Annotated in this window: 108 protein-coding genes and 1 pseudogene (1 of these 109 only partly in view); 18 read left to right on the plus strand and 91 right to left on the minus strand. The window is 71.9% G+C overall.

From position 1 onward, the window contains the following. The 5 genes from trpS to CFP65_RS14530 form a co-directional block, all read right to left on the minus strand. A protein-coding gene (gene trpS / locus CFP65_RS14510; RefSeq protein ID WP_104816493.1) for a tryptophan--tRNA ligase crosses the window boundary here: on the minus strand, positions 1–663 show its 5' portion. It extends 375 nt beyond the left edge of the window; only the first 663 of its 1,038 coding nucleotides appear in the window; it begins with the start codon at positions 661–663; its stop codon lies beyond the left edge, outside the window. A 30-nt stretch (positions 664–693) separates the two neighbouring features. Then, positions 694–2,007 (minus strand): hemolysin family protein, encoded by a 1,314-nt coding sequence (locus CFP65_RS14515; protein WP_104816494.1) that lies wholly within the window; start codon positions 2,005–2,007, stop codon positions 694–696. A gap of 75 nt (positions 2,008–2,082) precedes the next feature. Continuing rightward, entirely contained in the window at positions 2,083–3,072 is a 990-nt protein-coding gene (locus tag CFP65_RS14520) for a malate dehydrogenase (protein WP_104816495.1), read from the minus strand. A 180-nt stretch (positions 3,073–3,252) separates the two neighbouring features. Further along, positions 3,253–3,681, minus strand: a complete 429-nt coding sequence (locus tag CFP65_RS14525) for a DUF3017 domain-containing protein (RefSeq protein WP_104816496.1) — start codon at positions 3,679–3,681, stop codon at positions 3,253–3,255. Positions 3,682–3,722: 41 nt separating this feature from the next. Next, positions 3,723–4,580: a bifunctional methylenetetrahydrofolate dehydrogenase/methenyltetrahydrofolate cyclohydrolase gene (locus CFP65_RS14530; protein ID WP_104816497.1), complete on the minus strand. Its 858-nt coding sequence runs from the start codon at positions 4,578–4,580 to the stop codon at positions 3,723–3,725. A 279-nt stretch (positions 4,581–4,859) separates the two neighbouring features. Here CFP65_RS14530 and CFP65_RS14535 point away from each other — a divergent pair, with 279 nt between their 5' ends. Beyond that, positions 4,860–5,243, plus strand: a complete 384-nt coding sequence (locus tag CFP65_RS14535; protein ID WP_158702170.1) for a DUF2752 domain-containing protein — start codon at positions 4,860–4,862, stop codon at positions 5,241–5,243. Positions 5,244–5,381: 138 nt separating this feature from the next. Beyond that, positions 5,382–6,149 (plus strand): RDD family protein, encoded by a 768-nt coding sequence (locus tag CFP65_RS14540; RefSeq protein ID WP_104816499.1) that lies wholly within the window; start codon positions 5,382–5,384, stop codon positions 6,147–6,149. A gap of 67 nt (positions 6,150–6,216) precedes the next feature. On the opposite strand, the gene purH is transcribed toward CFP65_RS14540, so the two are convergent. Both purH and purN read right to left on the minus strand, forming a co-directional pair. After that, positions 6,217–7,800 (minus strand): bifunctional phosphoribosylaminoimidazolecarboxamide formyltransferase/IMP cyclohydrolase, encoded by a 1,584-nt coding sequence (gene purH / locus CFP65_RS14545; RefSeq protein ID WP_104816500.1) that lies wholly within the window; start codon positions 7,798–7,800, stop codon positions 6,217–6,219. Beyond that, complete coding sequence (gene purN, locus CFP65_RS14550) at positions 7,797–8,465, minus strand: phosphoribosylglycinamide formyltransferase (protein WP_104816501.1); 669 nt, start codon at positions 8,463–8,465, stop codon at positions 7,797–7,799. Before purN ends, purH begins: the two co-directional genes overlap by 4 nt. 257 nt (positions 8,466–8,722) lie before the next feature. Between purN and CFP65_RS14555 the strand changes: the two genes are divergently transcribed. Next, positions 8,723–9,274 (plus strand): hypothetical protein, encoded by a 552-nt coding sequence (locus CFP65_RS14555; protein ID WP_104816502.1) that lies wholly within the window; start codon positions 8,723–8,725, stop codon positions 9,272–9,274. Between the two features lie 67 nt (positions 9,275–9,341). On the opposite strand, the gene CFP65_RS14560 is transcribed toward CFP65_RS14555, so the two are convergent. Together CFP65_RS14560 and CFP65_RS14565 are read right to left on the minus strand one after the other, a co-directional pair. Then, positions 9,342–12,302 (minus strand): protease pro-enzyme activation domain-containing protein, encoded by a 2,961-nt coding sequence (locus CFP65_RS14560; protein ID WP_158702171.1) that lies wholly within the window; start codon positions 12,300–12,302, stop codon positions 9,342–9,344. A 242-nt stretch (positions 12,303–12,544) separates the two neighbouring features. Further along, a complete protein-coding gene (locus CFP65_RS14565; RefSeq protein WP_104816504.1) occupies positions 12,545–14,053 on the minus strand; it encodes a DUF6350 family protein in 1,509 nt (502 codons plus the stop codon). Between the two features lie 116 nt (positions 14,054–14,169). On the opposite strand from CFP65_RS14565, the gene CFP65_RS14570 reads away from it, so the two are divergent. After that, the gene (locus CFP65_RS14570) at positions 14,170–15,564 is read left to right on the plus strand and encodes a response regulator transcription factor (protein WP_104816505.1); all 1,395 of its coding nucleotides are present in this window, start codon (positions 14,170–14,172) and stop codon (positions 15,562–15,564) included. A gap of 80 nt (positions 15,565–15,644) precedes the next feature. Here CFP65_RS14570 and sucD read toward each other — a convergent pair whose 3' ends face one another. The 5 genes from sucD to CFP65_RS14595 form a co-directional block, all read right to left on the minus strand. After that, a complete protein-coding gene (gene sucD, locus CFP65_RS14575) occupies positions 15,645–16,532 on the minus strand; it encodes a succinate--CoA ligase subunit alpha (RefSeq protein ID WP_104816506.1) in 888 nt (295 codons plus the stop codon). Positions 16,533–16,549: 17 nt separating this feature from the next. Next, on the minus strand, positions 16,550–17,728 hold the full coding sequence (sucC, locus tag CFP65_RS14580) for an ADP-forming succinate--CoA ligase subunit beta (protein ID WP_104816507.1): 1,179 nt from the start codon (positions 17,726–17,728) through the stop codon (positions 16,550–16,552). A 353-nt stretch (positions 17,729–18,081) separates the two neighbouring features. Continuing rightward, positions 18,082–19,227, minus strand: a complete 1,146-nt coding sequence (locus CFP65_RS14585; RefSeq protein WP_104816508.1) for a VWA domain-containing protein — start codon at positions 19,225–19,227, stop codon at positions 18,082–18,084. 87 nt (positions 19,228–19,314) lie between these two features. Next, positions 19,315–21,540 carry a DUF5682 family protein gene (locus CFP65_RS14590; RefSeq protein WP_104816509.1) on the minus strand — a complete coding sequence of 742 codons (2,226 nt, stop codon included), beginning with the start codon at positions 21,538–21,540 and terminating at the stop codon, positions 19,315–19,317. A gap of 23 nt (positions 21,541–21,563) precedes the next feature. After that, entirely contained in the window at positions 21,564–22,655 is a 1,092-nt protein-coding gene (locus CFP65_RS14595; RefSeq protein WP_104816510.1) for an AAA family ATPase, read from the minus strand. 249 nt (positions 22,656–22,904) lie between these two features. Between CFP65_RS14595 and CFP65_RS14600 the strand changes: the two genes are divergently transcribed. Both CFP65_RS14600 and CFP65_RS14605 read left to right on the plus strand, forming a co-directional pair. Further along, positions 22,905–24,212, plus strand: coding sequence for an SWIM zinc finger family protein (locus CFP65_RS14600; protein ID WP_104816511.1), 1,308 nt, complete (start codon positions 22,905–22,907; stop codon positions 24,210–24,212). Positions 24,213–24,331: 119 nt separating this feature from the next. Next, positions 24,332–25,864, plus strand: coding sequence for a DUF5691 domain-containing protein (locus CFP65_RS14605; RefSeq protein ID WP_254552394.1), 1,533 nt, complete (start codon positions 24,332–24,334; stop codon positions 25,862–25,864). 19 nt (positions 25,865–25,883) lie between these two features. On the opposite strand, the gene CFP65_RS14610 is transcribed toward CFP65_RS14605, so the two are convergent. Next, entirely contained in the window at positions 25,884–26,291 is a 408-nt protein-coding gene (locus CFP65_RS14610; protein WP_104820880.1) for a cobalamin B12-binding domain-containing protein, read from the minus strand. Positions 26,292–26,571: 280 nt separating this feature from the next. On the opposite strand from CFP65_RS14610, the gene CFP65_RS40910 reads away from it, so the two are divergent. Beyond that, positions 26,572–27,264: a M23 family metallopeptidase gene (locus tag CFP65_RS40910; RefSeq protein ID WP_254552395.1), complete on the plus strand. Its 693-nt coding sequence runs from the start codon at positions 26,572–26,574 to the stop codon at positions 27,262–27,264. A 1-nt stretch (position 27,265) separates the two neighbouring features. On the opposite strand, the gene pcrA is transcribed toward CFP65_RS40910, so the two are convergent. Continuing rightward, on the minus strand, positions 27,266–29,827 hold the full coding sequence (pcrA, locus tag CFP65_RS14620) for a DNA helicase PcrA (protein WP_254552396.1): 2,562 nt from the start codon (positions 29,825–29,827) through the stop codon (positions 27,266–27,268). 252 nt (positions 29,828–30,079) lie between these two features. On the opposite strand from pcrA, the gene CFP65_RS14625 reads away from it, so the two are divergent. Further along, a complete protein-coding gene (locus CFP65_RS14625; protein ID WP_104816513.1) occupies positions 30,080–31,099 on the plus strand; it encodes a C40 family peptidase in 1,020 nt (339 codons plus the stop codon). Positions 31,100–31,113: 14 nt separating this feature from the next. On the opposite strand, the gene CFP65_RS38925 is transcribed toward CFP65_RS14625, so the two are convergent. Both CFP65_RS38925 and CFP65_RS14630 read right to left on the minus strand, forming a co-directional pair. Continuing rightward, positions 31,114–31,275: a hypothetical protein gene (locus CFP65_RS38925; protein WP_158702172.1), complete on the minus strand. Its 162-nt coding sequence runs from the start codon at positions 31,273–31,275 to the stop codon at positions 31,114–31,116. A 123-nt stretch (positions 31,276–31,398) separates the two neighbouring features. Then, the gene (locus CFP65_RS14630) at positions 31,399–31,701 is read right to left on the minus strand and encodes a hypothetical protein (RefSeq protein WP_158702173.1); all 303 of its coding nucleotides are present in this window, start codon (positions 31,699–31,701) and stop codon (positions 31,399–31,401) included. A gap of 157 nt (positions 31,702–31,858) precedes the next feature. On the opposite strand from CFP65_RS14630, the gene CFP65_RS14635 reads away from it, so the two are divergent. Continuing rightward, on the plus strand, positions 31,859–32,854 hold the full coding sequence (locus tag CFP65_RS14635; RefSeq protein WP_104816515.1) for a helix-turn-helix transcriptional regulator: 996 nt from the start codon (positions 31,859–31,861) through the stop codon (positions 32,852–32,854). A gap of 8 nt (positions 32,855–32,862) precedes the next feature. Here CFP65_RS14635 and CFP65_RS14640 read toward each other — a convergent pair whose 3' ends face one another. From CFP65_RS14640 to CFP65_RS14675, 8 genes are all read right to left on the minus strand, one after another. Next, a complete protein-coding gene (locus CFP65_RS14640) occupies positions 32,863–34,026 on the minus strand; it encodes a glycosyltransferase family 39 protein (RefSeq protein WP_104816516.1) in 1,164 nt (387 codons plus the stop codon). A 68-nt stretch (positions 34,027–34,094) separates the two neighbouring features. Then, on the minus strand, positions 34,095–35,615 hold the full coding sequence (locus tag CFP65_RS14645) for a glycosyltransferase family 39 protein (protein WP_104816517.1): 1,521 nt from the start codon (positions 35,613–35,615) through the stop codon (positions 34,095–34,097). 133 nt (positions 35,616–35,748) lie between these two features. Further along, positions 35,749–36,945, minus strand: coding sequence for an acyltransferase (locus CFP65_RS14650; RefSeq protein ID WP_104816518.1), 1,197 nt, complete (start codon positions 36,943–36,945; stop codon positions 35,749–35,751). 100 nt (positions 36,946–37,045) lie between these two features. Further along, positions 37,046–38,584, minus strand: a complete 1,539-nt coding sequence (locus tag CFP65_RS14655; protein WP_104816519.1) for an FG-GAP-like repeat-containing protein — start codon at positions 38,582–38,584, stop codon at positions 37,046–37,048. 72 nt (positions 38,585–38,656) lie between these two features. Continuing rightward, the gene (locus CFP65_RS40915; RefSeq protein WP_305778254.1) at positions 38,657–39,805 is read right to left on the minus strand and encodes an FG-GAP-like repeat-containing protein; all 1,149 of its coding nucleotides are present in this window, start codon (positions 39,803–39,805) and stop codon (positions 38,657–38,659) included. An 83-nt stretch (positions 39,806–39,888) separates the two neighbouring features. After that, positions 39,889–41,238 (minus strand): VCBS repeat-containing protein, encoded by a 1,350-nt coding sequence (locus CFP65_RS14665; protein WP_104816521.1) that lies wholly within the window; start codon positions 41,236–41,238, stop codon positions 39,889–39,891. 264 nt (positions 41,239–41,502) lie between these two features. Continuing rightward, positions 41,503–42,195 carry a response regulator transcription factor gene (locus CFP65_RS14670; protein WP_104816522.1) on the minus strand — a complete coding sequence of 231 codons (693 nt, stop codon included), beginning with the start codon at positions 42,193–42,195 and terminating at the stop codon, positions 41,503–41,505. Further along, the gene (locus CFP65_RS14675; protein WP_371682416.1) at positions 42,188–43,639 is read right to left on the minus strand and encodes a PspC domain-containing protein; all 1,452 of its coding nucleotides are present in this window, start codon (positions 43,637–43,639) and stop codon (positions 42,188–42,190) included. Before CFP65_RS14675 ends, CFP65_RS14670 begins: the two co-directional genes overlap by 8 nt. A gap of 134 nt (positions 43,640–43,773) precedes the next feature. On the opposite strand from CFP65_RS14675, the gene CFP65_RS38930 reads away from it, so the two are divergent. Further along, complete coding sequence (locus CFP65_RS38930) at positions 43,774–45,180, plus strand: PspC domain-containing protein (protein WP_158702175.1); 1,407 nt, start codon at positions 43,774–43,776, stop codon at positions 45,178–45,180. Beyond that, positions 45,177–45,374: a hypothetical protein gene (locus tag CFP65_RS14690; protein WP_104816525.1), complete on the plus strand. Its 198-nt coding sequence runs from the start codon at positions 45,177–45,179 to the stop codon at positions 45,372–45,374. The genes CFP65_RS38930 and CFP65_RS14690 overlap by 4 nt, the downstream gene beginning before the upstream one ends. A 7-nt stretch (positions 45,375–45,381) precedes the next feature. Here CFP65_RS14690 and CFP65_RS40925 read toward each other — a convergent pair whose 3' ends face one another. The 12 genes and pseudogenes from CFP65_RS40925 to CFP65_RS14745 form a co-directional block, all read right to left on the minus strand. Further along, a complete protein-coding gene (locus tag CFP65_RS40925; protein ID WP_168219679.1) occupies positions 45,382–45,843 on the minus strand; it encodes a ubiquinol-cytochrome c reductase iron-sulfur subunit in 462 nt (153 codons plus the stop codon). Positions 45,844–45,891: 48 nt separating this feature from the next. Then, positions 45,892–46,320, minus strand: a pseudogene (locus CFP65_RS40930) (DoxX family membrane protein); the annotation flags it as partial. Positions 46,321–46,583: 263 nt separating this feature from the next. Then, positions 46,584–48,164: a glutamine-hydrolyzing GMP synthase gene (guaA, locus tag CFP65_RS14700; protein ID WP_104816527.1), complete on the minus strand. Its 1,581-nt coding sequence runs from the start codon at positions 48,162–48,164 to the stop codon at positions 46,584–46,586. Positions 48,165–48,978: 814 nt separating this feature from the next. Continuing rightward, positions 48,979–50,832 (minus strand): GMC family oxidoreductase N-terminal domain-containing protein, encoded by a 1,854-nt coding sequence (locus CFP65_RS14705; RefSeq protein ID WP_104816528.1) that lies wholly within the window; start codon positions 50,830–50,832, stop codon positions 48,979–48,981. A 37-nt stretch (positions 50,833–50,869) separates the two neighbouring features. Then, complete coding sequence (locus tag CFP65_RS14710; RefSeq protein WP_104816529.1) at positions 50,870–52,489, minus strand: succinic semialdehyde dehydrogenase; 1,620 nt, start codon at positions 52,487–52,489, stop codon at positions 50,870–50,872. A 51-nt stretch (positions 52,490–52,540) separates the two neighbouring features. Continuing rightward, positions 52,541–54,361, minus strand: coding sequence for a serine/threonine-protein kinase (locus CFP65_RS40935; RefSeq protein ID WP_254552397.1), 1,821 nt, complete (start codon positions 54,359–54,361; stop codon positions 52,541–52,543). Positions 54,362–54,507: 146 nt separating this feature from the next. Next, entirely contained in the window at positions 54,508–55,545 is a 1,038-nt protein-coding gene (locus CFP65_RS14720; protein ID WP_104816530.1) for a hypothetical protein, read from the minus strand. A 71-nt stretch (positions 55,546–55,616) separates the two neighbouring features. After that, positions 55,617–57,674: a serine/threonine-protein kinase gene (locus tag CFP65_RS14725; RefSeq protein WP_104816531.1), complete on the minus strand. Its 2,058-nt coding sequence runs from the start codon at positions 57,672–57,674 to the stop codon at positions 55,617–55,619. A 224-nt stretch (positions 57,675–57,898) separates the two neighbouring features. Further along, positions 57,899–59,011, minus strand: a complete 1,113-nt coding sequence (locus tag CFP65_RS14730; RefSeq protein WP_104816532.1) for a GuaB3 family IMP dehydrogenase-related protein — start codon at positions 59,009–59,011, stop codon at positions 57,899–57,901. 123 nt (positions 59,012–59,134) lie between these two features. Beyond that, positions 59,135–60,637, minus strand: a complete 1,503-nt coding sequence (guaB, locus tag CFP65_RS14735; protein ID WP_104816533.1) for an IMP dehydrogenase — start codon at positions 60,635–60,637, stop codon at positions 59,135–59,137. Positions 60,638–60,878: 241 nt separating this feature from the next. Beyond that, on the minus strand, positions 60,879–61,595 hold the full coding sequence (shbA, locus tag CFP65_RS14740) for an RNA polymerase sigma factor ShbA (protein WP_104816534.1): 717 nt from the start codon (positions 61,593–61,595) through the stop codon (positions 60,879–60,881). 280 nt (positions 61,596–61,875) lie between these two features. Beyond that, a complete protein-coding gene (locus CFP65_RS14745; protein ID WP_014136228.1) occupies positions 61,876–62,487 on the minus strand; it encodes a response regulator transcription factor in 612 nt (203 codons plus the stop codon). Positions 62,488–62,972: 485 nt separating this feature from the next. Between CFP65_RS14745 and CFP65_RS14750 the strand changes: the two genes are divergently transcribed. Then, on the plus strand, positions 62,973–63,299 hold the full coding sequence (locus CFP65_RS14750) for a WhiB family transcriptional regulator (RefSeq protein WP_104816535.1): 327 nt from the start codon (positions 62,973–62,975) through the stop codon (positions 63,297–63,299). Between the two features lie 140 nt (positions 63,300–63,439). On the opposite strand, the gene CFP65_RS14755 is transcribed toward CFP65_RS14750, so the two are convergent. The 3 genes from CFP65_RS14755 to groES all read right to left on the minus strand — a co-directional run bounded on the left by CFP65_RS14755 (position 63,440) and on the right by groES (position 66,653). Beyond that, positions 63,440–64,456 carry a LysR family transcriptional regulator gene (locus CFP65_RS14755; protein ID WP_104816536.1) on the minus strand — a complete coding sequence of 339 codons (1,017 nt, stop codon included), beginning with the start codon at positions 64,454–64,456 and terminating at the stop codon, positions 63,440–63,442. Between the two features lie 150 nt (positions 64,457–64,606). Next, on the minus strand, positions 64,607–66,238 hold the full coding sequence (groL, locus tag CFP65_RS14760; protein ID WP_104816537.1) for a chaperonin GroEL: 1,632 nt from the start codon (positions 66,236–66,238) through the stop codon (positions 64,607–64,609). 106 nt (positions 66,239–66,344) lie between these two features. Next, positions 66,345–66,653, minus strand: a complete 309-nt coding sequence (gene groES / locus CFP65_RS14765) for a co-chaperone GroES (protein ID WP_104816538.1) — start codon at positions 66,651–66,653, stop codon at positions 66,345–66,347. A 200-nt stretch (positions 66,654–66,853) separates the two neighbouring features. Here groES and CFP65_RS14770 point away from each other — a divergent pair, with 200 nt between their 5' ends. Further along, the gene (locus CFP65_RS14770; protein WP_104816539.1) at positions 66,854–68,032 is read left to right on the plus strand and encodes a class I SAM-dependent methyltransferase; all 1,179 of its coding nucleotides are present in this window, start codon (positions 66,854–66,856) and stop codon (positions 68,030–68,032) included. Here the strand turns inward: CFP65_RS14770 and CFP65_RS14775 are convergent. The 5 genes from CFP65_RS14775 to tsaB form a co-directional block, all read right to left on the minus strand. Then, complete coding sequence (locus CFP65_RS14775) at positions 68,029–68,916, minus strand: polysaccharide deacetylase family protein (RefSeq protein WP_254552399.1); 888 nt, start codon at positions 68,914–68,916, stop codon at positions 68,029–68,031. The two genes, CFP65_RS14770 and CFP65_RS14775, sit on opposite strands and share 4 nt — an antisense overlap. 152 nt (positions 68,917–69,068) lie before the next feature. Further along, positions 69,069–69,332 carry a hypothetical protein gene (locus CFP65_RS14780; protein ID WP_371682417.1) on the minus strand — a complete coding sequence of 88 codons (264 nt, stop codon included), beginning with the start codon at positions 69,330–69,332 and terminating at the stop codon, positions 69,069–69,071. Next, on the minus strand, positions 69,329–70,411 hold the full coding sequence (gene tsaD / locus CFP65_RS14785) for a tRNA (adenosine(37)-N6)-threonylcarbamoyltransferase complex transferase subunit TsaD (protein WP_104816541.1): 1,083 nt from the start codon (positions 70,409–70,411) through the stop codon (positions 69,329–69,331). Before tsaD ends, CFP65_RS14780 begins: the two co-directional genes overlap by 4 nt. Beyond that, a complete protein-coding gene (rimI, locus tag CFP65_RS14790; RefSeq protein WP_104816542.1) occupies positions 70,404–70,874 on the minus strand; it encodes a ribosomal protein S18-alanine N-acetyltransferase in 471 nt (156 codons plus the stop codon). Before rimI ends, tsaD begins: the two co-directional genes overlap by 8 nt. Positions 70,875–70,894: 20 nt before the next feature. Then, positions 70,895–71,548, minus strand: coding sequence for a tRNA (adenosine(37)-N6)-threonylcarbamoyltransferase complex dimerization subunit type 1 TsaB (gene tsaB / locus CFP65_RS14795; protein ID WP_104816543.1), 654 nt, complete (start codon positions 71,546–71,548; stop codon positions 70,895–70,897). 134 nt (positions 71,549–71,682) lie between these two features. Between tsaB and CFP65_RS14800 the strand changes: the two genes are divergently transcribed. Next, positions 71,683–72,246, plus strand: coding sequence for a hypothetical protein (locus tag CFP65_RS14800; protein ID WP_104816544.1), 564 nt, complete (start codon positions 71,683–71,685; stop codon positions 72,244–72,246). A gap of 319 nt (positions 72,247–72,565) precedes the next feature. Here CFP65_RS14800 and tsaE read toward each other — a convergent pair whose 3' ends face one another. Beyond that, positions 72,566–73,075 (minus strand): tRNA (adenosine(37)-N6)-threonylcarbamoyltransferase complex ATPase subunit type 1 TsaE, encoded by a 510-nt coding sequence (tsaE, locus tag CFP65_RS14805; RefSeq protein ID WP_104816545.1) that lies wholly within the window; start codon positions 73,073–73,075, stop codon positions 72,566–72,568. A 95-nt stretch (positions 73,076–73,170) separates the two neighbouring features. On the opposite strand from tsaE, the gene CFP65_RS14810 reads away from it, so the two are divergent. Beyond that, a complete protein-coding gene (locus tag CFP65_RS14810) occupies positions 73,171–75,342 on the plus strand; it encodes a PIG-L family deacetylase (RefSeq protein WP_104816546.1) in 2,172 nt (723 codons plus the stop codon). 93 nt (positions 75,343–75,435) lie between these two features. Here CFP65_RS14810 and CFP65_RS14815 read toward each other — a convergent pair whose 3' ends face one another. The 4 genes from CFP65_RS14815 to CFP65_RS14830 form a co-directional block, all read right to left on the minus strand. Further along, positions 75,436–76,761 (minus strand): alpha/beta fold hydrolase, encoded by a 1,326-nt coding sequence (locus CFP65_RS14815; RefSeq protein WP_104816547.1) that lies wholly within the window; start codon positions 76,759–76,761, stop codon positions 75,436–75,438. A gap of 46 nt (positions 76,762–76,807) precedes the next feature. After that, positions 76,808–77,992 (minus strand): alanine racemase, encoded by a 1,185-nt coding sequence (alr, locus tag CFP65_RS14820; RefSeq protein WP_104816548.1) that lies wholly within the window; start codon positions 77,990–77,992, stop codon positions 76,808–76,810. A 77-nt stretch (positions 77,993–78,069) separates the two neighbouring features. After that, complete coding sequence (locus CFP65_RS14825; RefSeq protein ID WP_104816549.1) at positions 78,070–79,569, minus strand: NAD(P)H-hydrate dehydratase; 1,500 nt, start codon at positions 79,567–79,569, stop codon at positions 78,070–78,072. Between the two features lie 10 nt (positions 79,570–79,579). After that, the gene (locus CFP65_RS14830) at positions 79,580–79,960 is read right to left on the minus strand and encodes a holo-ACP synthase (protein WP_104816550.1); all 381 of its coding nucleotides are present in this window, start codon (positions 79,958–79,960) and stop codon (positions 79,580–79,582) included. Positions 79,961–80,047: 87 nt separating this feature from the next. Between CFP65_RS14830 and CFP65_RS14835 the strand changes: the two genes are divergently transcribed. Beyond that, a complete protein-coding gene (locus CFP65_RS14835) occupies positions 80,048–80,599 on the plus strand; it encodes a Uma2 family endonuclease (protein ID WP_104816551.1) in 552 nt (183 codons plus the stop codon). 38 nt (positions 80,600–80,637) lie between these two features. Here CFP65_RS14835 and glmS read toward each other — a convergent pair whose 3' ends face one another. Continuing rightward, a complete protein-coding gene (glmS, locus tag CFP65_RS14840) occupies positions 80,638–82,494 on the minus strand; it encodes a glutamine--fructose-6-phosphate transaminase (isomerizing) (protein WP_104816552.1) in 1,857 nt (618 codons plus the stop codon). Between the two features lie 99 nt (positions 82,495–82,593). Here glmS and coaA point away from each other — a divergent pair, with 99 nt between their 5' ends. Then, positions 82,594–83,583, plus strand: a complete 990-nt coding sequence (coaA, locus tag CFP65_RS14845; RefSeq protein ID WP_104816553.1) for a type I pantothenate kinase — start codon at positions 82,594–82,596, stop codon at positions 83,581–83,583. 47 nt (positions 83,584–83,630) lie between these two features. Here coaA and glmM read toward each other — a convergent pair whose 3' ends face one another. The 4 genes from glmM to CFP65_RS14865 all read right to left on the minus strand — a co-directional run bounded on the left by glmM (position 83,631) and on the right by CFP65_RS14865 (position 88,048). Next, the gene (gene glmM / locus CFP65_RS14850; protein WP_104816554.1) at positions 83,631–84,998 is read right to left on the minus strand and encodes a phosphoglucosamine mutase; all 1,368 of its coding nucleotides are present in this window, start codon (positions 84,996–84,998) and stop codon (positions 83,631–83,633) included. 173 nt (positions 84,999–85,171) lie between these two features. Further along, a complete protein-coding gene (gene rpsI, locus CFP65_RS14855; protein ID WP_254552958.1) occupies positions 85,172–85,651 on the minus strand; it encodes a 30S ribosomal protein S9 in 480 nt (159 codons plus the stop codon). Positions 85,652–85,728: 77 nt separating this feature from the next. Beyond that, positions 85,729–86,172 carry a 50S ribosomal protein L13 gene (gene rplM / locus CFP65_RS14860; RefSeq protein WP_104816556.1) on the minus strand — a complete coding sequence of 148 codons (444 nt, stop codon included), beginning with the start codon at positions 86,170–86,172 and terminating at the stop codon, positions 85,729–85,731. A 211-nt stretch (positions 86,173–86,383) separates the two neighbouring features. After that, complete coding sequence (locus CFP65_RS14865) at positions 86,384–88,048, minus strand: ABC-F family ATP-binding cassette domain-containing protein (protein WP_104816557.1); 1,665 nt, start codon at positions 88,046–88,048, stop codon at positions 86,384–86,386. A gap of 106 nt (positions 88,049–88,154) precedes the next feature. Here CFP65_RS14865 and CFP65_RS14870 point away from each other — a divergent pair, with 106 nt between their 5' ends. Further along, complete coding sequence (locus CFP65_RS14870; protein WP_158702176.1) at positions 88,155–89,357, plus strand: hypothetical protein; 1,203 nt, start codon at positions 88,155–88,157, stop codon at positions 89,355–89,357. A 40-nt stretch (positions 89,358–89,397) separates the two neighbouring features. Here the strand turns inward: CFP65_RS14870 and truA are convergent, their stop codons facing one another. The 35 genes from truA to CFP65_RS15045 form a co-directional block, all read right to left on the minus strand. Beyond that, entirely contained in the window at positions 89,398–90,324 is a 927-nt protein-coding gene (gene truA, locus CFP65_RS14875) for a tRNA pseudouridine(38-40) synthase TruA (protein WP_254552400.1), read from the minus strand. An 86-nt stretch (positions 90,325–90,410) separates the two neighbouring features. Beyond that, positions 90,411–90,875 carry a 50S ribosomal protein L17 gene (gene rplQ, locus CFP65_RS14880; protein ID WP_104816559.1) on the minus strand — a complete coding sequence of 155 codons (465 nt, stop codon included), beginning with the start codon at positions 90,873–90,875 and terminating at the stop codon, positions 90,411–90,413. A 143-nt stretch (positions 90,876–91,018) separates the two neighbouring features. Beyond that, entirely contained in the window at positions 91,019–92,041 is a 1,023-nt protein-coding gene (locus CFP65_RS14885; RefSeq protein WP_030055844.1) for a DNA-directed RNA polymerase subunit alpha, read from the minus strand. A 131-nt stretch (positions 92,042–92,172) separates the two neighbouring features. Continuing rightward, positions 92,173–92,541, minus strand: a complete 369-nt coding sequence (gene rpsK / locus CFP65_RS14890; RefSeq protein ID WP_104816560.1) for a 30S ribosomal protein S11 — start codon at positions 92,539–92,541, stop codon at positions 92,173–92,175. 110 nt (positions 92,542–92,651) lie between these two features. Then, positions 92,652–93,032: a 30S ribosomal protein S13 gene (gene rpsM, locus CFP65_RS14895; protein WP_104816561.1), complete on the minus strand. Its 381-nt coding sequence runs from the start codon at positions 93,030–93,032 to the stop codon at positions 92,652–92,654. Positions 93,033–93,207: 175 nt separating this feature from the next. Then, on the minus strand, positions 93,208–93,321 hold the full coding sequence (rpmJ, locus tag CFP65_RS14900) for a 50S ribosomal protein L36 (protein WP_003956441.1): 114 nt from the start codon (positions 93,319–93,321) through the stop codon (positions 93,208–93,210). 34 nt (positions 93,322–93,355) lie between these two features. Beyond that, positions 93,356–93,577: a translation initiation factor IF-1 gene (gene infA / locus CFP65_RS14905; protein ID WP_003956442.1), complete on the minus strand. Its 222-nt coding sequence runs from the start codon at positions 93,575–93,577 to the stop codon at positions 93,356–93,358. 127 nt (positions 93,578–93,704) lie between these two features. After that, positions 93,705–94,127 carry a large conductance mechanosensitive channel protein MscL gene (gene mscL / locus CFP65_RS14910; protein ID WP_104816562.1) on the minus strand — a complete coding sequence of 141 codons (423 nt, stop codon included), beginning with the start codon at positions 94,125–94,127 and terminating at the stop codon, positions 93,705–93,707. A 55-nt stretch (positions 94,128–94,182) separates the two neighbouring features. Next, positions 94,183–95,022: a type I methionyl aminopeptidase gene (gene map, locus CFP65_RS14915; protein ID WP_104816563.1), complete on the minus strand. Its 840-nt coding sequence runs from the start codon at positions 95,020–95,022 to the stop codon at positions 94,183–94,185. A gap of 137 nt (positions 95,023–95,159) precedes the next feature. Beyond that, complete coding sequence (locus CFP65_RS14920; RefSeq protein WP_104816564.1) at positions 95,160–95,813, minus strand: adenylate kinase; 654 nt, start codon at positions 95,811–95,813, stop codon at positions 95,160–95,162. Further along, positions 95,813–97,123 (minus strand): preprotein translocase subunit SecY, encoded by a 1,311-nt coding sequence (gene secY / locus CFP65_RS14925; RefSeq protein ID WP_104816565.1) that lies wholly within the window; start codon positions 97,121–97,123, stop codon positions 95,813–95,815. The genes CFP65_RS14920 and secY overlap by 1 nt, the downstream gene beginning before the upstream one ends. 317 nt (positions 97,124–97,440) lie before the next feature. After that, entirely contained in the window at positions 97,441–97,896 is a 456-nt protein-coding gene (gene rplO / locus CFP65_RS14930; protein WP_104816566.1) for a 50S ribosomal protein L15, read from the minus strand. Between the two features lies 1 nt (position 97,897). Further along, positions 97,898–98,080 (minus strand): 50S ribosomal protein L30, encoded by a 183-nt coding sequence (gene rpmD, locus CFP65_RS14935; protein WP_014136270.1) that lies wholly within the window; start codon positions 98,078–98,080, stop codon positions 97,898–97,900. After that, on the minus strand, positions 98,080–98,703 hold the full coding sequence (rpsE, locus tag CFP65_RS14940; protein WP_104816567.1) for a 30S ribosomal protein S5: 624 nt from the start codon (positions 98,701–98,703) through the stop codon (positions 98,080–98,082). Before rpsE ends, rpmD begins: the two co-directional genes overlap by 1 nt. A gap of 48 nt (positions 98,704–98,751) precedes the next feature. Then, on the minus strand, positions 98,752–99,135 hold the full coding sequence (gene rplR, locus CFP65_RS14945) for a 50S ribosomal protein L18 (RefSeq protein WP_104816568.1): 384 nt from the start codon (positions 99,133–99,135) through the stop codon (positions 98,752–98,754). 3 nt (positions 99,136–99,138) lie between these two features. Then, entirely contained in the window at positions 99,139–99,678 is a 540-nt protein-coding gene (gene rplF, locus CFP65_RS14950; RefSeq protein WP_104816569.1) for a 50S ribosomal protein L6, read from the minus strand. A 22-nt stretch (positions 99,679–99,700) separates the two neighbouring features. After that, complete coding sequence (rpsH, locus tag CFP65_RS14955) at positions 99,701–100,108, minus strand: 30S ribosomal protein S8 (RefSeq protein ID WP_104816570.1); 408 nt, start codon at positions 100,106–100,108, stop codon at positions 99,701–99,703. A gap of 267 nt (positions 100,109–100,375) precedes the next feature. Next, positions 100,376–100,561, minus strand: coding sequence for a type Z 30S ribosomal protein S14 (locus CFP65_RS14960; protein ID WP_104816571.1), 186 nt, complete (start codon positions 100,559–100,561; stop codon positions 100,376–100,378). A 4-nt stretch (positions 100,562–100,565) separates the two neighbouring features. Beyond that, a complete protein-coding gene (rplE, locus tag CFP65_RS14965; RefSeq protein ID WP_104816572.1) occupies positions 100,566–101,144 on the minus strand; it encodes a 50S ribosomal protein L5 in 579 nt (192 codons plus the stop codon). After that, a complete protein-coding gene (gene rplX, locus CFP65_RS14970; RefSeq protein WP_104820885.1) occupies positions 101,144–101,455 on the minus strand; it encodes a 50S ribosomal protein L24 in 312 nt (103 codons plus the stop codon). The genes rplE and rplX overlap by 1 nt, the downstream gene beginning before the upstream one ends. 15 nt (positions 101,456–101,470) lie before the next feature. Continuing rightward, positions 101,471–101,842 (minus strand): 50S ribosomal protein L14, encoded by a 372-nt coding sequence (rplN, locus tag CFP65_RS14975; protein WP_030393301.1) that lies wholly within the window; start codon positions 101,840–101,842, stop codon positions 101,471–101,473. Between the two features lie 102 nt (positions 101,843–101,944). Then, positions 101,945–102,223 (minus strand): 30S ribosomal protein S17, encoded by a 279-nt coding sequence (rpsQ, locus tag CFP65_RS14980; protein WP_104816573.1) that lies wholly within the window; start codon positions 102,221–102,223, stop codon positions 101,945–101,947. Beyond that, positions 102,223–102,447: a 50S ribosomal protein L29 gene (gene rpmC, locus CFP65_RS14985; protein ID WP_030055825.1), complete on the minus strand. Its 225-nt coding sequence runs from the start codon at positions 102,445–102,447 to the stop codon at positions 102,223–102,225. The genes rpsQ and rpmC overlap by 1 nt, the downstream gene beginning before the upstream one ends. Beyond that, positions 102,447–102,866, minus strand: coding sequence for a 50S ribosomal protein L16 (gene rplP / locus CFP65_RS14990; RefSeq protein ID WP_030300385.1), 420 nt, complete (start codon positions 102,864–102,866; stop codon positions 102,447–102,449). Before rplP ends, rpmC begins: the two co-directional genes overlap by 1 nt. Before the next feature lie 5 nt (positions 102,867–102,871). Then, positions 102,872–103,699: a 30S ribosomal protein S3 gene (gene rpsC, locus CFP65_RS14995; protein WP_104816574.1), complete on the minus strand. Its 828-nt coding sequence runs from the start codon at positions 103,697–103,699 to the stop codon at positions 102,872–102,874. Then, a complete protein-coding gene (gene rplV, locus CFP65_RS15000) occupies positions 103,699–104,046 on the minus strand; it encodes a 50S ribosomal protein L22 (RefSeq protein WP_057231334.1) in 348 nt (115 codons plus the stop codon). Before rplV ends, rpsC begins: the two co-directional genes overlap by 1 nt. Positions 104,047–104,103: 57 nt before the next feature. After that, positions 104,104–104,385, minus strand: coding sequence for a 30S ribosomal protein S19 (gene rpsS, locus CFP65_RS15005; RefSeq protein ID WP_030055821.1), 282 nt, complete (start codon positions 104,383–104,385; stop codon positions 104,104–104,106). Between the two features lie 11 nt (positions 104,386–104,396). Next, positions 104,397–105,233: a 50S ribosomal protein L2 gene (rplB, locus tag CFP65_RS15010; RefSeq protein WP_104816575.1), complete on the minus strand. Its 837-nt coding sequence runs from the start codon at positions 105,231–105,233 to the stop codon at positions 104,397–104,399. A 46-nt stretch (positions 105,234–105,279) separates the two neighbouring features. Beyond that, entirely contained in the window at positions 105,280–105,600 is a 321-nt protein-coding gene (gene rplW, locus CFP65_RS15015) for a 50S ribosomal protein L23 (RefSeq protein WP_063348967.1), read from the minus strand. After that, positions 105,600–106,277: a 50S ribosomal protein L4 gene (gene rplD / locus CFP65_RS15020; RefSeq protein ID WP_104816577.1), complete on the minus strand. Its 678-nt coding sequence runs from the start codon at positions 106,275–106,277 to the stop codon at positions 105,600–105,602. The genes rplW and rplD overlap by 1 nt, the downstream gene beginning before the upstream one ends. Before the next feature lie 4 nt (positions 106,278–106,281). Beyond that, positions 106,282–106,929, minus strand: a complete 648-nt coding sequence (gene rplC / locus CFP65_RS15025; protein ID WP_104816578.1) for a 50S ribosomal protein L3 — start codon at positions 106,927–106,929, stop codon at positions 106,282–106,284. A gap of 14 nt (positions 106,930–106,943) precedes the next feature. Next, positions 106,944–107,252 carry a 30S ribosomal protein S10 gene (gene rpsJ, locus CFP65_RS15030; protein WP_012785157.1) on the minus strand — a complete coding sequence of 103 codons (309 nt, stop codon included), beginning with the start codon at positions 107,250–107,252 and terminating at the stop codon, positions 106,944–106,946. 466 nt (positions 107,253–107,718) lie between these two features. Beyond that, a complete protein-coding gene (locus tag CFP65_RS15035) occupies positions 107,719–108,540 on the minus strand; it encodes a hypothetical protein (RefSeq protein WP_104816579.1) in 822 nt (273 codons plus the stop codon). Beyond that, a complete protein-coding gene (locus tag CFP65_RS15040) occupies positions 108,537–109,043 on the minus strand; it encodes a SigE family RNA polymerase sigma factor (protein WP_104816580.1) in 507 nt (168 codons plus the stop codon). The genes CFP65_RS15035 and CFP65_RS15040 overlap by 4 nt, the downstream gene beginning before the upstream one ends. An 83-nt stretch (positions 109,044–109,126) precedes the next feature. Then, positions 109,127–110,434 (minus strand): lipopolysaccharide biosynthesis protein, encoded by a 1,308-nt coding sequence (locus CFP65_RS15045; RefSeq protein ID WP_104816581.1) that lies wholly within the window; start codon positions 110,432–110,434, stop codon positions 109,127–109,129. Between the last annotated feature and the right edge of the window lie 21 nt (positions 110,435–110,455).

Below are 110,455 nucleotides of genomic sequence, written 5' to 3' on the forward strand. Positions count from 1 at the left end.
CAGGGAGACCAGGCCCTTGGGCGAGGAGGCCGACTTGCTCATCTTGATCGTCGGGTCCTGCAGGTCCATGATCTTGGCCGTCTCCTTGAGGATGTACGGCTTCGGCACGGTGAAGGTGGGCTCGAAGCGGGTGTTGAACCGCTCGGCGAGGTCCCGGGTGAGCTCGATGTGCTGGCGCTGGTCCTCGCCCACCGGCACGGCGTCGGCCTGGTAGAGCAGGATGTCGGCGATCTGCAGGATCGGGTAGGTGAAGAGGCCGACGGTGGTGCTGTCGGCGCCGTGCCGGGAGGACTTGTCCTTGAACTGCGTCATCCGGGAGGCCTCGCCGAAGCCGGTGAGGCAGTTCATCACCCAGCCGAGCTGCGCGTGCTCGGGCACGTGGGACTGGATGAAGAGGGTGCAGCGCTCGGGGTCGAGCCCGGCGCCGAGCAGCTGGGCGACGGAGACGCGGGTGTTCTCCCGCAGGGTCGCCGGGTCCTGGGCGACGGTGATGGCGTGCAGGTCGACGACCATGTAGAAGGCGTCGTTCGACTCCTGCAGGTCGACCCACTGGCGCACCGCGCCGAGGTAGTTGCCCAGGTGGAACGAGCCCGAGGTGGGCTGGATGCCGGAGAGCACCCTGGGACGGCTCTTCGCCGCGCCGCTGACCGCTTCGTTGACCATGGGCGCCATTGTTCCAGCTTCACCGAAGCTTCAGGAAACCTCTTCGCCCGGAGCCTGCGCCAGTGTGACCGCACTCACCCGGATCCTTTCGATCCGGCGCCCGTCCAACCGGGCCACGGTGAGCCGCACCCCGTCCTCGGTGAGCACGCTGTCGCCCGTCCGCGGCAGCCGGCCCAGCGCCCCGACCACGTAGCCCGCGACGGTCTCGTACGGTCCCTCCGGAAGGGTGACGCCGGTCTCCTCGGTGAAGTCCCCGAGGTTGAGCAGGCCGTCCAGCTCCATCCCGCCACCGGCCAGCCGGCGGGTGGCGGTGGTGTCCTGGGCGTCGTACTCGTCCCGGATCTCGCCGATCACCTCCTCGACCAGGTCCTCCAGGGTGACGATCCCGGCGGTGCCGCCGTACTCGTCCACGATCATCGCCAGGTGGTGGCCCTCCCGGCGCATCTCCCCCATCGCCTCCAGCACCCGTTTGGTGGCGGGCAGCAGCTTGACCGGCCGGGCCAGCTCGCGGACCCGCACCGCCGAGCCGCCGCGGGCGCCGTAGAGGTCGCGGACGTGCACGAAGCCGACCACGGCGTCGTAGGAGCCCTCGACCACGGGGTAGCGGGAGTGCGGGGAGGTGCTGGTCTCCTCGCGGACCTCGGTGAGCAGCTGGTCGGCGTCCAGGAAGGTGACCTCGGTGCGGGGCACCATCACCTCGCGCAGCTGGCGCTCGCCGGCCGCGAAGACGTCGTTGATCATCGCCCGCTCGTCGCTGCCGAGCTCGGTGTTGGCGGCCACCAGGCCGCGCAGCTCCTCGGAGCTCATGGTGCCGCGCCCGGCGGCCGGGTCACCGCCGAACAGGCGCACGCAGAGGTTGGTGGAGTGGCCGAGCAGCCAGATGGCCGGGCGCAGCACCACCGACATCACGTCCACCACGGGGGCGGCGAGCACCGCGATCGAGTCGGCCCGCTGGAGGCCGATCCGCTTGGGGGTGAGCTCGCCGAGCACCAGTGAGACGTAGGAGATCACCAGGGTCAGCCCGACCAGCGCCACGGCGTCCGAGACCCCCTCGGAGAGCCCCATCCGGACGAAGACCGGCGCCAGCTTGCCCGCCAGCGTGTCGGCCCCGAAGGCGGCCGACAGGAAGCCCATGCACGTCACCCCGACCTGCACGGCGGCCAGGAACCGGTTCGGATCGGCCGCCAGGTGCGCGGCCCGGGTGGCCCCCCGCGTGCCGCGCGCCTCCAGCGCCCGGATCTGCCCCTCCCGGAGCGAGATGAGCGAGATCTCGGCGACGTTGAAGAGCCCGCCGAGCAGGATGAAGACCAGGACCAGCGCGGCGTCCCCGAGGGTTTCGTTCACGGGCGGAGAGTCTAGTTGGGCCCGGGTACGGCGAAGGGCGGCCACCCCGTGGGGTGGCCGCCCTTGACGTCAGGCTCAGATGAGGCCGAGCTCCTTGACCGCGTCGCGCTCCTCGACCAGCTCGGCGACGGAGGCGTCGATCCGCTTGCGGGAGAACTCGGAGATGTCCAGGCCCTGGACGATCTCCCACTTGCCGTCCTTGGTGGTGACGGGGAAGGAGGAGATGATGCCCGGCTCGACACCGTAGGAGCCGTCGGAGACGACGCCCATGGAGGTCCAGCTGCCCTCGGGGGTGCCGTTGACCCAGGTGAAGACGTGGTCGATGGCGGCGTTGGCGGCCGAGGCGGCGGAGGAGGCGCCACGGGCGTCGATGATGGCCGCGCCGCGCTTGGCGACGGTCGGGATGAAGTCCTCGGCCAGCCACTTCTCGTCGTTGACGGCCTCGGCGGCGTTCTTGCCGTTGACCTCGGCGTGGAAGATGTCCGGGTACTGGGTGGCGGAGTGGTTGCCCCAGATGGTGAGGTTCTTGACCTCGTTGACGGTGACGCCGAGCTTCTTCGCCAGCTGGGCGACCGCGCGGTTGTGGTCCAGGCGGGTCATCGCGGTGAAGCGGTCGGCCGGGACGTCCGGGGCGTTGCGCTGGGCGATCAGGGCGTTGGTGTTGGCCGGGTTGCCGACGACCAGGACCTTGATGTCGTCCGCGGCGTTGTCGTTGATGGCCTTGCCCTGCGGGCCGAAGATGCCGCCGTTGGCGGAGAGCAGGTCACCGCGCTCCATGCCCGCGGTGCGCGGACGGGCGCCGACCAGGAGGGCGACGTTGGCGCCGTCGAAGGCCTTGTCGCGGTCGTCGGTGATGGTGATGTCGCGCAGCAGCGGGAAGGCGCAGTCGTCGAGCTCCATCGCGGTGCCCTCGGCGGCCTTGAGGCCCTGGGGGATCTCGAGCAGACGGAGGTTCACCGGCACGTCGGCACCGAGCAGGTGGCCCGAGGCGATGCGGAAGAGCAGCGCGTAGCCGATCTGACCGGCCGCGCCGGTTACGGTGACGTTGACGGGGGTGCGAGTCATTTTTACCTACTCCTGCGATCGCCAGGTGCCACGCTCCAGGCACGCTCGACGAGCCGGAGCCGAGACCGGTCTCTCGACATCGAGAGACCCGGCTCAGGCTATCGCAAGGAAGCACCGGAGGGCGCCCGTGCCGGTAGCTGATATGTCACACCGGCGGGACGCCCTCCGAGGCCGTACGGGTCAGTGGTGCCGACGGCCCATCAGCTGCCCGATGTTGTCGAGCACCGGCAGGCTGAGCCACGGATCGGGCTGGGCCACCAGCGTCAGCACCACGATCACCCCGCCGAGCACGGTCAGCAGGGTGACGTCGGTGAACCGGCTGCGCACCGCGAGCAGGCCCACCTCGGGCAGCACCAGCCGCAGCACCGCGCCGAGCAGCAGCGAGCCGCCCACGGTCAGCAGGCCGTACCGGAACCCGTTGTCCAGGTCCGAGCCGAACCAGGTGATCGCCAGGCCGACCGCCGCCACGCCGAGCACCAGCGTTATCGGCCACTGCCGCACCGGCAGGGTGTGGCTCCGGCCGAGCGCCGCCGCCGAGCCCTCGGGGGGCAGGGTGCCGGTGGTCTTCTCCGGCCGCCGGCGCGAGCGGCCGACCCGTGCGGGGCTCATGCCGCCGCCGGGGCCGACAGGTGGGCGCGCGTCACCGCGGCCTACAGACCGGCGCGGCGCTCGGCCGCCTCGACGATGTTGTTGAGCAGCATCGCGCGGGTCATCGGGCCGACCCCGCCGGGGTTCGGGGAGATCCAGGCGGCGACCTCGGCCGCGGCCGGCTCCACGTCGCCGACGATCTTGCCCTCGGCGTTGCGGCTCACGCCCACGTCGAGGATGGCCGCGCCGGGCTTCACGTCGGCGGCCTTCACCAGGTGCGGCACGCCGGCGGCGGCCACGATGATGTCGGCCTTGCGCAGGTGGTAGGAGAGGTCCTTGGTGCCGGTGTGGCAGAGGGTGACGGTGGCGTTCTCGCTCCGACGGGTCAGCAGCAGGCCGATCGAGCGGCCGACGGTGACGCCGCGGCCGAGCACGACCACCTCGGCGCCGTCGATCTCCACCTCGTGACGGCGCAGCAGCTCGACGATGCCGAGCGGGGTGCAGGGCAGCGGGCCCTGGATGCCGAGCGCGAGCCGGCCGAGGGAGGTCGGGTGCAGGCCGTCGGCGTCCTTGTCCGGGTCCATCAGCTCCAGGACGGGGTTCGCGTCCAGGCCCTTGGGCAGCGGCAGCTGGACGATGTAGCCGGTGCAGGCGGGGTCGGCGTTCAGCTCGCGGACGAGGTTCTCCACGTCCTCCTGGCTGGCGGTGGCGGGCAGCTCGCGCTGGATCGAGGCGATGCCGACCTCGGCGCAGTCCTTGTGCTTGCCGTTCACGTACCACCGGCTGCCCGGGTCGTCGCCGACCAGGACGGTACCGAGACCGGGGGTGATGCCCCGCTCCTTGAGGGCCGCCACGCGGACGGCGAGTTCGGACTTGATCGCGGCCGCGGTGGCCTTGCCATCGAGAATCTGGGCAGTCATGGGCCCATTCTCCCGGATGCCCGGGCGTGCCCGTGCGCAGCCTCCCCGCGCCGCGCGTGATTGCGGTTCCGCCACAACTTGCGCTCGCGCTACGCACACCGCTGGACACCGGGGGTGTGTCCGGCGACGATGTGTGCCGTCGCCCGCGCCCGAGAGGCGCTCGGCGGCGGTACGGGGAGAACCACGGGGGAAGACGCACATGACAGCACCGCAGCACGCCACGCGCCGACATCCGGCGGGCCGCACGCCCGGCCCTCGCACACCCGGCCCCCGCTAGCCATGGCCCTCGCCGCCGCCCGGCTGCCCGTCCGCAGCGCGCTCGCGCGCGTGCTGGCGCGGCTCGGCGTGGGTGCGGCCGCCGCGTTCGCGGTGGCCCGGCTGCACGACGCGCACGACCCGGGGGTGCTCTGCCCGTTGCGGCTGCTCACCGGGGTGCCCTGTCCGTTCTGCGGCAGCACCACCGTCTTCATCGAGGCCGGCCACGGCCGCGCGCCGGCCGCACTGGCCGCCAACCCGGTGACGGTGCTGGCCCTGCTGGTGCTGGCGCTCTTCCCCGTGCTGCCCGCCCGGCTGCGCCGGGTGCCGCCGCTGCCACTGGTCGGCGCGGCCTTAGCGCTCTCCTGGGTCTGGCAGCTGCACCGCTTGGGCGTCGTGCTCTCCTGACCCACCCTCACCACCGGTCACGGCAGACCCTGCCGTCGTTCCGGTCCGCTAGTCTCCACCCCGGTCGGCGCTCGCGTGCCCGTCCGTCCAGGTTTTCCACACCCGTCCCCACCTCACCACCCGTGCACGGAGGCACAGATGAGCTACCCGCCCGACCCGAACAACCCGTACGGCCAGCAGCCCCCGCAGGCGCCGCAGCAGCCCGGTTACGGCTACCCGCAGCAGCCTCCGGCCCAGCCCGGCTACGGCTACCCCCAGCAGGGCGCGCCGCAGCCCGGTTACGGCGCCCCGCAGCCCGGCTACGGCTACCCGCAGCAGCCGCAGGCCCCCGGCACCATCCAGGCCAACAACGGCTTCATCAACATCGCCAACCTCGGCCCGGTGAAGATAGCCACCATGGGCCAGCGCTTCCTGGCCCGCCTGGTCGACGGCGTGATCGTCGGCCTGGTGGTCACCCTGGCGATGGTGCTCGGCCTCGGCGGTGCCGTCGGTCTGGCCAAGAGCAGCACCGACAGCTGCACCGGCATCGACCCGAGCACCATCGAGTACTCGAACTGCATCAACCACAACCTGTCGAACGCGAGCGGCGGCTTCATGGCCGCGATGTTCGGCACCCTGGCCGTGGTGGCCGGCTTCAGCCTGCTCTACGAGTGGCTGATGGTCGGTCTGGTCGGCGCGACCCTGGGCAAGATGGCCCTGGGCCTGCGCGTGGTCAAGGAGAGCACCGGCGAGAACCCGGGCGTGGGCGGCGGCTTCATCCGCTACATCATCCCGATCGTCGGCGCCTTCCTCTGCTACATCGGCGCCATCCTGGTCTACCTCTCCCCCTTCTTCGACAACTCCGGCAAGCTGCAGGGCTGGCACGACCGTGCCGCCGGCACCGTCGTGGTGAAGAAGCAGGGCTGAGCACGGCCCTGAACGCGGGAAGGCCCGCCGCCCCAGAGGGGGGCGGCGGGCCTTCGTCTCTTCCAGGTCAGTGGAAGAAGTGGCGGGTGCCGGTCAGGTACATCGTGACCCCGGCGGCAGCGGCGGCGGCGATGACCTCCTCGTCCCGGATCGAACCACCGGGCTGGACCACGGCCTTCACGCCGGCGTCCAGCAGGATCTGCAGGCCGTCCGCGAACGGGAAGAAGGCGTCCGAGGCCGCGTACGAGCCCTTGGCCCGCTCGCCCGCGCGCTCCACGGCGAGCTTGGCGGAGTCGACCCGGTTGACCTGGCCCATGCCGACGCCGACCGAGGCGCCGTCCTTGGCCAGCAGGATCGCGTTGGACTTGACGGCCCGGCAGGCCTTCCAGGCGAAGGCGAGGTCGGCCAGCTCGGCCTCGGAGAGCGCCTCGCCGGTGGCAAGCCGCCAGGTCGACGGGTCGTCACCCTCGGCGTCCACCTTGTCGACCTGCTGCAGCAGGACGCCGCCGCTGATCCGACGGGCCTCCAGCCGCTCGCAGGGCGCCTCGGGGGCGCGCAGCACGCGCAGGTTCTTCTTCCTGCCCAGCACCTCGAGGGCGCCGTCCTCGTAGCCGGGGGCGACCAGCACCTCGGTGAAGATCGGGGCGATCTGCTCGGCCAGCTCCACGGAGACCGGGCGGTTGACGGCGATCACGCCGCCGTACGCCGAGACCGGGTCGCAGGCGTGCGCCTTGCGGTGCGCCTCGGCCACGTCGGCGCCGGTGCCGATGCCGCACGGGTTGGCGTGCTTGATGATCGCGACGGCCGGGCCCTCGTGGTCGTAGGCGGCGCGGCGGGCGGCGTCGGTGTCCATGTAGTTGTTGTAGGACATCTCCTTGCCCTGCAGCTGCTCGGCGCCGGCCAGGCCGCCGGTGCCGTCGACGTACAGCGCCGCCTGCTGGTGCGGGTTCTCGCCGTAGCGGAGCACGTTCTGGCGCTCCCAGGTGGCGCCGAGGAAGCTCGGGAACGCCTCCTCCGACTCGGTGTAGCCGGAGGTCTCGAACCACTGGGCCACGGCCACGTCGTAGGCGGCGGTGTGCGCGAAGGCGCTCGCGGCCAGGCGCTTGCGGGTCAGCAGGTCGAAGCCGCCCTCCTGGGCTGCCTTCAGCACGTCGGCGTAGCGGGCCGGGTCGACCACCACGGCCACCGAGGGGTGGTTCTTGGCGGCGGCGCGGACCATCGACGGGCCGCCGATGTCGATCTGCTCCACGCACTCGTCCGGGGTGGCGCCGGAGGCGACGGTGGCGGTGAACGGGTAGAGGTTCACCACGACCAGGTCGAAGGGCTCGACGCCGAGCTCGGCCAGCTGGGCGCGGTGCGACTCCAGGCGCAGGTCGGCGAGGACACCGGCGTGCACGCGCGGGTGCAGGGTCTTGACCCGGCCGTCCAGGCACTCGGGGAAGCCGGTCAGCTCGGAGACCTCGGTCACCGGCACGCCGGCGGCGGCGATCCGGCCGGCGGTGGAGCCGGTGGAGACGATCGAGACCCCGGCGGCGTGCAGGCCCTGGGCCAGCTCCTCCAGCCCGGTCTTGTCGTACACGCTGATCAGCGCGCGGCGGATCGGGCGGACGTTCTCGGAGACGGGAGGGGTGGTGGTGGGGGCGGCGCTCATGCCGGGATCCATACCTTTCGGTCTTCGATGCGGTGACCTTCGCGGGCCAGCCGGCCCACGACCTCGACGAGCAACTGGCGCTCGACAGTCTTGATGCGCTCGTGCAGCGCCTCGCCGCCATCGGCGTGGTCGCCGTCGAGCACCTCGACGACGCCCTGCGCGATGATCGGCCCGGTGTCCACCCCGGCGTCGACCAGGTGGACGGTGCAGCCGGTGACCTTCACGCCGTAGGCGAGCGCGTCGGGCACGCCGTGCGCACCGGGGAAGGCGGGCAGCAGGGCGGGGTGGGTGTTGACGATCCGTCCGGCGAAGGCCGCGACGAACCGGGGGCCGAGGATCTTCATGAACCCGGCGGTGACCACCAGATCGGGCTCCTGCTCGGCGACGGCGGCGGTCAGCGCCGCGTCCCAGGCGTCCCGGTCGGCGTGGTCCTTGATCCGCTGGACGAAGGAGGGGATGCCCGCGCGCTCGGCCCGCTCCAGGCCGGCGATGCCGTCCCGGTCGGCGCCGACGAGGGTGATCACCGCGCCGTAGGCGGGGTCGGCCGCGGCCTCGATCAGCGCCTGCAGGTTGGTGCCGGAGCCCGAGACCAGCACGACCAGCCGGGCCGGTCCGGGCGTGCGCGGGGGGAAGCTCTGGGCGGGGGCGGGCTCGGCGGAAGCCACTGCGCGGTTCTCCGTACGTCTGCGCCCGCTGGTACGTCCACCGTCGGTGGGGCCACTACGGGCGGCGGCAGGTGGCACCACGATAACGGCTGGTCGGCGGCCTCCCGTACCGCCCACCGGCCGCTACGCGCGTAGTTGAGACCGGGATCTCGCGACCCCCGACCAGGGGGATTGGGCGGCTCCGACCCGGTGCGGGATCATTGAGCCGCGGACGGGCCACGCCCGCGCCCGGCACCACGGAAGAGGACAGAGGACGGATGAGCGGCGAGAACCCCGACGAGCGCAACCCCTTCGCGCCGCCGCCCGAGGACGCCCCGGAGCAGCCCTGGCGCCCCCGCACCCCCGTCCCGCCGCAGCAGCAGGGCGGCCCGCAGCAGCGCTGGCAGCCCCAGCAGCAGCCGCCGCAGCCGCGCTTCGACCCCAACGACCCGGTGCAGCGGCGCGCCCGCTACGCGCTCAGCGCGGGCATGGCCGGGCTGTTCTGCCTGGTCACCGGCATCGTCTACGTCTCGCTGCTGTTCGGCGCACTGGCCCTCTACTGGGGCGTCAGTGCGCTGCGCGCCCCGCGGCCCAAGGACGCGCCCACCGGCCCGCCGGCCCCCGTCCGCCCGCAGACCCCGGCCGCGATCGGCGGCCTGGTCACCGGCGGCGCGGCGGTGCTCTGCGTGCTCCTGGTGCTCGGCACCAACCTCTACTACCGCGACTACGTGACCTGCGTCAGCGATTCGCTGACCGCCGAGGCCCAGCAGGGCTGCAGCGACCTGGGCCCGAAGTTCCTGGTCGACCTCTACGGCAGCGACCAGGGCTGACCCGGCCCCGCACACGGCACGGCGCCCTCCCCCGGAAGCTCCGGGAGAGGGCGCCGCTCTTTCGCCGTCAGTTGCTGTAGTAGCCGAACAGGTCGACCACCACGTCGGTGGAGCCGTAGCCGTGGGCCGCGAGGTCCACGGCGCCGTTGTGTACCGGCACGGTCACCTGGTTGGCGACCGTGGTGCCCCGGGTCCAGTTCAGGTTGGAGGCCAGCGGGGCGGTGGCCCCGTGCGCCCAGACCGTCAGGTACCCGGCGGCGGTGGTGTTGGTGACGGTCACGTTGAGCACCGCCGAGGTGGCCTCGCCGGGGATCCGCAGGTTGGCCGCGGTGAGGCCCAGGCCGAGCACCTTGCCGTTGGTCAGCGGGCCGTGGCCCTGGCGGGTGTCGATCTGCCGGGTCGGGTCGACGGCGTGGAACTTGCCGCCGGTGGCCGCCGGGGAGAAGTAGCCCGCGATGTCCACGATGACGTCGGTGGAGCCGGTGCTGCCGTTGAAGATGTCGATCTTGCCGTCGGCGCCGATCGGCACGATCACCGCGTTCGGCACCACCTGGCCGGCCACCCAGTTGAGGTTGGAGGCCAGCGGCTTGGTCACCCCGCTCGGGTAGACCGTCAGGTAGCCGCTGGCGGCGGTGTCCGCGACGGTCACGTTCAGCACGGCGGCGGTGGCACCGGACGGCACGCCGGCCCGGCCGGCCACCTGGAGCGCGGTGCCGCCCTTGCCGGCCAGGGTGGCCTTCGGCGAGCGGGTGTCGAGCAGGCGGGTCGGGGCCAGCGGGGCCAGCTGCGCACCGCCGCTGCCGGTCGTGTAGTACCCGGCCACGTCGGCCACGAAGTCGCTGGCGCCCCAGCTGCCGTTGAACAGCGTGATCCGGCCGTCGGCGCTGACCGGCACGGTCACCAGGTTCGGCACCACGGCGCCCTGGGTCCAGTTCAGGTTGGAGGCGAGCGGACGCTGCGCCCCGGCCGGATAGGCCGTCAGGTAACCGGCGGCGGCGGTGTCCACCACGGTGGTGTTGACCACCACGGCCGTGACGCCGGAGGCCGGCACGCCCGCACGGCCGGTGATCTGGAGGTTCACCGAGCCCATCCCGGCGACCTGGCCGCGGCCGGTGCCGTTGCGGGTGTCCAGGATGCGGGCCGGGGTCACCGGCTTGTAGGTCGCGGCGGCCGGGCAGAGCGCGTCCACCAGCTGCGCGCCCTTGGGGGTGCCCAGGCCGGTGGCCATGTCGTAGCCGCGCGCGGCGGCGTACTTGCCGCCCAGCAGGCCGATGTCGTTGTTGCCCGAGGTCACGTCGGTGAGCGGGCTGCGGCCGGTCCGGGCCGCCTGGTAGAGCGGCTGGTTCACGTTGCCGACCCGGCCCGAGCACTTCCGGGCGCCGTTCACGTGCGCGGTCACCGCGGCCCAGAGCGGCGCGGCACCGCTGGTGCCGCCGATGATCGTCCAGGAGTCGGTGCCGGTGGCCATCAGGTACCCGGTCGCCGGGTCGGCCACGGCCGACACGTCCGGCACCTGCCGGCAGGCCTGACCGCCCTGCGCGCCGCAGGCGTTGGTGTAGCCCGGGCCGAAGAAGCCGGACTGGTAGCTGACCGCGTTGTTCACCCGGTTCTTGGAGACGCCGCCGCCGGTGGCGTTGCCGTCGTGCTGCCAGACCACCTCGGTCGGGCTGCTCAGGTCGCCCGACAGCGTGGTGCCGCCGACGCCGGTGACGAACGGCTGGCCGGAGGGGTCGTCCACGCTCTGCGAGGCCCGCACGCCGGCCGGCTGCGAGGACTGCCGGTAGCAGTCGGTCGAGCCGTAGTCACCGGCCGCCGCGTACACCGACTGCCCCTGCAGCGCGGACTGGAGGAAGATGTCGCTCTCCGCCGCCCGGACGGCCGCGGGCATGGTGCCCTCGCACTCGCCCCAGCTGGAGGAGACCACGTCGGCCTTGTCGTCGTCCGCGATCTGCTGGTACGTGTTCAGCAGGTCGCCGTAGGTGAAGGTGGAGCTGTGCGCGTCCCGGCCCTGGTAGAAGAGCACCTTCGCCTTGGGCGCCACGCCCACCACGGTGTCGATGTCGAGCGCGGCCTCCAGGCCGACGGAGTCGTCGTCGGCCGGGGTCCGGGGGCCGCTGCCCACCAGCACGGTGGTGATCGGCGAGTTGGTGCCGTAGCAGTCCTGGAAGGCCTGATAGCCGGTGGGCGAGTACGACTCCAGCGACATGATCGCCACCGTCGAGCCGGCCCCGCCGTCGGTCAGCCCGTCCAGCCCGTAGGCCTGGGCCAGCGAGGTCGGGCTGAAGTAGTCCACGCCGTCGGTGGCACCGAGGCTGTCCGTGAGGTTCTGCTGCACGCTGTCGCAGAGCGCCGGGTACGCGGCGGCCGCGTGCGCGCCGAGCTTCGGCTGCTTGGTGTTCGAGCCGGCGGCGAGCTTGACCCGCTTCGCGCCCTGGTGGTGCGCCTTGGGCGCGGCCAGCGTGTCCAGGCCGAGCACGGCCTTGACCGAGCCCGCGAGGTCGGCGCGCAGCGCCGGCGCGGTGGTGTTGCCGAAGGCCGACGAGCCGTCAGCCAGGCGGTAGCCCGCGAAGCCGATGTCGAAGGCCTTCTGCGCCGTCGCCACCGTGGCGTTCACCTGGATGGTCAGCCCGCTCGGCCCGACCGGCCCCGGCCGCAGCCCCGCCGCCGTGAGCGCCTGGCTCACCTTGGCCACGGTGGCCTGGTCGGCCCCGAAGCGCTGGGCGAACTCCCCCGCCCCCAGGAACCGGTGGTACTGCGCCGAGCTCGGGTCCGCCATCGCCTTGGCGAGCGCGGTGGCCCCCGCCTCGTCCCGCGGCGCCAGTCGCACCGTCAGCTCCAGCGGCGTGTCCCCCGCCGGCGCCCCCACCTGCACGGCCCCGGCCGGCACCTGCGGCACCGACTCGGCCAGCCGCTGCGGCGCAGCCGTGGCGGCCATGGCCGGCAGCCCGGCCCCGGCCACCAGTGCGGCGGCGGCAACGGCAAGGGTGGCCGCCCGGGCGGCCACCCCTCGTATGTGTGTAGCGGTCATCCGCGTTCTCCTTCGGTCAGCCCTGACAAGGACATGCGGAATTCCGGGCAGGCCGTAAGAACTCCCCCAGAATCCCCCGATAAGCTTTTTATCAGCTCCGACCGACAGTGCATTCAGGTTTCTTGCTTCTCCCCGCATATCCGCAGCTCAGAGCGGCCCTTCCGGGAAGTGGAACATGATCTTCCGATATTGGTTCGAATACCCGGATTTCCCGTCGGGCGCCCCCGCCGGAATTACCGGCCTCACCAACTGACGACGCGGTGGACCACCCGCCGGGTGGCCCACCAGGCCGGCCGCAGCCGCGGCAGGAGCACCCCGGGCACCACCACCACGGCCGTCCACCCGGCCGCCACCGCCCCCACCCGCCAGGCCGACGGCCCCAACCGCGCCATCCGCCCCCCGGCCAACGCCCCACCGGCCAGCCACCCGGCCGAGGCGACCCCCGCCCCGACCAGCACCGCCACCGCCAGCGCGGCCACCACGGCGGCACACGGGTGCCAGGCCGTCACCTCGGCGGGCCCGTCGGCGGGGTACGCGTCCGGCTCGTCCACGGCCGCCTGGTCCGTGGTCGCAGACCGCCGCAGCAGCCGGGCCCAGCGGCCGCCTTCCGACGGCCCGCCCGCGGCACCCCGCCGCCACCACCGGCCGGACGGCTCCTCCGCCGACCCGTCCAGCTCGGCCGCCGGCCCCTCCGTGGCCACCGACCGCCCCGACCTCCGGGCCCACCAACCGCCCCCCTGCCCCCGTTGGCCGGCGAGGTCGCCGCTCACTCGGGCGGCCTCGCTCGCGCGGGCGAGCAGCACGGCCGGGACGGCCGCCGCGAGGAGCGGCAGCGCGAGGGCGGCCAGGCGCCAGGTGCCGGCCGGGGCGGTGGGGTCGGGGAGGAGGGCGAAGAGCGGGAAGTCCGGGACGGCGCCGAGGGTGGTGCCGGCCGGGGTGACGGCGGTGTCGGTGCCGACCACGAAGCCCGGGCCGAGGGCGTAGGCGGCGCCCCAGAGGACGGCGTTCGGGAGCAGCAGGGCGCAGCTGAAGAGCAGGGCGCCGTACCCCACCACCCCGCCGCCGAGGCCGACGGCGGAACGTCCGGCCGCGCCGAGGCCGAACGCCAGGGCGCTCAGCAGCACCAGCGCGCCCCCGGCGAGCAGGCCGTACCCGCTCGCCACCGCCGCCCGCGCCACCACCGGGCCGGCGCCTTCGGGCCAGAGCAGGCGCGGCAGCCGGAACCGGCCGGCCCAGGGCACGGTGGCGCCGCGCAGGTAGCCGGTCAGCACCGAGGCGATCGTCAGCCCGGCCACGGCGGCGAGGTCCGGGAGCGGGCGGGCGCGCAGCGGGCCCTGCGCCGTGCACTGGGAGAGGGCGGCCACGGCCGTCAGCAGGTACCCGGCGCAAAGCGCCGAGGGGGAGCGCCAATCGCAGCGTTCGCGCCGTCCGAGGCGGGTGCCCGCGCGGTGCAGCTGGACGGCGGTGAAGACGGTGAGCAGCAGCGGGGTCATGGTCAGCGGGATCGCGGTCTCGCCCCGGCCGAGCGGGGCGCCGTGGCCGAGCAGCCAGAGCGCGCAGGTGAGGCGCCCGGCGCCGGCGGCGGTGTCGTCCGAGTACGGCGCGAGCACCCAGAGGCCGTAGACGGGCGCGGCCACCACCGCGAGGGTGAGCAGCGCCGCCCGGGCTCCGGACAGCAGGTCGGTGAGGACGGAACGGGCCCCCAGCTCGCCCGGCAGTTCCAGGATCGGACGCCCCATCAGCTGAGTCATGGCCTCATGCTGCCAAGGTCACCCGTTGTGCCCCGTGAAGCGGCGAATCTCCGCCGTGTCCAAGATTATTCGCTTATGTGTCTAATGCGACCCGCCGGCGCCCCACGGACGCCCCGATGACCTCCCCCACCGCGGAACGCACCCGCCGGCGGCTCCCCGTCCGCCTCCTGACACCCCGTGAACACCACGCCCTGCTGCTCTACGCGGCCGGCCACCCCACCAAGGCCATCGCCCGCTCCCTCAACTCCTCCCCCGAGGCCACCCGCCTCCTGCTCCACCGCGCCCTGCGCAAGCTCGGCGCCCGCACCCGCGCCGAGGCCGCCGCCGGCCTGGCGCCCGCACCCAGCGGAACGGCGCCGACCGCAGCGCCCCCAGCGCCGGCCCCGGCCCCGGCCCCCGCCACCCTCACGGAGCTGATCACGGCGGCCCACGCCCGCCTGGTCCAGCAGACGTACCTGGTCACCGCCCGCCGCCGCCGCGCCGCCCGCAGCGTCCGCCGCGCCCTCGGCGAGGCCGGCCGCCACTGGCCGACGGTCGCCGCCACCGAGGACCCGGAGGCCTGGGTCCGGGCCTACGCCTTCGACCACGCCCTCTCCCCCTGGCGCACCGGCACCGGCCCCCGCCGCGCCCACCGCTTCCACCTCCCGCACCGCCGCATCCGCCTCCGCCCGGCTCAGCTGACTCCCGAGCAGCTGACCCCACAGCAGCCGATGTCACACCAGTCGACTTCACAGCAGCCGACGGCGGATCAGCCGGGCACCGAGCGCCACCGGCCCACCAGACCCGCCCGGCTGTCCGCCCAGGACAAGGCGCTGCTCAAGGCCCTGCGCCGGCTGCCCCGCCCCCAGCGCCGCGCGCTGGTGCTGCACGACGCCCTCGGCCTGCCCGCCGGTGCCGTGGCGGCGGAGGTCGAGTCGAGCACGCCCGCCGCCGAGGGCCGGGTCCGCTCCGCCCGGGCCGCGCTGGCGGCGGCCGTGCCGGAGCTGGTCGGCGGCGACCCGGCCGCGCCCGGCTTCGCCGAGGCGTTGAGCGCCCGCCTGCACCGGGCGGCCGTCCGGGGCTGCCCCGCCCCGCGGCGGCCCGCCGCCTGGCGGGTGCGGTGGGTGGCCCGGCTGCAGAGCGGTGCGGTGACCGGGGCCGCCGCCGCACTCGTGCTCGCGATGGGCGGCACGATGGTCGCCACCCTCGCGGGCAACGGCCCGTCGAGCTACTTCCACCCGCAGGCCGCCCCGCCCCCGCTCTGCGTCACCACCGGCAGCGCGGGCCCGGCCCGCCCCACCGGCACCCCGGGCCTGCACACCCCCTGGTGCAACCCCTTCCCGGGCGCCCAGCCGGCCCGAGCGGCCCAGCCCGCCGCGATCCCGGCGAGCCTCCCGTCCCCACCGGCGGCCCCGGCCGCCCCCGAGGCCGAGCCGCCCCCGGCGCAGCCCGCCCGCCCGCGCGACTTCCTGCAGCCGCACCGGCCGGCCGCCGTCGTGGACTGCGCTCCGCTGCGCCTCTGCTCCCGCTAGCCGGGAACGCCGAAGGGCGCGGAGGCCGTCGCGATCGCGACGGCCTCCGCGCCCTTGCGGGTGCGGCTCAGCCGAGGGGCTCAGAGCGCGTTGTACAGCTCACGGGCCAGGCGGGCGGTCTCGGACGGCGTCTTGCCGACCTTGACACCGGCGGCCTCGAGGGCCTCCTTCTTGGCCGCGGCGGTGCCGGAGGAGCCGGAGACGATGGCGCCGGCGTGGCCCATGGTCTTGCCCTCGGGGGCGGTGAAGCCCGCGACGTAGCCGACGACCGGCTTGGTGACGTGCTCGGCGATGTAGGCCGCGGCACGCTCCTCGGCGTCGCCACCGATCTCACCGATCATGACGATGAGCTTGGTGTCGGGGTCCGCCTCGAACGCCGCGAGGGCGTCGATGTGGGTGGTGCCGATGACCGGGTCGCCACCGATGCCGACGCCGGACGAGAAGCCCAGGTCACGCAGCTCGTACATGAGCTGGTAGGTCAGGGTGCCGGACTTGGAGACCAGGCCGATCGGACCGGAGGTGGTGATGTCCGCCGGGATGATGCCCGCGTTGGACTGTCCGGGGGAGATCAGGCCGGGGCAGTTCGGGCCGATGATGCGGGTCTTGTTGCCCTTGGCACCGGCGTGCGCCCAGAAGGAGGCCGAGTCGTGGACCGGGACACCCTCGGTGATGACGACCGCGAGCGGGATCTCGGCGTCGATGGCCTCGACGACGGCGCTCTTGGTGAACGCCGGCGGGACGAAGATGACCGAGACGTCGGCGCCGGTCTCCTTCATAGCCTCGGCGACGGAGCCGAAGACGGGCACCTCGGTGCCGTCCACGTCGACCGTGGTGCCGGCCTTGCGCGGGTTCACGCCACCGACGATGTTGGTGCCCGAGGCGAGCATGCGGCGGGTGTGCTTCATGCCCTCGGAGCCGGTCATGCCCTGGACGATGACCTTGCTGTCCTTGGTAAGGAAGATAGCCATGGTGTGAGTCCCCTTCCTTACTTCGCGGCGTTCGCGAGCTCGGCGGCGCGGTCAGCGGCGCCGTCCATGGTGTCCACCTGCTCGACCAGCGGGTGGTTCGCGTCGGTCAGGATCTTGCGACCCAGCTCCGCGTTGTTGCCGTCGAGGCGGACGACGAGCGGCTTGGTGACGGCCTCGCCCTTCTCCTCGAGCAGGGCCAGGGCCTGGACGATGCCGTTGGCGACCGCGTCACAGGCGGTGATGCCACCGAAGACGTTGACGAAGACCGACTTGACGTCGGTGTCGCCCAGGATGATCTCCAGGCCGTTCGCCATGACCTCGGCGGAGGCGCCGCCACCGATGTCGAGGAAGTTGGCGGGCTTGACGTTGCCGTGGCTCTCGCCGGCGTAGGCGACGACGTCCAGGGTGCTCATGACGAGACCGGCGCCGTTGCCGATGATGCCGACCTCGCCGTCGAGCTTGACGTAGTTGAGGCCCTTGGCCTTGGCCGCGGCCTCGAGCGGGTTCGCGGCGGCCTTGTCCTCGAGCGCCTCGTGCTCCGGCTGACGGAACTCGGCGTTCTCGTCCAGCGAGACCTTGCCGTCGAGCGCGATGATCTTGCCCTCGCCGGACTTGATCAGCGGGTTGACCTCGACAAGGAGGGCGTCCTCCTTGATGAAGACCTCCCACAGCTTGACGAGCACGTCGGCGACCTGGTCGGCCACGTCGGCCGGGAACTTCGCCGCGGCGACGATCTCGGCGGCCTTCTCGGGGGTGCAGCCCTCGTTGGCGTCGACCGCGATCTTGGCGAGCGCGTCCGGGTTCTCCTCGGCGACGACCTCGATCTCCACGCCGCCCTCGACGCTGGCCATGGCCAGGAAGGTGCGGTTGGTGCGGTCCAGCAGGAACGAGACGTAGTACTCGTCCTTGATGTCCGCGGTCTGGGCCAGCATCACCTTGTGGACGGTGTGGCCCTTGATGTCCATGCCGAGGATGTCGGTGGCCTTGGCAACGGCGTCGGCCGGGTCGGTGGCGAGCTTGACGCCACCGGCCTTGCCACGGCCGCCGACCTTCACCTGCGCCTTGACGACGGCACGGCCGCCGAAGCGCTCGGCGATGGCGCGAGCGGCTTCCGGGGTCTCGATGACGTCACCGTCAAGCACGGGCACACCGTGCTTGGCGAAGAGGTCCCTCGCCTGGTACTCGAACAGGTCCACGTGTGTTCGTCCTTGTTCGTGGTCGCGGATTGTGTCTCTACGAGCGTGCCACGGCAGGATCTTCGCTGCGGGTCGTCGGGGCTGGTGCGGGTACGCAGAACCATCGGCCTTACGGTCCGCACAGCCACGGGCGCACACGTCAATCAACACGCGCGTCACGTCCGTCTGGCAGGTTATCGCCGCTGAGCGGGCGTGCCGCGCCCAGGGCCCGGTCCGGTTTGGTGAGAACCGTCACAACGGGGGACGGTCGCACAGGTCACGGGTAGTCCGTCAGGTGGATGCACCCGAATGTCACTTCGAGGCCGAAGGCGTGGAAGCGGCGTCACAGCGAGGCCGAAGGCGTGGGAGCAGCGTCACTTGGACTCGGGCACCGGCAGCGGCCGCTTCTCGATCGCCGCGGCCATGATGTCCGGGAAGGCGTCCGGGGTGCAGGCGAAGGCCGGGGCGCCGAGCGCCGCGAGCGCGGCGGCGTGGGTGTGGTCGTAGGCCGGGGCGCCCTCGTCGGAGAGCGCGAGCAGGGCGATGAACTGGACGCCGGCCGCCTTCATCGCGGCCACCCGCTTGAGCATCTCGTCCCGGATGCCGCCCTCGTAGAGGTCGCTGATCAGCACCACGATGGTCTCGGCCGGACGGGTGATCTTCGACTGGCAGTAGGCCAGCGCCCGGTTGATGTCGGTGCCACCACCCAATCGGGTGGCGAACAGCACGTCCACCGGGTCGGTCAGCTGCTCGGTCAGGTCGACCACGGAGGTGTCGAAGACCACCAGCCGGGTGCTCAGGCTCTTCATCGAGGCGAGCACCGCGCCGAACACCGCCGAGTGCACCACCGAGGGCGCCATCGAGCCCGACTGGTCGATGCAGAGGATCACCTCCTTCTTCACCGCGCGCTGCGCCCGGGCGTAGCCGATCAGCCGTTCGGGCACCACCGTGCGGTGTTCGGGCAGGTAGTTCTTGAGGTTCGCCCGGATGGTGCTGCCCCAGTCGATGTCCCGGTGCCGCGGCCGGTTGACCTTGGCGCTGCGGTCCAGCGCCCCGCCCAGGGTGGCCCTGGTCCGGTCCGCCAGCCGGCGCTCCAGCTGCTCGACCACCGCCCCCACCACCGCCCGGGCCGACTCCCGGGTGGTCTCCGGCAGCGCGTGCTTCAGTGACAGCAGCGTCCCCACCAGGTGCACGTCCGGCTCCACCGCCGCCAGCATCTCCGGCTCCAGCAGCAGCCGCTCCAGCCCCAGCCGGGAGATCGCGTCCTGCTGCATCAGCTGCACCACCGTGCTCGGGAAGTACTCCCGGATGTCCCCCAGCCACCGCGCCACCTGCGGCGCCGACCCCCCGAGCCCCGCCTTCCGCTCCCCCTCCCCCCGGTACAGCGCCGCCAACGCCCCGTCCATCCCGGCATCCCGCCCACTCAGCCGGCACCCCGTCCCATCCCCGTCCCCCCCGAGCACGAGCCGCCAACGCCGCACCCGATCGTCGTTCTGAACCACAGTCACCTGAATCCCCATCCGTCACTTGCACTACCCAGGGGCGCGAGGAACTGCGCGCCCGGCCATGCACCCTCGTAGAACACCGCCCGCGCAGCCCCGCGCCCCTCAGTGGTGAGCCGTTCCCAAGAGGTGCGCCAGCACCGGCATCACCGCATCCGCCCGCACCTCGTCCAATTCCACGACGACCGCGCTCGGCCCCGGGGCATCGAGCGGGCCCGCCGCCACCCGCTCCCCGATGGTCCGCCGCACGCCCGTCTCCAAGGTCGAGAACGTCCGCCGCAGCAGCGGCAGCACGTCCACGAAGACCTCCTCCGAGACCCCGCAGAGCCACTCGTCGAGCAGCCCCAGCAGCAGCGGATCGTGCAGCAGCAGCGCCCCGCCGCCGGAGAGGAAGCCCTCCACCCAGCCGGCCGCGTCCCCCGGCGCCGTCGCGACGGAGAGCACCAGCCCCATCCGCCGCCCGGCCTCCGCCGAGTCGAGCCGCCCGTCGTCGAGCAGCAGCCGCACCGCCCGGCCCCGCAGCAGCCCCGGCACCCCCGTCGCCGCCCCGCCGCCGGGCTCCCGCCGCACCAGCGAGTGCAGGGTCGCGGCCCACCGCTCGCCGAGATCGTCGCCGGCCTCCGCCGAATCGCCCCGCAGCAGCGCCACCGCGCCGTGCACCGCGTCCAGGTGCTGCCGCATCGCCTCCGCCCCGGCCGCGTCCAACCCCGTGCCGGCGGCCGGCAGGCCGATGCAGATCCGGTCGGCCAGCGCCCGGGCCACCCCGTCCAAGGCCCCCGCGTCCGTGCCCCGGACATCGCCGTAGCGCAGCGCGCGGACCAACGCCGGGAGGGCGGCGGCCAGTTCGGCCACGTCCGTGTCCAGGGCCGCCCGGTCGGCGAGCACCCGCAGGACGACCGGCAGGGCGCCGGGCAGGCCGGCCAGCAGGCAGCGCTCGGCCAGCGCGGTGAGAGCCGGCAGGCCGTCGGCCGTCAGTGCCGTCTCCACCGCCTTGGCGGCGGCGGCCTCCTCGACCGTGGTGCCCCACTGGGCGGCCTCGACCACCCGGACGGCGTACTCGGGCTCCCAGCACAGCCGCCAGCTCTCCCGGAAGGTGCCGGTGGAGGAGGAGTGCGCCGGGGTGCCCCAGTCGAGGCCGAGCAGCCGCAGCCGGTGCAGCAGCAGCGAGCGGCCCGCGTCCAGCTCCTTGCGCAGGTCGAGGTCGAGCACCCGCTGCTCCGCCTCCGGCTTGAGCCGCAGCGCGCGCTGCACCCTCGCCAGGTCGCGCTGGAGCGGCACGGTGGGCGTGGCCTCCGGCACCTCGCCGAGCGCGTCGCCGACCACCAGCCGCTCCCGCACCAGCCCGAGCGCCACGTCGGAGCCGTCGCAGAGCACGGCCCGGATCGCGTCCAGCGTCTCGGTCAGCCCGGCCAGCGGCCGGCCGCGCATCACGGCCAGCGTGGCGGCCAGCCGGACGGCCTCGATCACGTGGGCCGAGGAGACCGGGTGGTCCTCGGCGCGCAGCAGCTCGGCGGCCCGGGTGATCCAGCGCGGCAGCGGGTCGGCCTCGGGGGCGGTGAAGAGGTGGTGGTACCAGCCGGGCGAGTCGATGCCCGCGCCGTAGCCGGTGTGCTGGGAGAGCCGGCGGTGCGTCCAGGGCACCCAGGTGATCTCCACCTTGGTCTTCTTGGGCAGGCCGGCCAGCACCGCCTTGTCCTGGGCCACGGTCGGCAGGGTGGCCAGCGCGGGCACGTGCCAGGCGCCGCAGACCACGGCGATCCGCTGGTGGCCGGCCCGGCGGGCGGCCCGCAGCTGCTGGCGCATGTACGCCTCGCGCAGCTCGTCCCGGGTGCCGGTCGGGGCCTGCTCGCGCAGGGCGGTCATCGCCTCGGCCACGGCGGCGAAAGTCTCGGCCTCGCCCCGGTGCTCGACGGTGTCCTCCCACCAGCGCTCGCTGTCCTCGTACCCGGCGGCCCGGGCCAGCTCGCCGATCGGGTCGCTCGCGCCGCTCTCGTGCTGCGGGGCGCCCTCGGCCAGTCCGTACGCGGCCGGCAGGTCGATGAACCGGACCGGCAGGTCGCGGTCGACGGCGTACCGCAGCGCGACCCACTCGGGCGAGAACTCGGCGAACGGCCAGAACGCGGCCCGGGCCGGGTCCTCCACCGCGTGGGCGAGCAGCGCCACCGGCGGCACCATGGTCTTGTCGGCGGCCAGCGCCGCGATCGCGTCCGCCTCCGGCGGGCCCTCGATCAGCACCGCGTCCGGCCGCAGCCGGGCCAGGGCGGCGGCCACCGCCCGGGCCGAACCGGGGCCGTGGTGGCGCACCCCGAGCAGCTCGATCTCCACGCTCATCCCGAACCCCTTTCCCCTGTGACCTAGTTGGCGTGCTCGCGGGCGGCCCGGTAGAAGTCCTTCCAGCCCTCCCGCTCGCGCACCACGCCCTCCACGTACTCGCGCCAGACCGCCCGGTCGGCCACCGGATCGCGCAGCACGGCCCCGGCGATGCCGGTGGTGACGTCGGCCGCGCGCAGCACGCCGTCGCCGAAGTGGGCGGCCAGCGCGAGGCCGTTGGTGACCACCGAGATGGCCTCGGCGGTGGAGAGGGTGCCGCTGGGGGTCTTCACCTTGGTGCGGCCGTCGGTGGTGACGCCGTCCCGCAGCTCGCGGAAGACGGTCACCACCCGGCGGATCTCCTCGGCCCCGGCCGGGAGTTCGGGCAGGTCGAGCGAGCGGCCGAGCTGGCCGACCCGGCGGGCGACGATCTCCACCTCCTCGTCCAGCGAGCCGGGCAGCGGCAGCACCACGGTGTTGAACCGGCGGCGCAGCGCACTGGAGAGCTCATTGACGCCCCGGTCGCGGTCGTTGGCGGTGGCGATCAGGTTGAAGCCGCGGACGGCCTGGGTCTCGCCGCCGAGCTCCGGCACCGGCAGGGTCTTCTCGGAGAGGATGGTGATCAGGCTGTCCTGCACGTCGGCCGGGATGCGGGTGAGCTCCTCGACCCGGGCGATCTTGCCGTCCGTCATCGCCCGCATGATCGGCGAGGGCACCAGCGCGTCCCGGCTGGGGCCGTGGGCGAGCAGCTGGGCGTAGTTCCAGCCGTACCGGACGGCCTCCTCGGGGGTGCCGGCGGTGCCCTGGACGAGCAGCGTGGAGTCGCCGCTGACGGCGGCGGCCAGGTGCTCGGAGACCCACGTCTTGGCGGTGCCGGGCACGCCCAGCAGCAGCAGCGCCCGGTCGGTGGCCAGCGTGGTGACGGCCACCTCGACGATCCGGCGCGGGCCCACGTACTTGGGCGTGATCACGGTGCCGTCCGGCAGCTCGCCGCCGAGCAGGTAGGTGGCCACCGCCCAGGGCGAGAGCCGCCAGCGCTCCGGACGCGGCCGGTCGTCCTGCGCCGCGAGGGCGGCCAGCTCGGCGGCGTAGGCATCCTCGGCGTGCTCGCGGAGCACCTCGGTGCCAGTCGTCATGGGTCACTCCTTCGTGGGTGCCGCAGGGCAGGCCGGCGGCCGGACTGCGTGGCCGGACTGCGGGGCCGGGCTGCGGGGCGGGATGGTCAACGAGAATGGTCGGCGAGGCGTCAACTGCCTTGACTGCCATGGGAGATCGGGCCTTGCTGCGGCGCCTCCCCGGCTCGTGATGACCACTCTGCCGCACCCCACTGACAACGCCGCCGGGCGGATGACCCACTGTCAGTGGGGCCTCCTAGCGTCCTCGGCATGGAGGAACGCTGGAGCACCGATCACGTCCTGTCCCTCGCCCCCGACCAGGCGTCCCGCAAGGCGGCGGGCAAGCTCGCCGGGCCCGCCCCCTGGTCGCAGACCGGCTGGGCCGGCGGCGCCCTCTGGGGCCTCTGCAAGGGCAGCGGCAGCACGCCGTACCGCACCGTCGTCGACCTCGGCGGCCCCGCGTCCAAGTGCAGCTGCCCCAGCCGCAAGTTCCCGTGCAAGCACGGGCTCGGTCTGCTGCTGCTCTGGAGCGGCGGTGCCGAGCTCGCCACCGAGGCCGAGGCCCCCGAGTGGGCCGCCGAATGGCTGACGGCCCGTCGGCAGCCCGCCCGCCCCTCCAAGAAGGCCGCCCCCGCCGATCCGGCCGCCGCCCGGCGGCGGGCCGAGCAGCGCGCCGCCCGGGTCGCGGCCGGCGCGCAGGAGCTGCGGCTGCGGCTCACCGACCGCGTCCGGCACGGCCTGGCCGACCAGGGCTCCACCGACTGGAGCGAGATCGCCGCCCGGATGGTCGACGCCCAGGCCCCCGGCCTGGCCGGCCGCGTCCGGCACCTGAGCGAGACCCCGCCCCAGGGTCAGCTCGCCGAGTACGCGATGCTGCACCTGCTGGCCGGCGCCTACGGCCGGGTCGGCGAGCTGCCCGAGCCGCTGGCGGCCACCGTCCGCACCCGGGTCGGCCACACCACCGACACCGCCGAGCTGCTGGCCGGGCCGACGGTACGGGACCGCTGGCTCGTGCTCGGCTCCCGGACCACCGGCCCCGAGGGCGGCGCCGACGGCCAGCTGACCACCCGTCGGATCTGGCTGCGCGGAGCGAAGACCGGGCGCCCCGCCCTGCTGCTCTCCTTCGGCCGTCCCGGCACCGCCCCCGACCTCGCCCTCCCGGCCGGCACCGTGCTCGAAGCCGAGCTCGCCTACCACCCGGGCGCCCGCCCGCTGCGCGCCGTCCTCGCCCACCGCCACGGCACCCCCGAACCGGCCCCCGCCACCCCGCCCCCCGGCCTGACCCCCGCCGAGGCCGCCGCCGCCTACGGCGAGGCCCTCACCGAGGACCCCTGGCTCGAACACTGGCCCACCACCCTGGCCGCCGTCGTCCCCGTCCTCACCCCCGAGGGCTGGCGCCTCACCGACGGCGACCACAGCCTCCCGATCCGCCCCGCCGCCCTCCCCGACACCGCCCTCTGGCGCCTCGCCGCCATCTCCGCCGGCCACCCCGTCACCCTCTTCGGCGAACACGGCCACACCGGCTTCGCCCCGGTCACGGCCTGGGACTCAGCCGGACAGGCAGTTGCAATCGTTTAGGGGCTCGGGGAACTGCGAGGGCATCCCCGGATTCGGTGCACTCCTTAACGAGTACACGCCCCCTCGCATGCCCTCGCAGTTCCCCGAGTCCCTGATGGGCCATACCTAGGAGCGAAAAGTTGATCCCCTGGAGCGATCTCCAGAGCACTGCCCTGCTCGGCACCGACCGCCGCCCGCTACCCCTCGACGCCGAGGACCCGGCCACCGCGCTGCTCGACCTGGCCGCCATAGCGACGGTGCGTCAGCGAGCCGGAGCCAGGCCAGATCCGGCCGTCGAGATACCCGAGCCGGCTGCGCCGGACCCCCGCCCGGAGCTTCCGACGGCGGCCTCCCGCCGCCTTGCGCTGCTGCTCCGCGACCGCCAGTCCAGCGGCGCCGCGGTGGCCAACCTCGCCGAGCTGCTGCCCCAGTGGCTGGCCACGGCCCGCGACCAGGGGTACCGCGCGACTCCGGCCCTCGTCCCGGAACTCCTCGATGCCGCCCGGGCCCGGAGCGAACTCCGGCCCGACGCCGTGACCTTGGCCGGCCCCCTCGGCGGCTGGCTCGCGGAGCGCAACCACGACTGGCGGTACGTCAGCCGCACGGCCGTCCAAGGCGGGCAGCCACAGACCACCGACCAGCTCTGGCACGAAGGGCTGTTCGCCGAACGCGTCACCCACCTCACCCGCCTCCGCCGTCAAGACCCAGCCGCCGCACGGGAGTTGCTCCGCTCCACCTGGTCGACCGAGCGCGCCGAGGACCGGCTGCTCTTCCTCGACACCCTCCAGGAGGGGCTCTCCCCCGCCGACGAGGAGTTCCTCGAGTCGGCCCTGACCGACCGGAGCAAGAACTGCCGGGCGATGGCCGCCGAGCTGCTCTCCACCCTGCCGGGCTCGGCCCTCGGCCAGCGGATGGCCGAGCGCGCCAAGGCCGCCGTCCGGTACCAGGACGGGAAGCTGCTCGTCACCCCGCCGGCCGAGTGCGACGCCGGGATGCAGCGGGACGGGATAGCGCCCAAGTCGCCCACCGGGCGCGGTGAACGGGCCTGGTGGCTCGGCGAGGTGATCGCGGCCACGCCACTGGCGCTCTGGCCGCAGGAGACCGGCTGCACGCCGGCGGAGCTGCTGGCGCTGCCGGTGAAGGACGGCTGGACGGAGGACCTGCACGAGGGCTGGGCCCGCGCCGCCGTCCGCCAGGGCGATGCCGACTGGGCCCGGGCGCTGCTCGGGCAGGTGCCGAGCAGCCCGCGGCCGGGGCGGCAGGTCGTGCAGAAGCGTCAGGCCGAGCGGACGGCCGGTGCCGCGGCCAAGCTGCTGGCGGTGCTGCCGCCGGCCGAGCGGGCCGCCTGGACGGCCGGGTACATCGCCGGGCACGGGCTCGGCGAGGCGTTCCAGGCGCTGGGCGCCTGTGCGGTGCCGTGGACGCCGCCGCTGAGCACCGCCGTGGTGGCGGCGCTGCGCCGGACGGCGGGCTCCGGCGGGTACCCGTGGAGCCACAGCGGGGTGCTCGGGATGACCGAACGCGCACTGGCACCCGAGACGGCCACGGCCGTCGAGGAGCTGGCGGCCGAGGCGGGGGCGGACAGCCCGTGGGCCGAGACCTTCACCAGGCTGGCGGGCACCCTGCGGTTCCGCGAGGCGATGCTCGCCGAGCTGCTCCGCCCGGCCGCCTGAAGCGGGGGCTCGGCCAGGCTCAGACCGACTGACGCAGGTTGTTCTGCACCCAGGTGATGATGTCGGCGGTGGTGGTGCCGGGGGTGAAGATGTCGGCCACGCCCATCGCCTTGAGCTCGGCGATGTCCTCGTCCGGGACGATGCCGCCGCAGAAGACCGTGATGTCGGCCGCGTCGCGCTCCTTCAGGAGCTCGATCACCTTGGCGCAGAGCGTCATGTGCGCGCCGGAGAGGATCGACAGGCCGATGCCGTCGGCGTCCTCCTGGATGGCGGTGTCGACGATCTGCTCGGGGGTCTGGTGCAGGCCGGTGTAGATGACCTCCATGCCCGCGTCGCGCAGCGCCCGCGCGATGACCTTGGCGCCCCGGTCGTGGCCGTCGAGCCCCGGCTTGGCGACGACCACCCGGATCGGGCCTGACACACCCATCACTGCCTCCTGGACCACGTTGTCCCACCCGGCCACCAGGGCCGACCACCCCGTAGTTAACCATCCTTAACCGACCTCCGGGGAGGCTCGTCCGGTCTTCGACACCCAGCCGTCCACACACCGTCACCACGGCACGACGCCTCGTACGCCACGCCGGGCGACTTGCGGACTTTGTCCGATCTCGCCCCGGGGCACTACAGTCTCGGCTGTTTTCTCCCGGCTCGACCCCCTGGGCACCCGGGGGCCCGAGCCCGCCGCGCGACCCGAGAGGGCGAGGACCTTGACACTCACCCCACCCCGCCGCGCCGCCAGGCGCGACCGCGGCCGGGCGGCGACCCGCTCCGCCTTACTGTCCGTCGCGCTGCCCTCGGTCGGCGCCCTGGGGGTCTTCGCGGCGGCCGCGGCCCTCACCTCCGCGCACCCGCCGCACCGCTCCGCGCCACCGCCCCGGCCGGGCCCGGACACCCCCGGCGAGGCCCGGGCCGCCCGCACCGGCGCCCGCGACCCGCTCCCGGAGCCACCCCAAGCCCCCGCCCCGCCCCCGGAGCCGACGCCCCGTCAAACCGCTGCCGCCCCACCGGGCTACGCCCTGCCGGTGGAGGCCCCGGGCCTGAGCGCCGCCTACGGCTCGGCCGGCACGCACTGGGCCGCCCGGCACACCGGCATCGACTTCCCGGTGGCTAAGGGCACGCCGGTGCGGGCCGTCACCGACGGCACGGTGAGCGCCCGGTGGAACCCGGCCTACGGCTACATGGCCGCCGTCACCGCCCCGGACGGCACCCGCACCTGGTACTGCCACCTGGGCACCTACCGGCTGCGCCGGGGGCAGGTGCGGGCCGGCGAGGTGATCGCCTACTCCGGGAGCAGCGGCAACTCCACCGGCCCGCACCTGCACTTCGAGGTCCACCCCGACCACGGCGGCCCGGTGGACCCGCTGCCGTGGCTGCTCGCCCACGGCCTCGACCCGCGCTGAATCAGAGCTTCTCCACCGGCGCGTACCGCAGCAGCAGCTGCTTGCGCCCCGAGGCACCGAAGTCGATGGTCGCCTGCGCCTTCTCCCCCACCCCGGCGGTGGCGGTGACGGTGCCAAGACCGAAGGTGTCGTGGGTGACCCGGTCGCCCACGGCCAGCGCGACGATCTCCCGCTCGGTGACCTTCCGGGCCGACTTGCCCCAGCCCGCCTTCGGCTGCAGCCCGCCCTTCGAGGAGCTCGACGAGGAGCTGGAGAAACCCCGCGAGGGCGGCGGCGCCGAGGCCGCGCCCGTCCGCTTCCAGTGCACCAGCGGCTCGGGGATCTCCTCCAGGAAGCGCGAGGCCGGGTTGTAGGAGGGCTGGCCCCAGGCGCTGCGCAGCACCGACCGGGTCAGGTAGAGCCGCTGCCTGGCCCGGGTGAGGCCGACGTACGCGAGCCGCCGCTCCTCCTCCAGCTCCTTGACCTGGTTGAGCGCCCGCATGTGCGGGAAGATCCCGTCCTCCATGCCGGTCAGGAAGACCACCGGGAACTCGAGGCCCTTGGCGGTGTGCAGGGTCATCATCGTGATGACGCCCGCGCTGTTCTCCTCGTCGTCCGGGATCTGATCCGAGTCGGCCACCAGCGCGACCCGCTCCAGGAAGTCGGCCAGCGAGCCGATCGGCGGCACGCCCTCGGCGTCCTCGCCCTCGGGCCGCTCGCCCGGGTCCTTCTCGTACTCCAGGGCCACGGCGGCGAGCTCCTGGAGGTTCTCCACCCGGGTCTCGTCCTGCGGGTCGGTGGAGGACTGAAGCTCGGCCAGGTAGCCGGTCTCCTCCAGCACGGCCTCCAGCACGGCCGCCGGCCCGGCGCCGGTCTCGACGATCGCGCGCAGCCCGGCCATCAGCTCGTTGAACCGCCGCACGGCGTTGGCCGAGCGGGCGGCCATGCCGTACGCCTCGTCCACCCGCAGCAGCGCCTGGGGGAAGCTGATCCGCTCCCGCGCGGAGAGGGCGTCGATCATCGCCTCGGCCCGGTCGCCGATGCCGCGCTTGGGCACGTTGAGGATCCGGCGCAGCGGCACGGTGTCCTCGGGGTTGGAGAGCACCCGCAGGTACGCGAGCACGTCGCGGACCTCCTTGCGCTCGTAGAAGCGCACCCCGCCGACCACCTTGTACGGCAGGCCGACCCGGATGAACACCTCCTCGAACACGCGGGACTGCGCGTTGGTGCGGTAGAAGACGGCCACGTCGCCGGGGCGGGCCTCGCCCTTGTCGGTGAGCCGGTCGATCTCGTCGGCGATGAACTGGGCCTCGCCGTGCTCGTCGTCGGCCACGTACCCGACGACCTTCTCGCCCGCCTCGCCGGCCGTCCAGAGCTTCTTGTCCCGGCGGTTGGCGTTGCGCTCGATGACGGCGTTGGCCGCGTCCAGGATGGTCTGGGTGGAGCGGTAGTTCTGCTCCAGCAGGATGGTGCGGGCCTCGGGGTAGTCCTCCTCGAACTGGAGGATGTTGCGGATGGTCGCGCCGCGGAAGGCGTAGATCGACTGGTCCGCGTCACCGACCACGCAGAGCTCGGCGGGCGGGGTGTCGGCGCCGCCGCTGAGCTCGCGCACCAGCATGTACTGGGCGTGGTTGGTGTCCTGGTACTCGTCGACCAGGATGTGCCGGAACCGGCGGCGGTAGTGCTCGGCCACGGCCGGGAAGGCCTGCAGCAGGTTGACCGTGGTCATGATGATGTCGTCGAAGTCGAGGGCGTTGGCCTCGCGCAGGCGGCGCTGGTAGAGGAAGTACGCCTCGGCGAGCTTCTTCTCCATCGGGTTGGCGGCCTGGGCGGCGTACGTCTCCTCGTCGATCAGCTCGTTCTTGAGGTTGCTGATCTTCGCGGTGAAGGACTTCGGCGGGAACTGCTTCGGGTCCAGGTCGAGGTCGCGGCAGACCAGGGCCATCAGGCGCTGCGAGTCGGCCGAGTCGTAGATCGAGAAGCTGGAGGTGAAGCCGAGGTACTTGCTCTCCCGGCGCAGGATGCGCACGCAGGCGCTGTGGAAGGTGGAGACCCACATCGCCCGGGCGCGCGGGCCGACCAGGGCCTCGACGCGCTCGCGCATCTCGCCGGCGGCCTTGTTGGTGAAGGTGATGGCGAGGATCTCGCCGGGGTGCACCCCGCGCGCGCCCAGCAGGTAGGCGATCCGGTGGGTCAGCACCCGGGTCTTGCCGGAGCCGGCGCCGGCCACGATCAGCAGCGGGCCGCCCGCGTGCAGCACGGCCTCGCGCTGCGGCTCGTTCATCCCCTCCAGCAGCTGCGCCGGGTCGGTCACGGTGCGGGCGGCGCCGTTGCGGTGCCAGGCGTCCCGCTCGACGAGGGCGGCGTGGTCGGTCTGGAACAGCCCCTCGGGGATCGCCTCCTCGTGCCCACCGCCGTAGTGGTCCTCGTACGGCGGCTCCTCGTCGAACGACGGCACGAACGACGGCTCGAACGGAGGCTCGTACGGCTCGTCCACGGGCTGCGGCTGCTGTGACTGCTGCGACCCGGCGGAGGCGAGGGACTCGAAGCCGGGGAGCGGGAGGTCGTCGAAGAGGCTAGTCATGGCCCTTCGAGTCTATGGCCCGCCACCGACAGGCAGGCCCGGCCCCGGGAATGGTCGGATTCGCCCTGCTCAGCGCCGCGAACGGGCAGCGAAGCCGACCGGAACGGAAAGTTCCGCAAGCTTTCGGGCAGAGCCGTGCCCTTCGGCCCGGCGCGCCGGGAGCTGCCACTAGCGTCCCCGACCCCACCCCGTTTCCGCGGGCGGGCAGGTCACCCGCCTCGGCGGGCAACACGGCGGAGAGGCGCAGCGGGCATGGCCACGCACCGAAAACCCCCCACCACCCCGTCCCGCGGCGGCGCCCCGCGCCGCCGCCGGGCGGTCACCCTGGCGGGGGTGGCGGCCGTCTCGGTCACCGCGCTGGCCACCCCGGGCCACGCCGAGCCGGGCCCGGCCGGGCCCGAGCAGGTGCGGGCGCAGGTGGACCGGCTGTACCGGGAGGCCGAGCAGGCCACCCAGCGGTACGACGGCGCGGCCGAGCAGACGGCGGCGCTCCGGCAGCGGGTGGGCCGGCTCCAGGACGAGCTGGCCCGCAAGGCCGCGGCGATGGAGGCCACCCGGACGCGGCTGGGCGCGCTGGCCGCCGAGCAGTACCGCAGCGGGGGCTTCTCCCAGACGCTCCAGCTGGCGCTCTCCGACGACCCGCGGCAGTTCCTGCAGCGGGCCGGGGTGCTCGGGCAGGTGGGCGTGATCGAGCAGCAGGCGCTGCAGAGCTACGGGCAGCAGCGGCTCGCACTGGACACCCAGGCCGCCGAGACCCAGCAGCAGCTGGCCGAACTCGACCGCCGCCAGCGGGAGTTGTCCGCCGACCGGGCCGCCGTCCAGCAGAAGCTGGCCGAGGCGCAGCAGTTGCTCGTCCACCTCGCCCCGGAGGCCGCCGACCGCTCGGACCGCCCGGGCTTCGAGGAGCTCCCGGCCCCCGCCACCGGCCGGGCCGCCACCGCGATCGCCTTCGCCCTGGCCCAGCTCGGCAAGCCCTACGTCTGGGGCGCCACCGGCCCGGACAGCTACGACTGCTCCGGCCTGGTCCAGGCCGCCTGGGCCGCGGCCGGCGTCTCGCTCCCCCGCACCACCTACGCCCAGATCGACGCCGCCCCGCGGGTGGCCCGCGGCGAGCTCCGCCCCGGCGACCTGGTCTTCTTCTACTCCTCCGTCAGCCACGTCGGCCTCTACACCGGCAACGGCCGGATGATCCACGCCCCGCACCCGGGCGCCCCGGTCCGCTACGAATCCGTCGACGTGATGCCCTTCGCGGGCGCCGTCCGCCCGGCCTGACCGGCCGGATCGGGTCACTGCCAGATCATGTTCCCCGGGGTGACGACCGGGGCGTCGGCACCGGCGTCGGCGGTCGCGGCGGCCGGCCGCTCGGCGGCGGTCGCGGCGACCGGCGCCGCGACCGCCAGCGCGAGGGTGAAGACCGCGACGATGGCGCCAAAGATGGTACGGGACATTCGAATTCTCCTCCGTCCGAGCCGTTCAAGTACCTCCAGCTTCGTCAGGTCCGGGACCGGTCGGAAGGGCGGACGACTGGACCGAACCGGCCTTGACCCGTTCCGTCCAGCCCCGCCGCCGGCTCAGAGCAGCCCTTCGTAGAACGGCGCCAGCAACGGCACCCCGGCATCCACCAGCCGCCAGCCCCGGAGTTCGGGGACGGTCGACAGGGCGCGGTCGCAGAGCGCGACCGCCCGGCGTTCGGCCTCCTCCAGCCGCTCGGCGAGCAGGTAGGCCCCGACCACCAGCCGCCCGGGTGCGGACAGGTGCACGCTCAGGTGCTCCAGCCGGTCCTCGGGCCGTGCCGCGCTGCTGATCAACTCGCCTAACCGGTCGGGCATTTCCCTGGTCGAAGCGGCGACCAGGACCATGTGAACCAGATACATGCATCCACGGTCCCAAGCCGCCTATCGGGATGTACAGGCATCATCCTGGACGGTTCGGGTCAGCGACCGGAACCGTCCATCGAACCCCTGGAGCCAAGGGCCGTTCGCATGCAATGATCCATCCCGGAGTGACGCCGTAGAACAGTGGAGGTTCCACATGCTCGCCGTACTCGGTCTCGACACCACCGCAGAAGCGGTCTACCGCGCCATGCTCGCCCACCCACAGGCCGGTGTCGAGGCACTCGCGGCACACCTGGGGTTGTCCGCGGCACAGATGCGGGAGGCCCTGGACTTATTGAGCCGGTTATCCCTGCTCCGACCCTCTTATGAACACGCGGGCGAACTGCGGGCCGTCTCCCCCGACATCGGGATGGAGATCCTGATGTCCCGTCAACAGGCCGAGCTGGCCTCCCAGCAACAGCGCGTCGAGGCCTCCCGGGCAGCAGCGGCCCAGCTGATCGCCGAGTACGCCGACCTGCGGCCGGCCGCGCCCCACCCCGAGATCGAGCAACTGGTCGGACTCGACCGGATTCGTGAACGGCTGGCGGTGCTGACCAGGGACATGCGCGCCGAGGTGATGACCTTCGCCCCGGACGGCGGGCACTCTCCCGAGAGCATCGAGGCCGCCCGACCGCTCGACCGGTCCCTGCTGGAGCGGGGCATCCTGATGCGCACGGTCTACCTGGAGAGCGTCCGCAACAACCAGCCCACGACGGCCTACGTCGGCTGGCTGGCCGAGCACGGCGCCCAGGTCCGGACGACCCCGGCCCTGCCCACCCGGTTGATCATCGTGGACCGGACCACCGCCGTGATCCCCGTCAACAGCGACGACTCCGCTGCCGGCGCCGTGGTGCTGACCGGCCAGGGCACGCTCACCGCGCTGTGCTCGCTCTTCGAGCACGTCTGGTCCCTCGCACAGCCGCTGGGCTCCCCGACCACCAGGCTGGTCGGCGGGTTGAACCCACAGGAGGCGACCGTCATCCGGCTGCTCGCCGAGGGGCTCACCGACGACGCGATCGCCAAGCGGCTCGGCGTCTCGCCCCGCACCTCCCGCCGGCTGGCCACCGACCTGATGGAGCGCCTCGGCGCCCGCAGCCGCTTCGAGGCCGGCGCCCGGGCCGCCCAGCAGGGCTGGCTGCCCGACATTCGGTAGGCCGGTCGTCAGGGCGCGTCGGGATAGACGAACGCGAGGTAACCCCCGTAGAGCGCCGAGGCCAGCGCGGCCGAGCAGAGGATCAGCACCAGCGAGGCGCGGCTGCGCACCCGGGCCAGGCCGGTGGCGACCGGCAGCAGCAGGGTGAAGGCGGGCAGCAGGAAGCGGGCACGGGAGTTGAAGTACGCCGCGTCGCCGAGTGCCAGCAGGAGCATCGCGCCACTGAACAGCACCAGGACCAGCGGCTGCCGCTGGACGATCGAGAGGGCGAAGAGCAGCACGCTCGCTGCCAGCACCACCGCGACCACCACGTCGGCGAGCATGATCGCGTCGGGTCTGACCAGCAGGTCGCGGAGCGAGTAGAAGGTCTTCCGGCCGAAGTCGAAGTGTGACTGCCAGGCGTCCTGCACCCGGAAGTAGCCGTCCCAACGGCCCTTCACCAGGCCCACCCAGCCGAGGTAACCGAGGAAGCCCAGCGGTGCCAGCAGCATCCCGGCCGCCGCCCGCCACCCGGCCCGCCCGCGCAGCAGCTCCCAGAGCGCGGCACCCGAGACGGCCGCCGCCAGCGCGATGCCGGTCGGCCGGCTCAGGCCGGCGAGCAGGGCGAGCACCCCGGCCCCGAGCCAGTCCCGGCGGACGGCCGCGTACAGCGCCCAGGCCACGAAGGCGGTGAACAACGGCTCGGAGTAGGCCGCGCTCTCCACCAGCGCGTACGGAGTGACGCCCCACAGGACCGCGGCGATCACCCCGACCCGCCGCCCGTACAGGTGCTCGCCGACCCGGAAGATCCCCCAGGCCGCCGCGAGCGAGGCGAGCCAGGCCACGGCCAGTGCCGCGGCCCCGACCGGCACCCCGCACAGGTGCACCAGCCGGATCAGCGCGGGGTAGGCCGGGAAGAACGCGTAGGCCTCGTACGGCCCGTGCGGCCCGGGCACCGGGGGGAACCCGGCGTAGCCGTGCACCACGATGCCCTGGTACCAGTAGGCGTCCCACATGGCGGCAAGGCGGTGCAGACCTGGGGTGCCCCGGCGAGCGCCCCAGGCGGCCACCAGCAGGACGCCCAGGGCCCGGGCCGCCGCGTAGGCCGCCAGCGCGGGTAAGGCGGCGCGCAGCGATGCGGTGCGTCGGCGGGTACCCGTCGGCGGGCTCGGAGCGGTCGGGGCGGTGAGCACGGGACCATCACACTCCCCGGGTCGCCGTTCGGCAAACGAGGTGTCAAACCACGCTGACGGAAGTCGGGCTAGCGGTGCCGCTCCAGCAGGGACACGGTGAGCCCGCGCACGTGCTTGACCTGCACCGGGGTGAAGACCGCGCGCAGGGCCTCCGCCTCGGGCTTCTCCAGGTTGGCGTACGGGTCGTCGGCCTCGCCGAGGGTGACCACCCAGACCCGCCCGGTGTCACCGATGCAGGCGGCCGGCTCCTTGCACGGGTCGACGAACAGGTCCTGCTTCTGCTCCGCGCTGCGGGCGGCGAACACGTCCTTGAGGTGCACGCCCTTCGGCAGGTAGTACTCGGTCTCCAGGTCGATCATCATCCAGGACGAGGAGCCGCGGACCGGGACGAAGCCGTCCCCGGCCCGGTAGCCGTCGGCGATGATCTTCGCGGCGGCCTTGCCGTTGGTCACCTCGTGCGAGGTGGACTTCCGCAGCGCCTGCTGGTCCTGGTAGCCGAGCAGGGCGACCGCCACCAGGCCGAGCGCGGTCAGCGCGCGGGGCCTGATCGCGGCCAGGCCGGCCCCGGCCAGGATGGCCCAGGCCGGCACGGTGTAGAGCTGGTAGCGGTCGAAGAAGTACGCGGTGTGCCCCTGCGAGACGAACCAGGTGAGCACGATCGGCAGGCCCGCCAGCACGCCCACTTCGAAGGCCCGGCGGCGGCCCACCGACCAGCCGGCCGGGATCGCCGCGAGGGCCAGGAAGCAGCCGCTGACCAGGGCCGAGCCGAACAGTCCGTGCCAGAAGTCGACGTAGGTGGCCAGCCCGGGCTGGTGCAGCCAGCCGATCTGCCGGCCGGCCTGCTTCTGGCCCAGCATCACCAGCGGCAGGACGGGCAGCATCGCGACCACCACGGCCGCCGGGAAGCCGAACAGCAGCCGCCGGTCACGGCTCTGCTGCCAGCGCATCGCCACGATCACGGCGTGGCCGGCCAGGAAGACCAGCGAGACCATGTGGAACAGCCCGGCCAGTGCCACCGCCACCGCGTACGGGAGCCAGCGCAGCACGGTCGGCCGCTCGATCGCCCGCAGCAGCAGCCAGGTGGCCGCCGAGACGGCGAGCAGCACGAAGGCGTAGGAGCGGGCCTCCTGCGCATACCGGGATATCGAGGGCACCACGGCGAAGAGCAGGCCGGCCACCAGGGCGGTGCGCGGGCCGAAGAGCTTGCGGCCGGCCAGCACCACGAACACCGCCGCACCGGTCATCGCCAGGGCGGAGGGCAGCCGGAGCACGGTCGGGGAGTCGCCGAAGGCGCCGATCCAGAAGTGCATCAGCAGGTAGTAGGCGCCGGAGACGGCGTCCACGTGGCCGAGCAGGTCGAACAGCTCACCGGTGCTGCGGCCGGCCGCCGTCCAGGTGGCCAGCTCGTCCCGCCAGAGCTCGGGGCGCCAGCTGCCGTGCACCCCGAGGCCGAGGGTCAGCAGCGCGGGCCACAGCCACACGTACCGCATGAACACGCTCCGGGCCCGGTCCGTCGTGGATCCGGCCGGAGGCGGAATGGGCGTCGTGGAGTCGTCGTGCTCTATCGCGGCGGCTGCAGTGGCGCTCATGGAGTCTCTCTGATCGCTGTGTGTCTGGGAGACGACGTGGCTGAGCGGCCCCTCGGTTCCCACCGCCCATAGGATGATATGTGCAGCGACCAGCGCCCCCGGCCCACGGCCGGGGGCGCTGCCTGCGACGGGCTCAGTCCTTGCGCGATCGGACCGGCGGGTCTGCCTTCGGCAGGCTGAGCGAGGGCGAGTAGAGCAGCCGCTTGAGCAGCGCGGAGAGCGGGCGCTCGGCGAAGCGGTGCACCGCGTAGGCCAGGCTCAGCAGGACGGCCAGGCAGATCAGCAGCAGCGGCTTTGGCGGGATGTGGTGGTTGCGGCCGAGGCGGATCAGCGCCCAGCCGATCTCCTGGTGCATCAGGTAGAGCGGGTAAGTGAGCGCCCCGGCCACGGTCAGCCAGCGCCAGCGCACCCAGTTGAAGGCGCCGAGCGCGACCCCCAGCATGACCAGGAAGGCGACCGCCGAGATCCCGGCCATCACCGGCCAGGAGAGCGTGTGGTGCACCTCGTACTCGTAGCTGCCCTCGGTGATGTGGATCCGGTTCTGCGCCACCAGCCAGGTGAAGCCCACGATGCCGAGCAGCATCGGGTTGGCCCCGAAGCGGTAGATCAGGTACATCGCCACGCCCGCGATGAAGTACGGCGCGTCCTGCGGCATGAAGACCTGGTCCATCAGCTTGCTGTCCGTGCTGGGCGTGATCACCGCGAGGATGGTCCAGATCCCGCAGAAGGCGACCACCCGCCGGTAGGTCAGCCCCATCACCGCCAGCACCGCGAACAGCAGGTAGAAGCGCAGCTCGATCCAGAGCGTCCAGTAGACGCCGTCGACCTCGGTCACCCCGAGCGGGCGCTCCAGCATGGTGAGGTTGGTCAGGATCTCGGTGATGGTCACCGGCTTGCGGTCGTACCGGGCGGTGGACGCGAAGTTCACCACCAGCGCGGTGAGCACGATGCCGACCCAGTAGGCCGGGTAGAGGCGCACCACGCGCGAGATGAAGTAGTCCTTGGGGCTCTTGCCCCAGCAGGACATGCATATGACGAAGCCGCTGATCAGGAAGAACAGTTGCACGCCCAGCCAGCCGTACGCGCCGAAGCGGTGCACCTCCGGCATCAGCGCCCGCGGGGCCTGCCCCCAGACGCCGGGGTGGATGTCCACCCCGGTCCAGTGGAAGGCCACCACGCCGAGCGCGGCGATCAGCCGCAACCCGTCGAGCACGTAGAGCCGCGGCTTCCGGCCGGCGGGCTCCCCCTTGGCGGCACCGCCCTGCCCGGCGGAGCCGGGTGCGGGCTCGGCCGAAGCGGGCGGCGGTACGGACGTGACAGTCTGCGACATGGCTTGGCGCTTCCGGCTGCGGGGCGGGGACGGGTAGACCCTAAACGCTGGACCCCCACCCCCGCACAAATCAGCCGAATCGTTAGGCTAACGCCCGAGTTCAGAACCCGGCCCAGAGGCTGTTCCCGGGGAGCATCTGGCCGCCGGCGCCCAGGTGGCCGGCCCCGTCACCGGGGTAGAGATTCAGATTGCTGTTGGCGTCGATCCCCGCCACGTCCCACTTGCCGTCACCGTTGAAGTCACCACCCATCACCGAGTGGAAGCCGGTCCACAGGCCGCTGCTGCCGAGCATGTCGCTGCCACCGCTGACGTGCCCGGCACCGTCACCGACGTACAGCTTGAGGTTGTTGTTCGCGTCGATCCCCGCCACGTCCCACCTGCCGTCACCGTTGAAGTCACCGGCCGTGATCGTCTTGAACCCGGCCCACAGGCCGTTGCCCCCGAGCATGCTCGACCCACCGCTCACGTGCCCGGCACCGTCACCCACGTACAGCTTCAGACTGTCGTTCGCGTCGATACCCGCGATGTCCAGCCGGTTGTCACCGTTGAAGTCACCGGTGATGATCGCCTTGAACCCCGCCCACAGGCCGTTGCCCCCGAGCATGCTCGACCCACCGCTCACGTGCCCGGCACCGTCACCCACATACAGCTTCAGACTGTCGTTGGCGTCGATCCCCACGATGTCCGGCTTGCCGTCCCCGTTGAAGTCACCGGCGGCGATCGCCTTGAACCCCGCCCACAGACCATTGCTGCCCAGCATGTCGCTGCCGCCGCCGACGTGGCCCGCGCCGTCCCCCGGGTACAGCTTCAGGTTGTTGTTCGCGTCGATGCCGACCACGTCCACCTTGCCGTCCCCGTTGAAGTCGCCGGCCGCCGTCCGGGTGCGGCACAGCGACGGGGTGCCCGGGCTACCGACGGCCCAGCCGTCGGTGACCGCCTGGTCGAGCGCCGGGTAGAAGTTCTGCGCCAACCGCGCGTACCCCAGATCGTTGGGGTGGAGCCCGTCGGCCATCTCCCCCGAGGCCAGCTCCGGGGCGTCGACGAAGCGGAACTTCTTGCCCGCCTGCTGCTCACCCGGCTCCCAGGCCCGTAGGGCACCGTTGTACTGGTCGATCAGACCGCGCATCCCCGCCTTCACCGGGTCCCCCGGGGTGGTGGGCACCAAGCCCTGCATGATGACGGTGACGCCGGGCTTGTCGGCGAAGATCCGGTCGACCAGGGCCTCCGCCCGGTCCGCCGCGTGCGCCGTGTCGAGACCGTTGTTCAGGTCGTTGATGCCGAGGTGCAGCAGGACGACGTCCGGCCGGGCCTGAGCGATCCACCCGTCCACGCCGCTGCTGATGCCGTCGATCACATAGGTGCTGTGCCCCTCGTGGTTGCAGTCCGCCATCGTCCCGCCCCGCAGCGAGCCGACGAAATCCACCGCGTACCTGGACTGCTGCGCCACCCTGTCCAGCAGCGGCCCCCGGTAGCCGTTCCCGGTCGAGCTCCGATAGCCCGCCGTGATCGAGTCGCCCAACGGCAGCACCCTGAGCACCGGTGGCTGAGCGGTGGTGGCGGCCGAGGCGGGTGCCGAGCCGAGGGCCGGAGCCAGCAGGCCGGCCAGTGACGCGAGGACAACGGGGACGAGTCGCTTCATCTCTTCTTCCCAAAAGACGGAGGAAGGCGCCCGTCGGTCCTTCGCCGACGGGCGCCCGGAGTTGCCGTGGTACTAGAAACCGGCCCAGAGGCCGCTGCCGCCGATCATCTGCGCGCCACCACCCACATGACCCGCCGCGTCACCCGTGTACAGGTTCATGTTGTTGTACTTGTCGATCCCGGCGATGTCCCACTTGCCGTCACCGTTGAAGTCGCCGCCCATCGCCGAACGGAACCCCACCCAGTTGCCGGTGTTGCCCAGCATGTCGCTGCCACCGCTCACGTGGCCGGCGCCGTCACCGACGTACAGCTCCAGGTTGTCGTTGGCGTCGATCCCCGCGATGTCCAAACGGTTGTCACCGTTGAAGTCGCCGGCCGTGATCGTCTTGAACCCGGCCCAGGAACCGTTCGAACCGAACATCGTCGACCCACCGGAGACGTGCCCCGCACCGTCACCCTTGTAGAACTTCAACGCATTGTTCGCGTCGATCCCCACGATGTCCGGAATACCGTCACCGTCGAAATCACCGGCAGTGATGGCCTTGAACCCGGCCCACGCACCATTACCGCCGAGCATGGCCGTCCCACCGGAAACGTGCCCCGCGCCGTCACCGGTGTACAACTTCAGGCTGTCGTTCGCATCGATCCCCGCGACGTCCATCTTCCCGTCACGGTTGAAATCGCCCGCCGCGATCGCCTTGAACCCGGCCCACGCACCATTGCTGCCCAGCATCGCCGTACCACCACCCAGATGCCCCGCACCGTCACCCGGGTACACGTTCAGGTTGTTGTACGCATCGATCCCCACCACATCGAGCTTGTGGTCACCGGTGAAATCCCCGACCGCCGTACGGGCCGGCAACGGAGTGGACGACGCGGGGTACGGATCGGCATGGTCGGCGCCGAGACCTGCGGCCGGCCCACACGTGGGCCAGGCCTGCTCGGTCTGGGCGGCCAGGATCTTCTCGGCGACGAGTATCTGCTGCTGCTTGGTCGCCAGGTTGGCCTGCGGGGCGTAGGCCGTACCGCCGAAGGCGGCCCAGGTGCTGCTGATGATCTGGAGCCCGCCGTACTTGCCGTTCCCGGTGTTGAGGGACCAGTCGCTGGTGCTCTCGCACTGGGCGACCTTGTCCCAGGTGCTGACGGACGCGGCGGAGGCGGGTGACACGACCAGCGCCGAGAGCAGCGGGCCGGCCGTCAGGATCGCGGCGGCGATTGCCACCCGGGTGGTTCTGGGCATGGTGGATCGGTGCACGGGAATTTCCTCTCGGAATGCGACGAGTGGTCGAAATCGGCCAGGTCGGCTCAGAAACCGACCCAGAGGCCGCTGCCGCCGACCATCTGCGTACCGCCACCCACGTGGCCCGCCGCGTCACCCGTGTACAGGTTCATGTTGTTGTTCTTGTCGATCCCCGCGATGTCCCAGGTGCCGCCTTGGTCGAACTTGCCGCCCATCACCGAGCGGAACCCCACCCAGTTACCACCGGTGCCGTACATCGCCGACCCACCCGACACATGACCGGCGCCGTCACCGACGTACAGCATCAGATTGTTGTTCGCGTCGATCCCCGCGATGTCCAAACGGTTGTCACCGTTGAAGTCGCCGGCCGTGATCGCCTTGAACCCGGCCCACAGCCCGTTGCCCCCGAGCATGCTCGACCCACCCGAGACATGGCCGACACCATCGCCCTTGTAGAACTTCAACGCATTGTTCGCGTCGATCCCCACGATGTCCGGAATACCGTCACCGTCGAAATCACCGGCAGTGATGGCCTTGAACCCGGCCCACGCACCATTACCGCCGAGCATGGCCGTCCCACCGGAAACGTGCCCCGCGCCGTCACCGGTGTACAACTTCAGGCTGTCGTTCGCATCGATCCCCGCGACGTCCATCTTCCCGTCACGGTTGAAATCGCCCGCCGCGATCGCCTTGAACCCGGCCCACGCACCATTGCTGCCCAGCATCGCCGTACCACCACCCAGATGCCCCGCACCGTCACCCGGGTACACGTTCAGGTTGTTGTACGCATCGATCCCCACCACATCCAACTTGCCGTCACCGTTGAAGTCACCAGCCGCCGTACGAGCCGGCCGCTGAATGTCGTCGACGATGTTGTCGTAGCGGAAAGGTCGGTAATCCATACTGCTCAGCGTGCTGACGGCATAGGTGTCGGTCTTCGCAACCTTGTTGAAGTCCGGCTCGGTGTAGACCTTGGCCACGGTCTGACTGCTGTCGGTCCACCCCGCGAAAATCATCACGTGGATGTTGTAGTTGCCGCCGTCATACCGATCCAGTGCGTCACCGGGCTTGAGGTCCGCGAAGCTACCGAGCTGAGTCGACACGTTCCGGAGCGTCTGGGTGGTGAGGCTCTGGCTCAGGTGCCAGGCCATCGAGACGTACCCCGAGCAGTCCGAACGGTAGCTGCCGTTGCTGTCGACCCAGGGATTGCTGTTGCTCTGGCTGTACGGCACCTGTTCGTCGACCCAGGACTGGGCCCGGGCGAGGACCTCGGACCGGGTGATCGGCCCGTCCACGGACGAGGTTCCCACCGCGTGGGCGGCCGTCGTGGTCAAGGCCGAGGTGGCCACGGCTCCGGAGGCGGCGATGGCTGCGGCGACGGCGATCCGGACCAACTTCGAAGTGCGAGAAGGCATGGCGAAGCTCCTGACGTAGAGGGAGTGAGAATGAGGACGGGAAGCAATCACAGGGGCGGGCAGAATTCTCTTCGGCCCCGCTCTGTCGGCGACCCGCCCTGCCGACGTGAAACAGCCTCGCCTGAATTCACGTCAGCGGAAAGGCCCTCCGGCTGGACGGAATCGGCCTTGGACAGATCTGTCCTGCCACCCGGATCCGGACACGGAACCGCCCCCGGAGGACCGAGTCCTCCGGGGGCGGCGCCCCACTCCCACGTCCCCGCGTCAGACCAGGCGGCGGGCGGTGGCCCAGCGGGTGAGTTCGTGACGGTTGCTCAGCTGGAGCTTTCGCAGCACCGCCGAGACGTGGCTCTCCACCGTCTTGACCGAGATGAAGAGCTGCTTGGCGATCTCCTTGTAGGCATAGCCCCGGGCGATCAGGCGGAGCACCTCGCGCTCGCGCTGGGTGAGGCGGTCCAGGTCCTCGTCCACCGGCGGGGTGTCGGTGGCCGCGAAGGCGTCGAGCACGAAGCCGGCCAGCCGGGGCGAGAAGACAGCGTCGCCGTCGGCGATCCGGAAGATCGCGTTGACCAGGTCGGTGCCGGTGATGGTCTTGGTGACGTAGCCGCGCGCCCCGCCGCGGATCACCCCGATCACGTCCTCCGCCGCGTCCGAGACCGAGAGCGCCAGGAACCGCACCCCGGTCGGGTCCGACATCAGCGGAGCGGAGCGCCGCAGCACCTCCACCCCGCCGCCGCCGGGCAGGTGGACGTCGAGCAGCACCACGTCCGGCCGGGTCTCGGCGACGACCTGCACGGCCGACTCCACGTCGTCCGCCTCGCCGACCACGTCGATCCCGGTGATCTCGGTGCGCCCGATCTCGGCCCGCACCCCGGTGCGGAACATCCGGTGGTCGTCGACGAGCACCACCCTGGCGGTCCGCTCAGGACCGGCCGAAGTCCCCGTGGTCTCAGTCATCTGCCCTCTCCATCTCCAGCTCGACCTCGGTACCGCCGTCCGGCGCCGGCCGCACCCTCGCGGTGCCCCCGTTGCGCCTCATCCGGCCGATGATCGACTCGCGGACGCCCATCCTGTCCTCCGGCACGCTCTCCGGGTCGAAGCCGGGGCCGTGGTCGCGCACGAACACGGACACCTTCCGCCCCTCCACCTCGGCGTACACCTGGACTGCGCCCCCGCCACCGTACTTGGCCGCGTTGACCATCGCCTCCCTCGCGGCCTGCATCTGCGAGGAGATCCGCTCGTCCATCGGACAGTCGCCCACGCAGACCAGCTCCACCGGCACCCCGTGCAGGTCCTCGACCTCGGCTACCACCGAGCGGATCCGCTCGGCCAGGGTGTCCGGGGCGGCCTCGGCCACGGCCTCGGGGCGGTAGAGCCAGAGCCGCAGCTCGCGCTCCTGGGCCCGGGCCAGGCGCAGCACCTCCTTGGCGTCGTCGGCGTTGCGCTGGATCAGGGTGAGGGTGTGCAGCACCGAGTCGTGCACGTGGGCGGCGATCTCGGCCCGCTCCTGGGCCCGGATGCGGGCGGTGCGCTCGGTGCCGAGGTCCTGCCAGAGCCGCAGCGCGTACGGGCCGACCAGCACCAGCACCCCGGCCAGCACCGCGATCGCCGCCTCCACCACGGAGGCGAAGGTGGAGCCGGTGCCCTGGAGCACCAGGAAGCCCACGATCCCGGCCACCACCAGCAGCACGCCCGCGCCGACCCGGGTGTAGGCGGCCCGCCGCCTGGTGCCCTCCTCCAGGCCGAACCAGCGCTGCCAGCGCGAGTCGTCGGCCTGCCGCCACACCAGCGCCACGCCGACGCCGATGGTCAGCAGCGGCCAGACGTACGGCTTGGCCGGCTGGATGTGCAGCGCGCTGAGCAGCGCCATCAGCCCGATCACCAGCAGCAGCAGCGCCGCGATCTGCCCGAGCCCGCCACCGGCCCGCCCGCCGCTCTCCACGGCCGCGCCGTCCTCCGGAGCGGCGGCCGCGCCCTCGCCGTGGAAGGTGCGCTGGAGCAGGTCGCGCAGCCGGTCCAGGCCGTGCCGGCCCCCCTTGCGCAGCTCCCCGTAGCCGGGGCCCTCCACATCACCCTGCACGAACCGGCCGTTGACGTACCGCCAGGGCTGCCCGCCGCCCACGGCCGGCTCGCCGATGCCGATCGGCACCACGAACCAGAACGCCGCGTACAGCAGACCGCCTATCCCCTGGGCGAAGAAGAGCAGCACGAAGGCGGCCCGCACCCAGAGCACCGGCAGGCCGAGGTGCACGGCCAGGCCGTGCGCCACCCCGCCCAGCATCCGCCCGTGCGGGGTGCGGTAGAGCCTGCGGTACGGCAGGCTCGGCCGGTCGGCGGGGCCGGTCTCGGCCGACGTGCCGTCAGGTGCGGGGGGCTGGGGTTCGGTTCCGGGGGCTGCCACGCCCCGATGGTCACATGCGCGCGGGCCCGCGCGCATCAGGGTCCGCCCCCTACCTGCCTCTCAGGGTCGGTTCAGGGTCCGTACCGGGCCGCCGGAGCTTGGGCCGGGCCGGTACGGACCGTCAGGATGGAGGCATGACGGAAGACCGGACCACCGAATCGGCGGAGCACACCGCCCGACCGCCCCTCACCCGCAGCGACGAGCACCGGGTGGTGGCCGGTGTCTGCGGCGGCCTCGGGCGGCACCTGGACATCGACCCGGTGGTCTTCCGCGTCGTCACCGCGGTGCTCTGCCTCTCCGGCGGGCTCGGCCTCTTCCTGTACGGCCTGGGCTGGCTGATCGTGCCGCGCGAGCCGGCCGAGGGCCGGGCCGGGCGCACCGAGCTCCAGCGGGTGCTCACCGGGCGGGTGGACGGGCAGTCCGTCGGTGCGGTGCTGCTGACCGTGATCGGCACCGGGGTGTTCTTCTCCTCGATGGACGACGGCAGCCAGCTCCTCCCGCTGCTGCTGCTCTGCGGCCTGGTCTTCCTGGCCGTCCGGTACGACCCCGAGCGCCACCGCCGGCGCCGCAGCGGCCCGATGGCCGAGGCCTGGCAGCAGCACGTGGACTGGCCGGCCTGGAAGGAGCAGCTGGCCCGCGACTTCACGCCCGAATGGGAGGGATGGAAGGCTCACATGCACGAACAGATGCGGGCGCACCGACAGGCCCAGCAGGACCGCCCGGCGGACACCCCGCCCACCGGCCCCTCCGGCTACCTCTGGGACCCGCGCCACCCCGAGCGCAACCCGTACTCCGGCCAGACCCCGCCGCCCGGCGCCCCGGCCCAGCCCTGGTGGCAGCGGACCGACCTCCCCGAGGGCGACCCGCTGCGCAAGGCCCCGGCCGACTCGACGGCGCCGCTGCCCAAGGCCAAGGCGAAGGTGCAGCGCCACCACTCCCTCCTCGGCGGCTGGGGCCTGCTGCTGGGCGCCGGCGCCGGCACGCTGGTCTGGGGGGTGACCTCCCCGCACGGCGACGCCAAGCTCTCCACCATCCTGGCGGCGGCCCTGCTCGGGCTCGCGGTGCCGCTGCTGATCGGCGCCCGCTGGGGCCGGGCCCGGAGCCTGGTCCTGCCCGCCGTGCTGCTCACCCTCGCCCTGGCCGGCACCGCCGGGGTGCGGGACACCACCGTCGGCCAGGCCTTCGGCGACCGCTCCTGGACCCCGGTGAGCTCCGCCGAGCTGCGGCCCGAGTACCACCTGGGCGTGGGCGACCTGCGCCTGGACCTGGCCGGGCTGGCCCCGGCGGGCGCCACCCTGAGCAGCACCGTGAAGCTGGGCATCGGCGACGCCCACCTGACCGTCCCCGGGGACGTGACGGTGCACCTCAAGGTGCGCAACCCGATCGGCGACGTACGGCTGCCGGGCGACGAATCCGCCTCGGGGCTGGGCAACGACCGCGAGTACACCATCCAGCCGGTGGGCGGCCGGCCCGCCCAGGGCACCCTCGACCTCACGGTGTACGTGGGGATCGGCAACATCGATCTGGAGCAGGCGTCATGAGGAAGCACCCACTCGATCTCTTCTCCTTGATCGCGGGCGCGCTCTTCGCCGTGATCGCCGTCCTCTACCTGGTGGCCTCGCTGAACGACCGCTCGGTGAACGGGCACCTGGTCATCCCGGTCACCTTCATCACCCTGGGCGGCGCCGGCCTGGCCGCCGCAGTGGTGGCGATGGCCAGGCGCGGCCGGGACTGAGCGCTGGTCAGCTCTGCAGCGGGCCGAGGTCCAGCTTGTCGCCGTTCTTGGTCACGCTGTACCTGGGCAGCGGCTTGGTGGCCGGGCCGTTGATCACGGCGCCGGTCGCCGCGTCGAACCGGGAGCCGTGGCAGGGGCAGTAGAGCTGCCCGTCCTTGGGGGCGTCCACGGCGCAGCCGGAGTGGGTGCAGACCGAGGAGAGGCCGCAGTACTGACCGGCCTTGGGCTGCACGATGTAGACGGCGTCCCCGGAGGCCGGGTCCTTCACCTGGGCCGAGCCGCCGACCGGCACCGCCGAGGCGGCCACCGAGACCTTGGCGCCGCCCGCGGCCCCTCCGCCGGTGGAGGCGGCCGGCACCGGGGAGGGCCCGGCCGCGGTGGTCTTCTTGGTCCGGCCGAAGGTGGCCGTGAGCGAGCCGGCCAGCAGGCCGGCCCCGCCGAGCGCGACGGCCGCGATCCCGCCGTCCATCACCGAGCGGCGGCGGATGCCCTGCTCGGTGAGGCCCCGGGCCCGGTCCCGGCGGGCCCGCCGGGCCAGGTAGCCGTCCACCGAGAGGTACGGGGTGCCGGCCAGCAGCAGCGGGGTCCAGGCCATCAGGTAGGCGAGGTCGTTGCCGAGGTAGTACGGGCTGACGTTCCAGCTGACGGTGAGCCAGAGCGTGAAGCTGAGCGCCGCGCCCCCGGCGGCGGCGATCCGGCCCCAGAGACCGAACAGGGTGCCCAGGCCCACGGCCAGCTCGCCGAAGGCGATCAGCACGGCGAAGGCGGTCGGGTGGTCGAGCGCGGGCCCGAGCGCCCAGCCGACCGGGCTGTGCGCCTTGGCGGCCTTGGTCTGCGCGTAGAACGAGGCCTGGTCGGCGGCGCCGGCCAGGTAGTGCGCATCGGAGAGCTTGTCGAAGGCCGCGTAGACGAAGGTGACCCCGAGGAAGAGCCGCAGCGGCAGCATCGCGTACCGCGTGGCCGTCTCCCGCAGGGCCGCCGCCCGAGGGGCCGTCTCCCGCACGGCCGCAGGCCCGTCTTGCTCCGACTCCCGCTGACCCGCCGTCATGCCGACCCCTTTGGTTCGCGCCCTGCCATCCACTGACAGGTCTGGTCCGATTCTGCCCGTTCGGTGGCGTGATCCGTGCGCACGCCCCCACCACGGACAACCGCGCCGCCGCTCCCTCTGGTACGGGAGCGACGGCGCGGATGTTCAACGAGCGGGGAGGACTACTCCCACTCGATGGTGCCCGGGGGCTTGGAGGTGCAGTCGAGCACCACCCGGTTGACGTCCTTGACCTCGTTGGTGATCCGGGTCGAGATCTTGGCCAGCACCTCGTAGGGCAGGCGCGACCAGTCGGCCGTCATGGCGTCCTCGGAGGAGACCGGGCGCAGCACGATCGGGTGGCCGTAGGTGCGGCCGTCGCCCTGGACGCCGACGCTGCGGACGTCGGCGAGCAGCACGACCGGGCACTGCCAGATCTCGCGGTCCAGGCCGGCCTTGGTCAGCTCCTCGCGGGCGATGGCGTCGGCCTCGCGGAGCAGGTCGAGCCGCTCCTTGGTGACCTCGCCGACGATCCGGATGCCCAGGCCCGGGCCGGGGAACGGCTGGCGCTGGACGATCTCCTCCGGCAGGCCGAGCTCCTGGCCGACCATCCGGACCTCGTCCTTGAACAGCTTGCGCAGCGGCTCGACGAGCTCGAACTCGATGTCGTCGGGCAGGCCGCCCACGTTGTGGTGCGACTTGATGTTGGCGGTGCCGGTGCCGCCACCGGACTCCACCACGTCCGGGTACAGGGTGCCCTGGACCAGGAAGCCGACGGCCGGGCCCTCGTCCGCGATGATCTCGGCCTGCGCCTGCTCGAAGACGCGGATGAACTCACGGCCGATGATCTTGCGCTTGGTCTCGGGGTCGGAGACCCCGGCCAGCGCGGTGAGGAAGCGCTCCTGGGCGTCCACGACCTTGAGCTTGACGCCGGTCGCGGCCACGAAGTCCTTCTCGACCTGCTCGGTCTCGCCCTTGCGCATCAGACCGTGGTCCACGTACACGCAGGTCAGCTGGTCGCCGATGGCCCGGGCCACCAGGGCGGCCGCCACGGCCGAGTCCACGCCGCCGGAGAGGCCGCAGATGGCGCGCTTGTCGCCGACCTGCTCCTTGATCAGGGCGATCTGCTCGTCCACCACGTTGGTGGTGGTCCAGGTCGGGGCCAGGCCCGCGCCGCGGTAGAGGAAGTGCTCGAGGATCTGCTGGCCGTGCGTGGAGTGCAGCACCTCGGGGTGGTACTGGACGCCGTACAGCTTGCGCTCGTCGTTCTCGAAGGCGGCGACCGGCACCACGTCGGTGGAGGCGGTGACGGTGAAGCCCTCGGGGGCGGCGGAGCAGGCGTCGCCGTGCGACATCCAGACCGACTGCTCGGCGGGGGTGCCCTCGAACAGGGTGGAGCCGTTCTTGGTGACGTGCAGCGGGGTGCGGCCGTACTCACGGGCACCGGAGTTGTCCACGGTGCCGCCGAGGGTGATGGCCATCAGCTGGAAGCCGTAGCACATGCCGAAGACCGGGACGCCGGCCTCGAACAGCTCGCGGCCGAGGCGCGGGGCGCCCTCCTCGTAGACCGAGGACGGGCCGCCGGAGAGGATGATCGCCTTGGGGTTCTTGGCGAGCATCTCGGCCACCGGCATGGAGCTGGGCACGATCTCGCTGTAGACCCGCGCCTCACGCACCCGACGGGCGATGAGCTGGGCGTACTGGGCACCGAAGTCGACGACGAGGACGGTGTCGAGTGCGGGGTGGTCGGGGGTAACAGAGGTCACGGACGGCCTTCCGGCTGCGATTCGGGAGGTTGTCGCGCGCGGGCGGCCGTGGGGTGGCCGCCGCGGGTGACGAGGGTGGGTTCCTCCCCGAGTCTACCGGGCGGGCCGCCGCGTCCCGCTTCACCCGCATGCCCCGCGCCGGTCCCGTGACCAGGGCGCCTGCCCGCGCGTTGTGCCGGGCGGACCGGACGAGCGCGCCGCACCTCCCAGGTGCGGGCCGCGGGCGTGCGGGACACCGAAGGACCACGCGTGGATCACCAGTCCACCCGCTCGCGTGGCGCTGCCGCCTCCGGCCCTGCCGGGCGCGGCCCGCCGTGGGACCGTGCGCGGGTGCTGCGACCGGCAAGCAGGGGACAGCGGACCCGGCCGCGACTGCATCGAGAACGGGTGGTGCGGCCACGGGCCCGGGGACGCCCGGAGCTCGTGGCCGCACCACCCGCTCACTACTACTGTCCGTAGTCGACGGGTCGGCCCGCCGGTGCGCCCACGAAGTGCTCGCGCGCATGGTACGGCACCGGGCCCGGTCGAAATTGAACTGTGTCGAACTGCGTCGAATCGGTTGCACGGCACGGCTTCCGTCCCTCACGATGCTGGGTACGGGAGGTCGCCACACCCTCGACCGAGCCGCCCGAGCGAGCCCCTGGTGACAACGGTTATCACCTCACGCTCCGTGAAGGCCCCCGCCCAAGCCACTCTGACCGGACGGCGCTCATCCCCCGGCGCCGTCACCCAGCACGAGGCGCAGCCCTGACGCCGAGTGCTGTACGACAAAGGGCCCCGTTTCCCCCGGCGGGGCCCTTTGCCCTGCCCCGGCTCAGCCCTTCTCGAGGCCCTTCCCGAGCTCCTTCTCGAGCTCCTCCGTACGCGGCGGCACCTTCGGCACCGGCAGCAGCAGCTCGCCGAACGCCCCGGCGGGCACCGCCGGCCGCGCCGGGCGGACGGCCGGCACCGGCCGGTACGCCTCCTCCTGCGCGGGCCGCTGGTCCTCCTCACCCCGGTTGGGCCACATCGACATGGCCCGCTCGGCCTGGGCGGTGATGGTCAGCGAGGGGTTCACCCCGAGGTTGGCGGAGATCGCCGAACCGTCCACCACGCTGATCCCCGGGTAGCCGAACAGCCGGTGGTACGGGTCGACCACGCCGTGCTCGGCGTCGGCGGCGATCGGGCAGCCGCCGATGAAGTGGGCGGTCAGCGGGATGTCGAAGATCTCCCCGATGGTGCCGCCGGAGAAGCCGTTGATCTCGGCGGCCAGCGCGTTCGCGGCCTGCTCGGCGGCCGGGATCCAGGTCGGGTTCGGCGCGCCGTGGCCCTGGGTCGAGGTGAGCTTGCCCTTGCCCGGGCCGCCCTTCTTGAGCGAGACGGTGATCGAGTTGTCCAGCGACTGCATGACCAGCCCGATGATGGTCTTCTCCGACCAGCGGTGCTGGTTCATCGAGCGGGCGAAGATCACCGGGTGCCGGGCCGCCGTGACGGCGTACCGCAGCCAGCGCGGCCCGCGGCCCGCCCCGGGCACCTGCTGCACGCTGAGCGCCCCCATCGCGTTCGAGCCCCGGCCGTAGCGGACCGGCTCGATGTGGGTGTTGGCGTCCGGGTGGATGGAGGAGGTGATCGCCACCCCCCGGGTGAAGTCCACCCGGCGGCCGTACCGCTTGTCGGTGGTCGAGGCCCCGACGATCGCCTCGGAGTTGGTCCGGGTCAGCTCGCCCAGCTTGGCCGAGATCCCCGGCAGGTGGCCGCCGTCGCGCATCCGGTGCAGCAGGGTCTGGGTGCCGTAGGTGCCCGCCGCCACCACCACCCTGGCCGCCGTGATGGTCCGCGCGCCCGCCCCCACCCGGTCCTTGGCCCGGGAGTTGGTCCTCCGCACGTCCACCGCGAAGCCGTCACCCAGCGGGCGCAGGCGCTCCACCGTGGTGAGCGGGTGGATCTCGGCGCCGTTCTTCTCGGCCAGGAAGAGGTAGTTCTCGGTGAGCGTGTTCTTGGCCCCGTGCCGGCAGCCCGTCATGCACTCCCCGCACTCGGTGCAGGCCCGCCGGCTCGGCCCCTCCCCGCCGAAGTACGGGTCGGCCACCTCGCCGCCGGGCACGGCCTTGGCCGTGCCTCCCCCAGCCTTCGGCCGGGAGGTGCCCCCTGCGTCCTTGCCGTCCCCGAAGAACACCCCGACCGGGGCCAGGTGGAAGGTGTCGCCGACGCCCATCTGCTCGGCGGCGGCCTTCAGGTGCACGTCGCTGGGCGTCATGGTCGGGTTGGTGCGCACCCCGAGCATCCGCTGCGCCTGGTCGTAGAACGGCGCGAGCTCGCTCTCCCAGTCGGTGATGTGCTGCCACTGGCGGTCCTCGAAGAACGCCTTCGGCGGCACGTACAGGGTGTTGGCGTAGTTGAGCGAACCTCCCCCGACGCCCGCGCCGGCCAGGATCAGCACATTGGCCAGCAGGTGGATCCGCTGGATCCCGTAGAGCCCGAGCGCGGGCGCCCAGAGGTAGTTCTTGGTGTCCCAGGAGGTGCGGGGCAGCTCCGCCCGGGTGAACCGCCGCCCCGCCTCCAGGACGGCCACCCGGTACCCCTTCTCGGTCAGCCGCAGCGCCGAGACCGAACCGCCGAAGCCCGAGCCGATCACCACGACGTCATAGTCGAAGGCGTCGTCGTACTCGGGGATGTCCTCGCCTGCCATGTGCCGCTGCTCCTTCGAAAGGACCTGCTGGGACGGGCTACTTGAAGCCGATCGCCTTCATGAGCTTCAGGCTGCTGGTGAACACCGCGGCGAACTTCTCGTCCGTCAGACCCATCGAGGGCCCGATCGGCAGCAGCTTCTGGGTGGCCACGGTCTGCGCCTCGGTGTAGCGCAGGATGCCCTCGGCGCCGTGCCGGCGGCCCAGGCCCGAATCGCCCATGCCGCCCATCGGGGAGGCCACCGACCCGTACGCGGCCGCGTAGGCCTCGTTGACGTTGACCGTGCCGGTGCGCAGCTGGGCGGCGACGGCCCGGCCGCGGCGCAGGTCCTTGGTCCAGACGCTGGAGTTGAGGCCGTAGCTGGTGGCGTTGGCGGCGGCCACGGCCTCCGCCTCGGTGTCGAAGCGGTAGATCGAGACCACCGGGCCGAAGGTCTCCTCGGCGCAGACGGCCATCTCGGGGGTGACCCCGTCCAGGATGGTCGGCTCGAAGAAGAGCGGGCCCAGCTCGGGGCGGGCCTCGCCGCCGGCCAGCACGGTGGCCCCGGCCTTGACGGCCTCCGCCACGTGCCGGGTGACGACCTCCAGCTGCCGCTCGGAGACCAGCGAGCCCATCTCGGCGCCGTAGGCCAGGCCACCGCCGAGCCGCAGCGCGCTGGTGCGGGCGGCGAAGCGCTGGAGGAAGGCGTCGGCCACCGAGCGGTGCACGAAGATCCGCTCGATCGAGATGCAGAGCTGGCCGGCCGAGGAGAAGCAGGCCCGCACGGCGCCCTCGGCGGCCTTGTCCAGGTCGGCGTCGGCGAGCACCAGCAGCGCGTTCTTGCCGCCGAGCTCCAGCGAGGCGCCGACCAGGCGGGCGGCGGCCTTCTGGGCCACCTCGCGGCCGGTGCGGGTGGAGCCGGTGAAGGAGACGTAGTCGGCGCTGTCGACCACCAGCGGGCCGACCACCGGGCCGTCACCGATCACGATCTGCCAGAGGTCGGCGGGCAGCCCGGCCTCGATCAGCAGCTCGCGGGCCCAGAGCGCGGTCAGCGCGGTCTGGGTGTCGGGCTTGTTGACCACGGCGTTGCCGGCCGCGAAGGCGGGCAGCGCGTCGCCGACGGAGAGCTCCAGCGGGTAGTTCCAGGGCGAGATCTGGCCGATCACGCCCTTGGGGCGGCGGGCCTCCACCGCGTGGGTCAGCACCGGCACCGCGCCGGCCCGACGGCGGTCGCGCAGGTAGCCGGGGGCCCGGCGCCCGTAGTGGCGGGCGGCCATCGCGGCGGCCAGCACCTCCTCGAAGGCGTGCAGGCGGGCCTTGCCGGTCTCGGCCTGGATGAGGTCGAGCACCTCGTCCTGCCGCTTGAGCAGCAGGTCGTGGAAGCGGAGCAGCACGGCGGCCCGGCGGCGCAGCGGCAGCCGGGCCCACTTCGCCTGGGCCGAGCGGGCCCGGGCGTAGGCGTCGGCCACGTCCTCGGCGGTGGAGAGCGGCAGGGTGGCCAGCCGGTCACCGGTGAGCGGCGCGGTGGTGTGGGTGAGCTCGGCCTCCGGCCCGGCGGTCACCCCCTTGGCCAGGCGGGCGATCAGCGACGCCGGGACCGCCGAGGCGACGGTCCGGCCGGAACCCGGCGCGGCCGGGTTGCGCGGGGTGGTGCTGCGGTCTGCCGTGGTGTCCGTCATGACGGGCAAGCCTAGGGGCTCGGGCCGCCGTTTGGTACCCGTCGGTAACACTTAGCGCGTAGGAGTGAAGTTGTTGAGCACCGCAGTGAAGAGCCGCTCCCCGTCCGCCGAATCCGCCTCCGGTCCGGACTGGTAGATCGTGTACGAGGTGCCGTTCGCGTCCCGGAACTCGGTCTCCCGCACGTGCCGGCGGGTGCCGTCCTTGACCACGGTGTAGGTGAACTCCCAGCGGGCCGCCTCCTGGCCGTCGATCTTCACCTCGGAGAGGTCGACCCGCTTGTAGTCCCTGATGTTCTTGCCCTTGCTGACGTCCCCCTCCAGCTGCTCCAGGTGGTCGAAGGGCAGGATCGACTGGCCCACCGCCACCGCGAACTGGAGGAAGTGCACCTTGTTGTCGGGCGAGTAGAAGATCTGGTTGTGGGTGTCCGTGGTGCGGATCCAGTTGCCGTCGGTGGGCAGCGGGAAGCGGAAGCCCTCGTGGTCCACCGTCCAGGTGTAGCCGGTCGGCGCCGGGCCGAGCGTCGGGTCCGAGGGCAGCTTGACCGGGGTCTCGGTGGAGGTGACACCCGTCGCGGCGGTGCCGCCGCCGAGCTTCCCGGTGGCCACCGCGTACGTCACCCCGGCCACCAGCGCGCCGGCCACCAGCGCGGCCAGCACCCCGAGCAGCACCCGGCGCGGCCTGCGCCGGGCCGGCCCGCCCTGGTGCGCCACGGTGGGCCCGGTCGGCAGCCCCGGGCCGCCCGGCTGACCCGGCCAGCCGTAGCCGGGGCCCGGCTGCTCGGCGCGGTCGACCACCGGCACGAACTGCGTCGGCATCTTCGGCTCGCCGAAGGCCCCGGAGCCGGAGGCCGACCCCGCAGACGACCCGGCAGCGCTCGCGGCGCCGGCCTCGGCCTCCCCCTTGCCGTCCTTGGCACCGTCCCGAGCGCCGTCCTGGCTGTCGCCCCGGTCGCCGTCCTGGCCGGCCTCCCGGTCCGCCTCAGCCGGGGTGGCGGGCGGCTTGGGCAGGCCCTTGATGTCCATGGTGTGCCCGGCGGTGACCTCGGCCAGCATCCGCAGCGCCTCGTCCGCCGAGGGGCGGTCGGCCGGGTCCTTGGCCATCAGCGCGGCCAGCACCGGGCCGAGCGCGCCGGCCCGGCGCGGCTCGGGCAGCGGGTCGCCGACCACGGCGGCCAGCGTGGTGATCGGCGAGGTGCGGCGGAACGGCGACTCGCCCTCGACCGCCGCGTACAGCGTGGCGCCCAGGCCCCACAGGTCCGAGGCCGGGCCCGGGCGCTCGCCCTGGGCGCGCTCGGGCGCGAGGTAGTCGGGCGAGCCGATCAGGTCGCCGGGCCGGGTCAGCTCGGTGGAGCCCTCGAAGGTGGCGATGCCGAAGTCGAGCAGCACCACCCGGCCGGTCTGGTGCTCGAGCAGCACGTTGGCGGGCTTCACGTCCCGGTGCAGCACGCCCAGCTGGTGGCCCCGGTGCAGGGCGGCCAGCACCTGGGCGCCGACCTCGGCGGCCTCGCGGGGCAGCAGCGTGCCGTCCTGGCTGATCACGTCGGCCAGCGAGCGGCCGTCGATCAGCTCCATGACGATCCAGGGCCGACCGTCCTGCTCCAGCACGTCGTGGATGGTGATCACGCCGGGGTGCTTGATCCGGGCCGCGGCCCGGGCCTCGCGCATCATCCGGGACTGGAGTATCCGCTGGTCCTCGTCGTCCAGGTGGCCGACCGTCAGCTCCTTGACCGCGACCTCGCGGTCCAGCATCTCGTCCCGGGCCCGCCAGACGGTGCCCATGCCACCGCGGCCCAGCTTCTCGCCGAGGGCGTACCGCCCGGCCAGCGTCCGCCCCGCCTGTCCGGCCTGCGCCGTCTGATCCTGCCCGCTCACCGAGTCCCCCTACGTCCAACCCGCCGTCACCGTGACGGGGGGATTCCGGTGCACCACCGATACGACCACTGCCATGCACAGATTAGGCGCCCCGGGCCGGGCGGGCCGCACCAGGTCAGCCACCGGACTCCCGGCCGCCGCCGCACTCACCCGGCGAACGCCACCACGGCTGCCAGGGCCGCCACCAGCGCCACCATCACACCGCTCACCAGGAGCGGCCCGAGCAGGGCGGGAGGCACCAGCGGCCGGGCCCCGGCGTGCCGCCCGTGCCTGTTCAACTCCCCACGCCGGCGCGGGATCACCGTGCCCTTCGGCCGCGGCACCGGCAGCTCCTCCACCGGCGGGCCGAGCGGCTCCGGCGCCGAGTGCAGCAGCTCGGCCAGCTCGCGCGCGGCCTCGGCGGCCGTCGGCCGCCCGGCCGGGGCGAGCAGGCGCTCGACCAGCGGTCGGAGCGGGCCGCAGCGCTCGGAGGTGCGGTACGCGCCGTCCCGGACGGCCGCCAGCAGCACCGGCAACTCCTGTTCGGGGTAGGGCGCGTGACCGGTCAGCAGCCGGTGCAGCAGCACCCCGAGCGCCCAGCAGTCCGCCTCCGGGCCGGCGTCCGGGGCCCAGCGCTCGGCCACCGTGCCCAGCAGCACCGCCCGGGCCTCGTAGACCCGGCGCGGCACCGGCCCGCCCAGCTCCTCGCAGAGCGCCTCCTCGGCCGCCCCCGGCAGCCGCCCGCCGAGCAGCGCCGCCCCGTCCTCGCAGAGCAGCACCGCCTGTGCGGTGACGTTCCCGTGGGTGCGGCCCACCCGGTGCAGCGCGGCCAGCGCCCCGGCCAGGTCCGCCCCGATCTCGGCCACCCGGTACGGCGGCAGCGGCCCCACCGGCACCACCCCGGGCGGCCGTTCCTCGGCCGTCCAGAGCAGCCCGCCCTCGGCGAAGACGGCGTACCCGCGCAGCAGTCTCGGGTGCCCCGGCTCCCCCACCGTCCGCCCGGCCACCCGCTCGGCCACGGCCGCCCCGTACGTCGCGTCCGGCTCCTCGGCCGGCAGCTCCGGGTCGAGCACCTCGGGCAGCTCCAGCGCACGCAGCAGCACGGCCTCCCCGGTCTCCAGCTCCCGCGCGGGCACCCCACCGCCCGCCGGGTCACCCGTCACCCGGTACCGACCGCCCACCACCTGCCCCGGGCTCGCCCGCATCCGCTGTCCTTAGGAAGATATGCCCGCGCCATCCATCCAGTCAGAGTACGTCGCAGGGCCCCTCTCCGGTTTCACCCCGCGGGCTGGAAACTGTCGTAGCTCACCTGACGGATCGTCGCGCCCTCCGGCGAGTTCCACTCCGAGTCGAGCATCGTCCAGTAGATCGCGTAGCCGTACTTGCCGGTCACGAAGCCGCGGTCGAGCGCGTGCATGGTGCCGCCCTTGGTGCCGGTGAAGGTGAACTCCCAGTCGGCGGCGTTGGTCCAGGACCGGTACGGGGCGGCCACCAGCTTGACCCGCTGGTAGCCGGTGAAGGAGGTGCCCTGCTCCTGTTCCTGCCAGGCCGCCAGCGCGCTGGGGCCGGGCTTGTCCGTCCACTCGACCCGCAGGGTGGTGCCGTTCTGGCCCTGGAAGGTCCGGTAGTTCGCGCCCGAGCCCGCGGGCTGCACCGAGTCCGGCAGGGCGATCTTGAAGCCGCTGCCGTCCTGGTACAGGTGGAACCCGGCCGGCAGGGCCGCCGTGGTCGGGGCCGCGCTGCTCGGAGTGGTCGAAGGCGCCGCCGAGGACGGGGTGGTGGCGGGCGAGGCGGCGGCGGAGGGCGTGGTGGCCGTCGCCGGCGGGGCCGCCGGCGGCGAGGCCGGTGCGCTGGTGACCGCCTTGGCGGGGGTCGGGGTGCCGGCGGCGCTGGTGTGCACCACGGCCGTGGCGGCCGCACCGCTGGTGGAGCCGGCGGTGTCCTTGCCGTTGCGCAGCAGCACCACCAGCACGGCTATCAGCACCACCAGCGCGAGCACCGCCGCCCCGATCACCACCGGGCGCCGCACCCCGCCCCGACCGCCCGCAGCCGGCCTGGGCTCCCCGAGCACCTCGCTCGAACTCCAGCCTCCCCCGGCAGCCCCGGAGCCGCCGGCCCCGGCCGCACCGGTGCCGCCCGCCCCGCCGCTCCCGGCGGAGCCGGTGCCGGACCCGCCGCCGCTACGCGCCCCGGGTACCCCGTGCCCGGCACTCGGCGCCACCGGCAGACCTCCGCCGACCGCGGCCCCCGCCGCACCTGCGCCCGCCGCAGCCGTCCCGGCCGCGCCCACGGCGCCGACCGCACCCGCCGCGCCGCCCTTGCCCAGCTCCGCGTCCGCCGCCGCGCGGCTCCCCACCCGCACGGTGCCGAGCAGCCCGGAGACACCCCGAGCCTTCCCGCTCCTCCCGGTCTTCTCGGCCTTCTCGGCCTTCTCCGTCGCCGGAGCAGCCGCATCCGCCGCCGGCGGGGTCGTCATCTGGGTGGTCGACTCGGCCCGGGCGATCGCCTCGCCGACCACCCGGCGCAGCATGGAGCGGGTGGTGGAGGCGTCCAGCCGCTTGGCCGGGTCCTTCTCCAGCAGGCCCTCGATCACCGGCCGCAGCGGGCCCGCGTTCTTCGGGGTCTCCAGCTCCTCCGTCATCACGGCGGTCAGGGTGGCCAGCGCCGAGCCGCGGTCGTAGGGCGGGCGGCCCTCGACCATCGAGTAGAGGGTGCCGCCCAGCGACCAGAGGTCGGCCGGCGGGCCGGGCTTCTGGCCGCGGGCGCGCTCGGGCGAGATGTAGGAGGGGGCGCCGACCAGCATGCCGGTGGAGGTGACGGAGGTGTCGCCCTCCACGCTCGCGATGCCGAAGTCGGTCAGCACGACCCGGCCGTCCTCGCCGATCAGCACGTTGGAGGGCTTCACGTCACGGTGCAGGATGCCGTGGCTGTGGGCCGCGCCCAGCACGCCCAGCACCTCCAGGGCGATCTCGGCGGCCCGGGCCGGGCTGAGCGGACCGTCCTCCTTGATCACCTCGGCCAGCGAGCGCGACTCGACCAGCTCCATGACGATCCACGGCCGGTCGTCCTCCTCGACCACGTCGAAGACGGTGACGGCGGCGGTGTGCCGGATCCGGGCGGTGGCCTTGGCCTCGCGCAGGGTGCGGACGATCAGGCGGTGCTTCTCCTCCTCGTCCACCCCGCCGTGCATCCGGAGCTCCTTGACGGCGACGATCCGCCCGAGCATCTCGTCCTCGGCCCGCCACACCGTCCCCATGCCGCCACGGCCCAGCACTTCGTCCAGCCGGTAGCGCCCGGCCAGGAGACGGCTGGTGGAACCTTGCGCCTGGGTCATCGGTGCGCTCCCCCAAGTGTTGTGCTGGGCGCCGGGCAGGCCCTGGTGCCGCGTCGAACGCCAAGCCCCCATCATTCCTTGTCCCGGGGGCGCCCGACCACCCGCCCCCGCCCCGGGAACGCCGAAACCCCCGGCCAAACCGGGGGTTTCGGTACGAACCAGACGGCGCGTCAGCAGCTGACACTTCAGTGGCTGACGCGCCGGTGTGCCGCAGCGTCGACGCGTCAGTGCGCGACGGTGACCTCGACCCGCTGGAACTCCTTGAGCTCGGAGTAGCCGGTGGTGGCCATCGCCCGGCGCAGCGCGCCGAACAGGTTCATGGTGCCGTCGGGGGTGTGCGAGGGACCGGTCAGGATCTCCTCGGTGGTGCCGACGGTGCCGAGGTCGACCCGCTTGCCGCGCGGCAGCTCCTCGTGCACGGCCTCCATGCCCCAGTGGAAGCCCTTGCCGGGGGCGTCGGTGGCGCGGGCCAGCGCGGCACCGATCATCACGGCGTCGGCGCCGCAGGCGATCGCCTTGGCCAGGTCGCCGCTGTAGCCGACCCCGCCGTCCGCGATCACGTGCACGTACCGGCCGCCGGACTCGTCCATGTAGTCGCGGCGGGCGGCCGCCACGTCGGCCACGGCGGTGGCCATCGGCACCTGGATGCCGAGCACGTTGCGGGTGGTGTGCGCGGCGCCGCCGCCGAAGCCGACCAGCACGCCGGCCGCGCCGGTGCGCATCAGGTGCAGCGCGGCGGTGTAGGTGGCGCAGCCGCCGACGATCACCGGCACATCGAGCTCGTAGATGAACTGCTTGAGGTTGAGCGGCTCGGCGGCGCCGGAGACGTGCTCGGCCGAGACGGTGGTGCCGCGGATCACGAAGACGTCCACGCCCGCGTCGACCACGGCCTTGGAGAACTCGGCGGTGCGCTGCGGCGAGAGCGCGGCGGCGGTCACGACGCCCGAGTCCCGGACCTCCTTGATCCGCTGCTTGATCAGGTCGGCCTGGATCGGCGCGGAGTAGATCTCCTGGAGGCGGCGGGTGGCGGCGGCCTCGTCGGTGATGGCGGCGATCTCGTCCAGGAGCGGCTGCGGGTCCTCGTAGCGGGTCCACAGGCCCTCGAGGTTCAGCACGCCCAGGCCGCCCAGCTCGCCGATGGCGATGGCCTGCTGGGGCGAGACCACGCTGTCCATGGGGGCCGCCAGGAACGGCAGCTCGAAGCGGTAGGCGTCGATCTGCCAGGCGATCGAGACCTCCTTCGGGTCGCGGGTCCGGCGGCTGGGGACGACGGCGATGTCGTCGAAGGCGTACGCCCGTCGGCCGCGCTTGCCTCGCCCGATCTCGATCTCAGTCACTTCGAGCCCTTCTGCTGCTTCATGCCTCGTACCGCCCCAGTATCCCGTACGGGTGCCGTCAGCCGAAAAAGGGGAGCCGCTCCCGGGGTGTCTCCCGGGTGCGGCTCCCCTTCACGCGAAGCGTCAGCGGCTGGTGTAGTTCGGCGCCTCGACCGTCATCTGGATGTCGTGCGGGTGGCTCTCCTTGAGGCCCGCCGAGGTGATCCGGACGAACCGGCCCTTGCTCTCCATCTCGGCGATGTTGGCCGCGCCCACGTAGCCCATGGTCTGGCGCAGGCCGCCGACCAGCTGGTACAGCACCGCGGCGAGCGGGCCGCGGTAGGGCACCTGGCCCTCGATGCCCTCGGCGATCAGCTTCTCGTCGGAGCTGACCTCGGCCTGGAAGTAGCGGTCCTTGGAGAAGGACTTCGCCTGGCCGCGGGTCTGCATGGCGCCCAGCGAGCCCATGCCGCGGTAGGACTTGAACTGCTTGCCGTTGATGAACAGCAGCTCACCGGGCGACTCCTCGCAGCCGGCCAGCAGCGAGCCGAGCATCACGGTGTCGGCGCCGGCGGCCAGCGCCTTGCCGATGTCGCCGGAGTACTGCAGGCCGCCGTCGCCGATGACCGGCACGCCGGCCGCCTGGCAGGCCAGCGCGGCCTCGTAGATCGCGGTGACCTGCGGGACGCCGATGCCGGCCACCACGCGGGTGGTGCAGATCGAGCCGGGGCCGACACCGACCTTGACGCCGTCCACGCCGGCGTCGATCAGCGCCTGGGCGCCGTCCCGGGTGGCCACGTTGCCGCCGACCACGTCCACGTCCACGGCGGCCTTGATCTTGGCGATCCAGGCCAGCGCGTTGTGCGAGTGGCCGTGCGAGGTGTCGACGACCAGGAAGTCCACGCCGGCGCCCACCAGCGCCTGGGCGCGGTCGAAGGCCTCGGCGGAGGCGCCGACGGCGGCACCGACCAGCAGCCGGCCCTCGGCGTCCTTGGCGGCGTTCGGGTACTTCTCGGCCTTGACGAAGTCCTTGACGGTGATCAGGCCCTTGATCCGGCCCTCGTCGTCCACCAGCGGGAGCTTCTCGATCTTGTGGCGGCGGAGCAGCCCGATCGCGTCCTCGCCGGAGATGCCCACCTTGCCGGTGATCAGCGGCATCGGGGTCATGATCTCGCTGACCCTGCGGCTGCGGTCCGACTCGAAGGCCATGTCGCGGTTGGTCACGATGCCCAGCAGCTTGCCGTCCGGCGAGGCGATCGGCACGCCGCTGATCCGGAACTTGGCACAGAGCGCGTCGGCCTCGGCCAGCGTGGTCTCCGGGCCGACGGTGATCGGGTCGGTCACCATGCCGGACTCGGAGCGCTTGACCAGGTCGACCTGGTTGACCTGGTCCTCGATCGAGAGGTTGCGGTGCAGCACGCCGACGCCGCCCTGACGGGCCATCGCGATCGCCATCCGCGACTCGGTGACCTTGTCCATCGCGGCGGAGAGCAGCGGGATGTTCACCCGGACGTTGCGGGAGACCCGCGAGGAGGTGTCGACCATGTTCGGCAGCACCTCGGAGGCCCCGGGCAGCAGCAGGACGTCGTCGTACGTGAGCCCGAGCATCGCGAACTTCTCGGGTACGCCTGCGGCGTTGTAAGACATGTGGGGACCTTCCGTGGCATGGCCGATTGATTGATGCGCCCGCGGAGGGTGGTCGGGGCGCGTTGGTCGCTCGTGTGCGCACCGGCACAGGGTCTAGGCAGCCGAGAAGAACCGGGCGATTGGAGGAAGCTCCAAGAAGAGCCCGCTCACACCCGCGAAACTTTGGCGACCTGCCCAGGCGCCGATACCCCATGGTACTGGCACCGGAATGCCAGCTCGCGCCCCCTTGACAACAGCACGATCATGAAACGTCTTCCAGCGAGGCGGATTCGCCCGCCAGCGCCCGCAGCCGGCTGAGCGCCCGGTGCTGCGCGACCCGGACCGCCCCCGGCGACATGCCGAGCACCTCGCCGGTCTCCTCGGCCGAGAGGCCGGCCGCCACCCGCAGCAGCACCAGCTCGCGCTGGCGGGCCGGCAGGTTGGAGAGCAGCTCCTTGGCCCAGGCCGCGTCGCTGCTCAGCAGCGCCCGCTCCTCGGGGCCGAGCGCCTCGTCCGGCAGCTCCGGCAGGTCGTCCGGCGGGATCACCGTCGAGCCGGGCCCGCGCATCGCGGCCCGCTGCAGATCGGCGATCTTGTGCGCGGCGATCCCGTAGACGAAGGCCTCGAACGGCCGGCCCTCGTCCTTGTAGCGCGGCAGGGCGCAGAGCACCGCCACGCAGACCTCCTGGGCCACGTCGTCCACGTGGTGCCGGGCGTTCCCGGGCAGCCGCACCAGGCGGCCCCGGCAGTACCGCAGCGCCAGCGGGTGCACGTGGGCCAGCAGCGCGTCGATCGCCGGCCCCTCGCCCCGCACCGCCGCGGCGACCAGCTCCCCGAGCACCGGCGAACCGCCGCCGCCGAGCACCGGACGGCGGCCGTCCGGCTCGGGGTGCGGCTCGACGGGCGGCTCGGGGTGCGGCGAGTCGGCGGCCGAGTCGCCGGTGGCGGACTCGTCGCTCGGGGTCTCGTCGTCGCGCATCGGTCCATGGTGCCTGGTCGGGCCGGAAAACACGGCACCGCGTCCGGAGTTGTGCATCGGAACGTTATGACCAGTCGTCGCGCGCACCGTGCCGCCTCCCGCCCCACTGCTCTCCGAGCCATCTGCGGTCACGCTCGTCTCCGCAGTACCTGTCCGCTGGTCCCCGAGGTGCTCCACTCCTCCATGGTGCAGCCTCGGGACCGTAACGTCATACGTCTGAGCGAGCGAACCGGCCGGACGGCCCTTTCTCATCCGCGACCTCGCCCGACCGGGCGGCCGGTCAGCGGACCAGGCCCCAGCGGAAGCCGAGCGCCACCGCGTGCGCGCGGTCCGAGGCGCCGAGCTTCTTGAACAGGCGCCTGGCGTGCGTCTTCACCGTGTCCTCGGAGAGGAAGAGCTCCCGGCCGATCTCCGCGTTGCTGCGGCCGTGGCTCATCCCTTCGAGCACCTGGATCTCACGCGCCGTCAGCGTCGGCGCGGCGCCCATGTCCGGGCTGCGCAGCCGGCGCGGCGCGAGCCGCCAGGTCGGGTCGGCGAGCGCCTGCGTCACTGTGGCCCGCAGCTCGGCGCGCGAGGCGTCCTTGTGCAGGTAGCCCCGGGCCCCGGCGGCGACGGCCAGCGCCACGCCGTCCAGGTCCTCGGCGACGGTGAGCATGATGATGCGCGCCCCCGGGTCGGCCGACAGCAGCCGCCGGACGGTCTCCACCCCGCCGAGGCCGGGCATCCGGACATCCATCAGGACGAGATCGGAGCGGTCGGCCACCCAACGGCGGAGGACCTCCTCACCGTTCGTCGCCGTGGTCACCCGGTCGACCCCGGGCACTGTCGCCACCGCGCGGCGAAGCGCCTCCCGGGCGAGCGGGGAATCGTCGCAGACGAGTACGGATGTCATGCCCGTCCTCCGCAGCTGATCCGCGTCACGTTGAGCCTCCTGGCTGGTACGAATCTCTCCGACACGGCCTTTCGGTGACGGACTTCGGTCGGATCGCCGGTCTCCCCGCGATCGTTCCCGACGCCCAGCGCCCGCTAACCGCCTCCGCACATCCAACGACCGTCACTCGAATGAGTTACGGCTTTCAGGGCCATCTCCACCACTGTACGTGGCCGACCCGTTACCGATCAGCCGCATCGCGGTGCACGCGCCGCACTTTTGTGCTGCTCACGCGCGGGCCGCGCACCACGCGTGCACCCCGAGCGCACTCGCCCGGACGAGTGCGCCCCCGCCATCACCCGGATACCATGCCCGCTTTGTCCAGTTTTATAGCTTCTGTGCGGTCATTGACTGTTGTGTAACTCTGTGGGTGACTTGTCCCAGTGGTCGCCTTAAGTCATATTTCCTGGTGTTCGTACAGTCCCGGCCCCTGAAGGGAATGAGCCATGGCAGATTTCTCCCGCCTCCCCGGCCCCAACGCAGATCTCTGGGACTGGCAGCTCTCCGCCGCCTGCCGCGGCGTGGACAGTTCGCTCTTCTTCCACCCGGAGGGCGAGCGCGGAGCGGCGCGCAGCTCGCGCGAGGCAAGTGCCAAGGAGGTCTGCATGCGGTGCCCGGTCCGGACGGAGTGCGCGGCGCACGCGCTGGCCGTCCGCGAGCCCTACGGCGTCTGGGGCGGCCTGACCGAGGACGAGCGCGAGGAGCTGATGGGCCGTTCGCGCAACCGCCTGGTGGAGGTGCCGCTGACGCCGCCGAAGGTCGCCCAGTACTGACCAGCACTTGAAGAAACGTTTCAGCAACCATGGGGGCGCGGGGAACGGCGCGGCCAGCCCGCCCCCTCCCCGCACCAGTACAGGTACACCAGTTGCACTATCCGTTGACGGTGCAACTGGCTCTCCGCGGCAGCCCCCGACTACGCCTCTTCCGCCTCGCGCGGTTCCCCGCGCCCCTGGTGGTGCAGGTTGGCCATCATCAGCTCCACGGCCGGGACTTCCACCAGGTCGGGAAGGGTGAGCGCGACGATCTGACGGACCGACGGCGCGCCCGAGGCGGTCACGACCGGCACCCGCACCACGCCATCCGTCCGGACCGAGGCCAGGGCCAGCTCCGGCAGGACGGCGACTCCCAGGCCGGCGGCGACCAGGCCGACCACCGCCGGGTAGTCGTCGGTGGCGAAGTCGATCCGGGGCTCGAAGCCCGCCGCGCCGCACAGCTCCACCAGGTGGCCCCGGCACTGCGGGCAGCCGGCGATCCACTGCTCCCCGGCCAGCTCGGTGAGCTGCACCGGGCCGCCCCGGCCGGCCAGCGGGTGGCCGGCCGGGAGCAGGCCGACCAGCGGGTCGTCCAGCAGCGGGCGGGCCACCAGGTCGGACCAGTCGGTGGCGGCCTGCGAGGCGGCTGCCTCCAGGGCGGCCTCGGCCCGCACCTCGCGGGGGGAGGCGTGCGAGGGGGCGCGGTAGGTGCCGCCCGGGGCGTCCGGGTAGCGGAAGGCGAGGGCCACCTCGCACTCGCCGCCCCGCAGCATGGCCAGCGACTCCGGCGGTTCGGCCTCGACCAGCGACACGCGGACCCCCGGATGGGCGCCCCGCAGGCGGGCGACAGCGGGCGGCACCAGGGTGGAGCTGGCGGTGGGGAAGGAGACCAGGCGCACCCGGCCGGCCCGCAGGCCGGTGATCGCGGCCACCTCCTCCTCGGCGGCCGAGAGCCCGGCCAGGATGCCGGTGGCGTGCTTGAGGAGGACCTTGCCGGCCTCGCTGAGCTGCATGTCGCGGCCGGAGCGGACCACCAGCGGGGTGTCCACGGACTTCTCCAGCGCCTTCATCTGCTGGCTCACCGCGGGCTGGGTGCAGCCCAGCTCCCGGGCGGCGGCCGAGAACGACCCGGTACGGGCGACGGCGCGGAGGACGCGGAGGTGTCGGGCCTCGATCATGCCTCAGTTATAAGGCAAGCTTTGAGGAAGACAAAACCGAACTGATCGACCGGCCCGACCGGAGAACGCCGGAGGCCCGGCCCCACCCCTCACAGGGTACGGGCCGGGCCTCCGGTGAGCCGTTCAGCCGTTCGGCCGTTCGGCACGAGGTCAGTGCGAGTGACCGTGGCCGCCGTGCGAGTGACCGGCAGCGGCCTCCTCCTCGGCGGGCTTCTCGACCACGAGGGTCTCGGTGGTGAGCAGCAGCGAGGCGATGGAGGCGGCGTTCTCCAGGGCCGAGCGGGTGACCTTGACCGGGTCGATGACGCCGGCCTTCAGCAGGTCGCCGTACTCGCCGGTGGCGGCGTTGAAACCGAAGCCGGCCTCCAGCTCCGCGACCTTGTGGGTGATGACGTAGCCCTCGAGGCCCGCGTTCTGGGCGATCCAGCGCAGCGGCTCGGCGAGCGCCTTGCGGACGACCGAGACACCGGTGGCCTCGTCGCCGGACAGGCCCAGGCCGTCGGCGAGCACCTTCTGGGCGTGCACGAGGGAGGCGCCACCACCGGCGACGATGCCCTCCTCGACCGCGGCGCGGGTCGCCGAGATGGCGTCCTCGAGGCGGTGCTTGCGCTCCTTGAGCTCGACCTCGGTGGCGGCACCGACGCGGATGACGCAGACGCCGCCGGCGAGCTTCGCCAGGCGCTCCTGCAGCTTCTCGCGGTCCCAGTCCGAGTCCGTGTTGGCGATCTCGCCCTTGATCTGGGCGACGCGGCCCGCGACGGCCTCGGCGTCACCGGCGCCGTCGACGACGGTGGTCTCGTCCTTGGTGATGGTCACGCGGCGGGCGGAGCCCAGCACGTCCAGACCGGCCTGGTCGAGCTTGAGGCCGACCTCCTCGGAGATGACGGTGCCGCCGGTGAGGACGGCCAGGTCGCCGAGGATCGCCTTGCGGCGGTCACCGAAGCCGGGGGCCTTGACGGCCACGGCGTTGAAGGTGCCACGGATCTTGTTGACCACCAGGGTGGAGAGCGCCTCGCCGTCCACGTCCTCGGCGATGATCAGCAGCGGGCGGGAGGAGCCGCCCTGCAGGATCTTCTCGAGCAGCGGGAGGAGCTCCTGGATCGAGGAGATCTTGCCCTGGTTGATCAGGATGTACGGGTCCTCCAGGACCGCCTCCTGACGCTCCGCGTCGGTGACGAAGTACGGCGAGAGGTAGCCCTTGTCGAACTGCATGCCCTCGGTGAAGGCCAGCTCCACGCCGAAGGTGTTCGACTCCTCGACGGTGATGACACCGTCCTTGCCGACCTTGTCGATCGCCTCGGCGATGAGCTCGCCGACCTGCGGGTCCTGGGCGGAGAGGGAGGCGACGGCGGCGACGTCGTCCTTGCCCTCGATCTCGCGGGCGATGGAGAGCAGGTGCTCGGAGACGGCGGCGACGGCCTTGTCGATGCCCTTCTTCAGGGCGGCCGGGCCGGCGCCGGCGGCGACGTTGCGCAGACCCTCGTTGACCAGGGCCTGGGCCAGCACGGTGGCGGTGGTGGTGCCGTCACCCGCGACGTCGTTGGTCTTGGTGGCGACCTCCTTGACCAGCTGCGCGCCGAGGTTCTCGTACGGGTCGTCGAGCTCGACCTCGCGGGCGATGGTCACACCGTCGTTGGTGATGGTCGGGGCGCCGAACTTCTTGTCGATGACGACGTTGCGGCCCTTGGGGCCGATGGTCACCTTGACGGTGTCGGCCAGCTTGTTGACACCGCGCTCCAGCGAGCGGCGGGCGTCCTCGTCGAACTGAAGGATCTTCGGCATGTCTGATGCTTCCTTAGGGATCGAAACGTTGGCCAACAAGCACGCCCCGGCCCCTTGTCAGTGCTGACACGGAGATCCGGGGCGGGCTGGTTACGACGGGTGCCGCTTACTTCTGGACGATGGCCAGAACGTCGCGGGCCGAGAGGACGAGGTACTCCTCGCCGTTGTACTTGACCTCGGTGCCGCCGTACTTGGAGTACAGGACGACGTCGCCGACGGCGACGTCGAGCGGCAGACGCTGGCCGTCCTCGAAGCGGCCCGGGCCGACGGCCAGGACGACGCCCTCCTGGGGCTTCTCCTTGGCGGTGTCCGGGATAACCAGGCCGGAGGCCGTGGTGGTCTCGGCTTCGAGCGGCTGGACCACGATGCGGTCCTCGAGCGGCTTGATGGCAACCTTGCTGCTGGCGGTGGTCACGTCCGAGTTCCCCTTCGGAGATTACGGGGTTGTTCTTCAGGTAGGTGGCGACCGCTGGTGCGCACCTGCCGTCGCGGGGGTCAGGGACGCTCGATCGCGTTAGCACTCACCCGGTGGGGAGTGCCAGGAACGACCATAGGGCGCGGTTAGCACTCAGTCAACCAGAGTGCCAACGGCGCGCCCGTCGGCTTGCGGCGACAATGGTCGGCGTGGAGATCGAATCGTTCCGGGCCCTGCTGACCGACCAGGGGCAGGCCCTCCTCGCCGAGCTGCGTGACTTCGACCCCGGGCAGGAGTTGGCGCTGGCCACCAGGCTGCGCCGCGAGCACCCGGCCGAGCTGGTCTCCGCCGCGCTCGCCCAGGCCCGGCTGCGCCAGCGCGCGGGCGCGAAGTTCGGCGCGGACGCCGCCGCGATGTACTTCACGCCCAACGGGGTCGAGCAGGCCACCCGCCGCCCGGTGGCCGAGTGGCGGGCGCGGCGGTTCGCCGCGCTCGGGGTGAAGCGGCTGGCCGACCTGTGCTGCGGGATCGGCGGGGACGCGATCGCACTGGCCCGGGCCGGGGTCGCCGTGCTGGCCGTCGACCGCGACCCGCTGACCTGCGCCGTGGCCGCGGCGAACGCCGCCGCGCTGGGCCTCTCGGAGCTGATCGAGGTCCGCGAGGCCGACGTCACCGAGGTGGACGTGACGGGCTACGACGCGGTCTTCACCGACCCGGCCCGCCGCACCGGCCGGGGCCGGGTCTTCGACCCGGAGGCGTACTCCCCGCCGCTCTCCTGGGCCCTGGAGGCCGCCCGCCGCACCCCGTACGGCGCGCTCAAGGTGGCCCCCGGCATCCCGCACGAGGCCGTGCCCGAGGAGGCCGAGGCGGAGTGGGTCTCCGACCACGGCGAGGTCAAGGAGGCGGTGATCTGGTTCGGCACCGACGCGCCGGGGCAGTACCGGGCCACCCTGCTGCCCGGCCCGCACAGCCTGGCCGGCGGCACCCGCCCCGACCCGGAGCCCGGCCCGGTCGGCCGGTACCTGTACGAGCCGGACGGCGCCGCGATCCGGGCCCGGCTGCTGCCCGAGATCGCCGAGGCGGTCGGCGGCCGGCTGATCGACCCGATGATCGCCTACCTGACGAGTGACCAGCTGGTGCCCACCCCGCTCGCGCACGCCTACGAGCTCACCGACGTGCTCCCGTACAACGTCAAGAAGCTCAAGGTGCTGCTGCGCGAACGGCAGGTCGGCACGGTCGTCATCAAGAAGCGCGGCATCGGGGTCACCCCCGAGGAGCTGCGCCGTCAGCTCAAGCCGAGCGGGCCGCACACGGTGACCGTCATCCTCAGCAGGCTGGGCAACGGCCACCTCATGATGCTCGGTCAGCCGGTCGGCTAGGGAGCCTGGATGTAGTCGTCCAGGCGGGCCACCGAGAAGCCCTGCTCCTGGATCCGGGCGAGCAGCTCGCCGAACATCTCCGTCATGGTCTCGCCCTTGAGGTCCTTCGGGCCGCGGAAGTGGGCCAGGATGATGTCGCCGGGCTTCAGCTTCTTGTCGGCCGCCTGGTACTGCATGTCGTGGATCTGCATCGACTCGCGCCAGAGCACGATCGCCCGCGGCCCGCACTCCTGCACCGAGGTGTTGAGCTGCGTGGTGTTGGCGCCGTCGCCGTAGGGCGGGCGGAAGAGCAGCGGCGGGGTGCCGTACTGCTGGGTGAGCGCGGTCTGGTCGTCGCAGACCTCGCTCTTGGACTTGGCGGCCGAGACCTTGCTCATCTGCGGGTGGTCGACGGTGTGGTTCTGGATGCGGTTGCCGAGGGCCTGCAGCGGCTTGAAGTAGCCGTAGTCGTTCTTGATGATGTCCTTGGTCAGGAACATCGTGATCGGCACCTTGAGGTCGTTCATCATCTCGACGAACTTCGGGTCCTTCTCGGCCCCGTCGTCGAGCGTCACGAAGACGACCTTGTCCTTGGTCGGCACGTCGCTGAAGACCGGCACCTGGCCGGTCTTGGTCAGCTTGATCGGCTTGTCGGCGGGCGCGGCCGGGGCGGGGGCCAGCGGCTGCAGGCCCCACTTCTTCCAGGCCGCCGCCGAGACGGCGCCGTCGGCGCTGGGCGCGGCCGAGCTCTGCGCCGGGGCGGGGGTGCCGGGGGCCGCGCTGCCGGGCTGGGTGGCCGGGGGCACCGAGGTCTTCGCCGCGGAGCTGCTCCCGCTGCCGCAGGCGGTCGTGGTGGCCAGCAGGGCCAGGGCCCCCACGGCGTACATCTTCGTCCTGCGGTTCACGACACTCCCAGCATCCATCCGGCCGACTCTCAGACAGGCAGACGCTACCGGGTGGGCCGTCGGTTCACGCGAGGCGCCCGCGTGGCGCAGCCGCCAAGCCTGTGCCGGGCAGCCGGGGCGCAGCGCAGTGGGCTCCCCGGCTGGACGCCGGCCTACTCCACGAGCTCGCTGGTGAAGCTCCACCGGTGCACCGGCCGGGCCAACAGGCCCGCCGGCGGCTCCGGCAGGGCCACCGGCTCCCCCGTCCACCAGGTGATCACCAGCACGCGCTCGCCGGGGGCGGTGAACAGCTCGGTCCGGGTCAGCCCGGCCGCCCCGCGCACGGCGGGCACGGCCTCGGCTGCGGCCCACTCGCGCAGCTCGGCAGCCCGGCCCTCGGCGGCCCGGGCCTCCCACATCCACGCGGTGGTGGTCACTTGAGCGCCTCGTGCGCGGCGGCGTGCACATCCACATGGCCGGGTACCGAGACCTCGGTGACCGGCAGCGAGGAGTCCGCCGACAGGTCGAAGTCGGAGGCCGGCCGGTTGCGCCAGACCATCTCGGAGCCGAGCGCCGCGACCATCGCGCCGTTGTCGGTGCACAGGCCCGGCCGGGGCACCCGGAGCACGATGCCCGCCTTGTCGCAGCGCTGCTGGGCCATCTCCCGCAGCCGGGAGTTGGCCGCCACGCCGCCGCCGATCATCAGGTGGTCGACGCCGTTCTCCCGGCAGGCCTTGACCGCCTTGCGGGTCAGCACGTCGGTGACGGCCTCCTGGAAGGACGCGGCCACATCGGCGATCGGCACCTCCTCGCCCGCCCGCCGCTTGGCCTCCACCCAGCGCGCCACGGCGGTCTTCAGACCGGAGAACGAGAAGTCGAACGCCGGGTCCTTCGGGCCGCTCAGGCCGCGCGGGAACTTGATCGCCTTCGGGTCGCCCTCGCGGGCCGTGCGGTCCACCACCGGGCCGCCCGGGAAGCCCAGGCCGAGCACCCGGGCCACCTTGTCGAAGGCCTCGCCGGCCGCGTCGTCGATGGTCGCCCCGAGCGGGCGCACGTCGGTGGTGATGTCCGAGCTGAGCAGCAGCGAGGAGTGCCCGCCGGAGACCAGCAGCGCCATGGTCGGCTCGGGCAGCCGCCCGTGCTCCAGCTGGTCCACGCAGATGTGCGAGGCCAGGTGGTTCACCCCGTACAGCGGCTTGTCCAGCGCCCAGGCGTACGCCTTGGCCGCGCTCACCCCGACCAGCAGCGCCCCGGCCAGGCCGGGCCCGGCGGTGACGGCGATGCCGTCCAGGTCGCTCGCCTTGATCCCGGCGGTGTCCAGCGCGCGCTGGATGGTCGGGACCATCTCCTCCAGGTGCGCCCGGCTGGCGATCTCGGGCACCACGCCGCCGTACCGGGCGTGGTCGTTGACGCTGGAGGCCACCGCGTCGGCAAGCAGGGTGGTACCGCGGACGATGCCGACGCCGGTCTCGTCGCAGGAGGTCTCGATGCCGAGGACGAGCGGTTCGTCAGCCATGGCGGGGGTCCTTCAGATCGGGTGCGGGCAGTTCCAGGCGCATGACGAGCGCGTCCACGTCGGCGGGCTGGTAGTAGCCGGGTCGGATGCCGATGGTCTCGAAGCCGAAGCGCTCGTAGAGCCGCTGCGCGCGCGGGTTGTCGGCCCGCACCTCCAGCAGCACCTCTTCGCAGCCCCGGTGGGTCGCCTCGGTGATCAGATCGGTGAGCAGCGCGGCGCCGAGCCCCGCGCCCTGGTGGCCCTCGGCCACCGCGATGGTCTGCACGTCGCCCTCGAACCGCCCGGCCATCAGCCCGGCGTAGCCGGCCAGCTCACCGGCGGGCGTCTCGGCCACCGTGTAGTGCCGGCTCCCGCCCGGGTGCGCCTCGGCCAGCTCGGACCAGAACATCCCGGCCGACCAGGCGTCGTCCGGGAAGAGCTCCAGCTCCAGCTCCAGCACCGGCCCGAGGTCCCACCACCGCATCGGCCGAAGGCTGAACCCACTCACGCGGGCAGCACCGCCTTGTAGCCGGCCGGCACCTGGGCGTCCGGCCGGCGCAGGTAGAGCGGCCGGTTCGGCAGCAGCTCGCGCCCGGCGGCCAGCTCGGTGACGACGAAGTCGGCCAGCGCCCCGGCCGAGACGTGCTCGGGCCCGGTGGCACCGGGGAAGCTGTCCGGGTAGAGCAGCGCACCGGCACCCACCGCCTGCACCTCGGGGGAGAGCTCGGCCGGCCGGTGCACGTCCGGGCCCGCCGTGCGGCGGCCCTCGGCGTCGTACGAGGCCCAGTAGACCTCCTTGCGCCGCGCGTCGGTGGCCACCGTGAACGGCCCGGTCAGGCCCTCGGCGCGCGCCTGGTGCGCGATGGCGTCCAGCGTGCAGACGCCGTGCACCGGCAGCCCGAGCGCGTGGCCCAGTGCGGCGGCGGTGACCAGGCCGACCCGCAGGCCGGTGTACGGGCCGGGGCCGACGCCGACGGCGATGTCGGTCAGGTCGCGCTTGTCCACGCCGGCGCGGCGGAGCACCTCGTCGACGGTGGGCAGCAGGAGCTCCCCGTGCCGTCTGGCGTCCACCTCGTAGAGCTCGGCGAGGACGGCCGTACCGTCGTGGACGGCGGCCGTGACGGCGGGGGTAGCGGTGTCGAACGCGAGCAGCAGCACGGGGACAAGGTTAGTGCTTCGGCGGCCATCGGCTTTTCGTCCGAGTTCCGAACACGCCTCCGGCGCGGTCCGTGGTGCGACGGTGGACCTGGCACGATGGGCGACGAAGACCGGATCGAGCGGCGGGAGCCCACGTGAGCACGCGTCCCGGAGTGGTGGTCGGCGGCCTGACCGCCTTGGCCCTGGCAGTGGTGACCCTGCTGGCCGTCCAGGCCAACGGCACCGAACGCACGGCCACCGCCAAGCCTGCGGCCACCCCGAGCTCCGCCGCGCCCTCCCCCACCGCCTCGCCCACCGCCACCCTGGCGGCCCTCCCGCCCGCCTCCGGCTCGGGCCGACGGGTCGTGTACTCCACCGCCGCCCACCAGGTCTGGCTGGTCGACCCGAAGAAGACCCCTCAGATCCAGGCCACCTTCAGGGTCACCCCCGGCACCGTCGACCCCACCCCCGGCACCTTCACCGTCTACAGCCGCTCCGCCACCGGCACCGGCACCGACGACCGCCCGATCGAGCACGTGGTCCGCTTCGCCCAGCAGGCCGGCACCGTCTTCGGCTTCAGCGCCGCAACGAGCGACACCGCCCCGACGACTCCGCCGGACCCCACCAAGAAGACCGGCGGCATCCGCCCCACCCGCGCCGACGGCCAACTCCTCTGGGACTTCGCCACGAACGGCACCAAGGTCACCGTTGTCGGATAGGTGAGGCCAGGGGCGCGGGGAACGGCGCGGCCAACCACGCACCCGCCGCACTCTTACGTCAGTGCGCCACTTGCACTATCCGTTGACAGTGCAACTGTCTGCCCGCGCGACCCGCGACTCGGCTTCTTCCGCCTTCGCGCAGTTCCCCGCGCCCCTGGTAGTGGGTGGTGTCGACACAGCGATAGCTGCCGCACAGGCGTCCAACACAGCCCGCACTCCCGGCCCACTGCTCGTCATGGCGCCTCCCTAGTTAGGCATACCTAACTTCCGAGACCATCCCACCACGCCGCAGCAGGCCCCCGCAACACCCCAGTCAGCCTCAAGCCTCACTCAATCCGGTGAGATCCACCCCGTCCCAGCGGGCCCCCAGCCCGGAGACGGTCACCTGACGCGGGTCCAGATCGTCCTCGCCCTCACCCGCCGCGCCGCCCAGCGCCCGCTCGATCCGGATCTCCAGCCGGTCCTCGCTCAGCTGCTCGACCTTGCCCTCGCCCCACTCCACGACCACCACCGACTCCGGCAGCGAGACGTCGAGGTCGAGGTCCTCCATCTCGTCCAGACCGCCGCCCAGCCGGTAGGCGTCCACGTGCACCAGCGCCGGCCCCCCGCTCAGCGGCGGATGCACCCGCGCGATCACGAAGGTCGGCGAGGTCACCGCACCCCGCACGTCGAGCCCCACGCCCAGCCCCCGGGTGAGCGTGGTCTTGCCCGCGCCCAGCTCGCCGGAGAGCAGCACCAGGTCACCGGGCCGCAGCAAACCGGCCAGTGCCCGGCCGAACCGGTTCATCCGTTCGGGCGTCTCTACGGTGACGGTCATCTGCGTACCCATGGGGAACAGCGTACGGGGCCGCCAGGAGCCCGCGGCCCGTCTGACCGGCCGTCGGGGACCGGTATTCTGCGACGGATTCGTACGACAGATCGACAATGCGACAACTGACGGGGCACTGCGTGGATCGGACCTGGACACCCGGCAACCGGAAGCGGTTCACCCGACGCGCGGTGATCGGCACCTGGGTCGCCGCCGTCGCCGCGACCGGGGTGGCCGCCGTCCGTTCCCTGCTGCCGGAGGACTCGGCCGAGCACCCGGTGGCCGCCACGCCCAGCCCGAGCGCCAGCACCGCGCCGCCGCCGGTGCCCGCCGAGGACTGGACCGGCTCGTACCTCCAGATCATCGCCCACCCGGACGACGACCTGTACTTCATGAACCCGCCGATCCAGCGCTCGATCGCCAAGGGCGCGCCGGTGGTCACCGTGGTGCTGACGGCCGCCGAGGCCGACGGCCGCAACGTGGAGAACGACTCGCCCAACACCACCGTGGAGAGCGACCGACCCGGCTACACCGAGGCCCGGCACAACGGCCTGCGGGCCGCGTACGCGCTGATGGCCACCGGCGACGCGCACGCCGCCTGGCGGCGCGAGGTGGTCAAGCTCGCCGACGGCGCGCTGGTCGAGCTCAACACGCTGGCCCAGCAGCCGGCCGTCCAGCTCTACTTCTTCAACCTGGCGCAGAACCTGCGCGGCATCGACCAGACCCAGGACGGCACCTTCGTCCGCCTGCGGGTGCTCTGGTCCGGCGAGGTCACCGCCGAATCCACCCTCCCGGGCACCGGTTCGCCGATCGGCCAGACCCAGGAGTTCACCCGGGACCGGCTGATCGGCTGCCTGGTCGAGCTGCTCAAGAAGCACCGCCCGACCACCGTCCGCACCATGGACCCGGACCCGGAGCACGACCCGAGCCAGCCGCCGATCACCGCCGGCGACCACATCGACCACACCGCCGCCGCGCAGTTCGCCATCGCCGCCCTGCAGACCTACGCCGACGGCGGCGCCACCGCGCCGGTCGTCGAGTACTACCGGGGCTACACCAGCAAGTTCTGGCCGCCGAACATCGGCGCCAAGACGGTCGAGGAGAAGCGCGAGTACCTGCTGCCGTACGCGGGCCTGAACATCGGCTCCTGCCCGGCGCACAACTGCGGCGACTACCAGCTCGGCTCCGACCCGGCCAAGACCACCCACATCGTGGCCACCGCCTACCGGCACACCCCGACCACCGACTGGCTGGTCAACGCCGGGGACGGCCGCCTGCACGCCTTCGCCGTGCTCGGCGGCAGGGTCGCCCACTGGTCGGAGCAGACCCCCGGCGGCCCCGGCTGGCGCCCGGTGGAGACCCTCAAGACCACCGGCTGGATGCTCCCGCACCTCGACGTGCTGGTCGACCCGAAGGGCCTGATCCACCTGCTGGGCCTGCGCCGCACCGCCGGCGAGCGCGGCACCGTCGGCCTGGAGGTCGTGCACACCGCCCAGCAGAAGGTGGACGGCCCGTTCGCCGCCTGGGAGTCCCTGGGCGGCCCGGACGCCGGCAACGCCGACCACCGCGTCCGCCGCGAGCTCGGCGGCCCGGTCGGCACCCTCGACGCCGCCGGCACCCTGCACGTCTTCGCCCGCACCTACGACCACGGCCTGGGCCACGCCACTCAGGGCTCCGACGGCAGCTGGGGCAACTGGGAGACGATCGCCAAGGGCCCCTTCCAGGACGCCCCCACCGCGCTCACCACCAAGGCCGGCGTGCTGCACGTCTTCCTCCCCGACGCGAACGGCCTGCAGCGGCTCCAACAGGACGCTCCCGGCGGCCGCTTCCGCCAGGTGAAGGTGAGCGGCGCCCCCGCCCCGGCCGGGGCCGTCACCCCGATCGAGACCGCCGACGGCCGGGTCGCCGTCTACTACCGCGAGGGCGGCACCGGCAACGTCATCGGCGTCTCGCTGCCCGCCCGCACCGGCGACTCCCAGCCCCGCGCGATCCACTTCGGCGGCCACGAGGGCACCGGCGAACTCGCCGTGCTGCCCGCGAAGACCGGCAGCGACGCGCCCCTCGTGCTCCACCGCAACGGCTACGGCACCCTCACCGCCGCCACCACCGGCGACTCCCCGGCCTGGGCGGACACCGCCGGCCCCACCGTCTTCGCCCCCGCCCTGGCCCGCGACCACGCCGGCCGCACTGTGGCCGCCGTGATCGGCACCGACGGCCACCTGCACATCGCCCGCCAGACGGCCGATTCGACGGACGCCAAGCTGACGGGTTGGCTCACCTTGCAGTAATGGGCATCCCGGGGGCGCGGGGTGCTGCGCGACCAGCCCACTACCTCCGTGGACGGTTGCGCGCGCCGTTCCCCGCGCCCCTGCTGTGGTTGCTCAGAGTGCATCGGGCAGCGGCGCCGCCCCGCCGTACTCCACCGCCCGCCGCAGCAGCGCCACCAGGTGCTCGTCCACCACCTCCGGCCGCTCCAGCATCACCAGGTGTCCCGCGTCCGGGACGAGCACCAGCTCCGCCCCGGGCAGGGCCCGGGCGATGGCCTCGCTGTGCTCGGGCGGGGTGAGCAGGTCCTTGGTGCCGGCCAGCACCAGGGTCGGCACGCCGGTGAGCGCGGCCAGGGCGGCCGTCTTCTCGTGGGCGCCGAAGGCCGGGTAGAACTCGGCCACCACGTCGATCGGGGTCGCGTCGAGCAGCTCCTCGGCGAAGTGCGCCACCCCCGGGTCCACGTCCTTCGACCCGAAGGAGAAGCGGCGGTAGAACAGCCCCAGCACGTCCGAGCCCAGCCGCTTGCCCACCTCGACCAGCTCCACCTGGCGGCCGAGCATCCGCACCACCCCCGGCGCCACCCGCCGCAGCAGCTTGGCCCCGGCGGCGGGCAGCCCGAGCGTCACGGTGTTCCAGTCGCCGGCCAGGGTGCCGATCAGCGCCACCCCGGCCACCCGCCCGCCGGAGGCGATCGGGCGGAACAGCTCGGGGTGCTGGTCGGCCAGCGCCATCACCGTCATCCCGCCCATCGAGTGCCCGACCAGCACCAGCGGCCCCTCGGGGGCCACCGCGTCGATGACGGCCTTGAGGTCACCGCCCAGCTGGTCGATGCTCGCGGGCTCCCCGGCCAGGTAGGAGCGGGAGCGCTCGGAGCGGCCGTGGCTGCGCTGATCCCAGAAGACCAGCCGCATGCCCTCCCGCAGGGCGGCCCGCTGGAAGTGCCAGCTGTCCTGGCTCAGGCAGTAGCCGTGGCAGAACACCACGGTCAGCGGCGGGGCACAGCTCTCCTCGCCGCTCCCGAAGCCGAGCCGGTTGCCCGCCCTGGCCAGCGCCCCCGAGCCGGCCAGCAGGCCGGGCAGCCCGGCCCGGTCCACCGGTGCCTCGCCGCGCCGCCGGCCGAACCAGCCCCGCCGGCCGCCGCCCTCCTCGGCCGGCTCCGCGCCCGGACCGGGCCAGCCGGTGCCGTCCAGCTCGACCAGCAGCTCGGTGCCGTCCGGCGCCGCGACCTTCCGCGGCCGGCCGCGCAGCGAGCCGTACGAGGCCGCCGCGTCCAGCTCCTCCTGGGCCCGCCGCCGGGTGGTCCGCCCCACCGTCAGCCGCTCGATCGCCACGCCCGCCGCCGCCCCGGCGGCGACCACGCCGACCGAGATCCCGATCAGCCCGGCCCGGCTCACCCCCGCGGCGCCCGTCACCCCGGCCACGCCGGGGTTCTCGCTCACGCCCGGTCCCGCGCGGGACGGTGCCGTACCGGGAGCCGGGCGGCGCTCACAGCTCGCTGCCGCCGAAGTACCGCCGGGGCACCCGGGCCCCGATCCGGGTCACGATCTCGTACGAGAGCGTCCCGCAGGCCACCCCCCAGTCCTCGGCCGTCGGCTCGCCCTGCTCGCCGTTGCCGAAGAGCAGCACCTCCTCGCCGACCCCGGGGGTGTCGCCGTCCAGGTCCACCACGAACTGGTCCATCGCGACCCGCCCGGCCACCAGCCGCCGGCGCCCGGCCACCAGCACCGGGCCGGTCCCGCTCGCGTGCCGGGGGATGCCGTCCGCGTAGCCGATCGGCACCAGGCCGAGAGTGGTCTCGCGCGGGGTCGTGTAGTGGTGGCCGTAGCTCACCCCGTGCCCGCCGGGCACGTGCTTCACCAGCGCCAGGCGCGCCGTGAGCGACATCACCGGGCGCAGCCCGTACTCGGCCGGGGCACCCAGCTGCGGCACCGGCGAGAGCCCGTACATGGCCAGGCCGGTGCGGACCAGGTCGTAGTGCGACTGCGGCAGCGTCAGGGTGGCCGGCGAGTTCGCCAGGTGCCGCACCTCGGGCCGCACGCCCGCCCGCTCGGCCAGCGCCACCGCCTCGGCGAAGCCGTCCAGCTGGGCCTGGATCGAGGGGTGGCCCGGCTCGTCGGCCGCCGCGAAGTGCGACCAGAGGCCGACCACCTCGATCAGGCCCTCGGCCTGCGCCCGCAGCGCCTCGGCCACCAGGGCCGGCCACTCGCGCGGCTGGCAGCCGTTGCGCCCCAGCCCGGTGTCCGCCTTCAGGTGCACCCGCCCGGGCACGCCGGTCTCCCGGACGGCCGCCAGCAGCTCGTCCAGGGCCCACTGCGCGCTCACCGAGATGTCGATCCCGGCCCGCAGTGCCCGGGCCCACGGCCCGCCCGGCGTCCACAGCCAGCACAGCACCCGGGCCCGCTCCGGCCCGATGCCCGCCGCCCGCAGCGCCAGCGCCTCCTCCGGCGTGGCCGCCCCGAGCCACCGCACCCCGGCGGCCACCGCCTCCTGGGCGCACCGCACCGCGCCGTGGCCGTAGGCATCCGCCTTCACCACGGCCATCACCGCAGCGCCGTCGGTACGGGCGCGCAGCGCCGCCAGGTTGTCCCGCAGGGCGCCCAGATCAATGGCCGCCTCCGCACGGACCCCCTCAGTGAGCGTGGCCGTCCCGGTCGTGTTCGCAGTCGTCATCGCGCACCAGTCTCCCACGTACCGGGGCGTGCACCGATGGGGCGCGGCCCGGACCATTCCAACGCAGAGCAACCACCTCAGGGGCGCGGGGAACGGCGCGCGCAACCGCCCACCTCCGTAGAGCCCTTCCCGCGCAGTTCCCCGCGCCCCCGGTGGTCAACCACATCCGACCAGCTGGCCGACAAGGCCCCCGCCACCTCCCCCGCCGTGATCGGCACGCCCCGCTCCGCCGCCAGCCGCCCGGCCAGCCCGTGCAGGTACGCCCCCGCCGAGGCCGCGTCGAACGGCGCGAGCCCCGCCGCGAGCAGCGACCCGACCAGCCCCGCGAGCACGTCGCCGCTGCCCGCCGTGGCCAGCCAGGAGGTGGCCGTCGTGTTGACCCGCACCCGCCCCCCGGGCTCCGCCACCACCGTCGTCGACCCCTTGAGCAGCACCACCGCCCCGTACGCCGCCGCCAGCCGCCGCGCGGTGGCGACCCGCTCCCCCGCCACCCGCTCGGCGCTCACCGGCTCCCCGGTGCTCCCGGCCAGCAGCCGGGCCGCCTCCCCGGCATGCGGGGTGAGCACGGCCGCCCCCCTCCGCCCGCCCCGCGCCAACTCCGTCAGCGCGTCCGCATCGACCAGCACCGGCACTCCACTCGCCAACGCCTCGTCCAGCACCGCCCCGGCCCCCTCCCCCGAACCGGGCCCGACCACCCACGACTGCACCCGCCCGGCCCCGGCGGGGCCGCCGGCCTGCACCAGCACCTCCGGATGCCGCCGCACCACCTCCTCGGCGGCCGAGCCGACGTACCGCACGGCCCCGGCCCCACCCCGCTGCGCCCCGGCCACGGCCAGCACGGCCGCCCCGGGGTACCGGGCCGAACCGGCCGCGATCCCGACCACGCCGCGCCGGTACTTGTCGCTCTCCGCCCCGGGCCGCGGCAGCAGCGCCGCCACGTCCGTGCGCCCGAGCACCTCCACCGGCGCCGGGCCGAGCTCGAGACCGATCTCCACCAGGTGCACCACCCCGGCGTACGAGGCCCCTGGGTCCACGAACAGCCCCGGCTTGTACGCCCCGAAACAGACCGTCACATCGGCCCGCAGCACGGCCCCCGCCACCTCGCCGGTGTCGGCGTCCACCCCGCTCGGCAGGTCCACCGCCACCACCCGGCCCCGCCGCTCCATCGAGGCGAACCCAGCCGCCTCGGGCCGCAGCCCGCCCCGCCCCCCGATCCCGACGATCCCGTCCAGCACCAGGTCGGCCCGCCCGAACTCCCCCTGATCGGCCGTCACCCGCCCCCCGGCCGCCAACAACTCGGCCAGCCCGCCCGCATGCGCCCGCCCGGGCGCGAGCAACAGCGCCCGTACCGACGCCCCGCGCCGGGCCAGCCGAGCCCCCGCGTACAGCGCGTCTCCGCCGTTGTCCCCGCTCCCCGCGAGCACCAGCACCCGGCTGCCGTACACCTTCGGCAGCAGCTTCACGCAGACGGCCGCCAGCCCGGCGGCGGCCCGCTGCATCAGCGTGCCCTCGGGCAGCCGCGCCATCAGTGCGGCCTCGGCCGCCCGGATCTCCTCGACGGTGTAAGCCAGCCTCACGACACGCTCCTCAGCCCTCGGCGATCACCACCGCCGACGCTACGCCTGCATCATGGCTCAGCGACACGTGCCACGACTTCACCCCGAGCACGGCCGCCCGCTCGGCCACCGTCCCGGTCACCTTCAGCACCGGCTGCCCGCTCGCCTCCTGGCACACCTCGGCATCCGTCCACCGCAGCCCCGGCGGCGCCCCGAGCGCCTTCGCCAACGCCTCCTTCGCCGCGAACCGCGCGGCCAGCGAGGCGATCCCCCTGCGCTGCCCCGAAGGCAACGTCATCTCCGCCTCGTTGAACAGCCGCTCCGCCATCCCGGGCGTCCGCTCCAGCGAAGCCCCGAACCGCTCGATCTCCGCGACGTCGATCCCGACCCCGATGATCACCCTGACCTCCATCCGTCGCCCCGGACCTTACGGCACACTTTCGAGTGAGAACCGCTTCGATCCCCTCCGAGTGACGGCTCAGCCACCTACGGTGCCCCCATGCCGCCCAGCGAGCCCCTCACCACCAGCGCCGAGTACCTCCTCGAAGCCTTCCTCGGGCTGTCCACCCCGCCGGGCTTCAGGGCCCAACTCATCGAGGAGGAAATCGTCATCACCCCTCCCCCGGACGGGTCGCACGAGAGCGCGTTCGCGCTCCTCAGCCGGGAATTCATGAAGAAGCCCGCCGCCGACTTCGATCTCTCGGCTTCCAAGGGCCTGATCGTCCCCACCGGCCGCTTCATCCCGGACGGCACCATCAGTCCGGTCGGCCACTTCGCGGACGCAGCGCCATGGGCCGAGTCTGCCGGAGTCCACCTGGTCTTCGAGGTGACGTCCGCCAACCCCACCAGGGACCGCGAGCAGAAACGCCGTGGCTACGCAGCTGCCGAGATCCCGCTCTACCTTCTGGTCGACCGCAGCGAAGCCAAGGTCACCTTGTACTGGGCGCCTGAGGGTGACGACTACCAGGCTCATACCCGGGTGACCTTCGGCAAGCCGCTCGACCTGCCGGCCCCGTTCTCGTTCACCCTCGACACCGGCCCCCTGGCGTAACGAACACGCCAGGGGGCCGGATCGGAGCGGAGCAGCGACTACTCCACCGTCACCGACTTGGCGAGGTTGCGGGGCTGGTCGACCTCGTGGCCCTTGGCGGTGGCCAGCTCGCAGGCGAAGACCTGGAGCGGGACGGTCGAGACCAGGGGCTGGAGCAGGGTGGGGGTGACCGGGATGCGGATCAGGTGGTCCGCGTAGGGGACGACGGTCTCGTCGCCCTCCTCGGCGATCACGATGGTGCGGGCGCCGCGAGCGCGGATCTCCTGGATGTTAGAGACGATCTTGTCGTGCAGGATCGACCGGCCGCGCGGGGACGGGACGACCACGACGACCGGCAGGCCCTCCTCGATCAGGGCGATCGGGCCGTGCTTGAGCTCGCCGGCGGCGAAGCCCTCGGCGTGCATGTACGCGAGCTCCTTGAGCTTGAGCGCACCCTCCAGCGCGACCGGGAAGCCCACGTGGCGGCCGAGGAAGAGCACCGACTTGGCGTCGGCCAGCGACTGCGCCAGCTCCCGCACCGGCTCCATGGTCTCGAGCACCTGCTCGATCGCCTTCGGCGCGTCCCCGAGCTCACGGATGATCTCGAAGATCTCGTCGCCCCACTTGGTGCCACGGACCTGGCCCAGGTACAGCGCGACCAGGTAGCAGGCCACCAGCTGGGTCAGGAACGCCTTGGTCGAGGCGACCGCGACCTCCGGGCCGGCGTGGGTGTAGAGCACGGCGTCCGACTCGCGCGGGATGGTCGAGCCGTTGGTGTTGCAGATCGCCAGCACCTTGGCGCCCTGCTCGCGCGCGTGCCGCAGCGCCATCAGGGTGTCCATCGTCTCGCCGGACTGCGAGATCGCGATGACCAGGGTGCGCGCGTTCATGATCGGGTCGCGGTAGCGGAACTCCGAGGCGACCTCGACCTCGCACGGGATGCGGTTCCAGTGCTCGATCGCGTACTTGGCGATCATGCCCGCGTGGTACGCGGTGCCGCAGGCGATGATGACGACCTTGTCGATCTCGCGAAGCACGGAGTCGTCGATCCGCAGCTCGTCCAGGGTCAGCCGGCCGTCGGTGCCGATCCGGCCGAGCAGGGTGTCGGCCACGGCCTTCGGCTGCTCGGCGATCTCCTTGAGCATGAAGTAGTCGTAGCCGCCCTTCTCGGCGGCCGAGGCGTCCCAGTCCACGTGGTACTCGCGCACCTCGGCGGGGCTGCCGTCGAAGTTGGTGACGGTCACGCCCTCGCGGCGCAGCTCGACGACCTGGTCCTGACCCAGCTCGACGGCCTCGCGGGTGTACGCGATGAAGGCGGCCACGTCGGAGGCGAGGAAGTTCTCGCCCTCGCCGCGCCCGACCACCAGCGGCGAGTTGCGGCGGGCGCCGACCACCACGTCGGGGGCGTCGGCGTGCACCGCGACCAGGGTGAACGCACCGTCCAGCTGGCGGCAGACCACCCGCATCGCCTCGGCCAGGTCACCGTCGTACGCCTCGCCCAGCAGGTGGGCGACGACCTCGGTGTCGGTCTCCGAGCGGAGGGTGTGACCGCGCTCGGCGATCTCGGCGCGCAGCTGGGCGAAGTTCTCGATGATGCCGTTGTGCACCACGGCCACCCGACGGTCGTCGTCCAGGTGGGGGTGGGCGTTGGCGTCGGTCGGGCCGCCGTGGGTGGCCCACCGGGTGTGGCCGATGCCGGTGGTGCCCGCTGGGAGAGGGGTCTCGGCCAGCGACTTCTGCAGGTTGGCGAGCTTGCCCGCCTTCTTGTCGGTCGCGAGGCTCCACTGCCCGTCGGCGCCTCGGGTCTGCACCGCCACGCCGGCCGAGTCGTACCCTCGGTACTCGAGCCGTGACAGACCGGTGATCACTACGTCAAGGGCTGAGGATGAGCCCACATATCCAACGATTCCGCACATCTGAGCAGCATAAGCGGACCTGGACTTCACCCTCACCACGCCGGTGGCCACGCCTAGTGACCGACACCACAGCACCCTGCACCCACCGGACGGCCCACAATGGACCACGTGCTGACCGAACTCTGTACGCGGGGCGTCCAGACGCCCACCCCCTCCCCGTACGTGGATCTGAGCCGAGCCGAGTGGAGCGCCCTGCGCGAGCGCACCCCGCTCCCGCTCTCCGCCGAGGAGGTCGAAAAGCTCCGCGGACTGGGTACCGCCCTCGACCTGGACGAGGTACGGGACGTCTACCTGCCGCTCTCGCGCCTGCTGAACCTGTACATCCACGCCACCCACGAGCTGCGCGGCGCCGTCGGGACCTTCCTGGACACCCAGGACACCGAGCAGACCCGCACCCCGTTCGTGATCGGGGTGGCCGGCTCCGTCGCGGTGGGCAAGTCCACCACCGCCCGCCTGCTGCAGGCCCTGCTGGCCCGCTGGCCCGAGCACCCCCGGGTCGAGCTGGTCACCACCGACGGCTTCCTGCTCCCCAACGCCGAGCTGCGCCGCCGCGGCCTGATGGCCCGCAAGGGCTTCCCCGAGTCCTACGACCGCCGGGCCCTGCTGCGCTTCGTCGCGGACGTGAAGGCCGGCAAGGAGAGCGTCTCCGCGCCGGTCTACTCGCACCTGGTCTACGACATCGTCCCGGACGAGCGCCTGGTCGTTCAGCGCCCGGACATCCTGATCGTCGAGGGTCTGAACGTCCTTCAGCCCGCCCTCCCGGGCACCGACGGCCGCACCCGCCTCGCGGTGTCGGACTACTTCGACTTCTCCATCTACGTGGACGCCCGGACCGACGACATCGAGCGCTGGTACCTGGACCGCTTCCGCAAGCTGCGCGACACCGCCTTCCTCGACCCGAGCTCCTACTTCCGCCGCTTCACCGAAGTCCCGGAGGAGGAGGCCCTGGAGTACGGCCGTCAGGTCTGGCGCACCATCAACAAGCCCAACCTGCTGGAGAACGTGCTCCCCAACCGGGGCCGGGCCAACCTGATCCTGCAGAAGGGCGCCGACCACAAGGTCCGCCGGGCCCTGCTCCGGAAGCTGTGAGAAAAGGCCCGTCAGTCCCAGGACTGACGGGCCTTCCTGACGGGTGCTTACGACCCCAGGTACGTCCGGACGGCCTCGGCGAGGCGCTCGGCCACGGCCTTCGCCTGCACCTGGTCGGCGGCCTCGACCATGACCCGCACCAGCGGCTCGGTGCCCGAGGGGCGCAGCAGCACGCGGCCGGTGGAGCCCAGCTCCTCCTCGGCCTCCTTGACGGCGGCGGCCAGCTCGGCGGAGGTCTCCACCCGGCTCTTGTCCACGCCCTTGACGTTGATCAGCAGCTGCGGCAGGCGGGTCATCACCGAGGCGAGGTCGGCCAGGGTCTGCTTGGTGGCGGCCAGGCGCGCACCGAGCATCAGGCCGGTCAGGGTGCCGTCGCCGGTGGTCGCGTGGTCGAGCAGGATCACGTGGCCGGACTGCTCGCCGCCCAGCGCGAAGCCGTGCTGCTTCATCTCCTCCAGCACGTAGCGGTCGCCGACCGCGGTCTGCACCAGCTCGATGCCCTCGCGCTCCATCGCCAGCTTGAAGCCCAGGTTGGACATCACGGTGGCCACGGCGGTGTTGCGCCGCAGGGTGCCGGCCTCCTTCATCGCGACGGCCAGGATGGCGAGGATCTGGTCCCCGTCCACCTCGGTGCCCTCGGCGTCGGCGGCCAGGCAGCGGTCGGCGTCGCCGTCCAGGGCGATGCCGAGGTCGGCCTTGTGCTCCAGCATCGCGGTGCGCAGCTTGTCCAGGTGGGTGGAGCCGACGCCGTCGTTGATGTTGAGGCCGGTCGGCTCGGCACCGAGGGTGTAGACCACCTCGGCGCCGGCCCGGGCGAAGGCCTCGGGGGCGACCCGGGCGGCCGCGCCGTGGGCGCCGTCGATGACCACCTTGATGCCGTCCAGGCGGTTCGGCAGCACGGCGACCAGGTGGGCGACGTACTTGTCGAAGCCCTCGGTGTACTGGCGGACGCGGCCCACGTCGCCGCCGGTCGGGCGCTTCCAGTCCTCGTCGCCGACGCCGTAGCGGTCGTAGTGCGCCTCGATGGCGTCCTCGATCGCGTCGTCCAGCTTGTGGCCGCCGCGGGCCAGGAACTTGATGCCGTTGTCCGGCATGGCGTTGTGGCTCGCGGAGAGCATCACGCCGAAGTCGGCGCCGAGCGCGCCGGTGAGGTACGCCACGGCCGGGGTCGGCAGCACGCCGACCCGCAGCACGTCCACGCCCGCGCTGGCCAGGCCGGCGATCACCGCGGCCTCCAGGAACTCCCCGGACGCGCGCGGATCGCGGCCGACCACCGCGACCGGGCGGTGGCCGTCGAAGGCCCCCGCATCGCCGAGCACGTGCGCGGCGGCCACCGAGAGGCCGAGCGCCAGCTCTGCGGTCAGGCCCTCGTTGGCCACACCGCGCACACCATCCGTACCGAAGAGTCGTCCCACTGCCTGGCCTTCCGTCATGCCCACTACCCGGATCATCTCTGCCTCCCCGGCCTCCGCACAGGCGCGCGGGGAGAGAAAGCACGACGCCCCGGAGCACACGGGGTGCTCCGGGGCGTACACCTGCACCCAAGGGTGCGGGCCATCGGCGATGGCACGCCCCCCGGCGGAGGTGATTAGCGCTTGCTGTACTGCGGGGCCTTGCGGGCCTTCTTGAGACCGGCCTTCTTGCGCTCGACGGCACGCGCGTCACGCATGAGGAAGCCGGCCTTCTTGAGCGCGGCGCGGTTGTTGTCCACGTCCGCCTCGTTCAGCGCACGGGCGACGCCGAGGCGCAGCGCGTAGGCCTGACCGGAGACGCCGCCACCCGAGATGCGGGCGACAACGTCGTAACGGCCGTCGAGCTCGAGGAGCTTGAAGGGCTCGTTGACGGTCTGCTGGTGCACCTTGTTGGGGAAGTAGTTCTCCAGGGTGCGACCGTTGATCTTCCACTTGCCGGTGCCCGGGACGATGCGCACGCGGGCGATCGCCTCCTTGCGACGGCCGAGGCCGGCGCCGGGGACGGCCTCGCCGAAGCGGCCGGCCAGGGACTCGGAGGTGTAGGTCTCCTCCGAGGTGTACTCGCCCTCGACGGAACCGTCGAAGTCGTCCTCGATCTCGAGGGGGGTCTCAATGGCAGTCTCGGCCACGGTGTTCCTCAGCTTTTCAGTGATGGGGGGGCTTGTGGCCGGAATTACTGCGCGACCTGGGTGATCTCGAACGGCACCGGCTGCTGGGCAGCGTGCGGGTGCACGTCGCCCGAGTAGACCTTGAGCTTCGAGAGCATCTGACGACCCAGGGAGTTCTTGGGAACCATGCCCTTGATGGCCTTCTCGACGGCCTTCTCCGGGTTGTTCGCGAGGAGGTCGTCGTAGCGGACCGAGCGGAGACCGCCCGGGAAGCCGCTGTGGCGGTAGGCCAGCTTCTGGGACTTCTTGTTCCCGGAGAGGTGCACCTTGTCGGCGTTGATGATGATGACGAAGTCACCAGTGTCAACGTGCGGCGCGTAGATCGCCTTGTGCTTGCCCCGGAGGAGGTTGGCGGCCTGGGAGGCCAGGCGGCCGAGCACGACGTCGGTCGCGTCGATGACGTGCCACTGACGCTGGACGTCGCCGGGCTTGGGGCTGTACGTACGCACGGTCGTAGCCTCTGCTTTTCAGTGAGTGTGTCCTGACAGGAGCACCTGGGCGGGAGATCAGCCTGGTCCCACTTGGACGCAATTCAAGGGGGAGCCGCTGGTCATCGGCCTTGGTGTCTCCGGCGTACCGACCTCTCACGTGAGATGGAGCGAGCCAATACGCACAACAAGCGCCCAGCCTACCGGGCGGACTCGTACGGGTCAAAAACGGTCAGCGGTCACGCTTGACGCGCTGCTCGTCCCAGACCGGCTCGGGCGCCTCGTACACGTTCCCATCTGCACCGAACACCAGGAAGCGGTCGAAGGTCTTGGCGAACCAGCGGTCGTGCGTGACGCAGAGCACGGTGCCCTCGAACGCCTCCAGACCCTCCTGCAGCGCCTCGGCGCTCTCCAGGTCGAGGTTGTCGGTGGGCTCGTCGAGCAGCAGGGCCGTCACCCCGTCGAGCTCCAGCTTGAGGATCATCAGGCGGGCCTGCTGGCCGCCGGAGAGCGACTCGAACTTCTGCTCCTCCTGCCGGTCCAGCTCGTACCGGCGCAGCGCGCCCATCGCGGCGCCGCGGCTGAGCGCGTGCTCCTCCTCGATGATCGAGCGCACGGTGCGGCCGAACAGCTCGGGGTGGGCGTGGGTCTGCCGGAAGTGGCCGGGCACCACCCGGGCGCCCAGGCGGAAGCCGCCGGAGTGCTTGACCGAGTCGTCGCCGGCCAGCAGCCGCAGGAAGTGCGACTTGCCGGAGCCGTTGGAGCCGAGCACCGCGACCCGCTGGCCATAGAAGACCTCCAGGTCGAAGGGCTTCATCAGGCCGGTGAGCTCCAGCTGCTCGATGGTGAGCGCGCGCACGCCGGTGCGGCCGCCCTTGAGCCGCATGGTGATGCTCTGCTCGCGGGGCGGCTCCTCCGGGCGGCCGGCCTCCTCGAACTTCTTGAGCCTGGTCTGCGCCGCGGCGTAGCGGGTGGCCAGCGCGTGCGAGACGGAGGCGGCCTGGCGGAGGGTGACCACCAGCTTCTTCAGCTTGGCGTGCTCCTCGTCCCAGCGGCGGCCGAGCTCCTCGAAGCGGGCGAAGCGCTCCTTGCGGGCCTCGTGGAAGGAGTCGAAGCCGCCGCCGTGCACCCAGACGCTGCTGCCGCCGCCACCGAAGCCCGACTCGATGCTGATGATCTTGTCGGCGCAAGCGGAGAGCAGCTCGCGGTCGTGCGAGATGAACAGGACGGTCTTGGAGGTGGCCTTGACGGCCTCCTCCAGCCAGCGCTTGCCCGGCACGTCCAGGTAGTTGTCCGGCTCGTCGAGCAGCAGCACCTCCTCGGGGCCGCGCAGCAGCGCCTCCAGCACCAGCCGCTTCTGCTCACCGCCGGAGAGGGTGTTCAGGCCGCGGAACTGCGCGCGGTCGAAGGGGGTGCCCAGGGCCGCCATGGTGCAGACGTCCCAGGTGGTCTCGTACTCGTAGCCGCCCACGTCGGCCCAGTCGGAGAGCGCCTGGGCGTACGCCATCTGCGTCTTCTCGTCCTCCTGCGCCATCATCGCCAGCTCGGCGGCGTCCACCGCGCGGGCGGCGGTGGCGATCTGCGCGGGGGCGACCGAGACCAGCAGGTCGCGCACCGAGGCGTCGGCCGGCAGCGCGCCCGGGGTCGCCTTGGCGTCCTCCCGGCCGGTGGTGCCGACGAACTGGCGCATCACGCCGAGCCCGCCGCTCACCGTGACGGTGCCGCCGTGCGGCTGGGTGTCGCCCGCGATCATCCGCAGCAGCGTGGTCTTGCCGGCGCCGTTGGCCCCGACCAGCGCGACGGCGGCGCCCTCGCCGACCCGGAAGGACGCGTCGTCGAACAGCACCCGCCCGTCCGGCAGGTAGTACTCCAGGTGCGAAATCTCGACGTGTCCCATAGGTCGGATTTTGCTACGCCACCGGCTCAGGACCCAAATGCATTTCCATACCGATTCGGGCACTCGCCCGGGGCCCCGTCAGGGCCATGCCCTAATATTCGCGCTTATGAGCGATGGTTGGGCAGACACTCCCGAGGCAGGTCAGCAGCAGGGGCAGCCGGTCGATCCGGCAACTCCGCCGCAGGGGGCGGCAGCTGACCCGGCGTTCCCCCACCACGACCAGCAGGCGGCGCAGCAGCAGGTGCAGCAGCAGGTGCCCCCGCAGCAGCAGGTGCAGCAGCCGTACCCCGGCCAGCAGCAGCTCGGCGGTTTCCCGCCGCTGGCCCAGCAGCAGCAACCGCAGCAGCCCCAGCAGCAGTTCCCGGGCTACGGTTACGGCCAGCAGCAGCCCCAGGACGCCTACAACCTCCAGGCCCCGCAGAGCGGTTACGGCTACCCGCACCCGCAGAGCGGCTACGGGTACCCGCCGGCCGGGCCCGCCGTGGCCGAGCCCAACTGGCAGTCGATGGCCGACCAGGCGGAGGCCACCGCCCGCAAGCGCAAGCTGCGGATCGGCATCGGGGTCGGCGTGGTGGTCGCCGCGCTGATCGCCGGCGGCGTGACCTTCGCGCTCACCTCCGGCAAGCCCGACAAGAAGCCGGTCGCCCTGCCCTCGGCCTCCCCCTCGCCCTCCCCCACCATCAACGGCCCGAAGACGGCCGTGGAGGTGCTGAGCGACGTCAAGTACGACGGCTCCTCCACCGACGAGTCCAAGCTGTTCCCGCTCGACCACATCACCATCAACGGCCACAACTACATCCGCACCGCCACCGAGAGCACCAAGGCCGGCGGCTGCGACCAGCCCGTCACCCCGGACCTCGGCACGGTGCTGGTGGCCAACGAGTGCATCCAGCTGCACCGCGCCACCTACCTCAACGGCAACGTGGGCGTGACGCTCGGCATAGCCGAGTTCACCAGCTCCGCCCTGGCCGACAAGGTCAAGGCCAACGCGACCGGCAGCCTGCTCTCGCTCTCCGGGGCCAAGACCACCCCGGCCTTCTGCCGCGGCGTCACCTGCCTGACCAGCCAGAACTCCTTCGGCCGGTTCGCCTACTTCACCATCGCGGGCCAGACCAACAACTCGGCGGCCGTGGCCGGCGACACCGTCTCGCTCCAGGCCGGCCGCGACCTGGCCGACTACGCGCACGCCCTGCTGCTCGCCCGCGGCGAGGCCGAGCTGGCCGTGCTGCAGAAGGAGGGCCTGGCCCCGCTGCCCTCCCCCTCCCCCTCGGCCTCGGTCAGCCCGAGCGCCTCGGCCACCAAGCACTGAGCCCGCCCCGGCCCCACCCCGCAGGCCGACTGACCTCGCGTCAGTCGGCCTGCGCCGTCTCCACCGCCGGCGTTCCCGGCAGGGTCCGCATCCGCCGGGCCAGCCGGTTCCGCTCCGCCAGCTGGTCGTCGGCCGGGTAGCCGACCTCTTCCAGCGTCAGCCCGTACGGCCGGATCACGTTGACGGCGCTGTTGCGCACCCCGCCCCGCAGCACCTCCCCGGGGAACTCCACCGGCCGGTGCCCGTCGCCCACCAGCAGCATCGCCCCGACCAGTGCCCGCACCATGTTGTGGCAGAACGCGTCGGCCCGCACGGTGGCCACCGCGAGCGAGCCCTCCTGGGTCGCGTAGCCGTCCACCGGCACCCGGTCCCAGTGCAGCTCGAGCAGGGTGCGGATGGTGGTCGCGCCCTCGCGCTTCTTGCAGTACGCGGCGAAGTCGTGCTCCCCCAGCAGCAGCTTCGCCGCCTGGTTCATCTTCTCGATGTCCAGCGGCCGGTCGTGCCAGAGCACGTGCCCGCGCAGCAGTGGGTCCACCCCGCCCGGGTGGTCGGCCACCCGGTACGCGTACCGCCGCCAGATCGCCGAGAACCGCGCGTCGAACCCGGCCGGTGCCTCCCCCACCCGGAAGATCCGCACGTCCGCCGGCAGCCGCCCGGCCAGGCGCCGCCGCAGCTTCTCCCCGTGCTCGGCCCAGAGCGCCACCGGCAGGTCCACGTGCGCCACCTGCCCCCGCGCGTGCACCCCGGCATCGGTGCGCCCGGCCACCGTCAGCGGGTGGAGCTCGCTCGAGCGCGTCACGATCTGCAGCGCGCTCTCGATCTCCTCCTGCACCGTCCGCCGCCCACCACGCTGCCGCGCCCACCCGGAGAACTCCGCCCCGTGGTACGCCAGATCCAACCGGATCCGCACGTACCCCGAGGCCGGGCCGTCCTTCACCGGCGGCTGCTCCGCGCAGTCGTTCACCACATCTACTCCCGTACAGAAATGGAACGGGCCCGCTCCCCGCCGAAGCGGAAGAGCGGGCCCGAAAGCAACGGCACCTGGAGGTGTCGTCAGGCGGTCTCGACCTCAGCGGTCTCGACAGCGGCGGCCTCGTCGGCCTCCTTGACGGCACGCTTGGTGGCGGCCTCGGCCTCGCCGACGGCGTTCTGCGCGACGGTCAGGGCCTCGACCAGCTCGATCACGGCCATCGGGGCGTTGTCGCCACGACGGGGACCGATCTTGGTGATGCGGGTGTAACCACCGGGGCGGTTCTCGTAGCGCGGCGCGATCTCGGTGAAGAGGGTGTGCAGCACGGAGACGTCGGTGATCGTCTTGCGGACGATGCGACGGTTGTGGATGTCGCCGACCTTGGCCTTGGTGATCAGCTTCTCCGCCAGCGGGCGCATCCGACGGGCCTTGGCCTCGGTCGTGGTGATGCGGCCGTACTGGAACAGCTCGCGGCAGAGGCCGGCGAGCAGCAGCGGCTCGTGGTGCGGGCCGCCACCGAGGCGGGCACCCTTCGCGGGACGGGGCATGGTAGCTCCTTGAATCTCCGTGTCCGGCCGGATCAGGTACCGGAACGGGCGGCCGGGCACTGTTGCCCGGACGGCTTAGGTTGGGCCCGAAGGCCCGGTGTGCATCGAACGGGGGGCGACCCGAGGGCCGCCCCCGTCCAAACTCAGTACTGCTCGGTCTCCGCGTAACCCGCGTCGTCCAGGTCGTCGGCGCCGAAGGCGTCGGCGGCGGCGGTCGGGTCGAACCCGGGCGGGCTGTCCTTGAGCGCCAGGCCCATGCCGGCCAGCTTCGCCTTGACCTCGTCGATCGACTTCGCACCGAAGTTGCGGATGTCGAGCAGGTCGGCCTCGGAGCGGGCGACGAGCTCACCCACGGTGTGGATGCCCTCGCGCTTGAGGCAGTTGTACGACCGAACGGTGAGCTCGAGCTCCTCGATCGGCAGCGCCAGGTCGGCGGCCAGGGCGGCGTCCGTCGGGGACGGGCCCATGTCGATGCCCTCGGCGTCGATGTTCAGCTCGCGGGCGAGACCGAACAGCTCCACCAGGGTCTTGCCGGCCGAGGCCATGGCGTCACGGGGGCGCATGGCGGGCTTGGTCTCGACGTCGACGATGAGCTTGTCGAAGTCGGTCCGCTGCTCGACACGGGTGGCCTCGACCTTGTAGGTGACCTTCAGCACGGGGCTGTAGATCGAGTCGACCGGGATGCGGCCGATCTCCTGGCCGGAAGCCTTGTTCTGCACCGCGGAGACGTAGCCGCGACCGCGCTCGACGGTCAGCTCCATCTCCAGCTTGCCCTTGCCGTTCAGCGTGGCGAGGACCAGCTCGGGGTTGTGCACCTCGACACCGGCCGGGGGCGCGATGTCGGCGGCGGTGACCACACCCGGGCCCTGCTTGCGCAGGTACATCACGACCGGCTCGTCGTGCTCCGAGGAGACGACCAGCTGCTTGATGTTGAGGATGAGGTCGGTCACGTCCTCCTTGACGCCCGGCACGGTGGTGAACTCGTGCAGGACACCGTCGATCCGGATGCTGGTGACAGCAGCGCCGGGGATCGAGGAGAGGAGGGTACGGCGGAGGGAGTTGCCGAGGGTGTAGCCGAAGCCCGGCTCCAGCGGCTCGATCACGAACCGCGAGCGGAACTCGTCGACGACCTCTTCGGTCAGCGAGGGACGCTGAGCGATCAGCATGTTTTCAGATCCTCACAGATAGGACTCGGCACCCACTATTTGATGCCGAACAGAACCAGCGTACGGGGTCCGGCCAGAAACCGGACCCCGTACGGAGGTTTAAAGCAACCAACCAGCCCGAAGGCGCCGGATCAAACGCGGCGACGCTTCGGCGGACGGCAGCCGTTGTGCGGGGTGGGGGTGACGTCCTGGATCGAACCCACCTCGAGGCCGGTGGCCTGGAGGGAGCGGATCGCGGTCTCGCGGCCGGAGCCCGGACCCTTGACGAAGACGTCGACCTTGCGCATGCCGTGCTCCTGCGCACGACGCGCGGCGGCCTCGGCGGCCATCTGCGCGGCGAACGGGGTGGACTTGCGCGAGCCCTTGAAGCCGACGTGGCCGGCGGAGGCCCAGGAGATCACGTTGCCCGAGGGGTCGGTGATCGAGACGATCGTGTTGTTGAACGTGCTCTTGATGTGAGCGTGCCCGTGGGCGACGTTCTTCTTTTCCTTGCGGCGGATCTTCTTCGCGCCGGCAGCCTGACGACCCTTGGGGGCATAAGTCTGTTCTCCTACTGAGGTGGTCGGTCCGCTGACCCGCGGGCCGGAGGGATGTCCGGTTACGGGACGGACTACTTCTTGCCCGGCTTCTTCTTGCCGGCGATCGCGCGACGCGGGCCCTTGCGGGTACGCGCGTTGGTGTGGGTGCGCTGGCCACGGACGGGCAGGCCACGGCGGTGGCGCAGGCCCTCGTAGCAGCCGATCTCGACCTTGCGGCGGATGTCGGCGGCCACCTCACGGCGGAGGTCACCCTCGACCGTGTAGTTGGCGTCGATCCACTGCGCGAGCTTGACGAGGTCGTCCTCGGAGATGTCGCGGACGCGGACGTCCGGGTTCACACCGGTCTCGGCCAGCGACTGCTGGGCGCGGGTACGGCCGATGCCGTAGACATAGGTGAGGGCGATCTCGATCCGCTTCTCACGCGGGAGATCAACGCCGGCGAGGCGTGCCATTCAAGGCTCCTGTGGTTCTTTCAGAGGTCTTACGTGCTACCTACTCGATGTCTCTCGACAAGGAGCCCCGGCCTCTGTACCGGGGGTGGCAGTCCGTCGGTGAAGACGGATCGGGCAGCCCGCATATGACGTGGTGCGCGTCGCGCGAAGTACTACGAGAAATGCTGGGGAGCGATCAGCCCTGGCGCTGCTTGTGGCGCAGGTTGTCGCAGATCACCATGACCCGGCCGTGACGGCGGATCACCTTGCACTTGTCGCAGATCTTCTTGACGCTCGGCTTGACCTTCATGATTCAGGTTCTCCGGGTCTAGATCTGAACGTTCTTACTTGTAGCGGTAGACGATCCGGCCGCGGGTCAGGTCGTAGGGGCTGAGCTCCACGACGACCCGGTCATCCGGGAGGATGCGGATGTAGTGCATACGCATCTTGCCGCTGATGTGCGCGAGGACCTTGTGACCGTTCTGCAGCTCAACCTTGAACATGGCGTTCGGGAGAGACTCGATCACGGTGCCCTCGATCTCAATGGCGCCTTGCTTCTTTGCCATGAACTGCGAGATCCACCTTCCGGGGACGGCTACCGTATGCGGCACGCTCGTGCGAACCTGGGTTCACCCCGACCCCGGAGGGAAGAGGGCGTGCTGAAGCACGCTACGAGTGAGCCGACGGTCCATCTTACATGATGTGGACACCGACCCTGCCGACGACCGCGGTGCAGGCGGAGCAGCGGTTGGCGGCCTCGGGGATCTCGGTGAGGCACTCGGGGCAGGGGCGCTTGGGGGCCTTGGGCTTCTTCGGCAGGTAGCGGGCGGTCGCCTTGGTGACCGGGAGCACCACGCAGAAGTAGAGCACCGCGGCCGTCATCATGAACGCGATGAACACGTTCAGGAACTCGCCGTAGGGGAACGTGACGTGCAGCACGGTGAACGAGTACTGGCTGAAGTCACCGGTCGCGCCGACCACCACGCCCACCAGCGGGGTGAGGAAGGCCTTCACGAACCCGGTCACCACCGCCGTGAACGCCGAGCCGATCACGATGCCGACGCCCATGTCGACGACGTTGCCGCGCATCATGAAGTCGCGGAAGCCCTTGAGCACTGGATAACCCCTATTGTCCGATTTTGCCTGCGGTCAAGCCCCAGACAATACCGGTTCAGCCCAACGGGTCGGGAGCGGCGGTCACGCCGAGGGCCGCCAGCTGGGCCTTCCCGCCGTCGAAGGCGGTCAGCACCAGCGGGCCCTGCTCGGTGACGGCCACCGAGTGCTCCCAGTGCGAGGCCCAGGTGCCGTCGGTGGTGACGACCGTCCAGTCGTCCTCGAGGATCTCGGTGTGCGGGGTGCCGAGCGAGACCATCGGCTCGATCGCCAGCACGGTGCCGGGCACCAGCTTCGGGCCCTTGCCCCGGCCGCGCTCGACGTAGTTCAGCACGTGCGGCTCCATGTGCATCGCGGTGCCGATGCCGTGGCCGCCGTACCCCTCGGTGATGCCCCACTTGCCCTTGGGCGGCAGCGGCTGGCGGCGGATGTAGCCCTCGATCGCCTTGGAGACGTCGACCAGGCGGTTGTTCTTCTTCATCTGGGCGATGCCGGCCCACATCGAGCCCTCGGTCACCCGGCTGAGCATCTCGACCTCGGGACGGACCTCGCCGACCGCCACGGTGATGGCGGCGTCGCCGTGCCAGCCGTCCACGATCGCACCGCAGTCGATGGAGAAGAGGTCGCCCTCCTGGAGCACCCGCTCGCCGGGGATGCCGTGGACGACCTCGTTGTTGACCGAGGCGCAGATCACGCCGGGGAACCAGAGCCCGCCGTGGTGGGCCCGGAAGTTCGAGGTCGCGCCGTGGTCCGCGATCACCTTGGCCGCGATGTCGTTGATCTCCTGGGTGGTCACCCCGGGGGCGACCGCCTCGCGGCACGCCTTGAGCGCCTCGGCGACGACCAGCCCGGCCACCCGCATCTTCGCGATCTGCTCGGGGGTCTTGATCTCCACCATCTGGTCACGCCTTCCGAAAGTCCTCGCCGCCCGGTCCTTGCCGGGCGGCCGTGCACACTCTTACCACCGTACGACGCCGTACGGCCGTGGCGCCCCGGAGCGGGGTGCCACGGCCGTACGGCGTACCGGTCTGGAACTCAGTTGTCGCGCTTGAGCGCTTCGATCGCCCGGTCGGTGACCTCGTTCACCTTGCCCAGTGCGGAGATGGTCGAGACCACGCCCTGCGCCTGGTAGTAGGCGATGATCGGCTCGGTCTCCGTGTGGTAGACGTCGAGCCGATTGCGCACCGTGTCCTCGTTGTCGTCGGCGCGCTGGTACAGCTCGCCGCCGCACTCGTCGCAGACACCGTCCACGGCCGGCGGGTTGTAGTCCACGTGGTAGACGTGGCTGCCGTCGTTGCGGCACAGCCGGCGGCCGGCGATGCGCTTGACGACCTCGTCCTCGGGGACCTCCAGGTCCAGCACCCCGTCGAGCTTGATGCCCCACTCAGCGAGGATGCCGTCCAGCGCCTCCGCCTGCGCGAGGTTCCGCGGGAAGCCGTCCAGGAGGAAGCCCTGGGCCGCGTCGGCCTGGGCCATCCGGTCCTTGGCCATCCCGATGGTCACCTCGTCCGGCACCAGCTGGCCGGCGTCCATGTAGGACTTGGCCGCCTTGCCCAGCTCGGTGCCCTGGCCGATGTTGGCCCGGAAGAGGTCGCCGGTGGAGATGTGGGGGATGGACAGGGTCTTGGCGAGCAGGTGCGCCTGAGTACCCTTCCCGGCCCCGGGAGGTCCGACGAGGACGATACGCATCAGCGGAGGAACCCTTCGTAATTACGCTGCTGGAGCTGGCTCTCGATCTGCTTCACAGTTTCGAGTCCGACACCGACGATGATGAGGATGCTGGTACCGCCGAACGGGAAGTTAGTCTGCGCGCCGAAGGCCACCAGGGCGATCAACGGGACCAGGGCGATCAGCCCCAGGTACAGCGAACCAGGCCACGTGATGCGGGTAAGCACGTAGTTAAGGTACTCGGCAGTCGGTCGGCCGGCCCGGATGCCCGGGATGAAGCCACCATACTTCTTCATATTGTCGGCAACTTCTTCGGGGTTGAAGGAGATCGCGACGTAGAAGAAGGCGAAGAAGACGATCAGCACGAAGTAGGTGGCCATGTAGATCGGGTGGTCACCCTTGACGAAGTTCGTCCGGACCCAGGTCGCCCAGCCCGCCTGGCTGTTGGTCAGCTGCACCACCAGCGAGGGGATGTACAGCAGTGAAGAGGCGAAGATGACCGGGATGACACCGGCCTGGTTGACCTTCAGCGGGATGTAGGTCGAGGTGCCGCCGAAGGCACGGCGACCGATCATCCGCTTCGCGTACTGCACCGGGATCCGGCGCTGGGCCTGCTCCACGAAGATGACCAGGACCACCACGATCACGCCGACCGCGATGACGCTGAAGAACTCGACCCAGCCGCCCGCGATCTTGCCGGACTGCTTGATGCCCCACATCGAGGCGGGGAAGCCGGCGGCGATCGAGGTGAAGATCAGGATGGACATGCCGTTGCCGATGCCGCGGTCGGTGACGAGCTCGCCGAGCCACATGATCACCGTGGTACCGGCGGTCATCGTGATCACCATGACGGCGATCCGGAAGACCGACTGGTCCGGGACGATCTCGTTGGCGAGCGCGCAGCCCGAGAACAGCGCGCCGCTGGAGGCCGTCGCGACGATGCCGGTGCCCTGGAGCACGGCGAGCGCGATGGTCAGGTAGCGGGTGTACTGGGTGATCTTGGCGGTGCCGGCCTGGCCCTCCTTCTTCAGCGCCTCGAGCCGCGGGATCACCACGGTGAGGAGCTGGAGGATGATGCTGGCCGTGATGTACGGCATGATGCCGAGCGCGAAGATCGTCAACTGGAGCAGCGCGCCGCCGCTGAAGAGGTTGACGAGGCCGAAGAGGCCGCTGCTCTTGGTCGCGCTGATGCACGTGTTGACGGCCTTGAAGTCCACGCCCGGCACGGGGATGTGCGCACCGACCCGGTACAGAGCCACGATGCCCAGCGTGAAGAGCAGCTTCTTGCGCAGGTCGGGCGTCTTGAACGCCCGCGCGAACGCACTGAGCACGGTGCCTCCTGCGCCCCCCGCACGTCGTCGGCGGGAGGGTCGGTCCTGATGAGTGGGGAGCGGGCCGGCGAAGGCCCGGGGTTGCGGGCCCCTCGGGCGGGCTCAGGCAAGCCTGGGCCGGAGCCTACAAGGGAACTCCACGGACTCTAACAGTGTGTGGCCACCAGGAAGAAGCGTGTGTGGCCCCCGCCCCACAGATGAGGTACGGGATGCCCGGATTTGACACACAAAGAGCCCAGCCGCTAGAGCCCCTGGACAAGCGTCAAGCCCCGTGCCTCCCAAGGGAGACACGGGGCTTGACGGATGCGTCAGCTAGCTCAGAGGAGCTCGGTGACCGTACCGCCGGCGGCGGTGATCTTCTCGGCGGCGGAGCCGGAGACGGCGTCGACCGTCACCTGCAGCGCCACGGCGATGTCGCCCTGGCCGAGGACCTTGACGAGCTCGTTCTTGCGAACGGCGCCCTTCGCGATCAGGTCGGCCACGGTGACCTCGCCACCGGCCGGGTAGAGCTCCGCCAGCTTGTCCAGGTTCACGACCTGGAACTGCTTGTGGGCCGGGTTCTTGAAGCCCTTCAGCTTCGGCAGGCGCATGTGGAGGGGCATCTGCCCGCCCTCGAAGCGCGCCGGAACCTGGTAGCGGGCCTTGGTGCCCTTGGTACCACGACCAGCGGTCTTACCCTTGGACGCCTCGCCACGACCCACGCGGGTCTTGGCGGTCTTGGCACCCGGGGCGGGACGCAGGTTGTGGAGCTTGAGCGGGTTGGTGTCCGCCATTTCAGTCCACCTCCTCAACCGTGACGAGGTGACGAACGGTGTGGACCATGCCGCGGATCTCCGGGCGGTCCTCCTTCACCACGGTGTCGTTCAGCCGCTTGAGGCCGAGCGAACGCAGGGTGTCACGGTGGTTCTGCTTGCTACCGATGTACGACTTGGTCTGGGTGACCTTCAGGCGAGCCATCAGGCGCTCACCCCAGCCGCACGGGCCCGGAGCAGAGCAGCCGGAGCCACGTCCTCCAGGGGCAGGCCACGGCGGGCGGCGATCTCCTCGGGGCGGACGAGGCCCTTCAGAGCAGCCACGGTGGCGTGCACGATGTTGATCGCGTTGTCCGAGCCGAGCGACTTCGACAGGATGTCGTGAACGCCGGCGCACTCCAGGACGGCACGCACCGGGCCACCGGCGATAACACCGGTACCGGGGGACGCCGGCTTCAGGAGCACGACGCCGGCGGCCTTCTCGCCCTGGATCGGGTGCGGGATGGTGCCCTGGATACGGGGGACCTTGAAGAAGTTCTTCTTGGCCTCCTCAACACCCTTGGCGATGGCGGCCGGAACCTCCTTCGCCTTCCCGTAGCCGACACCTACGGTGCCGTCGGCGTCGCCCACCACGACCAGCGCGGTGAAGCTGAAACGACGACCACCCTTGACAACCTTGGCGACACGGTTGATCGCGACCACGCGCTCAACGTAAGCGGTCTTCTCGACGGCGGGAGCGTTGCCCCGGTCGTCACGCTTACGGTCACGCCGCTCGCCACCGCCGGTGCCGCCGCCGGCGCCGCTACCGCGGCGCTGGGGTCCAGCCATTGGAATTACCTCTCTCGATTACGTCCGTCGACTGAGCCGACGAGCGGCTTAGAAGTCGAGCCCGGCCTCACGAGCAGCGTCCGCCAGGGCGGCGATGCGCCCCGCGTAACGGTTGCCCGCGCGGTCGAAGACGACCGTCTCGATGCCGGCGGCCTTGGCGCGCTCGGCGACGAGGGCCCCGACCTTCTTGGCCAGCTCGGTCTTGTCGCCCTCGTTGCCCTTGACGGACACGTCGAGGGTGGACGCCGACGCGAGGGTGTGACCCTTGGCGTCGTCGATGACCTGGGCGAAGATGTGGCGGTTGGAGCGGGTCACGACCATGCGAGGACGAACCTCGGTGCCGGTGACGCGCTTGCGCACACGGATCGCGCGACGCTTGCGGGCAGCGTTCTTGTAGCCGTTGCCCTTGCCGATCTTGACAGAAAGACTCATGGCTTACTTACCGCTCTTTCCGACCTTGCGGCGGATGACCTCGCCTGCGTACTTGACGCCCTTGGCCTTGTACGGGTCGGGCTTGCGCAGCTTGCGGATCTTGGCGGAAACCTCGCCGACCAGCTGCTTGTCGATCCCGTCCACGTGGAACTTGGTGGGCGACTCGACCACGAAGGAGATGCCCTCCGGGGCCTCGATCAGGATCGGGTGGCTGTAGCCGAGCTGGAACTCCATGGAGGAGCCCTTCGCTGCGACACGGTAACCAACACCGCTGATCTCGAGCGACTTGCGGTAGCCCGCGGTCACGCCGGTGATCATGTTCGCCACCAGCGTGCGCGACAGGCCGTGGAGGGCCTTCGACTGACGCTCGTCGTTGGGGCGAGTGACGACCAGAGTGCCGTTCTCGTCCTTGCTGATCTCGATCGGCGCGGCGACGACGTGGGTGAGGGAGCCCTTGGCACCCTTCACAACGACCGTCTGGCCATCGATGGTGACGTCCACGCCGGCGGGAACCGGGATGGGCAGCCGTCCAATACGCGACATTGCTGTACCTCCGTTTCCCGAATTACCAGACGTAGGCGAGAACTTCTCCGCCTACGCCCTTCTTGGCGGCCTGCTTGTCCGTGAGGAGACCGGAGGACGTGGAGATGATCGCCACGCCCAGGCCGCCGAGGACCTTCGGCAGGTTGGTGGACTTTGCGTAAACGCGCAGACCCGGCTTGCTGATGCGCTTGATGCCGGCGATGGAGCGCTCACGGTTGGGGCCGAACTTGAGGTCGATGGTCAGCTTCTTGCCGACCTCGCCCTCGGTGGGCTCCTCAACCTTCCAGGAGGCGATGTAGCCCTCCTGCTGGAGGATCTGGGCGACGTGCGCCTTGATCTTGCTAGCCGGCATGGCCACGGTGTCGTGGTAAGCCGAGTTAGCGTTCCGCAGACGAGTGAGCATGTCTGCGATCGGGTCGGTCATGGTCATGGTGGCCTCAGGCCTCTCTCGCCGTGGTTTCTCCGCGCCAGGTCCCCCCGCCGCACTCCGGAGAGTGCGGCGGGGGCACAGACGCAGGGGACCTGCGGCGTTAGTAAGACTGGGTGCGAGCCCTTCAGAAGAAGAGCCGCCCGCATCCATGGGGATGCTGCGGCAGGGGCCCGACCCCACTACCTTACGGGAGACCGTACGGTGACCCAAATCTGGGTGGTGTGGAGTCGGGCACCCTGCTTCGCAGAGTCGACCGCGAGCTGGTGGTTACCAGGAGCTCTTGGTCACGCCCGGCAGCTCGCCGCGGTGGGCCATCTCACGGAGGCACACACGGCACAGGCCGAACTTGCGGTACACCGAGTGCGGGCGGCCGCAGCGCTGGCAGCGGGTGTAACCGCGGACAGCGAACTTCGGCTTGCGCTCGGACTTCGCGATGAGGGACTTCTTCGCCATGTGGTTACGCCTCCTTGAACGGGAAGCCCAGAGCGCGCAGGAGCGCCCGGCCCTCGTCGTCGGTCTGGGCGGTGGTCACGACGGTGATGTCCATACCGCGCTGACGGTCGACCTTGTCCTGGTCGATCTCGTGGAACATGACCTGCTCGGTCAGACCGAAGGTGTAGTTGCCACGGCCGTCGAACTGCTTCGGGGAGAGACCACGGAAGTCACGGATACGCGGCAGGGCCAGCGACACCAGACGGTCCAGGAACTCCCACATGCGGTCACCGCGGAGGGTGACGTGGGTGCCGATCGGCTGGCCCTCGCGCAGCTTGAACTGCGCGATGGACTTGCGAGCCTTCGTCACCGCCGGCTTCTGGCCGGTGATGGCGGTGAGGTCGCGGATCGCGCCCTCGATCAGCTTCGAGTCGCGGGCGGCCTCGCCCACACCCATGTTGACCACGACCTTGACCAGGCCCGGGATCAGCATGACGTTCTCGTACGAGAACTCCTGCTGGAGCTGGGGCTTGATCTCGGCGTTGTAGCGCGTCTTGAGGCGGGGGGCCACCTTCTCGACGTTCTCGATCGTCGTCTCAGACATCAGATGTCCTCACCGGTTCGCTTGGCAACGCGGATCTTGTTGCCCTGGTCGTCGAAGCGGTAACCGACGCGGGTGACGACCTTCTTGCCGTCCTTCTCCACGACCAGCTGGACGTTGGAGACGTGGACGGGCGCCTCGACGGTGACAATGCCACCCTGGGTGCCGGGACCGGGCTTGGTGTGCTTCTTCACCCGGTTGACGCCCTCGACGAGGACCTTGTTGGTCGCGGGCATGGCCTGAATGACCTTGCCCTGCTTCCCCTTGTCCTTGCCGGTGATGACCTGGACCAGGTCACCCTTCTTGATCTTCATGCTGTTCGCCATGAGTTAGAGCACCTCCGGCGCAAGCGAGATGATCTTCATGAACTTCTTGTCGCGCAGCTCGCGGCCCACCGGGCCGAAGATGCGGGTGCCACGGGGGTCACCATCGGTGTTCTTGAGGACGACAGCGGCGTTCTCGTCGAACCGGATGTACGAGCCGTCGGGACGACGGCGCGACTTCACGGTGCGGACGACGACGCACTTGACGACGTCACCCTTCTTGACGGAACCGCCGGGGATCGCGTCCTTGACGGTCGCGACGATGACGTCCCCGATGCCGGCGTAGCGACGACCGGAGCCACCGAGAACGCGGATGCAAAGGATTTCCTTCGCGCCCGTGTTGTCGGCGACACGCAGTCGCGACTCCTGCTGGATCACAGCTTTCTCCTGATCGTCAACGAGAGCTGACGGGCCGGCCGCTGCTCACACCAGCGCCCACGCGGGGCCTGGTGCACATACGGCCGTACCCGAGCAACTTCGTTACTTGGCCTTCTCGAGGATCTCGACGACGCGCCAGCGCTTCGTCGCGGACAGCGGACGGGTCTCCGCAAGCAGGACCCGGTCGCCGACGCCACAGGCGTTGGTCTCGTCGTGCGCCTTCAGCTTGTTCGTACGGCGGATGACCTTGCCGTAGAGCGCGTGCTTGACGCGGTCCTCGACAGCGACGACGACGGTCTTGTCCATCTTGTCGCTGACGACCAGACCCTCGCGGGTCTTGCGGAAGCCGCGGGCCTCGGTCTCAGTGGTGTTCTCAGTCATCAGGCGTTCTCCACCGTCTCGATGCCCAGCTCGCGCTCGCGCATCAGGGTGTAGATCCGCGCGATGTCCTTACGGACGAGCTTGAGCCGTCCGTGGTTGTCGAGCTGCCCGGTCGCCGCCTGGAAGCGGAGGTTGAACAGCTCCTCCTTGGCCTCACGGAGCTTGGCAACGAGACCCTCGTTGTCCAGCTCACGAAGCTCTGCAGCCTTGGTGCCGGCCGACATCAGCTCTCACCGTCCTCGCGCCGAACAATGCGGCACTTCATCGGCAGCTTGTGCGCGGCGCGGGTGAGCGCCTCGCGAGCCACCTTCTCGTTCGGGTACGACAGCTCGAACATGACCCGACCCGGGTGCACGTTCGCGATCCACCACTCCGGCGAACCCTTACCGGAACCCATGCGGGTCTCGGCCGGCTTCTTGGTGAGCGGGCGGTCCGGGTAGATGTTGATCCAGACCTTGCCGCCACGGCGGATGTGACGGGTGATCGCGATACGAGCGGACTCGATCTGACGGTTCGTCACGTAGGCCGGGGTGACGGCCTGGATGCCGAACTGGCCGAACGCCAGCTCGGTGCCACCCTTGGAAGCGCCACGGCGCTTCGGGTGGTGCTGCTTGCGGTGCTTGACCCGACGGGGGATCAGCATGACGGTCAGGCCTCCGTTCCGGTGCTCTCGGCAGCCGGCGCCTCGACCGCGGCCGCGGGGGCCTCGGCAGCGGGACGACGACCACCACGGGCGCCACCGCGCTCGCCGCCACGGCCACCGCGCTCGCCGCCACGCGCGGGGCGGGCGTCGTTGCGGGCCGGACGGTTGCCCGAGCGGGCAGCGGCGTTCTCAGCGCGGACCTCGGCGATGTTCTTGACGTCGCCCTTGTAGATCCAGACCTTCACGCCGATGCGGCCGAAGGTCGTCTTGGCCTCGAAGAAGCCGTAGTCGACGTTCGCGCGCAGCGTGTGCAGCGGCACACGACCCTCGCGGTAGAACTCCGAACGGCTCATCTCGGCGCCGCCGAGACGACCGGAGCACTGGACCTTGATGCCCTTGGCGCCGGACTTCATGGTGCCCTGCATGCTCTTGCGCATGGCACGACGGAAGGAGACGCGGGAGGACAGCTGCTCCGCGACGCCCTGAGCCACGAGCTGGGCGTCCAGCTCGGGGTTCTTGACCTCGAGGATGTTCAGCTGGACCTGCTTGCCGGTCAGCTTCTCGAGGTCGCCGCGGATGCGGTCGGCCTCGGTGCCACGGCGACCGATGACGATGCCGGGGCGAGCGGTGTGGATGTCGACGCGGACGCGGTCGCGGGTGCGCTCGATCTCGACCTTGGAGATGCCGGCGCGCTCCATGCCCTTCGTCATCATGCGACGAATGGCAACGTCTTCCTTGACGTAGTCCTTGTACAGCTTGTCGGCGTACCAGCGGGACTTGAAGTCCGTGCTGATGCCGAGGCGGAACCCGTGCGGGTTAACCTTCTGGCCCATTACCGGGTCCCTTCCTTGCTGCTGACGACCACGGTGATGTGGCTGGTCCGCTTGCGGATCCGGTAGGCACGGCCCTGGGCGCGCGGACGGAACCGCTTCAGGGTCGGGCCCTCGTCAACGTACGCCTCGCTGATGACGAGGTCGTCCACGTTGGAGTGGTTGTAGTTGTGCGCGGCATTGGCAATGGCGCTGTTGAGCACCTTGCCGACCGGCACGGTGGCAGCCTGCGGAGCGAAACGCAGGACCGCCTGGGCCTCCGTGGCACTCATGCCACGGATGAGGTCCACCACGCGGCGGGCCTTCATGGGCGTGACGCGGATGTACCGCGCCTGGGCCCTGGCTTCCATGGTTGTCCCCTTAATGGAGTAAGTCATTGAGTCGTTCTGGCGGTGAAGCTCAGGCGACTAGCGACGCTTCGACTTGCGGTCGTCCTTGACGTGGCCGCGGAAGGTACGGGTCGGAGCGAACTCGCCCAGCTTGTGGCCGACCATCGACTCGGTGACGAACACCGGGACGTGCTTGCGGCCATCGTGAACCGCGATCGTGTGGCCGAGCATGGCCGGGAAGATCACGGAACGACGGGACCAGGTCTTGATGACGTTCTGGGTACCCGCCTCGTTCTGCGCGTCCACCTTCTTCAGAAGGTGGCCGTCGATGAAGGGGCCCTTCTTGAGACTGCGCGGCATCTGACCTGCTCCTAGCGCTTCTTGTTGGTCTTGCGGCGGCGCACGATGAGGGCGTTCGAAGCCTTCTTCGGGCTACGAGTGCGACCCTCCTTCTGGCCCCACGGCGAAACCGGGTGGCGACCACCAGAGGTCTTACCCTCACCACCACCGTGCGGGTGGTCGATCGGGTTCATGGCCACACCACGCACGGTCGGGCGGACGCCCTTCCAGCGCATACGGCCGGCCTTGCCCCAGTTGATGTTCGACTGCTCGGCGTTGCCGACCTCGCCGACGGTCGCGCGGCAGCGCGCGTCGACCAGGCGGATCTCGCCGGAGGGCATGCGCAGGTGCGCCATCTTGCCCTCACGCGCCAGCAGCTGGATGCCGGAGCCGGCGGAGCGGGCCATCTTGGCACCGCCACCGGGACGCAGCTCCACCGCGTGGATGGTGGTACCGACCGGGATGTTGCGGAGCGGCAGGTTGTTGCCCGGCTTGATGTCGGCCGTGGGGCCGTTCTCGATCCGGTCACCCTGCGCGATGCCGCGCGGCGCGATGATGTAGCGCTTCTCGCCGTCCGCGTAGTGCAGGAGCGCGATGCGCGCGGTGCGGTTCGGGTCGTACTCGATGTGCGCGACCTTGGCCGGCACGCCGTCCTTGTCGTGACGACGGAAGTCGATCACGCGGTAGGCGCGCTTGTGACCGCCACCCTGGTGGCGAGCGGTGATACGACCGGCGTTGTTACGGCCGCCCTTGCTGTGCAGGGGGCGAACCAGCGACTTCTCCGGCGTGGACCGCGTGATTTCTACGAAGTCGGCCACGCTGGAGCCACGACGGCCCGGCGTAGTCGGCTTGTACTTGCGGATGCCCATTTGGCTCTCTCGTCCTCGTCCTAATCGACGATCACGATCTCCTGAGTCAGGAGACCGGACCACCGAAGATGTCGATGCGGTTGCCCTCGGCCAGCGTCACGATGGCGCGCTTGGTGTCCTTGCGCTTGCCAAAGCCCGTCTTGGAGCGCTTGCGCTTGCCCTGACGGTTGAGCGTGTTGACCGACTCCACCTTGACCGAGAAGACCGCCTCGACGGCCTGCTTGATCTGGGTCTTGTTGGCGCCCGGCGACACGACGAACGTGTACTTGTTCTCGTCGAGGAGCGAGTAGCTCTTCTCGGAGATGACCGGCTTCACCAGGACGTCACGGGGGTCCGTGAACGTCTTGCTCGTGATCTCTGCAGCCATCAGGCGGCGCTCCCTTCGAGCTCGCCCTCAGCCGCAACGGCCTTGGCGGACGCGGCCGGACCGGCCACGAAACGCTCGAAGGCGGCCTGGGTGAAGACCACGTCGTCGGAGACGAGCACGTCGTAGGTGTTCAGCTGACCGGCGTCCAGGATGTGGACGTTCGGCAGGTTGCGAGCGGACTTGAGGCCCAGCTCGTCCGAGCGCTCGACGACCAGGAGGACGTTCTTGCGGTCGGTGATCTTGCCGAACAGACCCTTGGCGGCCTTGGTCGACGGCGCCTCGACCGCAACGACGTCGGTGATGACGTGGATGCGGTTGTGGCGGGCCCGGTCGGTGAGCGCGCCACGCAGAGCGGCGGCGATCATCTTCTTGGGCGTCCGCTGCGAGTAGTCACGCGGCACGGGGCCGTGCACGACGCCACCGCCGACGAACTGCGGCGCGCGGGTCGAGCCCTGGCGGGCGCGGCCGGTGCCCTTCTGGCGGTACGGCTTCTTGCCACCACCGCGGACCTCGCCACGCGACTTCACCTTGTGCGTGCCCTGGCGGGCAGCGGCGAGCTGCGCGACGACGACCTGGTGCATCAGCGGGATGCTGACCTTGGCGTCGAAGATCTCGGCGGGCAGCTCGAGGCTGCCGGCCTTGTCGCCCGAGGGCGACAGGATGTCAATCGTGCTCATATCCTCACAGCCCCTTCGCCGCGGTGCGGACGAGGACGAGGCCGCCGTTCGGGCCCGGGATTGCGCCCTTGATGAGCAGCAGGCCCTTCTCCGCGTCAACGGCGTGGATGGTCAGGTTCTGGGTGGTCACGCGCTCGTGGCCCATCCGGCCGGCCATCTTCATGCCCTTGAACACGCGGCCCGGGGTGGCGCAGCCACCGATGGAACCGGGCGAGCGGTGCTTGCGCTGCACACCGTGACCGGCGCCGAGGCCCCGGAAGTTGTGGCGCTTCATGACACCGGCGAAGCCCTTGCCCTTGGAGGTGCCGGTCACGTCGACCTTGACACCCGCCTCGAACAGCTCAGCGGTGATCTCCTGGCCGAGGGTGTACTCGGACGCGTCCGAGGTACGGAGCTCGACCAGGTGGCGGCGCGGGGTGACACCGGCCTTGGCGAAGTGACCCGCGAGGGGCTTGTTCACCTTGCGGGGGTCGATCTCGCCGAAGCCGATCTGCACGGAGTCGTATCCGGCGTCACTGTCAGCGGTGTGGACCTGGGTCACGACATTCGGCCCGGCCTTGACGACGGTCACCGGAACGATCCGGTTGTTCTCGTCCCAGACCTGGGTCATGCCGAGCTTCTCGCCCAGGATGCCCTTAATCTGCTTTGCCATCTTCGTCGCGCCTCTCAGAGCTTGATCTCGATGTCGACGCCGGCCGGAAGGTCGAGGCGCATCAGCGAGTCAACGGTCTTCGGGGTCGGGTCGAGGATGTCGATCAGACGCTTGTGGGTGCGCATCTCGAAGTGCTCGCGCGAGTCCTTGTACTTGTGCGGCGAGCGGATGACGCAGTAGACGTTCTTCTCAGTGGGCAGCGGCACCGGGCCCGCGACCTGCGCACCAGTACGAATCACCGTCTCGACGATCTTCTTCGCCGAGGAATCGATGACCTCGTGGTCGTAGGCCTTGAGCCGGATGCGGATCTTCTGTCCCGCCATGGCTACTAGTAGTCCTTTTTGTCCGTGTTGCCTCTACTGCCGACGCCTTCCCATTGCAGAAGGTGCCGGTGGCGTCCCTGGGTGGTACTTCCGACCCCCGCGCTCGGGCGTGTCGCGCTCGCGCTTGCAAAAAATCCGAGAGGGACATACCCTCCGCGGATTTCCTTCGGGGTCGGTGGGCATTGCACCCACCGGGCGCCGGATCGAGGCCCCGCCCACGCTTCCCGGAAGATTCCCGTACGTCCGCCCCGCAGCTGCCGCGGTGTCGCTTACACACCACTACCTCCACACACAGCACGTGGAGATATGAACGGCCATCACGGGAACGACGAGTACATGGGACTCGCTTCCAGTCCTCCCGGCGGGAGGCGCGCAGCATCGGCACTCAACCGAGCAACTTGAACATCCTGCCACAGCCGGAGTGCCCGGCGCCAATCGGTCACCCCGGCTGTGGTACAGGCCACGCTCAGTGCCCCGTCGGCATGCCCGGTGGCGGGGACTGCCTGGTCCAGTCGCCCCCGGCCAGCAGTTCGGGCCGGAGCACGAACGTGCGGAGCTGGTCCATGGTGAGCGGCGGCTCGGCCATGGCCGGCCCGTCGGCCCCCGGGCCGGTGAAGCCCGCCGCCACCGTGACGTGCAGGACCTTGCCGGTGCCGAAGCCCAGGATCGCGTCGTAGCTGCGGCCGAGCGTACGACCGTCGAACGGCTGCGGGTGCTGCTGCGCCGGGAGCTCCTCCAGTCGCAGGCCCCAGCCGCTCCCCACGTCCTGGTAGGCGCAGTTGCTCGCGTTCGCCTCGTTGCCGGTGCAGTCCGGGTTGTCCGGGATGGCGAGCGAGCCCATCACCTGGATCAGGCCGGCCCTGCCGTCCTTGTGCACCACGTAGGTGCCGTCCAGCACCCCGCCGTCCGGGTCGATCGAGCGCAGGTCGTCCAGCTGCTTCAGCTCGCCCGTGCCGGCCGGCACCAGCTGCTGCACGGTGACCCCCGGGTCCGGCTTCACCCGGCTCGGGGTGGGCAGCGTGCGGTCCGGCTTGGGGCTCTCGCCGGTGACGCTCCCGGTGGCCGGCCCGGCGGGGCCCGCGGTGGGCGTCAGGGTGACGGCGAGCACCGCGGCCACGGCGGCCACGGCCGCCCCGGCCAGCGCCAGGCGCCGGCGCCCGCGGCGGATGCGGGCCGCCCCGGCGAACGCCTCCTCGATGCCCAGCCGCGGCTCGCCGGCGCCCTCCGCCGCCCGGCCCAGCAGGGCGTGGACCTCGGCGGCCTCCAGCATGTCCTCGGTGCCGCTCATGCCCACTCCCCCTGGAACTCGTGCGAGTCGCGGGGCAGTACCTTGCGCAGCGTCGCGATCCCGCGCGCCGCGTGGCTGCGCACCGTGCTCTCGGGCATCTTGAGCAGATCGGCGGTGGTCGCCACGCTCAGGTCCTCCCAGTACCGCAGCACCAGCACCGCGCGCTGCTTCACCGGCAGCGCGGCCAGTGCGGCGCGCACGGCGAAGCCGACCACCGCGTCGTGCTCGGCCGCCACCACCTCGGGCACCTCGGCGAAGGCCTGCTCGCGGCGCCAGAACCGCCGCCGCGAGGAGATGAACGTGTTCACCATCGTCCGCCGCGCGTAGGCGTCGACGTTGTCCAGCCCCTTCAGCCGCCGCCAGCCCAGGATCACCTTCACCAGCGTGGCCTGCACCAGGTCCTCCGCCTCGTGCCGGTCCCCGCACAGCAGGTACGCACTCCGGTACAGCGCCTGCTGCCGGGCCGCCACGAAGGCCTGGATCTCTCCCTCGTCCCGCTCCATCCCTCCCCCATCGTTCCGGGCCACCCGACGGCCGGCCTCGCCCCTACAGTGCGCCGGGCCCCGGGCCGCGTTGCAGCTCCCGGTCAGGACGTGCGGATCGCCTCGGCGGCGGTGCCCGGCGCCCCGGCCGCGGGGCCGGGGGTGACCGGGCGGCGCAGCGCCCAGAGCATGGCCAGGGCGGTGGCGGCCGGGCCGGCCGCGAAGGCCAGGCAGACGCGGGTGGCGATGGGGCCGGGGGCGAGCGTGACGGCGGCCAGGACGGCGCTGCCGAGCACCCAGCTGAGGAGCTGGGCGCGGTGGCGGTGGCGGACGATCAGCGCCTGGCCGAGGACCATGCCGAGCAGGTAGCCGAAGGTGCCCAGGACGAGCCAGAGGAAGTCGAGGCGGGTGAGCACGCGGGGGGCGGCGAAGAGCAGGTGGATCAGCCAGGGGCCGAGCACCACGGCCGGCAGGCCGATCAGGGCGGAGAGGGCCGCCACGGCCAGGCAGGCCTTGCGGAGCATCCGGCGGAAGGCCTCGTGCCGGCCCTCCGCCGCCGCGCCGGCCAGGCCGGAGAGCAGTGAGGCCTGCAGGGCGCCGAAGACGAAGATCGGCACCCGGGCCAGCACCAGCGCGCTGAGCAGCGCCGCGACCAGGTCGACCTGGCTGGGTTCGAGCAGCTGGATGGAGAGCACGGCCGCGCTGACCATCCACTGCGCGAGCAGCGTGGAGCAGATCAACAGGCCGAGCCCGCCGACCAGTTCGGGCCAGGCGATGGGTGGCCCCGGCCGCCCGGCGGCGCGCAGCGCGGCGGGCAGGGTGGCGGCCAGCGAGACCAGCGGGGCGAGGGTGAGGATCAGGCTGAAGGCGAGCGCGGAGTGCAGGCCGGCCAGCGAGCAGCCGAAGGCCAGCACGATCCGCAGCACCCCGTCCACGGCCAGCTGGGTGCCGTAGGCGGTGAACAGGCCGAGCCCGGCCAGCAGGCCCCGGCTGAGGTAGCAGAAGGCCATCGTGACGAAGGCCCCGGCCAGCGCGGCGACCAGCTGGCGGTCGCCGTGGAAGAGCAGCCGGGCCAGGGGCCCGGCGAAGACCGCGAGCAGGCCCACCACCACGGCCAGGATGCCGCCGGTGAGCAGCAGGGCCCGCCGCAGCACCGGCGCCGAGCCCTCGCCCCGCACGGTGCGGGCGGCGACGATCCGGGTGAGCTCCTGCTCGATCGGGAAGAACAGGCCGATGCCCACCGACATCACGATGGTCCAGAGCACCGAGACCCCGGCCATGGCCTGGGTGGTCAGGCTGTGCCCGGCCACCGCCAGGTGGAGGTACGAGGCGGCGCCGAGCACCACGGTGCCCCCGGCGACCATCTGGGTGCCGGGGGGCAGGGCGGCGGCGAGCCGGGTTATCGGCTTCATAGGTCGGTCCAAGGTCTAGGG

It is taken from the genome of Kitasatospora sp. MMS16-BH015, from assembly GCF_002943525.1.
Classification (GTDB): Bacteria; Actinomycetota; Actinomycetes; order Streptomycetales; family Streptomycetaceae; genus Kitasatospora.

What these genes read in the sequence shown, in the direction of transcription:
- CFP65_RS40925 (WP_168219679.1), bottom strand. Translation starts at nt 45,843, where the DNA reads ATGGACGGCGGGATCGCGGCCGTCGCGCTCGGCGGGGCCGGCCTGCTG.
- CFP65_RS14600 (WP_104816511.1), top strand. Translation starts at nt 22,905, where the DNA reads ATGGAGGAACGCTGGAGCACCGATCACGTCCTGTCCCTCGCCCCCGAC.
- CFP65_RS14650 (WP_104816518.1), bottom strand. Translation starts at nt 36,945, where the DNA reads ATGTCGCAGACTGTCACGTCCGTACCGCCGCCCGCTTCGGCCGAGCCC.
- shbA (WP_104816534.1), bottom strand. Translation starts at nt 61,595, where the DNA reads ATGCGCGACGACGAGACCCCGAGCGACGAGTCCGCCACCGGCGACTCG.
- CFP65_RS14635 (WP_104816515.1), top strand. Translation starts at nt 31,859, where the DNA reads ATGCTCGCCGTACTCGGTCTCGACACCACCGCAGAAGCGGTCTACCGC.
- rplD (WP_104816577.1), bottom strand. Translation starts at nt 106,277, where the DNA reads ATGAGCACGATTGACATCCTGTCGCCCTCGGGCGACAAGGCCGGCAGC.
- rpsM (WP_104816561.1), bottom strand. Translation starts at nt 93,032, where the DNA reads ATGGCACGCCTCGCCGGCGTTGATCTCCCGCGTGAGAAGCGGATCGAG.
- CFP65_RS14810 (WP_104816546.1), top strand. Translation starts at nt 73,171, where the DNA reads ATGCGACAACTGACGGGGCACTGCGTGGATCGGACCTGGACACCCGGC.
- CFP65_RS14535 (WP_158702170.1), top strand. Translation starts at nt 4,860, where the DNA reads ATGGCCCTCGCCGCCGCCCGGCTGCCCGTCCGCAGCGCGCTCGCGCGC.
- CFP65_RS38930 (WP_158702175.1), top strand. Translation starts at nt 43,774, where the DNA reads ATGACGGAAGACCGGACCACCGAATCGGCGGAGCACACCGCCCGACCG.
- rplE (WP_104816572.1), bottom strand. Translation starts at nt 101,144, where the DNA reads ATGTCTGAGACGACGATCGAGAACGTCGAGAAGGTGGCCCCCCGCCTC.
- CFP65_RS14705 (WP_104816528.1), bottom strand. Translation starts at nt 50,832, where the DNA reads ATGGCAGGCGAGGACATCCCCGAGTACGACGACGCCTTCGACTATGAC.
- CFP65_RS14565 (WP_104816504.1), bottom strand. Translation starts at nt 14,053, where the DNA reads ATGACTCAGCTGATGGGGCGTCCGATCCTGGAACTGCCGGGCGAGCTG.
- CFP65_RS14745 (WP_014136228.1), bottom strand. Translation starts at nt 62,487, where the DNA reads ATGACATCCGTACTCGTCTGCGACGATTCCCCGCTCGCCCGGGAGGCG.
- CFP65_RS14920 (WP_104816564.1), bottom strand. Translation starts at nt 95,813, where the DNA reads ATGCGTATCGTCCTCGTCGGACCTCCCGGGGCCGGGAAGGGTACTCAG.
- rplV (WP_057231334.1), bottom strand. Translation starts at nt 104,046, where the DNA reads ATGGAAGCCAGGGCCCAGGCGCGGTACATCCGCGTCACGCCCATGAAG.
- CFP65_RS14625 (WP_104816513.1), top strand. Translation starts at nt 30,080, where the DNA reads ATGGCCACGCACCGAAAACCCCCCACCACCCCGTCCCGCGGCGGCGCC.
- CFP65_RS14835 (WP_104816551.1), top strand. Translation starts at nt 80,048, where the DNA reads ATGCCGCCCAGCGAGCCCCTCACCACCAGCGCCGAGTACCTCCTCGAA.
- rplX (WP_104820885.1), bottom strand. Translation starts at nt 101,455, where the DNA reads ATGAAGATCAAGAAGGGTGACCTGGTCCAGGTCATCACCGGCAAGGAC.
- CFP65_RS14570 (WP_104816505.1), top strand. Translation starts at nt 14,170, where the DNA reads ATGACCTCCCCCACCGCGGAACGCACCCGCCGGCGGCTCCCCGTCCGC.
- CFP65_RS14520 (WP_104816495.1), bottom strand. Translation starts at nt 3,072, where the DNA reads ATGACTCGCACCCCCGTCAACGTCACCGTAACCGGCGCGGCCGGTCAG.
- rplF (WP_104816569.1), bottom strand. Translation starts at nt 99,678, where the DNA reads ATGTCGCGTATTGGACGGCTGCCCATCCCGGTTCCCGCCGGCGTGGAC.
- CFP65_RS14645 (WP_104816517.1), bottom strand. Translation starts at nt 35,615, where the DNA reads ATGAGCGCCACTGCAGCCGCCGCGATAGAGCACGACGACTCCACGACG.
- CFP65_RS15035 (WP_104816579.1), bottom strand. Translation starts at nt 108,540, where the DNA reads ATGAGCGGCACCGAGGACATGCTGGAGGCCGCCGAGGTCCACGCCCTG.
- CFP65_RS14595 (WP_104816510.1), bottom strand. Translation starts at nt 22,655, where the DNA reads ATGACGACTGGCACCGAGGTGCTCCGCGAGCACGCCGAGGATGCCTAC.
- CFP65_RS14610 (WP_104820880.1), bottom strand. Translation starts at nt 26,291, where the DNA reads ATGGGTGTGTCAGGCCCGATCCGGGTGGTCGTCGCCAAGCCGGGGCTC.
- tsaD (WP_104816541.1), bottom strand. Translation starts at nt 70,411, where the DNA reads ATGGCTGACGAACCGCTCGTCCTCGGCATCGAGACCTCCTGCGACGAG.
- CFP65_RS14555 (WP_104816502.1), top strand. Translation starts at nt 8,723, where the DNA reads ATGAGCGGCGAGAACCCCGACGAGCGCAACCCCTTCGCGCCGCCGCCC.
- rpmC (WP_030055825.1), bottom strand. Translation starts at nt 102,447, where the DNA reads ATGTCGGCCGGCACCAAGGCTGCAGAGCTTCGTGAGCTGGACAACGAG.
- rplW (WP_063348967.1), bottom strand. Translation starts at nt 105,600, where the DNA reads ATGGCTGCAGAGATCACGAGCAAGACGTTCACGGACCCCCGTGACGTC.
- CFP65_RS14865 (WP_104816557.1), bottom strand. Translation starts at nt 88,048, where the DNA reads ATGGGACACGTCGAGATTTCGCACCTGGAGTACTACCTGCCGGACGGG.
- CFP65_RS14585 (WP_104816508.1), bottom strand. Translation starts at nt 19,227, where the DNA reads ATGGGGATTCAGGTGACTGTGGTTCAGAACGACGATCGGGTGCGGCGT.
- CFP65_RS14630 (WP_158702173.1), bottom strand. Translation starts at nt 31,701, where the DNA reads ATGTATCTGGTTCACATGGTCCTGGTCGCCGCTTCGACCAGGGAAATG.
- CFP65_RS14720 (WP_104816530.1), bottom strand. Translation starts at nt 55,545, where the DNA reads ATGCGGGCGAGCCCGGGGCAGGTGGTGGGCGGTCGGTACCGGGTGACG.
- CFP65_RS14530 (WP_104816497.1), bottom strand. Translation starts at nt 4,580, where the DNA reads ATGACTGCCCAGATTCTCGATGGCAAGGCCACCGCGGCCGCGATCAAG.
- tsaE (WP_104816545.1), bottom strand. Translation starts at nt 73,075, where the DNA reads ATGGGTACGCAGATGACCGTCACCGTAGAGACGCCCGAACGGATGAAC.
- guaB (WP_104816533.1), bottom strand. Translation starts at nt 60,637, where the DNA reads ATGTCTTACAACGCCGCAGGCGTACCCGAGAAGTTCGCGATGCTCGGG.
- rimI (WP_104816542.1), bottom strand. Translation starts at nt 70,874, where the DNA reads ATGCGGTGGTGGGACCTCGGGCCGGTGCTGGAGCTGGAGCTGGAGCTC.
- CFP65_RS14725 (WP_104816531.1), bottom strand. Translation starts at nt 57,674, where the DNA reads ATGACCCAGGCGCAAGGTTCCACCAGCCGTCTCCTGGCCGGGCGCTAC.
- alr (WP_104816548.1), bottom strand. Translation starts at nt 77,992, where the DNA reads ATGACGACTGCGAACACGACCGGGACGGCCACGCTCACTGAGGGGGTC.
- rplB (WP_104816575.1), bottom strand. Translation starts at nt 105,233, where the DNA reads ATGGGCATCCGCAAGTACAAGCCGACTACGCCGGGCCGTCGTGGCTCC.
- CFP65_RS14560 (WP_158702171.1), bottom strand. Translation starts at nt 12,302, where the DNA reads ATGACCGCTACACACATACGAGGGGTGGCCGCCCGGGCGGCCACCCTT.
- CFP65_RS14885 (WP_030055844.1), bottom strand. Translation starts at nt 92,041, where the DNA reads ATGCTGATCGCTCAGCGTCCCTCGCTGACCGAAGAGGTCGTCGACGAG.
- CFP65_RS14960 (WP_104816571.1), bottom strand. Translation starts at nt 100,561, where the DNA reads ATGGCGAAGAAGTCCCTCATCGCGAAGTCCGAGCGCAAGCCGAAGTTC.
- pcrA (WP_254552396.1), bottom strand. Translation starts at nt 29,827, where the DNA reads ATGACTAGCCTCTTCGACGACCTCCCGCTCCCCGGCTTCGAGTCCCTC.
- CFP65_RS14750 (WP_104816535.1), top strand. Translation starts at nt 62,973, where the DNA reads ATGGCAGATTTCTCCCGCCTCCCCGGCCCCAACGCAGATCTCTGGGAC.
- rpsH (WP_104816570.1), bottom strand. Translation starts at nt 100,108, where the DNA reads ATGACCATGACCGACCCGATCGCAGACATGCTCACTCGTCTGCGGAAC.
- CFP65_RS14670 (WP_104816522.1), bottom strand. Translation starts at nt 42,195, where the DNA reads ATGACTGAGACCACGGGGACTTCGGCCGGTCCTGAGCGGACCGCCAGG.
- rpmD (WP_014136270.1), bottom strand. Translation starts at nt 98,080, where the DNA reads ATGGCTCGCCTGAAGGTCACCCAGACCAAGTCGTACATCGGTAGCAAG.
- rplO (WP_104816566.1), bottom strand. Translation starts at nt 97,896, where the DNA reads ATGGCGGACACCAACCCGCTCAAGCTCCACAACCTGCGTCCCGCCCCG.
- rplC (WP_104816578.1), bottom strand. Translation starts at nt 106,929, where the DNA reads ATGGCAAAGCAGATTAAGGGCATCCTGGGCGAGAAGCTCGGCATGACC.
- CFP65_RS14755 (WP_104816536.1), bottom strand. Translation starts at nt 64,456, where the DNA reads ATGATCGAGGCCCGACACCTCCGCGTCCTCCGCGCCGTCGCCCGTACC.
- rpsE (WP_104816567.1), bottom strand. Translation starts at nt 98,703, where the DNA reads ATGGCTGGACCCCAGCGCCGCGGTAGCGGCGCCGGCGGCGGCACCGGC.
- map (WP_104816563.1), bottom strand. Translation starts at nt 95,022, where the DNA reads ATGGTGGAGATCAAGACCCCCGAGCAGATCGCGAAGATGCGGGTGGCC.
- coaA (WP_104816553.1), top strand. Translation starts at nt 82,594, where the DNA reads ATGGACCACGTGCTGACCGAACTCTGTACGCGGGGCGTCCAGACGCCC.
- CFP65_RS14870 (WP_158702176.1), top strand. Translation starts at nt 88,155, where the DNA reads ATGAGCGATGGTTGGGCAGACACTCCCGAGGCAGGTCAGCAGCAGGGG.
- rplQ (WP_104816559.1), bottom strand. Translation starts at nt 90,875, where the DNA reads ATGCCCCGTCCCGCGAAGGGTGCCCGCCTCGGTGGCGGCCCGCACCAC.
- rplP (WP_030300385.1), bottom strand. Translation starts at nt 102,866, where the DNA reads ATGCTGATCCCCCGTCGGGTCAAGCACCGCAAGCAGCACCACCCGAAG.
- CFP65_RS15040 (WP_104816580.1), bottom strand. Translation starts at nt 109,043, where the DNA reads ATGGAGCGGGACGAGGGAGAGATCCAGGCCTTCGTGGCGGCCCGGCAG.
- CFP65_RS38925 (WP_158702172.1), bottom strand. Translation starts at nt 31,275, where the DNA reads ATGTCCCGTACCATCTTTGGCGCCATCGTCGCGGTCTTCACCCTCGCG.
- CFP65_RS15045 (WP_104816581.1), bottom strand. Translation starts at nt 110,434, where the DNA reads ATGAAGCCGATAACCCGGCTCGCCGCCGCCCTGCCCCCCGGCACCCAG.
- CFP65_RS14830 (WP_104816550.1), bottom strand. Translation starts at nt 79,960, where the DNA reads ATGGAGGTCAGGGTGATCATCGGGGTCGGGATCGACGTCGCGGAGATC.
- CFP65_RS14590 (WP_104816509.1), bottom strand. Translation starts at nt 21,540, where the DNA reads ATGAGCGTGGAGATCGAGCTGCTCGGGGTGCGCCACCACGGCCCCGGT.
- rpmJ (WP_003956441.1), bottom strand. Translation starts at nt 93,321, where the DNA reads ATGAAGGTCAAGCCGAGCGTCAAGAAGATCTGCGACAAGTGCAAGGTG.
- groL (WP_104816537.1), bottom strand. Translation starts at nt 66,238, where the DNA reads ATGCCGAAGATCCTTCAGTTCGACGAGGACGCCCGCCGCTCGCTGGAG.
- rpsC (WP_104816574.1), bottom strand. Translation starts at nt 103,699, where the DNA reads ATGGGCCAGAAGGTTAACCCGCACGGGTTCCGCCTCGGCATCAGCACG.
- CFP65_RS14770 (WP_104816539.1), top strand. Translation starts at nt 66,854, where the DNA reads ATGGTCGGCGTGGAGATCGAATCGTTCCGGGCCCTGCTGACCGACCAG.
- rpsQ (WP_104816573.1), bottom strand. Translation starts at nt 102,223, where the DNA reads ATGACTGAGAACACCACTGAGACCGAGGCCCGCGGCTTCCGCAAGACC.
- CFP65_RS14710 (WP_104816529.1), bottom strand. Translation starts at nt 52,489, where the DNA reads ATGACGGACACCACGGCAGACCGCAGCACCACCCCGCGCAACCCGGCC.
- rpsS (WP_030055821.1), bottom strand. Translation starts at nt 104,385, where the DNA reads ATGCCGCGCAGTCTCAAGAAGGGCCCCTTCATCGACGGCCACCTTCTG.
- rpsJ (WP_012785157.1), bottom strand. Translation starts at nt 107,252, where the DNA reads ATGGCGGGACAGAAGATCCGCATCCGGCTCAAGGCCTACGACCACGAG.
- CFP65_RS14655 (WP_104816519.1), bottom strand. Translation starts at nt 38,584, where the DNA reads ATGAAGCGACTCGTCCCCGTTGTCCTCGCGTCACTGGCCGGCCTGCTG.
- glmS (WP_104816552.1), bottom strand. Translation starts at nt 82,494, where the DNA reads ATGTGCGGAATCGTTGGATATGTGGGCTCATCCTCAGCCCTTGACGTA.
- rplR (WP_104816568.1), bottom strand. Translation starts at nt 99,135, where the DNA reads ATGAGTCTTTCTGTCAAGATCGGCAAGGGCAACGGCTACAAGAACGCT.
- CFP65_RS14540 (WP_104816499.1), top strand. Translation starts at nt 5,382, where the DNA reads ATGAGCTACCCGCCCGACCCGAACAACCCGTACGGCCAGCAGCCCCCG.
- purH (WP_104816500.1), bottom strand. Translation starts at nt 7,800, where the DNA reads ATGAGCGCCGCCCCCACCACCACCCCTCCCGTCTCCGAGAACGTCCGC.
- sucD (WP_104816506.1), bottom strand. Translation starts at nt 16,532, where the DNA reads ATGGCTATCTTCCTTACCAAGGACAGCAAGGTCATCGTCCAGGGCATG.
- CFP65_RS14665 (WP_104816521.1), bottom strand. Translation starts at nt 41,238, where the DNA reads ATGCCTTCTCGCACTTCGAAGTTGGTCCGGATCGCCGTCGCCGCAGCC.
- CFP65_RS14690 (WP_104816525.1), top strand. Translation starts at nt 45,177, where the DNA reads ATGAGGAAGCACCCACTCGATCTCTTCTCCTTGATCGCGGGCGCGCTC.
- infA (WP_003956442.1), bottom strand. Translation starts at nt 93,577, where the DNA reads ATGGCAAAGAAGCAAGGCGCCATTGAGATCGAGGGCACCGTGATCGAG.
- CFP65_RS14525 (WP_104816496.1), bottom strand. Translation starts at nt 3,681, where the DNA reads ATGAGCCCCGCACGGGTCGGCCGCTCGCGCCGGCGGCCGGAGAAGACC.